This is a genomic window from Arthrobacter sp. NPDC093128, assembly GCF_040683875.1.
Taxonomy (GTDB): domain Bacteria; phylum Actinomycetota; class Actinomycetes; order Actinomycetales; family Micrococcaceae; genus Arthrobacter.
In genome coordinates, this window is the sequence record NZ_JBFBEY010000005.1 from 1 (window position 1) to 115,343 (window position 115,343).

A 115,343-nucleotide genomic window follows, 5' to 3' on the forward strand; every position below is an offset into this window, starting at 1 on the left:
GCGATCGGCACCGGCCTGAACGCCGCCCCCGGCTACGCCGAGGCCGCCTGCCGGCACCTGGCCGAGATCACCGGCCTGCCCCTGGTCACCGCCATTGACCTGATCGAAGCCACCCAGGACGTCGGCGCGTTCGTGCACCTCTCCGGGGTCCTCAAACGCGTCGCCGTCAAACTCTCCAAAATCTGCAACGACCTGCGACTGCTCTCCTCCGGCCCCCGCGCCGGATTCGGCGAAATCAACCTCCCCGCCGTGCAGTCCGGATCCTCCATCATGCCCGGCAAAATCAACCCGGTGATCCCGGAAGTGGTCTCCCAGGTCGCCTACGAAGTGATCGGCAACGACGTCACCATCACCATGGCCGCCGAAGCCGGACAACTCCAGCTCAACGCCTTCGAACCCATCATCGTCCACAGCCTCCACAAGAGCATCTCCCACCTCGAAGCCGCCTGCCGCACCCTCACAGCACGCTGCATCCGGGGCATCACCGCCAACACCGAACACCTGCGCCTCACGGTCGAACAATCCATCGGCCTGGTCACCGCACTGAACCCCCACCTCGGCTACGCCACCGCAACGGCCATCGCCCAGGAAGCCCTGGCCACCGGCAAAGGCGTCGCCGAACTCGTCCTCGAACACGGCCTCCTCACCGCCGAACAACTCCAGGAACTCCTCAGCCCCCAACGCCTGGCCAACCTGAGCAAGTAACCCCCAACCGCCCCCTAACCTCGCAAGCTCGGCTAGGGAACCCGGCGGTCGTGGGCCCAGCACCACCACCGAAGCACCTCCCGGCTCCTCCCCAACAGGAAACCAAAGGACAACCAATGACACAGCCACAGCAGGACACTGCCCAAAAACAGGCAGTCACTGACCACACCATTCCGGCGCACGCGCACGCTTCCGAAGCTACGCTCCACAGCGAGGATGAGGGCTACCACAAGGGACTCAAACCGCGGCAGGTCCAGATGATCGCCATCGGCGGCGCGATCGGCACCGGGCTCTTTATGGGTGCCGGCGGCCGGCTTGCCACCGCCGGGCCTGCCCTCATCATCAGCTACGCCGTGTGCGGCTTCTTTGCCTTCATGATCCTGCGCGCCCTCGGCGAACTGGTGATGCACCGCCCCTCATCAGGATCGTTCGTTTCCTACGCCCGGGAGTTCTTCGGCGAGAAGGCTGCCTTCGTCACCGGCTGGCTGTACTGGCTGAACTGGGCGATGACCGCAATCGTGGACATCACCGCCGTCGCTCTTTACATGAACTTCTTCAAGAAATACTGGGCTCCCATCGCTGATGTTCCCCAGTGGGTGTGGGCGCTGACGGCCCTGATCCTGGTGCTCGGCCTGAACCTGATCTCCGTCAAGGTCTTCGGCGAGCTCGAGTTCTGGTTCGCGCTCATCAAGGTGGTGGCGCTGGTGACCTTCCTGGTGGTGGGGATCTACTTCGTCATCTTCGGCACGCCGGTGGACGGTCAGCAGGTGGGCTTTAGCCTGATCGCGGACAACGGAGGCATGTTCCCCAATGGTCTCCTGCCCGCCATCGTCGTGATGCAGGGCGTCGTGTTCGCCTACGCTTCCATCGAGCTGATCGGCACCGCCGCCGGCGAAACCGAGAACCCGGAAAAGATCATGCCCAAGGCCATCAACACGGTGATCGTCCGTATCGCGGTGTTCTACGTGGGCTCCCTGGTGCTGCTGTCCCTGTTGCTGCCGTACACCTCGTACAAAGCCGGCGAAAGCCCGTTCGTCACGTTCTTCGGCTCCATCGGAGTGGAAGGCGTGGACGCGATCATGAACCTGGTGGTCCTCACCGCGGCGCTGTCCTCGCTGAACGCCGGCCTGTACTCCACCGGCCGCATCATGCGCTCCATGTCCGTCACCGGGTCCGCCCCCAAGTTCGCAGCCCGCATGAACAAGGCCGGCGTCCCGTACGGCGGCATCGCACTGACTGCTGCCGTGGCCGTCCTCGGCGTGGTGCTCAACGCCCTCGTTCCCGCCGAAGCCTTCGAGATCGTCCTCAACGTCGCTTCCCTGGGCATCATCAGCACCTGGGCCGTGATTGTGATGTGCCAGATGCAGCTGGCTCGGCTGGCCAAGCGCGGCGAGCTGCTCCGCCCGGCGTTCCGGATGCCCGGCGCGCCTGTGACCGGCTGGATCACTCTGGCCTTCCTGCTGGCAGTGCTGGTCCTGATGGCCTTCGACTCCCCCGTGGGCACTTGGACCATTGCTTCACTGCTGATCGTCATCCCGCTGCTGATGCTCGGCTGGCGCCTCTGCCGGGACCGCGTCCTGGAGCTCGCCGCGGTCCGCGACGGCTTCACCGGCCCCTACCCGCTCGTAGCCAACCGCCCGGGGCCGGGTGCGAAGCGCGGCGAATAGCCTCCTGCAGCACCTGTACCAGCCCAAGTAACGCCCGACGGCGGCACTCCAGGTTCTGTTTCGACGGAACCTGGAGTGCCGCCGTCGTTGCCTTGCTCGGAAACATCGGATGTATCCCCGCTAAGATGGATCCATGGCAGTCACTGATGAAGCGATCAGCAAGATCAAGGACATGCTCCTGCGGGGCGAACTCAGGGCGGGCGACCGCCTGCCCCCCGAGAAGGAGCTCAGCGACCGGCTGGGCCTGTCCCGAAGTTCCTTGCGTGAGGCAGTCAAGGCCCTCGAACTGATCCGGGTGCTGGATGTGCGGCGCGGCGACGGAACTTATGTCACGAGCCTGGACGCAAAACTGCTCAATGAAGCCGTCGGCTTTGTGGTGGAACTCCATCAGGACAGGTCCATCCTCGAACTGTTCGAAGTCCGGCGCATCCTGGAGCCCGCCACCGCTTTCCTGGCCGCCGGGAAGATTACTCCGGACGAACTCACCAGTCTCCGGGCCACCATGCATGGCATCGACGAAAACACCGACGTTGAAGAGCTCGTAGCCCATGACCTCGAATTCCACGGCATCATCACTCAATCCGCCGGTAACGCCTACCTCAGCAGCCTCCTCGAAGCGCTGTCCAGCCGAACGGTCCGTGCCCGCATCTGGCGGGGCCTCACCCAGGAGAAAGCCGTGGCTCATACGTTGGCCGAGCACAAAGCAATCGCCGACGCCTTGGAGCGGGGTGACGCGGAACTCGTCCGAGCCCTGGTCACCGTCCACATCAGTGGTGTGGAGAACTGGCTGCGACAAGCGCTCTAGCCAAGGGGAGCACTAGGAACCGGAGTGGCCGGCAGGTCATCCCACTGCGCCCGCGTGTACGTGCGGCGGGCGGTACCGGCCCAGATCTCCCGGGCATCCGCGGTGTCAAGCGTCCCGATCAATTCCGCCAGCACTGCAAGGGTGTCAGCGTAGCTGCCGCCGAGGGTGCTTACCGGCCAGTCGCCGCCGTACAACAGACGCCGGGGGCCGAAGATCTCCAGGGCCGCATCCCAGGCAGGGCGAAGGGCCTCAGCGGTGTACGGGACATGGGGTAGCCGCAGTCCGGAAACCTTCGCCACGGTGTTGGGCAGCCCGGCGCAACGGGCCAGCTGCGCCCGCCACGAAGCCTCCTCGCGGGTGCCGAGCGGTGGTTTGCCGAGGTGGTCGATGACCACGGTGAGCCCCGGCATCGCCTCGGCCAGGTCCACGGCCGCCGAAAGGTGCCGGGGCCACGCATCCGGGATGTCGAAGGGGATGCCGGCAGCCGCGAGCGCACCCAACGAGTCACGAACAGCAGGCAGCGCCAGGAAGTCATCCCTGGGATCGTCGTGCACCAGATGCCGGACACCGCAGAAACCCGGCTCGTCCAGCCAACCGTCCAGCTGGGGCACCGCCTCATCCGGCGTGTCCAGCCGGATCCAGCCGACAACCCCCACGATCCAGTCGTTGGCCCGGGCAGAGGCAAGCATCGCCCTGGTGTCCTCCACGGTGTCATCGGCCTGGACCAGGATGGCCCGGGCCACGCCCGAGGAAACCAGCTGGTGGCCGGCCTCCTCGGCCGTAAAGCTCCTGTGGAGCTGGCCGTACTGCGGTCCCAGCCAGCGGTAGCCGCCTGCTTCGAGGTCCCACAGGTGCAGGTGTGCATCCACCCTCACCGTCACGCCGGCACCAGCGCCCTTCGCCGCAGCTCTGCCCACAGCTCATCCGGGACAGGCTGACGCATCCGGGCGATGTTCTGTTCCATCTGTGACGGGTTCGAGGCGCCGACGACGACGGTACGCACTGCCGGGTGCCGCTGGCTGAACTGTAGGGCAGCAGTGGGGAGCTCCACCCCGAATTCCGTGCAGCAGGCCGCCAGCCGGCGGGCATGGTCCAGGACCTCCAGGGGCGCTGGCGCATAGTTGTAGTGCGCGTCGTCGCCGATTGCGGGCCGGGCGAGCAGCCCGGAGTTGTAGACTCCCACGTTCACCACCCCAACCCCTCGCTCGACGCAAGCCGGCAGGAGATGTTCCTGGGCAGGTTGTTCGAGCAGGGTGTACCGCCCGGCCAGCATCACCAGGTCGAGCCCGGACCGCCGGACGCACTCCACGAGGGCATCACTGGAGTTGGAGCCGACGCCGATGGCCCTGGCCAGGCCTTCGGCGCGAAGCTTCTCCATCGCGGGCAGCGCCAGTGTGATTCCCGCCTCCAGGTCATAGACGTCGGGATCGTGAAGATAGAGGATATCCACGTAGTCCAGGCCGAGCCGGTCAAGGGACTCTTCAAGACTCCTCCGGATCCCGGCCTCCGTAGGGTCCCAGACGCGCCGCAGGTCTGCGGGCACGTCGAAGCCTTCATTGTCCAGGGACCGCGACGGGTTGTCCGCCGGGACCAGGAGCCGCCCCGCCTTGGTGGACACCAGAAACTCGCCCCGAGGTTTGTCCTTCAAGGCCGCGCCGAGCCTGCGCTCCGACAGCCCCAGGCCGTAGTGCGGCGCGGTGTCGAAGTAGCGGATGCCGCCGGCCCAGGCAGCCTCAACGGTTGCCTGGGCGGTGGCGTCATCCACTGCGCGGTATAGGTTACCGATGCCGGCGGCGCCGAAACCCAAAGGGCCGAAGGAGAGTGCCCTCATGGCAGCAGCTCCCACACCTTGGGGATGCCTTGATCGTTCCCGGAGTAGTCGTCCCCGACCGCCAGCAGCTCCGACATCCGCGCCTGCCAGGGGACATTGGCCGGGTGGTCCGCCAAGGCGTGCCGCATTGCCCGGTAGTCCTGGACGTCCACGAGGTGGAAGAGATCCTCCCCGCTTCGCCAGATCCGCCAGTTGAGCACCCCAGCGTCACGCAATGCCGCCACGAGTTCCGGGGGGATGCTTGCGTGCGCAGCCTCATATTCCTCGGCGGCGCCTGGCTTGAGGCGGGTGTGCAAGGCAATGGTTTCCGGCACGCTACACCCCGGGCTTCAGGAAGAGTTCGACGACGGGCACCGCCACGTCCGGCCGCTGGACGGGCAGCTTCAGCGTCAGGGTGCCCGCCGGTTGTCCGCCCTGGGCGGTATTGATCGCCTGCCGGTCAGGCCCCAACTCAAGCATCGCGACTTCCGAGGCGTCGTTGAGCAGCTGCGCGTATTCGACCTTGCCGGCCAGGTCCGGCAGGTGGACCGTTTCGAACGGCCAGGAAAAGACGTGCAAGTAGAGGCGGTTCCCGCGGCGGGTGTAGCGTGCATCGGAGGGCGGGGTCCAGTCCGCCGGCCCCGCGCCGTAGATGGACCGTGAGTGCAGCTTCATCCAGTCGCCGATTCCGCGCAGGGAGTCCACGGCCCGGGGATCGAAGTTGCCGCGGGCTGTCGGGCCGACGTTGAGGAGGAGGTTTCCGTCTTTGGAGACGCCGTCGATGAGCATTCTCACGAGCAGGTCGACTGATTTGTAGTCCAGGTTGTCCCTGTCGTAGCCCCAGCTCCCGTTGAGTGTCTGGCACGCTTCCCAGGGCATCTGGACCCCGTCGACCACCATCGGTCCAGAGGGTTGGTACTGCTCCGGCGTGACGAAGTCGCCGGGGATATCCAGCCGGTCGTTGACTATGATCCCCGGCTGCAGTTCACGGACCATTTTCAGGAGTTCTTCGGAGCCCCAGGCCTCGCGTCCCTTGCCGCCCCAGATGTCCTCGTGGTCCTCGCTGGTGTAGGAGAAGTCGAAGAAGAGGTAGTCGACCTGGCCGTAGTTGGTCAGGAGTTCGCGCACCTGGCCGTGCAGGTAGTCGCGGTAGCGGCCCAGGTCCCGCACTTCGTTGAGCCTGGCCGCTTCAGGGTTGTCCCGTTCGGGGTGAAAGCCGTCGATCGGGAAATCCGGGTGATGCCAGTCAATCAGGGAGTGATAGAAGCCCACCTTAAGGTCCTGTTCCCGCAGGGCCTCGACGTACTGGGCCACAAGATCCTGACCGGACGGAGCCTTGGTGGACTTGTAGTCGGTGAGGGCGGAATCCCAAAGGCAGAACCCTTCGTGGTGTTTGGTGGTAAGCACGACGTACTTCATGCCGGCCTCCTTCGCGGCGCGAGCCCATTCACGGGGATCGTACAGGTCAGGCTCGAAGTGCTGGAAGTACTTCTCATACTCCGGCGCAGAGGTATGTTCCCGGTTCATGACCCATTCGTGCCGTGCCGGCAGGGCGTAGAGGCCCCAGTGGACGAACATGCCGAAACGCGACTCGGTAAACCATGGTGCTTGGGGGATCATCGGTGGTTACTCCTTTTAGAGGGGTTTCTGTAGAGGCGCAGTTTTGCGCCCTGGATCTTGCTGGGATGGATGGAAATCTTGCGGCGCTCCGGCGCCTTAGCGGCCGCCGAGCCCGCTGGTGACTATGCCTTTGATGAGGTGTTTCTGGAGCAGGACGAGCAGCAGGAGCGTCGGCGCCATCGAGATGACTGAGGCGGCCATAACCAGATGCCATTGGTTGCCCTGCTGCCCGAAGAACATTTGCAGGCCCAGCGGGATGGTGCCGAGGTTGTTGACGTCGTTGATGATCACCAGCGGCCACAGGAATGAGTTCCAGTAGCTGATGAAACTGAAGACGGCAAGGACCGCCAAGGTGGGCCTGGCCAGCGGCAGCATGACGAGCAGGAACGTCCGGACTATCCCGGCACCGTCCACTCGGGCCGCGTCATCCAGTTCCTGCGGCACGCCCATGAAGAACTGCCGAAGCAGGAATGCGCCGAATGCCGTGAAGGCCCAGGGCACGATGAGTGCCTGGAACGTGTTTGCCCAGTTCATCTTCTGCATCATGACAAACATCGGGACAATGAGGACCTCTTGCGGAATCATTAACGTCGCCAGGAACACCATGAACACGAGGCTCCTGCCGCGCCAGCGCAGCCGGGAAAACGCGAAGCCGGAAATGGCCGAGACCGCCAGGGTAAGTGCGGTTCCCGCGGCCGAGACCAACAGTCCGTTGGCCATGAAGCGCAGGAACGGCATGTAGTCCAGTGCCTCCTGATAGTTCTGCCAGCGGATTTCGGATCCGAACAGCTTCGGCGGAACGCTGAAAATCTCGGCAGGGGGCTTGAAGGAGGTCGCGAGCATGTAGAGCAAAGGGGAAAGGAAGATCAGGGCGATGAGGCACAGAAGGGCGTAGCCGATTGCCGGCCGGAGCCTCGCCGTCAATGATTTGCGGGACGTTCCGGATCCCGGCTTCGCCGGCTTAACCGGCCGTGGCCGGATTGTTGTATCAAGCATCGTAATGGACCCACTTCTTTTGTCCGAGGAACTGGACTGCCGTGACTCCCAGGATGATCACGAACAGCACCCACGCGGCCGCCGACGCCAGGCCAAGCTGGTGGAACTGGAAACCTTGGTTGTAGATGTAGAGGACGATTGTCGACGTCGCGGACCCGGGTCCGCCCTTGGTGAGGATGAACGGCTGGGCGAAGACCTGGAAGGACGTAATGAGGGTCATCATCGTTGCAAAGAAAATGGACGGGGAAATGAGCTTGAGCTTGATCCGCCAAAAGATCGTCCAGGCGTTGGCGCCGTCGATGGCCGCTGCCTCGGTGAGGTTTTCCGGGACGGCATCCAGCGCTGCGGAGAAGACCAGCATGTTGTAGCCGAAACCCTGCCAGACGCTCATGACGACGATCGCGATCATTGCCCATTTCTCGTCGCCAAGGAAGTTGGGGGCCGGGATGCCGATGGTACTTTGCGCCACACCGTCGATTAAGCCGCCGGGCTGGTACAGCATCCGCCACACAACCACGTTGGCAACAACCGGTGTGATCGCGGGAATGAAGAAGATGACCCGGAAGATGTGGCGACCCTTGACGCGCGGAGTCAGCCAAGCGGCCAGCCCCAGCGAAACAACCAGGTTGAGCGGTACGTACAGAACGACGAACAGAACAGTATTCCAGACGACCTGTCCGAAGATGGGGTCGCTGAAAAGCCGTTCATAGTTTCCCAAGCCGAGGAAGGCCGGGGTTCCCAGGAGCGGCCAGTTGAACAGGCTGATGACCAGGGAAACGATGATGGGCAGCAGGGTGAAGATCGCCAGGCCCACTCCATGCGGCGCGGCAAACGCCGGGCCCCAGAGGGTCCTCCGGCCGAGCTGGGCATCGGCCTGTGGGGTGGCGGCCGCGACGGCCGCGATTGGCACCGCTTCCAGGGGTCCCGGCTGAGAAGGCTTCAGTAGTGTCATTTCGCATCCTTTGTGAGGGTCGGTGCCTGCCCGCCCCACCGGGCAGGCACCGTGCTGATCAGCGAGGCAGTTGCGCCGAAATGTCCTTCATGACATCGGCCGCGCTCTGCTGTCCGTTGATGGATTTGACGAGGTACTGGCTGAACAGTTGGTTGAGCTGGTCACTGTTTGTGTTGCTGGGCAGGGGCACGGCAGAAGACGCCGCGACCTTAAGGGTTTCCGCCACGCCGGGGATTCCCGCGTTGTCAATCCACTTCTGCTGCTGCGCCGTGCGTGCGGCCAGGGCACGTCCTGATGCCGCGAGTTCGCCCAGAACCGCGTCACCCGTCATTTCCTTCAGCGCTGCAAAGGCCTTGTCCGGAGTGGCGCACTGCTTGGAAATACCCCAGCCGGAGCCGGCGCTGAATGTCTTTCCGCCCCCCGTGCCAGCGGGCAGTGTAGTCACGCCTACCTTGAATTTGGCCTTGGCCTTGGTATCCAGCAGGGACCAGGGACCATCAATGTGCATGGCCGTGTTGCCGGAGAGGAATTCGTTGCTGCTGAAGGCCGGGTCACCGCCGGGCAGTTGCGGCGAGATCTTCTCCTTGCCCGTCAGGTCCGAGACCCACTGAAGTCCCTTGGCAAAGTCCGCGTTGGCGGCGTCCATGGTTCCGTCCTCCTTCAGGACCCGGCCGCCGTTGTAGGCCAGGATCTGCGATTCGACGAAAAGGTCGGCCGTCGTCGGTGCAATCGCCGGTTTGCCGCTTGTGGCCAGTTTCTTGGACGCTGCCACAAACTCATCCGCCGTCCAGCCGGCCTTGGGTTCCGGCACGCTCGCAGCATCGAACTTGTCCTTGTTGTAGAACATCATGACCGGCCCAACGTCGTACGGCAGCGCGTACAGCTTGTTGTCAGCGCTGAGGCCCTTGATCATCGAGGAATCGAAAGCGCTCAAGTCAACGCCGTTCTGCTTCACCAGGTCATCAAGGGGAAGCATGCCGTCTTTGAGCTGAGCCGTCCGCAGGCTCTGCACAGCCACCAGGCAGGGGGCCGTGTTGGAGCTGAGCTGGGTGCTCATTTTGGTGAAGTAGTCCTGGAAGGTCGATCCCTGCAGCGTGATCTTGACGTCGCCCAGCTTGGTACTGACGTTGTCGGCCACTTCTTGCCATGCTTGCTGGTCCTCGGTACCTCCCACCCACATAGCCCACGTCATTGCGGTCTTGCCGTCCGCCGTCGTTGGTGAAGAGCCGCCCCCGCAGCCGGTCAGACCGATCAGGCCAAGTGCCAGGGCACCTGCAACAAACGCTTCTTTGCGCATATCTTTTACCACGTGCTTTCGGTAGGGAATTTGGTTTAGTGCTGGGTGGTCAATGACGCCGACGCCCCGGACCAGACCGGGCCGTCGGGGTAGCTGTAGTTTTCCAGGCTGTTGCTGATCATCTCGCTGCCCGCCCCCGGCGCGGACGGGGGCCAATAGCAGCCGTCGCGCACGTCCACCGGGGTTACGAAGTGCTCGTGGAGGTGGTCAACGAACTCAATCATCCGACCATTCTTGTCGCCTGACACGGCCACAAAGTCGAACATGGACAGGTGCTGCACCGCCTCGCACAGCCCCACACCGCCGGCGTGCGGGCAGACGCGGACGCCGAACTTCGCGGCGAGCAGCAGGATGGCGATGTTCTCATTGACGCCAGCCACCCTGGCGGCATCGATCTGAACAACGCCCACGGCTCCGGCCTGCAGCAGCTGCTTGAACACCACACGGTTCTGCACGTGTTCGCCCGTGGCGACTGGAACGGGCGCCACCCCTTTCGCGATGGCGGCGTGGCCCAGCACGTCGTCGGGACTGGTGGGTTCCTCGATCCACGCGATGTCGTAGGGCGCCAGTTGGCCGACCCAGTCGATGGCTTCCGCGACGTCCCAGCGCTGGTTCGCGTCCAGTGCGATCCTGATGTCCGGCCCCACTGTTTCCCGTGCAAGGCGGACACGCCGGATGTCGTCCTCGAGTGAGGCGCCCACCTTCAGCTTGATCTGAGTGAATCCCTCAGCCACGGCTTCCTTGGCCAGCCGGGCAAGTTTCTCGTCGCTGTATCCCAGCCAGCCCGGCGTCGTCGTGTATCCCGGGTAACCCTCTGCGAGGAGCCGCACACGGCGTTCTTCCCTGCCGGGCTCCGCGCGGTGCAGCATGTCCAGCGCCTGCTCCGGCGTCAACGCGTCCGTGATGTACCGGAAGTCCACTAAGGACACCAACTCCTCCGGGCTCATCCGGGCCAGCAGGTCCCAGAGCGGAAGTCCGGCGCGTTTAGCTTTCAGGTCCCACAGGGCGTTGACGAGTGCCCCGATCGCCATGTGCATCACGCCCTTTTCCGGACCAAGCCAGCGGAGCTGGGAATCGTGGACCAGCAGTTTCCACGCGGCGCCCATGTCTCCGAGCAGTTCCTCCGCGTCACGGCCCAGGACGTGGTGGCGCAGTGCCTCAATGGCGGCGGCCTCAACTTCGTTGCCGCGGCCAATGGTGAACACGAAGCCGTGGCCTTCGTGACCGTCTTCGGCATCCGTCCGGATGATGAGGTACGCCGCCGAGTAGTCGGGATCCGGGTTCATGGCATCAGAGCCGTCCAGCTCCAGGGATGTGGGAAAGCGGATATCGAACGTATCCACTGCGGTGATGGTGCTCATGGTGCTCCTTGCCTGCCATCATCAGCCGCCGCGTCATCCCTCTTCGGATTGGGCGGCAGCCGGGGCACATTCGAATTGAAGTCTGCCCCCAGCCTAAACATCGGATGTTTCACTTGTCAATGGATCACGTTTCAGTAGTATGGATCGCAGAAGCACCGTAAAGCTCGGATGTTAAAACGCCGCCTCAAAGGAGAGAAGACACGTGAAGTTTGCCCGATTCGGACCGGCAGGACACGAACAGCCCGCGGTCATCGCCAAGGACGCCAACGGCGTCGAACGGCATTACAGCCTCGCCCCGATTACGAGAGACATCGACGGCGCTTTCCTGGCGGGCGGCGGCATCGACCGTGCCCGCCACGCCCTGGAATCCAGCAACCTGCCCACCTTTTCCCCCGACGGACTCCGCGTGGGTGCCCCGATTGCCCGCCCCGGGGCGGTGATCTGCATCGGCATGAACTACGCCGCCCACGCGGCCGAATCCGGTTCCGCCCCGCCCGAAACCCCTGTCGTGTTCCTCAAACCGTCCAATACCGTATCGGGTCCGTTCGACGCAGCCCCAATCCCTCCGTCGTCGGAAAAGTACGACTGGGAAGTGGAACTGGGCGTCGTCGTCGGCAAGGAAGCGTCATACCTTTCCTCGGTGGAGGACGCCGCTGAGTGCATCGCCGGTTACCTGGTGGCCAACGACCTCTCGGAGAGGGACTACCAGCTTCCCGGCGCCGCCGGCCAGTGGACCAAGGGCAAGTCCCTGCCGTCGTCCACGCCGCTGGGGCCGTGGCTGGTTCCGGCGGACGAGCTCGACGGCGGTTCCCTTCGCCTGCGCTCGTGGGTGAACGGTGAGCCGCGCCAGGATTCGAGCAGCTCGGACCTGATCTTCGGCATCGCGACGCTAATCCACCACGTCAGCCAGTACATGCTCCTTGAACCGGGCGACGTCATCCTCACAGGCACCCCCGAAGGCGTGGCACTGTCCGGCCGCTTCCTGTACATCCAGCCCGGCGATGTGGTGGAGCTGGAGATCGAGGGCCTCGGCCGCCAGCAGCAGGAGTTCTACCGGGCGGCGACCCCAGCTGTTCAGGCAAGCGCCGGCCTGGAAGGGAACGCACGATGAGCAACGAATTCGACGGCCTCGCCGCAATTGTCACCGGCGGGGCGTCCGGCATCGGCGCCGCGATCGCCGACAGGCTGGCCGCAGGCGGAGCGCGCGTGGCGGTACTGGACCTTAACCCGGCGGGGACGCCGCACTTCGGCATCGAATGCAACGTGGCGGACGACGCGTCGGTGCGCGCCGCCGTCGACGCCGCGGTCACAAAGTTCGGCCGGCTGGATGTGGTGGTCAACAACGCCGGAATCGGAGCCCAGGGGGATGTCACCGCGAACGACGATGCCGAATGGCACCGCGTTCTGGACATCAACGTGCTGGGGATTGTGCGGGTAAGCCGCGCCGCCCTGCCCTATCTACGCAGCTCACCGTCGGCGTCGATTGTGAACACGTGCTCGATCGCCGCGACTGCAGGGCTCCCGCAGCGGGCGCTGTATTCAGCGTCGAAAGGCGCGGTCCTGTCCCTGACCCTCGCGATGGCCGCCGACCACATCCGCGAGCGCATCCGGGTCAATTGCGTGAACCCCGGGACGGTGGACACTCCGTGGGTCAGCCGCCTCCTGGACGCTTCGCCGGACCCCGCAGCCGAGCGCGCAGCCCTTAGCGCCCGGCAGCCACATGGCCGGCTGGTCGCTGCCGATGAGGTCGCCGGCGCTGTCGCCTACCTTGCAAGTCCGCTTTCCGGGTCAACGTCCGGCACCTCCCTCGCGGTCGACGGCGGCATGCACGGTCTGCGGCTTCGCCCGGCGCTGAACGCGGATTAGCGGGGTTACGCCAGCGTAATGCAACGCCGCCGCAACCCCCGGCGGGGTTCGGTTCGCATATGCTCAGCAGAGAAGTTCACGCTGGCTCAACGACGAACCACCTCAGGAGTAACGCTCATGACCACCTGGCGGATCAGGGATTTCCATTCGGCCGATCTTGACGGCATCCTGCACCTCTGGGAATCACTCAAGGCCACCAACGTGGAGCCCGTCTACGCGCTCTCCGAAGTCCTGGCCTCCTGCGAAAAGGACCACGCCGTCGTGGCGGTGCAGGGTGATCAGGTGGTGGGTGCCGCCGTCGGACGTGCCGCGCACGACCAGGGCTGGATCGTCTTCCTGGCCACACTCCCCGAATTCCGCGGCCGCGGGATCGGCACCTCGCTGCTGGCCGCCGTCGAAAACAGGATGGCCCCGCACGGGCTGAACAAACTCTCCGCGCTTATGCCGGAGTCCGAAACCCGGGTGGAGGCCTTCCTCAGCCGCGGCTTCGTGCTCAAGAAAAACCTGCGGTATTTCGAACGGACCATCCCGGTGCAGCGCCAGGAACTCGAACCCCTGGGCCTCCTCGGCGGCCGCATCCTGGCCCGCGACCTCTGGGAGAACGTTGCCGGCATGCGGAACGAGAAGGAACTGCTGGAACGCCGGCTGGTGCTCCCCCTGGCGGAAGCAGACCTCGCGGACGAATTTGGTGTGGTGCCGCCGCGCGCCGTCGTGCTCTTTGGCCCTCCCGGCACCGGAAAAACCACGTTTGCGAAGGCGATCGCGTCCCGCCTGGAATGGCCGTTCGTGGAAGTATTCCCCTCCAGGCTCGCCGCCGATCCCAAGGGCCTGGCCGGCGCGCTCCGTGAGACGTTCCTGGAGATCGCCGAGCTGGAACATGCCGTGGTGTTCATAGACGAGGTGGAGGAGATCGCGTCCCAGCGGTCCGGCGAACCGCCGTCGCCGCTGCAGGGTGTCACCAACGAGCTCCTCAAGATCATCCCGGCGTTCCGCGAACAACCCGGCCGCCTGCTGGTCTGCGCCACGAACTTCATCCGCGCGCTGGACACTGCCTTCCTGCGGCACGGCCGGTTCGACTACGTGATCCCCATCGGGCTCCCGGACTCCGAAGCCCGCCGCGCCATGTGGGAACGCTTCATCCCGGCCACCGTGGTGGACGACGTGGACGTTGAGCTGCTGGTGGACCGCACCGAGGGCTTCTCGCCCGCAGACATTGAGTACGCGGCCCGGAGCGCCTCCCAGCGTGCACTGGAAAAGGCAGTGTACGACGACGGCGGGTTGGCTTCCGGGGGCACCGTCTCCGTCCGCGAGGCCGTCCGGAAGGGACCGGCCACGCAGGACTACCTCGACGCTATCGGGGACACGCGGACCACGGTCAGCAAAGAGGTCCACGAGCTGTTTCTGGAGGACATCGACGCACTCGGCCGGGTGTAGCTCCCTGATGCGCGTCCGATGATCCTGTTCCTGACTGTTCTCAGCGGCATCGCCTGGACGGTGGTGTATGTTGACGCAGTCCGGATCGGTTTCAGGGACCGGACCTATGCGATCCCCGCCGCAGCCCTGGCGTTGAACTTCGCCTGGGAGGCCATCTATGCGTCTCATTCGGCCGCCACCGGGCTGTCCGTCCAGGGCGTCATCAACATCGTGTGGGCGCTGGCGGACGTCGTCATCCTGTACACGTTCTTCAGGTTCGGGCAGGCCGGGTTACCCGCCTGGGTGACGCGGAAGCTCTTCCTTGGCTGGGCGCTCCTCCTGGGCGTCACTGCCTTCGCAGTGCAGCTGTTGTTCGTTGCTGAGTTCGGCTGGGGGGCCGCGCCGCGCTATTCGGCCTTCCTGCAGAACCTGCTGATGTCCGGGCTGTTCATCGCCATGTTCGCTGCACGCGGTGGCGCCCGGGGCCAGTCCCTGCTGATCGCCGTCGCCAAATGGATCGGAACCCTGGCTCCCACCATCGTGTTCGGCTGGTTCGGCAACGCGCCGCTGATCCTGGGCGTCGGCGCCCTCTGCAGCATCTTCGACCTCGTATACATCGGCCTCATGTGGCGGGCGCGGGCAGCCTCGGCCGGTACCGGTCCTGTCGGCTCCTGACGCGTAGCGGGCAGCGCTGGAGCGGCCGCGGCTCACAGCGGTACTCTTTGAGCCATGTCCAACAATCCCCTTCGGCATGCCGTGGCCCGCATGGGCGGCCGTGACCCGCATGAGCAGCACCGTGCCGCCACGCCACTGGAACTGTTCTTCGACCTGACGTTTGTCATTGCCTTCGGAGTGGCCGGAAGCCAGTTCGCCCACGAGATAGCCGAAGCCCACTTTGGTGCCGGGCTGCTGGGCTTCTCCTTCGCGATGTTCGCCGTGATCTGGGCCTGGATCAACTTCACCTGGTTTGCCAGCGCCTACGACACCGACGACTGGGTGTTCCGCGTGGTCACCATGGTCCAGCTTCTCGGCGTACTGATCCTGGCCATGGGAATTGAGCCGATGTTCCACTCGCTCGTGGAGGGCGACCATGTGGACAACGCCGTAATGGTGGGCGGCTACGTGATCATGCGCTTGGCCCTGGTGTTCCAGTGGCTGCGCGCGGCACGGCAGGATCCCGCACGACGGCAGACCTGCCGGCGCTACGCCACCTACCTTGGCGTGGTGCAGCTCGGCTGGATCGCTGTGCTCGTCATTGAGGCGGACATCCTGGCCACATTCCTCGTTGCTGCGCCCCTGTTCGTCCTGGAAATGGCCACGCTCTACGCCGCGGAGCGCGGCATGCGGACCCCGTGGCACGCGCACCATATCGCCGAGCGCTACGGGCTGCTCGCCATCATTGCCCTTGGCGAATGCCTGATCGGGGCGATCGAAACCCTCCGCGCCATCGTGGCCCACCATGGCTGGAGCGTCGATGCGGCGCTGGTGGGATTCGGCGGAACGGCACTTGCATTCAGCATGTGGTGGATCTACTTCATCCTGCCCGCCGGCCCGGCCCTGCATCACCAACGCCACCGCTCATTCTTCTTCGGCTACGGGCACATGCCCATCTTCGCTGCCATCGCCGCAACCGGCGCCGGACTGCACGTGGCGGCCTACTACATCGACCACGAGGCCCACATCAGCGCCGCCGTGGCCGTGGCCTGCATCGCGGTACCCGTGGCGCTGTTCAAACTTTCCCTGACTTGGCTCTTCAGCGTCATGATCTGCGTAGACCGGACCGTCATTGCCGTGGCGGCCGGCATCGTCGTTTCGCTAGCGGGCAGCGTTGGACTCGCCGCCGCCGGGGTCTCGGTGCCCGTCTGCCTGCTGGTGATTGTGCTGGCGCTGGGCGTATCGATTGTCATCGATGAAAAGCGCGGCACCGAACGGATGAACGCGGCGCTGGAGCAGCTGAAAGCCGGAGCCTAAGAGGCCCCGTCCGGCCGGGCGTCTGCCCTTTCCGAGGTCTCGGCAGGCTCGGCCACCGGGGAGACAGGCTCGACTCCTGCGGTGTCGTCATAGGAGAGGTTCTCGTAGTCGGTGTCGTCGGCCTCGTCCAGGCGGTCGTCCAGCTCCTCGAGCAGCCACGGGTTCACGCGGGCCAGGATCTTCCGGACTTCGTCCACCGGGACGGCGTCATAGAGCACCGGCCGGGCCTCGTCGTACCGGGTGACCGGCGGCTTGTCCGGCCACTTTTCGGCCAACGCCTTGACGCGCTCAGGTAGGGAGTTGTGGGCGTTGTCCGCGATCTTGACCAGTGCGGCGTCGTGGTCCTCGGCGATGAACCGGATACCGGCCTGGTAGTCGTCCGGGTTGTCATGCAGCCGCTTGGTGACACGCTCAATGATGTCCACGGCGCGCTCGGAGACGCCCATGTCCAGCAGCGCCTGCCGGGTGATGGGGGTGTCTTCGGCGATGTCGTGCAGGTAGCCGGCAATCCGGATGTCGTCGTCGAAGTCCGCCAGGGCATCGCCGACGGCGAGAACATGTTCGCGGTATGGCCGCTTGAGCTTGTCCTTCTGGCGGTTGTGGGCCACCTCGGCGAGGACCCGGGCCGTGTCAACAGTGAATCGTGGCTGGGGGAGGTTTGCGTCCGGGGTTCCTGTTTCTGGCATGGTTCCAGCCTACGCGCCTGGCCGCACCGCCCCCGGCCACACCCAGGGGGCCCGTGGCAGTGCATCGGGATCAAAGGACCCCAGGGCTCGCGGCAGCGGCCCGGCGGGGAGGCCCAGCGATTCCAGGATGATGTCCCGGAGACGGCTCGCATCCAGCCCGGCGTCCGCGAGGTCCGGCAACGTCACTGCGCCGTCGCGCTTGGCCAGCCGTACGCCGTCGGAATTCACTACGAGCGGCACGTGCGCATATTCCGGAACGGGAATATTCAACAGGGCCGCCAGATAGGCCTGCCGCGGCGTCGAGGGCAGCAGGTCGCCCCCACGGACCACCTGGTCAATTCCCTGTGCTGCGTCGTCCACCACCACGGCCAGGTTGTAGGCAGTAACGCCGTCATTGCGCCGGAGCACAAAGTCGTCCACTACGCCCTTGTACGTGCCGTGCAGCCGGTCTTCGACCGTCCAGTCCGTCACCCCCGCGCGGAGCCGGATGGCGGCGGGCCGGATTGTCCGCTTGAATTCCAGTTCTGCCGGTTCCATGTTCCGGCACGTGCCCGGGTACGCACCCTGCGGGGCGTGCGGCGCGGACGGGGCTTCCTGGATTTCCCGCCGGGTGCAGAAGCATTCATACGTCAGCCCCGCGGCTGCGAGGCGGCTGATCGCCTCTGCGTACAGCGGCTCGCGTTCCGTTTGGCGTACGACGCCGCCGTCCCAGGTCACGCCGATCGCCGCCAGATCGCGGAGCTGCTCCGCCTCCGCACCGGCACGTGCCCGGTCAAGGTCCTCCACGCGCATCAGGAAGCGCCGGCCGGTTGAGCGGGCGAAGAGCCACGCGAGAATGGCTGTCCGCAGGTTTCCGACGTGGAGTTCGCCGGAGGGGCTCGGAGCGAAGCGGCCGGCGGATGTCATGGCACCAGCCTAGGCTCACCGGCGACGTGCGGTACAAACGCAGGATCAAACACAAGAGCCCCTCAGCTACCGAACACTCCGGGTGATCCGGCGTCGGTGGCTCAGGGGCTCTTGCCGTGCCGGGTCCGGGAGCGTAGCTCCGGACCCCTTGCACTGCTTGCGGAATGACGATGCGTGAACAAGTGTCAATCAGCGGCGGCTTCCTTGCGGGAAACCTGTTCCAGGGACCGGGTGGTGTGCCGGGGCTCCTGTAGCCTGCGGGATCCGGCGGTAGCCTGCGTCCCTTGTTGCCACTATTTCAACAGAAGCCCTACAGTAGGCGCAACGAGCAAGTGCTTCGCTGGTCAATCTGATCAATCGCAAAGCGCGCAACAGGCAGGAAGTGATCAGATTGCAGGAACTCGATCCCACCGATCGGCGGATCCTTGCCGCGCTGGACGACGACCCCCGCGTACCCATCATGGTGCTCGCACAGAAGCTGGGCCTGGCACGGGGTACCGTGCAGTCGCGATTGGAGCGGATGACGGCGGCCGGCGCCCTCCGCCCCAACAGCAGCCGGGTGCTGCCCTCGGCACTCGGCCGGGGCGTGGCCGCCGCAGTGAGCGCGGAACTGGACCAGAGCCATCTGAACGAGGCCATCGCCGCACTGCGGGAGATCCCTGAAGTCCTGGAATGCCATGCCCCAGCCGGCGACACCGACCTCCTGATCCGCGTGGTGGCCAAGAGCCCGGACGACCTCTACCGGGTGTCCGAGGAAATCCGGCTCTGCCCTGGCATTGTCCGGACGTCCACCAGCATGTTCCTGCGCGAGGTCATTCCGTACCGGACCACAGGACTGCTGGGCGCCTGACGCCGCACCAGGCGGGGACCTCTCCCCATCGCTGCCTGCCGCCAAAGCCGTTAGGCTGACCGTGGACTTCAAACAGGGGGAAAAGTGGCGGGGAACTTCTACGGTGCGGACATCGCACAGCTACGCCGGCTGGCACAGGATCTGGCGAACGGCGCCAACCGGCTGGACCAGCTGGGACAGCAGTTGGGCAGCTCTATCGCCACCAGCCCATGGAAGGGCCACGACGGCGAACGCTTCCGCAGCGACTGGAACGCCTCCCACGCGAAGGTACTCAGGGCGGCGGCCGCCGGCATCCAAAGCGCATCCAAAGCCCTGCTGCAGAACGCCGACCAGCAGGACCGCGCCAGCACAGGCTCAACCGGCGGGGGCGCGGGAGGGCCTGGGAGCGATGGCAGCTCCCCGGCCAACGCCACCCAGGAGGTGACGGACAAGCTCACCGGCATGACCGCTGAGGAACGCGATGTCTACCTGAAGTCCGAGGAATTCCAGCAGTGGGTCCGGCAGAGCCAAGCCAACGCCGATGCCGCAAAGGGCGTTCTGGACGGCCTCGTGGACTCGGGTGCCATGGCCCCGTTGGACGCCCAAGGGAACAAGAACGGCTACGGCCAGTTCCTGCAGCAGTACTGGGCCGAATCCGCTATGCGAGAGGCAGGCATTGATCCCAACCACTGGGATCCGTCCAAGGGCGTTGACTACAACCGCGCCGACATCTACAAGGTGTACGCCTTCTACGCTGAGCTCTACAAGAACGATCCCCGAATGGAGTGGATCGGCATGGCCAACCAGGTGGGGCCAACTTTCATCGCCGGCTTTGAAGACCTGGCTGTCCTCCGGAAGGCAGCCGCGGCTGGCCAGGACTTGTCAGAGCAGCTGGATGGCACGGACCCTGCGCAGCGAAGCTGGATCACGCTCCTGGCGTCCCTGGGCGAGTCCGACCTTGCATATTACGAGGAAACGTTCCTGTCCATGCAGAAGGAGATCTTCTCGGACATCGGCTCACAGCACTTCGCCTATCAGCAGGGCGGCATGGAAGAGATCGAGAGGATGAAAGCCGCCGGTGTGGTCTCGCCCACAATGAAGGATGCCTGGACCAGCCTGGATTCCGTTCCTGCCTACTCGGGGCCGGAGGGTTACCACCAATTGAGCTCTGACCAGAAGACGGCCCTTCACCAGGCGTCCTACAACATGGCCGACCAGGAGCAGAACCACGTCATCGCCGATGATTACGACAACATTCGGGGCCGCACCACCGGTGAAGCTTTCACCGCCGCCATGACAGTGGTGGGCGAACCAAGCATCGTAGGGGCGAAGTCCTACTACGAGCAGTTTCCTATGGTGAATCCATACTTCGACACTAATCGGAGTCCGATGATGGGCGTTGACACTCACCTTGGCAACATCTCGAACAGTAACGACCGGTGGGCCCTCATTGATCAGGACACCCTGCGCGCCTACGAGGACTGGCTGCACGGCGAGAAAGACCCGTACGGTGAGATGGTGAAACCCATGCCCCAACGAGTCGAGGAGTACCGGATGGTGCCAGCCCCTGTTCGCGGCGTAGTGGGTGCATTGTGAGGTTCAGGCCACTGCTTGCACTTTTGTGCAGCGCCCTTCTGTTATCTGGCTGCGCATTCATACCCTCCCCAGAAAAGGAGCCCATTGTGGCCAGCGGAAACTCCCAATTCACCAAGAGCGGCATCGAGGCCATGAAATCAAGCCGGCAAGTGAGCTTCGACTTCACCTCGCTGCCACTGGACATGACCGCCTTGGGCCTCGACGCAGATTCCGATGGTGCCATGGTCGCGACCGACACAGACCGGCGGATGAAGGTCGCAATAACGACCCCTAATGGTGTGGTCGAGATGGAGACGGACACCATCCGCGTCCGGGCCGGCGGGAGCCAAAAGAAAGTCGGTCGCGTCGACATTTTCGTCAACTACCCGGACGCCCAGGATGCCAATCCGGAGATCGAACGGGCAGCCAACGAACTGGGGATTCTCCCGCTGAAGAACGCCAAGACTATCGGCCCGGAGTTCAAGGACGGATCGGGCAAGGAAACTTGGAACCCGGGCTACGGCAACGCCACCGGCACTGTTTTCGCGCTGTCAATCATGTCCAACCACACCACCGGGCGAATGACGTTCATCTACTCGATTTTCCTGTCGGAGGAGTACTACACGCCTGAGGCCCAGGCGCAAATAGCTGAAACGGGCAGGTTCTGACCTGGGCCCCGCGACCAGGCGGAACGCGGCCGTCGTCCTCCTTGCCCTCACAACAAGCCTCGCCCTGGCGGGCTGCCAGATCAGCGGCAACACCACCGAACCAACCGCTCAAGCGAGCACCTTGAGTAATTCGGAGTTCTCCACTCTCGACGCCGCCGGAGCGGATCAGATCCGCGACACCAAAACCGCGCGGCTGGACATGCGTTCTGGGTCCCTGAAGAAAGCGGCTGTTCGGGTTCCAGAGGCCAGCTACGGTCCGGAAATCAATACCCGCGGTTCCGGCAAGATCGCATTAACGATTGCCGCACCCAACGGCGCAATCACCGGCGAAACCGACCGCATCCGCTTCAACACGACGGTCAAGCGCTCCGACTTCAGCGAAGTGACCTATTTCCTCACCGCTGATTCGGCTGACGAGTATTTCAGCCTCATTCGCGACGGCGTCCAGCGCTATGGAATCAGCAGCGACTCCGCTGAACGATGGATTTCATCGACGGAGAAGAACCCCGCGAAGACGAGCGACTTCTCCATCACCTCGGGCACGGCAGTCGGCCTGGAAGTCAATTACGATCTCCGGTACGACGGCGCCAAGGACACCCAGGTGATCATCGTCCATGTCAGCCCGGCCGCCTAGGCAGGACGCGATTCGGACCATTGATGCCGGATAAACAAATGAACGGCCGAACACCGGCAATTTCAACCGGGCGGGCGGAATCCGCGCGCCGCGGTGTGCGGACGGCCGCCAGCATCATCGCCGGGGTGGCGGTGCTGGCCGGGGCAGCGTGCCTGCTCACCATTCCGGCACTCGGCTTCGCCCCGGAGAACCCTGGGCCGGGGCCATTCTCTACATCCTGGCCCCCGGCCTTCTTGTTCCGTTCGCGCTGTGGCTGGTCAGTCGTGCCGCGGGCGGTTCGTGGATAGATGCCGACGGCGAATGGGTCCGCCCCACCGGCAGGTACCTCATTCTCCGGCTGGCTGTTTCGGGCACGCTACTCCTCCTGGCGCTTGCGGCCACGCTGGCAGGGTTGGCCCCCTTTGCGGATTTTATGCCGGGCGGCTGGCACGTAGCCGGCAACTGGGTACTCGGCGCCTTCGCTGCACTACTCATCCTGGCCATCCTCATTGCGGCCGTGGCAGGAGCGGCGATCGTGGGCGGCTGGAAGGGCGTTCCGGCGGGCGTGCTGTTCACTGCCGGCTTTTGCTCCATCTCGACCTATACACTGACCGACGGCGGCTCGTGGGAAATTGCCGCTTATGGACTGCTGGCGGCCTCCGTGGCGTGGTTCTACGCAGTCGGGGCGGAGACAGGGTGGCTACCGGACTTCCACCGCATTGTCCTTGGCCACTGGCTCACCGGCATAGCCAGTGCGGCGGCCCTCGCCATCGGTGTGTGGTTCGGGCTGGGATTCCCGGCAGTCCTCGGAGCCTGCGTCCTCGCGGCCTGGCTCCCGCTACAGCTCCCCCGCACTCAGGGCGCGGCAGTCCTGCCGGACCTGGGCCGGGACCGCACCAGGCCGCCAGGGCGGCCGACGAAGCGGAAGCCCCGGCAGAGAAGGCACCAGCGCGCCTAGACCGGCGGTCCGGCGTTCGATTTCAGGTTTTTCATCACCAGCGTCGACGTCAGTCGCTCCACGCCCGGCAGCGAGGTGAGCTCGGCGTCGTAGAAGCGCTGGTACGCCGGCAGGTCCTCCGCGATCACCTTCAGGAGGTAATCCGGCGAGCCGAACAGCCGCTGCGCCTCCACGATGTTGGGATTGTCCGCCACCCGGCTCTCGAAGATCTCCATTGTGGGCCTGTCCACCTGCCGCAGCGTGACGAAAACGATCGCCTCGAATCCGAGCCCGACGGCGGACGGGTCGATGTCCGCGCGGTAGCCCCGAATCACCCCGGATGACTCCAGGTCGCGCAGCCTCCGATGGCACGGAGCGACCGTCAATCCCACCTTTGCGGCCAGTGCGGTGGCCGTCATCCGGCCATCCTCTTTAAGGTGGCGCAAAATATTCCTGTCGATATGGTCAATCACGCAATTATCTTACCCGTGGGCCGCATTTCCTGAGTAAAACAGGGAACACTTGTGGCGGTATTTTCCCTAGAGTTTCTCCTATCAGAACACCCTAGGAGGCCGCCTTGAATTCCCAGTTATTCCTCGCATTCCTGGTGGTTGCGGGCGCCCTGGCCTGCACACCGGGCGTGGACTGGGCCTACTCCATTGCGGCGGGCCTGAAACAGCGAAGCTTCGTCCCCGCAGTAGCCGGCCTCTGCAGTGGTTACGTCCTGCACACGGTACTGATGGTGGCCGGGCTGGCCGCCCTGCTCGCCGGCTTGCCGGGCGTCCTCGGCTGGCTGACCATCACCGGCTCGGCTTACCTGCTGTGGCTGGGCTTCGGCACCATCCGGTCATGGCGCGACGCCACCTTCACCGACGAGGTGACTTCACCGGCCGAGTCCACCCAGTTCCGGACCTTCCTCCAGGGCGTGGGCACAAGCGGGATCAACCCCAAGGGGCTGCTGTTCTTCGTGGCGCTGGTTCCGCAGTTCGTCAGCCCGGAAGCGGCGCTGCCGGTTCCGGTGCAGTCCGGGCTGCTCGGCCTGACGTTCGTCCTGCTGGCAGGCCTCGTGTACACCTGCGTGGCGTTGCTCTCCCGGAAGCTGCTGCACTCGCGTCCCGGGGCTGCCCGGAGGGTGACGCTTGCCAGCGGGATCATCATGATGGCACTGGGAACCGTGCTGCTGTCCGAGCAGCTGATTCCTGCGGTGGCCGGGCTCGCCTGGCAGTAGCGCCTGCCGGCGGCGGTCAAGGCCTGCGTTCCATGAACCATTCAGTGAAGGCCGCGGCCCGGCCGTCCGGTGCGAGCCGGACCACCCAGAGGTTCTCGTAGCTGGGGCGGTCCCCCAGATACGTGGTGCGCCCCTGGACAAAGTGCAGGTCGCCGTCCGCACCGAGCGGCTCCCACTCGAAGGTCCACTCCTCGGGCTCATCCGCCTCGGTCAGCCAGTGCTCCACGATCTGTCCGTGCCCGCGCCACGCGTCCGGGTCGTAGGGCCGGGTGGCATAGACCGCGTCCTCTGTGAAGAGCGCCCGGATGTCGTCCGGCTCATTGGTGGTCCACGCCGTGATGTACTTTTCCATCCACTGCCTGATTGCATCGCTCATTGGTCCGTTGTACCGCGGCCCGCCACCGCCCACAAGAGCCTGTTCCCGGTCCGGCAGGGTCATTCCCGGTCCAGCTGCTTCCATTCCTGTTCCCAGAGCCTGCGCTCTTCAACGTCCTTGCGGATGACTTCGAAAGTTTCGAGTTCAGCAGGCCGGCCCCGCAGCCAGTCGCGCGGGTTGAGGGATTTGCGGCCGTTATCCAGCACCAGGAGGGCGCGGTCGGTCAGGGCGTCATTCCGGAGGGCCAGGTCAGTCTTCCGGCGCCGCAGTACCTCCTTCAGCGCCTGCTGCGCGGAAGTGTGGGCCCCGAGCCTGCGGAGCGAACGCGCCCGGATCAGCAGCAGCGCGGCGGAGAGGTCATCCGCATTCAGCAGCCCTTCCGTCCAGACCACCACTTCCTTGTCGCGGCCGATCGCGTGCGCCAGAGAGCACCGCGCAAGGGCGGCCGGCAGCGACGGCGGCAGCGAGGCCACGGTTTGAAGCGCCGCCTCAAGGTGGCCGGTTTCCCGCAACGAGTGCGAAAGCGCCAGGAACACCGCTTCCTCGCTGAACAGCACCGGAACGTCGATGCGCTCGGCAACTTCGACCCTGGTGACCACCCGCATCAGGTAGCTGGACGCGAACTGGTTGGCGTCGTCGTCGTTCCTGGTGGTGAGGCCCCGCTGGAGCAGTTCCGCGGCACGCAGGTAGCCGCCCTGCTTGTATGCGAGCAGCCCGGCCATCACGTAGCAAAGCCCGGCCCACCCGGGGTAGTCACGGCCTGTAGCGATCAGTCGGCTGGGATCGGTGTTGTGGAAGATCGCGTCGTACACGGCCCTGGCGGTCTTCCCGGGAAGCCGTCTGAGCCTCGGGAGGGGGCCATCCACACTGAGGAGCGCATTGCCTCGGCCGCCTAGGGCACTGTGCAGGATTCCGCCCACGCCGTCGGCGATGTCACGCACCGAGGTGCGGACCTGCGCGCTGCCGAACGGGGTGAGGTCACGGTTGTCGCGATAGATCGGTCCTGAGGTCTGTCCGGCGCTCATCCTTCCATGCTAGTGGTGCCCGCTTGGCAGCCGCTGGGAGGGTTAGCTGACCGCGGCCACCCAGACGCCGATCACCCAGGTGCTCGCGGCAAGGCAGGCCAGGCCGAACTCCACCAGCATGCCCAGCCCGGTGGCCTTGAGGGCCGCCCAGCTGGTGGTCACGGCGGTCCTGAAATCACGCGTGCGGTGCGATTCGCTGAGCAGCAGGCCGGCCGCGAAGCCCACAAAGAGTCCCACCACGGGGATGAGGAACATGCCCACCACGCCAAAGACCAGCCCCACCACCACGCTGCGGCTGGGGATCCGGTGTTCCCTGAGCTTGCGTCCCGTGAGCACGGCGCTGGCAGCCATTCCCGCCAGCACAAACGCCAGGCCCACGCCGAACACTACCCAGCCGGCCGTCCCGGCGCCGCCCCAGATTGCCCAGGCCAGCAGACTGAGGCCAATGAGGATGCTGCCGGGCAGCACGGGGATAACGGTGCCGGCCACGCCCACCAGGATGGCCAGGCCGCAGAGGACGGTCACGAGGATCTCGGGGTTCATGCCCCTCAGTCTAGGGTTCCACCCAGGACATCATGCCTTCAAAGGCAGCGACGCTTATCGGCCGCGACGCTTAAGACAACAACGGCGGCGCCTCCCCAGCACGGGAGGCGCCGCCGTCGAACTTCCTGGCGGAGTATTCCGCAGTTACTCCGCTTCGACCGCTGCGGCCACGGCTGCGGAAACAGCCGGCGCCACGCGCGGGTCCAGCGGGCTGGGCACGATGTAGTCAGCGGACAGCTCCGGTTCGGCCAGTTCAGCAATGGCGCGGGCGGCGGCAAGCTTCATGGCGGGGGTGATCCGGCGGGCACCGGCGTCCAGCGCGCCGCGGAAGATTCCCGGGAAGGCGAGCACGTTGTTGATCTGGTTGGGGAAATCGCTGCGTCCCGTGGCCACCACGGCGGCGTAGCGGGAGGCAACCTCCGGCAGGACTTCGGGGTCCGGGTTGGACAGTGCGAACACGATGGAGCTGTGGTTCATGAGCTTCAGGTGCTCCTCGGCCAGCTGGGAGGACGAGACGCCGATGAACACATCGGCACCGAGCAGGGCCTCGCCGGGTCCGCCGGTGATGCCGCGGGGGTTGCTGCGCTGCGCCATCTGCGCCTTCTTGCTGGTGGCGTCGGCGGCGATGTCCGCACGGTCCTTGTTGATGACGCCGCGCGAGTCGAGCAGGACAACGTCCTGGATGCCTGCGGTGAGCAGGATTTCGGCGACGGCGATGCCCGCGGCGCCCGCACCGGAGACCACCACACGGAGTCCTTCGAGTTCGCGGCCGGTCACCCTGGCGGCGCCGGTCAGCGCGGCCAGGACCACGACGGCGGTGCCGTGCTGGTCATCGTGCATGACCGGGCAGTCCAGGGCCTCGATGAGCTTTTCTTCGAGCTCGAAGCAGCGCGGCGCGGAGATGTCCTCCAGGTTCACGGCGCCGAAGCTGGGGCGCAGGCGGACCAGGGTCTCAATGATTTCGTCCACGTCGGTGGTGTTGAGGACCAGCGGGATGGAGTCAAGGTCGCCGAAGGACTTGAACAGGGCGGATTTGCCCTCCATGACGGGCAGGGACGCGCTGGGGCCGATGTTGCCGAGGCCCAGCACTGCGGTGCCGTCGCTGACCACAACAACCAGGCGCTGGGCCCAGGTGAGGGTCTTGGCGAGCTCGGGGTCGGCGTGGATGGCGCGGCTGACCTGGGCAACACCCGGAGTGTAGGCAATGGAAAGATCGCGCTTGCTGGCGAGCGGGACCGTGCTGGAGATGGACAGCTTGCCGCCCTGGTGGGCTTCAAAGATCTCCTGGTCCGTCAGCACAGTGGACTCCTCGGCGGAAGCGGCGGAGCTGTCAGCGGGAGTGATGATTTCAATGGACACGTCGTTGTCTCCTGGGGCTAGCCGTGGGCGCACGGCACAATGAAACTCAAGCACATAGGAGGCTCAAGATGGGCAGGCTGGAAATTCTGCGGCCCAATGGATGGCGGGACCGCCGTGAAGCTCCTGCAAGGTACGGGCTGCTAGCCGCTCCGGTTCTTCAATGGTAAACAGACGGGCGGCGGCCGAACGGACACTGGGCCGACCACCGGCCGTGATAAATCGTTTTTTCTACATTTCAAGTGATCCAGATCACTAAGAATGACCATAAAAGCACGCCTGATGGTCTAGACCGGTTACGTGTCCGCTAGCACCTGGTGAGGAGCGAGCACGCTTTCTTCAGGTCTTCTTCGGCTTCGAAGAGCGACAGCCGGCGGCAGCGGACTGCCTGCACCAGGCCGGAGACGGTCAGCAGCAGCACCCGGGACTTGGCGGCGTCACCGCTTGCCACCGTGACGGCCTGCTCGGCAAGGATGTCGATCTCCCGCAGGAGGACGGTAGTGTCTTTCCCCTTCGCGTAAACGCACTGGCTCAGGCACTGCTCAACCGCCGGCTGCATCAGCCGCATGTGGAAAATCTCCATCACCACGCCTGCCAGGGTATGGACGCGGCTGCCGCCGGTCTCCGGCCAGCTTCCGACCTGGAGTTCGCCCAACTGCTTCCGGAACAGCCCGAGCATGAGGTGGGTGGCGGAGGGAAAGTACCGGTACAGGGTTCCCAGCGGGACATTGGCTTTGGCGGACACCTCGGACAGGCTTACCGAATCCAGCCCCTTGCGGGCGAATCCGGCAGCGGCATCGAGGATCCGGGCATAGCGGATCTGCTGCCTGGGCAGGGTCGGCGGGGCGGCCATGGGCGGAAGTTCCGAATTGAGTTCGAGCATCAGCAGCGTTCCGGGAGTGGGTTTCGTACAGCGGTCAGGCGATCCCCATCACAGCACTGCCGCAGCAATTCGAGTCCACTATACGGCACCCTTCTTGAGCCAATCCGTGCGCCAATAACTCAAAACGATGTGCTCCCGGACGCGGCCGGGCGTGCCGCGTTTACGCCACACCCTTGATCTTCACCACGAACACGGCGCCCAGCAGGCCGATGACCGCGGCAGCGGAAAACAGCGTGACATATCCGCCGAAGTACTGGATGGACAGGAAGGCGAGCGTCGGGGCAAACACCTGCGGCAGGGAAGCGGCCACGTTGATGACCCCCATGTCCTTGCCCCTGTCCGCCGCCTGCGGCAGGACTTGCGTCAGCAGGGCAAAATCCACCGCCAGGTAGGCGCCGAAGCCGATCCCCAGCACGGCAGCGCCGGCCAGTGCACCGGGCCAGACAGGGAAGAAGGCCATGATGAGTCCTGCCATGGCGATGGCTACGGATGACCCGATCACGAAGGGCTTGCGCTTGCCTACACGGTCGCTCCACGGTCCGGCCAGCACGGCGGTGATAATCACCAGGACCGCGTAGATGCCGGTAAGGACCAGCACGCCCAGGGCCGGGTTCTCGTGGCCAATGATGTCCCGGAGAAAGAAAAGCAGGTAAACGATGGTCAGCTGGTTGCCCACGTTCATCAGGAAGCGCGTGAGCCATGCCCAGGCAAAGTCCGGGTGCCGTGCCGGGCTGATCCAGAAACCCCGGGCGAAGGCCTTCAGCTGGAACGGTGGGCGTGCGGACAGTGGCAGCACAGGATCGTTCCGGTGGAACAGGTACGGCAAAACTGACAGCACGAGGGCCGCGGCACAGAGCCAGTACCCCACCATGTAGTTCCCGGAGACCACCGCACCAAAGACGGCGCCGATAAGGATGCCAACAGTCTGGCCCATGGCGGCCAACCCGCCAACGGTGGCGCGCTGAGGCACCGGAACGCGGTCCGGAACGGCTGCCGTGATGGCGGCGTACGCGGCGTTCGCACCGAGCTGGACCAGGCACCAGAACAACAGCATCAAGGCAACGGTCGCGGCTCCGGACATCGCCAGCAGCGCCGCCGTCGCCAGGATGGCCCCGGCCAAAACCCACGGGGCACGCCGGCCGAAGCCGGAGACCGTACGGTCGGACAGGGCGCCGAACAGCGGATTGGCCACCAGTGAAACCGCGGCACCGCAGCTGGTGACGATCGAATAGATCGCTTCTTTGCTGGGTGCATCGATGCTGATGGCCTGCTGGCCAATGAAGACGTTGATGGGCCCGAAGAAGGCGGCGTTGATGCCGACGTTGACGAGGACCAAGCCGGTCACCCAGCGCGCGGTGACCTTCCGCTCCGGTTCGGCGAGCGCCGCGGTCGAACCACCCCCGGAGGACGCGGCAACGGCGGAAGGGTCTGGGACGTGCCCCGGCAGGTCGGACAGGCTCATTGCGGCTCCCCCATGAACTGATGGTCGGTGTGGTTTCAGACTATCGTGAGCAGCACAGCCCGTACCGGGTTGGCCACACGCATTCCGAGGAGGACCAATGACCGCTTCGCCCGCAGATTCCCCCGCAGACACCCCCGACAACCTCGACGCCGACGAGAGCCGCCGCATCAATACCGCAGATCTCTACGACGAGCGGGGCGAGGAACTCGATTCCATCGCGCTCCAGTTCCAGTCCCTGGGCGGGCTGTCGCACTTCAGCGGGCCGGTCCGCACCATCCGGTGCCTTGAGGACAACGCGCTGGTCAAGTCCACCCTCGGAACTCCGGGCAACGGCGCCGTGCTGGTGGTGGACGGCGCCGGTTCGCTGCGAACCGCGCTCATGGGGGACATGATCGCGGCGAGCGCCGTGGCCAACGGCTGGGCCGGCGTCGTGATCAACGGTGCCGTCCGGGACCGCGAGGTCCTGGCGGACCTGCCGCTCGGGGTTAAGGCGCTGGGCAGCAACCCGCGCAAGAGCGCCAAGGAGGGCGCCGGCGAGACGGATGTGGAACTGGAGATTGACGGCGTGACGGTGCGGCCCGGTGCCATGATCTGGTGCGATCCGGACGGGATCCTGGTGGAGCGCTGACGTAAATTCTTCATTTCGGAGAGCCGGCGGGAACAAATCGCAAAGTAAGATAGTTACTGAAAGCAACTATCAAGCTTAATTCCCCTTCTTCGTAATGGAGCAGTCATGTCCAAAACCGCCGCCGGGCCCGTAGCCGGGGACGTCCTGACGAAGCGTCAGACCATCACAGTGATGGTGGGTCTCATGCTCGGCATGTTCCTCTCGTCGCTGGACCAGACCATCGTGTCCACGTCGATCTACACCATCGCCAACGACCTCGACGGGCTCTCGCTGCAGGCCTGGGCCACCACGGCGTACCTCATCACCTCCACGGTGAGCACCCCGCTGTACGGCAAGCTCAGCGACATCTTCGGCCGCCGCCCGCTTTACCTGGCCGCCATCGTGATCTTCCTGGCCGGATCCCTGTACGCGGGATCGGTGCACTCGATGACCGAACTGGCCATCGCGCGCGGCATCCAGGGCATGGGCGCAGGCGGCCTGCTGGCCCTCGCGCTGACCATCATCGGCGACATTGTGGCACTGAAGGACCGGGCCAAGTTCCAGGGCTACTTCATGTCCGTCTTCGGGATCTCCTCCGTGCTGGGCCCGGTGGTGGGCGGCGCCTTCGCCGGCTCCGCGAACATCCTGGGGTTCGACGGCTGGCGCTGGGTGTTCTTCATCAACCTGCCCATCGGCCTGGCTGCCCTGGCCGTTGTGTTCCTCTACCTGCACCTGCCCGCCAAGCACGTGAAGCAAAAGATCGACTACTGGGGGGCGGCCGCCATCACGCTGGCCATCGTCCCGCTGCTCCTGGTCGCTGAACAGGGCCGTAGTTGGGGCTGGACCTCGGCGGCGTCCCTGCTGTGCATCGGCCTGGGCGTGGTGGGCATCATCGCGTTCCTGCTGGCCGAGAAGCGCGCCGGTGACTACGCCCTGATCCCGCTCCGGCTCTTCCGGAACCTCACCTTCGGGCTGTCCTCGCTGCTGAACTTCATCATCGGCATCGGCATGTTCGGCGCCATCGCGATGCTCCCGATGTACCTCCAGCTGGTCAAGGGCCTCACCCCCACCGAGGCCGGCCTGATGATGATCACCTTCACTGTGGGCATCCTCACCGGTTCCATCACCGCCGGACGGACCATCTCGGCGTCGGGCACCTACCGGATCTTCCCCATCCTGGGCACGGCGGTACTGACCGCCGCCGCCACCGTGATGGGATTCTCGCTCGGCGTGGACACCGGGCTCTGGGTGCCGGGCGTCATCGCCGTGTTCTTCGGCCTGGGCCTGGGCTTCTGCATGCAGCCGCTCACGCTGGCCATGCAGGTTTCCGTTCCGCCCAAGGACATGGGCGTAGGCACGTCCTCGGCCGCGTTCTTCCGGTCCATGGGCGGCGCTGTGGGCACAGCGGTCTTCATCTCACTGCTCTTCAGCATGGCAGCGGACCGCATCGCCGCGGGCATGAAGGATGCCATGCAGAACGCCGACTACCTGAAGGTCCTCAAGGACCCCGCGGTGGCCGCCGACCCCGCCAACGCCAAGCTCTACGAGTTCTTCCAGAACGGCGCCACCAACGATTCCCTCAACGACACCAGCTGGCTGCACACGGCCAACAGCACGCTGACCCGTCCCATCACCGAGGGCTTCGCGCAGTCGATCGACGCCGTAATGCTCACCGCGGCTGTACTCACCGGGGTAGCCTTCCTGATCAGCTTCGCGCTGCCGAACAAGAAGCTGACGGATCCGAAGGCCACTGCCCAGGGAGCACAAGCAGAAACGGTGGCCGCGCACTAAGTCACCACGTTCGCAGACGTCACGGGAGGCAGTCTCTTAGGCTGCCTCCCGTTGTCATCTCTGGCCGTGTTTTCCGGCCGTGTTGTCCGACGGCGGAACGGCCGCCCGTCGTCGGCCTCCGTCCCAAAGTGGAACCTCACAGCGTGAAGTGGCACACTGTTTAGCGCGTGTGCGCCGGCCAGCAGGGCCGGTTCCGTGGTCAACGATGTCCGCACAGCTAAAAACCCAACGCAGCAAGAATCCCGAGGGAGATCCATGTCCACATCCAGCACCGAAGGCCGCCCAGGCGTTCCCCGCAAGGTGATCGGCCTCGCAATCGCGGGAGCGGTGGGCGGGTTCCTCTTCGGCTTTGATTCCTCCGTTGTCAACGGGGCGGTGGACGCCATCAAGGACGAATTCGCCCTGAGCGAGGCCGTCACCGGCTTCGCCGTGGCCGTCGCGCTCCTCGGCTGCGCCGCCGGCGCCTACCTGGCGGGCAAGGTGGCCGACAAGTACGGCCGCATCCCGGCCATGAAGCTCGGCGCCGTCCTGTTCCTCGTCAGCGCTGTCGGCACCGGCTTCGCGTTCGGCGTCTGGGACCTGATCTTCTGGCGCCTGGTGGGCGGCCTCGGCATCGGCCTGGCCTCCGTCATTGCCCCCGCCTACATCTCCGAGATCTCGCCGCGGCACGTCCGCGGCCGGCTCGCGTCGCTCCAGCAGCTCGCCATCACCACGGGTATTTTTGCCGCCCTCCTCTCCGACGCCCTGTTCGCCACCACCGCGGGCGGGGCGGACCAGGCGCTCTGGCTCGGCATCGAAGCGTGGCGCTGGATGTTCCTCGCCGGCGCCGTACCCGCCGTCGTCTACGGCTGGATCGCATACACCCTGCCCGAATCGCCGCGCTTCCTGGTCTTCAAGGGCAAGGAGGACGAGGCTCGCAAGGTGTTCGAAACGATCGCCCCGTCCGAGGACACCGACCGCCACATCCGCGAAATCCAGTCCGCCATCGAGGAGGACAAGCTCGCCGGCCAGAAGGGCTCGCTCCGCGGCAAGGTCTTTGGCCTGCAGGCCGTGGTGTGGATCGGCATCACGCTGTCCGTGCTGCAGCAGTTCGTGGGCATCAACGTGATTTTCTACTACTCCACCACCCTGTGGAAGGCCGTTGGCTTCCAGGAGAAGGACTCGCTCACCATTTCGGTGGCCACGTCCATCACCAACATCCTGGTCACGCTCGTGGCCATTGCCCTGGTGGACCGCATCGGCCGGCGCCCCATCCTGCTGGCAGGCTCCATCGGCATGGCTGTTTCGCTCGGCGCCATGGCCCTGGCGTTCGCCTCGGCCAACGGATCCGGTGAGGAAATCTCGCTGCCCGGCGCCTGGGGTCCTGTTGCCCTGGTGGCCGCCAACGTCTTCGTGATCAGCTTCGGCGCCTCCTGGGGACCGCTGGTGTGGGTGCTGCTTGGCGAGATCTTCCCGTCCCGGATCCGCGCCCGCGCCCTGGGCCTGGCCGCGGCCGCGCAGTGGATCGCCAACTTCGCCATCACCCTGAGCTTCCCCGTGATGGCGGCAGCCTCGCTGCCGCTGACGTACGCCATGTACGCGGCGTTCGCGGCGGCGTCGTTCTTCTTCGTGATGTTCAAGGTGCCGGAGACCAACGGCATGTCCCTGGAGCAGGCGGAGACGCTCTTCGTGCCGAAGGGGACCGTCAAGGTCTAAGCTCCGCAACTCCTGCTCCCGCGCCCAGCGCGAGCGGACTCCCGTTCCCCGCCCAGCGCGAGCGGACAGATAAGGCCCATGTTCATGACGAACATGGGCCTTACCTGCAATCAAGGACTGTCTGCCAACCATCCCGGGTAGCGGAGATGTGACGACGGCGAGCCCCTGCTCCGCCCCGACGCGGAAGCAATTTTATTACCCGGGAAGGGACCCCCGAGCACGCGTTGAACGCGTACTTGGCTTCTTCCCTGAATCAAGAGGCTGACGGTACGTACGGGATCCGAATCCCTTTATGTCGGCGGGCAGGTGTCACTTGCCGGCGCCTCATGTGACAGGAGTTGCATAAATACACTGCCGTGCATGGATCGAGTATCCGTTAGGGGAAAGCAAGTAGCGAGGCCTATGTCATGAGAAAAGACGAGTACCGGCACGTGTTGTTCGCCCTGTTTTTTCCGGCAAACATTGGGTCATCGATCCACCGACCGGCGCCTGCAGGACTGGGGCCATCCTGGGGGAACGCATTACCAGTCTCATCAAACGAGGAGTCTTTTCCATGCGAAAAATGACCAAAAAGAACAAGATCGCGGCAGCAGCGGCTTCCGTGGCACTCGTGGCAGTCGGCGGCGGCGCAGCCTACGCCTACTGGAGCGCCACGGGCACGGGTTCGGGATCTGCGGCGACGTCCCCCGGAACCGAGTCGGTCCTGCTGGGCGCCAGCTTCGGCGCCGGCATCGCCCCGGGCGGAACGAGGATCGTCACCTACACCGCGAGCAATCCTAACTCCAGCAGCACGACGGTCAGCGCACTCGGCGCGACCGTGACGACCGGGGTCGCGGGCTGCCTCCCGGCCTGGTTCACGGTAACTGCACCGACCGGGACTACGGGCCTGGGTGCCAACGCCACTGTGACCCTTGGCGAGGGCACACTGACGTTCAAAGACGTCAACGTCGACCAGGATCCCTGCAAGGACGCCACGATCACCGTCAACGTCACCAGCGAGTAAGTCCGCACGCTCGTCAACCTACCGGGGGCCGGCTTCGACAGCCGGCCCCCGGTTCGCCACCGTTACAACTCGCAGGAAGGGGCAAGAGGGTGAAGATCCAACCCAGGCAGGCACGGCTTTCCCTGCGGGCGTTTATCAACGCTCTGCTCATTGGCATACTGGTGATGGTTATGCCCTCGGCTGCCCTGTTCGCGGCCAGCCCGAACCCCAAGCCCGGCATTACCGTGCAGACTTCCCCGGCAAGCCAATCCACCCAGCAGGGGCAGACCGTCGGCTATGTTGTCTCCGTGACTTCCACTGGCGGCTTCACCGGCCCTGTGGGACTCACTGTCGGAGGGCTTCCGGCCGGCTCATCGGCCGCGTTCTCTCCGGCATCGGTGACCCTGGCCCCGGGCGGCACATCGACCGCCACCATGACCATCGCGACGGCCTCCACCACGCCGGCGTCCACGAACACCCTGACCATCACAGCGAGCAGCGGCAAGACCAGCGGCAGCGTCACAGCCGGCCTCACGGTTAATTCCCGGACCTCGGGGTCCCTATCCGTCGCCGCCACACCGGCTTCGGTCACCGTCCCGCCCAGCGCAACCGCCGCGTACACCCTGGCGCTCACACGCACCAACATCACCGGACCCGTCGCCCTCAGTGTCCTCGGCGGCCTGCCGACAGGAGCAACGGCGACCTTCTCGCCCAACCCGGTCACCGGCGGGTCCGCAACTTTGCAGATAACCACAACGGCCGGTTCCAAAGACGGGACATACAACCTGGTTCTCGGCGCCTCCGCGCCTGACGCCGCCGGCAAAGTGCAGTCCGCCTATACCAACGCGCAACTGGTTCTCGACTCCACCGTGAAGCAATTCACGCTCTCGGGAAGCCTGCCCGGACTTTTGGCCCCCGGCTCTTCGGTTGCCCTGGATCTGCAGATCTCCAACCCCACCACCAAGCCACTGTCGCTGAGCAACATCTCCGTTTCACTTGCCGGCGTGAGCCGGACGGCGGATGCCGTCCGGCTCAACCTGCCCTGCTCCGTGGCGGATTACATCGTGACGCAGTACAGCGGACCGTATCCGCTTTCGGTCCCGCGCGGCGGCAGCTCGCTCGCCGGACTCGGTCTGGCCTCACCCAGTTGGCCGAGGATCGGAATGCTCGATACAGGCAGGAACCAGGACGGCTGCAAAGGCGCAACCCTGCAGCTGCAGTACTCAGGATCAGGACAGGGGAACTGAGATGACCACCATCGGATGGACCACAGGCAACGGGCGCCTGGGCATCAAGGCCGCGTCCCTGGCCGGCGTGCTTACCCTGGCTCTCGGGACCGGGGCCGCCTACGCCTACTGGGCCAGCGGCGGCGCAGGGGCCGGCTCCGCGGCGGCCGCAACCATGCAGACTGTCACGGTGGACGCACTGGTCGCCGGTGACAGTCCGCAGTCGAGCCTGATGCCCGGAGGAACCGCGGACGTCATCGTGCGGGTGACGAACCCCAACCCCTATCCGGTGCAGGTGTACAACGTCTCTGCCAACGGCCCTGCCGCCGCCGACAGTACCCACCCGGGCTGCACTACCACGGGGGTCACGTTCACCGGAACGGGCTCTCCCGCATCGCCCGAAACGTTCATCGCGGCGAATTCGACATCGCTGGTGACTCTTTCCGGGGCGGCCGCCATGGACGCGACCTCGCAGTCGGCTTGCCAGGGCGCCGCTTTCCACCTCCCAGTCACATTGGCGGTACGCAAATGACTCTCACGCAACAGCCCGAACCACGGCATCCGCGGGGCCTGTTCAGGCGGGCACCATGGGTCTTGCCGGGGATCCTGCTCCTCTCGGCCGGTCTCAGCCCGGCCGCCCATGCGTTCTGGGAATCCGTCAGCAGCAGCAACTTCGCCGGTGCGGCCGCGGATTCACTCTCCCCCGCTGCGAAGCCCGCCGTCGCCGCCACCGGAGCTGCCCTGTCCGTCACCTGGCCCGCTAGCGCCACGGCCGCCGGACGCCCCGCGACAGGATACGCCGTGACAAGATACTCGGCGGCCACGGGCGGGTCAGGAATTCCGGCCACCGGCGCCTGCGCAGGGACCGTGACGGCCCTCAGCTGCACCGAACAAAACGTTCCGGGCGGCATCTGGTACTACACCGTGACACCCGCCATAGCATTGTGGACGGGCGCGGAAAGCCCCCGCAGTGACGGCGTGAGCAGCGACTCGGCCGCCCCGACTGTCACCACCTCGATCTCGCCGACCCCCAATGCCGCAGGCTGGAACAACACCAGCCCCGTGACCCTGACAATCAGCGCCGACGACGGCGCTAATGGCTCCGGCGTCGCCTCCATTACCTATACCTTGGACGCCGGCGCCTCTGTCACAGTGAACGCCGCCACGACAGCCATTCCCGTCACTGGCGACGGCAACCACACCGTCTCCTACTCAGCGGCCGACAACGCCGGCAACGCCAGCACCACCCAGACCCGGAATATCAGGATCGACACAGCGGCACCGGGCGTGGCCTCGCTCAGCGTGCCCGCGTACGTCAACAGCACCAACGTCACCGCCGTCCCGGTCATAGGCACCGCCGAACCCGGCAGCACCGTCTCGCTCACCGTCCATGATGCCGGCTCCGTGCACACCGTCACCGCGACAACCACCGCCTCCGGCACTGGATCCTGGTCCGTCACCCCGAATCTAAGCGCCCTCTCGCAAGGAACAGTGAGTTACTCCGCCGTGGCGACCGACGCCGCCGGTAACACGGGCACCGCCACCACGGCCACTGATATCAAAGACACCATTGCCCCCGCTGTCCCGACGCTCAGCGTTCCGGCCTACGTCAACAACGCCAATGCTACCGCCGTACCGGTCAGCGGCACCGCTGAGGCCGGAGCATCGCTCACCCTCACGGTCAAGGATCCCGGCGCCGCTCACAACCTGACCGCAACGACAACTGCCTCCGGAACCGGCGCGTGGTCCTTCACGGCCCTAAACCTCTCCACCCTCAACCAAGGAACCGTCAGCTACTCAGTGGCCGCAACCGACGCCGCTGGCAACAGCGCGTCACCCGCCGTGGCCACCGGAACGAAAGACACTGTCGCCCCTGTCGCCCCGGGACTGAACGCACCGCCCTACGTCAACAGCGCGACGGCAGCCAGCGTCCAGGTCACCGGCACCTCTGAGGCCGGAGCAACGGTGAGCCTCACCGTCGCCGACACCGCCGGGCACACGGTGAGCCGAACTGCCGTGGCGTCCGGGACCGGCGCCTGGACCGTCACCGGCCTCAACCTGACCTCATTCAGCGACGGCCAGATCACCTACACCGCGGCCGCTGCGGACCTTGCGGGCAACACCGGACCGACCTACACTTCCCCGGGTCCGAATAGCAAGGATGCGGTTGTCCCTACGATGAGCACCACCGCAAATGCCGTCAGACTCATGAACGGCGGCGCGGTCGGCACCGCGGATGCCGGTGATACCCTGACAATCCAGTACTCCGAGGCCATGGACGCCAGCAAGTTCTGCTCCGTCTGGGACAATAACGGTATCCAAACGCTCAGCGCCAACAACGACGTTTCGGTGACAGTCAGTCACAGCACCACCGCAAACACCCTGGCAGTGGTCAGCAAGAGTTGTACGCTGAATATTGGGGCCATATCGCTCGGAGCTGACGCCGACTATGCGGCGACCACCACAGCCGTCGTGTTCGCCGGCGTCAACGCCAACGTGAGCACCGTCAGCTGGAACCCTGCGACGAATTCTCTGATCATCAAGCTCGGAAGCACGAAAAATGGCACCGGAACCCTTGGTACCGGCATCTTCGACTACCCTGCATATACCCCGATGCCCACCCTCACCGACCTCGCCGGCAACCCCATCAGCACAACCGCCTACACCTCCGGTACTAAAACGGGGTTCTGACGGTGGAACCATCGGCGCCCGAACCATCGGCACCGATCCCATCCCGCCCATAGACCGCTGGTGCAAAAGGCGACAGCCCATGTTCGCGAAGAACATGGGCTGTAGCTGTCCCTCGTGCAACAGCTCCGGTCAAACAACGTGCGGTTCGTGGGCGGCCAGGAACCGTCGGCCGCCGAAGGCAATCGCGATGGCGACCACCATGGCCAGCGCTCCGGCGAAGAACGGGACCTGCGGACCGAAGTTCTCACCGAGCTGCGCGGCGGCGAACGGGGCCAATGCGCCGCCCATCCAGCGCACGAAGTTGTAGCCGGCCGACGCAACCGGGCGCGGCGAGTCGGAGACGCCCATGGCCAGTTCCGTGTAGACCGTGTTGTTGATGCCCAGCAGCGCCCCGGAGAGCACCACCAGGACGACGACGGCGGGCACCGAGTGCCCGGCGGCCAGTCCCAGCCCTGCCAGGTCCAGCATGAGGACAGCGAGCGTGCCGATCACCACCCGGGTGGCGCCGAAGCGGTTCTGCAGCACGGGCGCCACGAATACCGAGAAGACCGCGACGGCCACGCCCCAGCCGAAGAACACCCCGCCAATGCCGTAGGCGTCCATGCCCAGGATGAAAGGCGTGAAGGCGAGGATGGTGAAGAAGCCGTAGTTGTAGAACAGGCCGCTGGCCGCCGTCGTCCGCAGTCCCTTGTGCCCCAAAGCCAGTAGCGGGTCGCGGAGCCGGACCTTCCGCTCGGGCAGCGGGGTTTTGGGCAACAACGCGATGAGCGCGATAAAGGCTGCCGCCATGAGCACGGCGGTCCCGAAGAACGGTGCCCGCCACTGCCAGCCGCCGAGCAAGGCGCCGAGGAGCGGGCCGAGGGAAATGCCCAGGCCAAGCGCCGCCTCGTACAGGATGATCGCCGTTCCGGCACCGCCGCTTGCCACGCCAACAATGACTGCCAGGGCGGTGGCCACGAAGAGTGCGTTGCCCAAGCCCCAGCCCGCGCGGAAGCCGATCAGTTCGCCCACGCTGCCGGACAACCCGGAGAGCGAGGCGAAGACCACAATCACGGCCAGGCCGATAAGCAAGGTCTTTTTGCCGCCGATCCGGGAGGACACGTAGCCGGTGATCAACATGGCCACCGCAGTGACCAGGAAGTAGCTCGTAAACAGGAGCGAGACCTGGCTGGGCGTGGCGTCCAGGTTCTTGGCGATCGCCGGGAGGATCGGATCCACCAGGCCGATGCCCATGAACGCGAACACCGCGGCGAGGGCTGTGGCCCATACGGCCTTCGGCTGTTTGAGCAGGGAGGCCTTTTCGGCCTCGAGGGTTTCTTCTACTGCTGGCCGCGTGGCGGCGAGCTGGCCTTCCATGGGGGCACTCCTAAGTCTTGGGTATCAGTTGTGAAGTGTGCCGTTGATTTTTTCGATCACGGGCAGGGCCGCGGCGAGGGCCTGCCGCTCACTGTCGCTAAGCGTCACCAGGATTTCCGCCATCACGGCGTTGCGCCGCTCGTTGGCGGAGTCGACGGCGGCACGGCCTTCCGTGGTCAGCACAACCCGGACGGCGCGGGAATCGAGGGGGTCCGGGTCTCGGCGCACGAGTCCGGATTTCTCCAGCTTGATGATCTGCTCGGTGGCGCTGGGCACCTTGACGCCCAGGTTCCGGGCGATCTCGCCGACGCGGACGCCGTCATGGAGCAGCATCTTCAGCGTACTGAGCTGCGCGGCGCTGAGTTCGCCATCCGCGTCGAGGCGGCGGACCAGGTAAACACTGTGACGGAGCGCCTCGCGGAAATCCTGCGCGAGGGACTGCAGCGCGGTCGGCGTTTGTTGGGGATGACTCATAGTTAGGTAGCCTAACAGTTAGGGAGCCTAAGAGTCAAAGGCCTTTCTGCGTTCGACGCAGCTAGAGCGTAAGCTTCATGCCTTCGTGGCTGGCTGCGAAGCCCAGGCGTTCGTAGAAGCGGTGGGCGTCCGTGCGGGATTTGTCCGTGGTGAGCTGCATCAGCGAGCATCCCCGGCGGCGCGACTCCCCGGCAGCCCAGGTGACCATGGCGGCGCCGATCCCGAGGCCGCGCACCTGTGCCGCAACCCGGACGGCCTCGATCTGGCTGCGCCAGGAACCGCGGCGGGAAAGGCCGGGTAGGAAGCTGAGCTGGAACGTGGCCACGACCTGCCCGGCGGCCTCGCCTTCCCGAAGGAGCTCGCCCACCGCCAACAGATGGGCGGTGTCGGCGTCGATCGCTTCGAAGGCCCGCTCGTACGGGGCCATGTCCGAGGTGTCCTCGCGGTTTGCACCCAGCCGGTCGTCAGCCAGGAGCTCCAGGATTCGGGGCAGGTCGGCCCGCGTCGCGGGCCGGAGTCGGAACGTCCCGCCGTCGACGTCGAGAGTCAGCAGGGCGGGCAGGTTACGTTGCTCGGAGGTCACCGGACCAGCTTGCCACAGCCGCACCCTCTCTCAGTTCTCGCACGAAATACCCCAACGCTCTCTCACTTCATTCAGTGAGAGAGCGTTGGGGTAAATCCGACCGGATCTGAGAGAGCGTCGCCGAAAAACCGGCAGGAAGTGAGAGAGCGTCCTAGGCCTTGACCTCCGCTTTGGCCTCTTCCACCAGTGACTCGACGGCGGCGAACAACGGGTGCCCGGGCGTCAGGCCCGTCACCTTCTCTGTCGCTTCCGCCGCCGTGGACGACGCCACGATCTGCGCCAGCTCGGTCGCTTCGGCGTCCGCGGGATCGTTGAAGCGCAGGGCAGCAGCGATAGCTCCCAGCAACGCCTCGGGCACGATCCCGCGTTCGGCCAGCTCGGCAGCCGGGCCGATGAACCGTTCGTGCCGGCTGAGCTTGCGCAGGGGCGCCCGGCCTACGCGGTTCACGGTGTCCGGCAGGTGCGGGTTGGTGAAGCGGCCCAGGATCTTCTCGACGTAGGCTTCCTGCTCCTCGCGGTTGAACCCGTGCTTGTGGATCAGCAGTTCCTTGGTCTCGTCCAGCACGGCGCGCACATCGGCGGCGACGTCCTGGTCGGCCATGGCCTCCGAGATCTTGCCAAGCCCTGCTTCGAACCCGAAGTAGGCTGCCGAGGCGTGCCCGGTGTTCACGGTGAAGAGCTTCCGCTCGATGTAGGGCTCCAGGTTGTCCACGAACGTCGCCCCCGGGATGACCGGCGCGTTGCCCCCAAAGGGCGTGCGGTCGATGACCCACTCGTAGAAGGTCTCCACGGTGACGTCCAGGCCCTTGCCGGGTTCCTGGTTCGGGACGATCCGGTCCACGGCCGTGTTCGCGAAAACGGCCGCGGACTCGAGCTCGCCGGCGGCGGAATCCCACTGCGCCGCCACTTCGTCCCGCAGGATGTCCGTGGCGTTGATGGCGTTCTCGCACGCCATCACCTGCAGCGGTGCCAGCCCGGCGGCCCGTGCGGCGATGCCTTTGGCGATCACCGGAGCCACGAACTTCAGGATGTGCGGACCCACCGCGGTGGTGACCACGTCCGCCGTCGCGATTTCCGCCACGACGTCCGCTTCCTGGGTGCCGGAGTTCAGCGCCCGGAAGTTGTCCACGGTCCGGACCGTGGGGTCCTCCCCCACCTCGTGGACGTCGTAGCTGTCTGCGGCGGCGAGCTGCGAGATCAGATCTTCAGCGACGTCGGCAAACACGAGCTCGTAGCCTGCCTGGTGCAGCAGCAGTCCCACAAAGCCGCGGCCGATGTTCCCGGCCCCAAAATGAACAGCCTTCACTATGCGTTGACCTTCCCGAACAGTTCCAGTACTTCGTCCACCGTGGTGGCTGCCTCAAGCTGGGCCACCTGGGCCTTGTTGGTGAAGACCTTCGCGATGGAGGACAGGATGTGCAGGTGCTCGTTGTTGATGCCGGCGACGCCAACCACGAACTTGACCTCCTTGCCGTTCCAGTCGATGCCGTTCGGGTAGCGGATCACGGACACGGCGGACTTCATGATGTGGTCCTTCGCGGCGTTGGTGCCGTGCGGTATGGCCAGGAAGCTGCCCATGTACGTGGACACGGATTCCTCGCGTTCGTGCATGGCATCGATGTAGCCGCTGTCCACGGCTCCGCGGTCCAGCAGCAGCCGGCCTGCTTCGTCGATGGCCGCGTCACGGGTGGTTGCCGTGCCGTTGAGGATCACGCTGTCAGCCACCAGGATGTCCGACGGCGGAGCGGCCTCAGCGGGTGCCGCGGCAGCAGGCGCCGCAGCGGCGGCGGAAGTTCCGTCGTCGCCGGCTCCGGCGGAGTTGCTGTGCTGGACCAGTTCCACAATCTCTTCGTAGCGCGGGCTGTTCATGAAGTTGTCCACGGATACATGGACCGCACTGGAAGTGGCCGGCTTGGCACGTTCCGTGAGGTCCTGATGCGTGACCACAACGTCATAGGTATCCGTTAGGTTCGCGATGGACGCATTGGTGACGTTGACCTCCGGGAAGCCGGCGGCCTTGATCTTGTTGCGCAGCACCGAGGCGCCCATGGCGCTGGAACCCATGCCGGCGTCGCAAGCGAACACGATGTTCCTGATGGGGCCGGCCATCACGGGAGTGCCGCCCGAACCGACCAGGACTGAGGAGACGGAGCTCTTCTTGCCCTTCATGGCCTCCATCTTCGAGGTCGCGGCGCTGAGGCTGTCCTCCTCGGTGTCACCCACGGGAGTCTTGCTGGCCTTCAGGATCACCGAGGCGATGAGGAAGGACACGGTGGCGGCGAGCAGCACCGAGAGCGCCACGCCAAAGTAGCTGTCACGGGCTGTCTGGGCGAACACCGCGAAGATGGACCCTGGCGCTGCCGGAGCCACGAGGCCGGAGTGGGTGAGGGCAAGTGTCGCGATCCCGGTCATGCCGCCACCGATCGCGGCGAGGATGAGGAGCGGCTTCATCAGCACGTAGGGGAAGTAGATTTCATGGATGCCGCCGAGGAACTGGATGATCGCGGCGCCGGGCGCCGATGCCTTGGCAAGGCCTTTACCGAAGAACATGTAGGCGAGCAGGATACCGAGGCCAGGGCCGGGATTGGCCTCAAGCAGGAAGAGGATGGACTTGCCCTGTTCAAGCGACTGCTGAATGCCGAGTGGCGTCAGCACACCGTGGTTGATGGCGTTGTTAAGGAACAGCACCTTGGCCGGTTCGATGAAGATGCTGGTCAGGGGCAGCAGCCCGTTGCTGACCAGGAACTGGACGAAATTGCCGGCCGCTGTGCTGAAGGCCGTAACCACAGGAGAAATGCCGTAGAAACCGAGCAATGCAAGCAGGGCGCCCCAGATACCGGCGGAGAAGTTATTCACCAGCATTTCGAAGCCGGGACGGATCTTCCCGTGCCAGATTGCGTCGAGCTTCTTCATGGTCCAGCCGCCCAGGGGACCCATGATCATGGCGCCGATGAACATCGGGATGCCGGCGCCGACGATGACGCCCATAGTACCGATGGCACCTACAACGCCACCGCGGACGTCGTAAACCATCTTGCCGCCGGTGTAGGCAATCAGGAGAGGCAACAGATAGGTGATCATAGGGCCAACAAGGCCCACGTTCGGGGTGCCCGCAGCGTTGGTGCCGAAGCCACCGAGCTCAGGAATGGGCAGCCAACCTGTCTTGATGAAGAGCGCGGTAATGAGGCCCCAGGCGATAAAGGCCCCGATGTTGGGCATGATCATGCCGGACAGGAACGTCCCGAACTTCTGGACGCCAACCCGCATGCTAGTGCGGGGTTTTGCAACTGTCTCTGTTGCCATGTGATTTCCTAACCGTGATTCCTGCTGCACCGCAGGATGGTCCGATAATTTCGACGACTAGCTGGTGGAACTGGTGGAGATCCGGTGGAGCCATTCGAGAAAGAGCTTGAGTTCCGAGCTGGAAAGCTGGTCCGAGTGCGATGCCTGGAGCGCGGCGTTCAGGGCGATCGCTGCCACCACCACCGACGACTTCCCGGAGTCTCCCGGTGTGCCGCTGGCCTGCTCCGCGGACACCGCGAAGATCATGGCGTCCCGGGTCATGATGGACAGTTCAAGGTTGCGTTCGGCGGCAGGCTCCGCGATGAGCATTAGCGTCACGCCCACGTTCGCCGCAAGGATGCTCCTGGCCGCTTCACGCGGCTGGACGTTCAGCTGCCCTGCCACTGCGGCCTTGTTCAGCATTTCCTCCATGAGTGCCTCGGCATCGGCAACGATGGCCGGGCGGCTCTCTGGGCGAATGTTGCCAAACATGACCAAGTAGAGTTCCGGCTGGTTCAGCCCGAACTGCACATGGTTGTCCCACATCCGCCGGATATCTTCCAGCGGGTGTCCGGACGGGGCGAAGTCGCGTTCCCCTGCCACATATTCTTCAAAACCTGCCGTTACGACGGCGTCGAACAGCCCTTCCTTGTCACCGAAGTGGTGATACAGGGTAGGGGCCGTAACCCCTGCCAGCTGCGTGATCTGGCGGGTGGATACCGGCGCTCCCGCTGAGTTGGCCAGCAACTCGGCTGCTGCACGCAACAGCCTCAGTTTGGGCGGTAGCTGGCCATCGAAACTCATAACCGCTACCCTATCACCTATAGCAACGCTATATGAACTGCATCACATACAATTTTTTCAGGCACCGCAAAACACCGCCGGGACGTAGCAGTCGCGGCGATCTGGGCAATCGCCCAGGCAACGAATGGCGGGGCCTGCTTACCGGCAGAGAATGAGGACCTTCAGTGCAGAACTTCCCAGGAGTAGGCGTCAGCCCCGGCCGCATCATCGGCAACGTCCGCCAAATGCCCAAACCGATCAGCGAACCGCCGGCAGGCGAACAGCTGCCCGCCGGCGTCACGCCCGAGGACGCAACGGCAGCGCTCAAAGCAGCCTCCCAGGCCGTCCACGACGAACTGAAGGGCCGCGCCGCACACGCCGCCGGAGACGGCAAGGCCGTTCTGGAGGCAACGGCACTGATGGCCAAGGACACCATGCTCATCAAGGGCGCGGCCAAACTCGTGGCCCGCGGCCTCTCGACCGAGCGCGCCATCTGGGAATCCGGATCCTCCGTCTCTGAAATGCTTCACAACCTGGGCGGCTACATGGCCGAACGTGCCACCGACGTCCTGGATGTACGCGCCCGGATTGTGGCGGAACTTCGCGGCGTCGCTGCGCCCGGCATTCCCTCCTCCAGCACGCCCTTTGTACTCGTCGCCGAGGACCTGGCGCCGGCCGACACCGCAACCCTGGACCCGAACAAGGTCCTGGCACTCGTCACAGCGGGCGGCGGCCCCCAGTCCCACACCGCCATCATTGCGCGTTCGCTTGGCCTGCCTGCGGTGGTGGCTGCCGTGGGCGTGGACGAGCTCCCGGACGGCACGGAAGTCTATGTGGACGGCGCCGCGGGCACCATCACGTCCGAACCCGACGACTCGCTGCGTGCCGCAGCGGATGCCTGGGCGGCCACGGCTTCCCTGCTGGCCGAGTTCAGCGGCACGGGCACGACGGCGGACGGTCACCTGGTGCCCCTCCTCGCCAACGTTGGCGGCGGCAAGGACGCCGTGGCGGCCGCCAAGCTGGGCGCCCAGGGCGTGGGCCTGTTCCGCACCGAATTCTGCTTCCTGGAACGGGACTCCGAGCCCACTGTGGAGGAACAGGCCGCGGCCTACAAGAGCGTATTTGATGCATTCCCGGGCAAGAAGGTGGTTCTGCGCACCCTCGACGCCGGCGCCGACAAGCCCCTCCCGTTCCTGACCGACTCCACGGAGCCCAACCCAGCCCTGGGCGTCCGCGGCTACCGCACGGACTTCACCACGCCCGGCGTCCTGGACCGCCAGCTGGAAGCCATCGCCCTGGCCGAGAAACAGTCCAAAGCAGACGTGTGGGTCATGGCTCCGATGATTTCGACGGCGGAAGAAGCGGCCCGTTTCGCCTCGATGTGCGCCGAGGCCGGCATCAAGACCCCCGGCGTGATGGTGGAAGTCCCGTCCGCTGCGCTCACGGCCGAGGCCATCCTTCGGGAAGTGGGCTTCGCCAGCCTGGGCACCAACGACCTCACCCAGTACGCCATGGCCGCCGACCGTCAGCTCGGTCCGCTGGCGGCACTCAACACTCCGTGGCAGCCGGCCGTGCTCCGCCTTGTCGGCCTCACCGTCGAGGGGTCACGGGCCGAAGGCCACAACAAGCCCGTTGGCGTCTGCGGCGAGGCAGCGGCGGACCCTGCCCTCGCCGTCGTACTGACCGGCCTCGGCGTTACCACCCTGTCCATGACCGCACGCTCGCTCGCGGCCGTGGCTGCGGTGCTCAAGACCGTCACGCTGGCCGAAGCGCAGCAACTGGCAAAGCTGGCCCTCTCCGCACCGAGCGCCACGGAGGCCCGGGCCTGGGTGCGCGAAAAGCTGCCCGTGCTCAACGAACTCGGCCTCTAACCGCCGCCGCACACCGCCGAAACCCATCAGGAGAAGTAATGCCCGAACGTACCGCAACCATCGCCAGCCGCTCCGGACTCCACGCCCGCCCTGCCGCACTGTTCGCCGAAGCGGCAGGCAATGCCGGCGTTGAGGTCACCATTTCCATGCAGGGCGAACCGGCGGACGAGGCCCTCGACGCCGCCAGCATCCTTTCGCTCATGACGCTGGGGGCAGCCAAGGGAGACGTCGTGGTGCTGCGTGCCGACGGCGACGGCGCCGACCAGGCGCTGGATGCGTTGGTCACCCTTTTGGAGACCGACCTCGACGCCGAATAGCGGCGCTGCGCCGCTGATCGGCAGCGGCGTCGGGGATCGACAGCTGAACCGCGCCGGGTGACGCTAGGATTTCCGCATGGCATTGATTGCTCCCCGCGTGACGGCCGGGCTCCCCGGCGACGAAGCCCTGAATCTGAAGCGTGCGCTCAACGGCAGCCACGACATCACCGTGTTTGTGGACGGCACGGTCCACCGGCTGCCGCCCCAGGCGCGGGACGCCGTCGTGGACCTCCTGAGCCGGTTCAGCCGCGGGGAAGCGGTGACCGTCAGCAGCGTTGAGGAAGTGCTGACCACTTCCCAGGCCGCGGAACTTGCCGGGATCTCGCACACGTACCTTCGCAATATGACGGACCGCGGCGAAATTCCGGTGGAGTACCGCGGTACGCACCGGCGGATCCGGTTGGCCGCCATCATGGAATGGCTGGAGACGCAGAAGAAAAGCAAGGCGTCCGACGGCGGCGGCGAGCAGGTTTGATTTAGCGTGGGTACGCAATTTGTGAAGCAGTGATAAGGATCAAGCAACGATCCCCGGTAACCGCCAAAAGCCTCCAAAGGCCGGGGTTACCCTTTATTTGTGGTTAAGTTCAGAGGGTGGCACATCGTGGCGGGGTTCGCCGCAATGCTGCTGACTGCCGCCCTCGGAACGGCCATGGGCCTGAACAACACCGCCGCCTTTATGGCCAGCTGCGTGGCCTTCGTGGCGGTCTCCAAGGGTATGGAAAGCCACCTTGCCCGACGCCGCCGGGAAGCTGCCGCCCGCCTTCCGGGGCAAGGCCAGAGGCAAAACCCGGGGCAAAACCAGGGCGATTCAGCCAGGGCACTTGACGCCGACAACTCCGAGCGCGACGGCAGGGCCTGACGCCGGCGAACGACCATCTGATCCGTGGATGGCCATTGACACGGGTCTAGCCACCTCACCAGACTTGTTAGCGATAACATACTGCCGATGGCCCGTTGGTCCGGCGCGAAAGGGATGCAATGCGCACTGAGATCAGCGAAATGACCGGGCTGACCGGCCACACCGGAACCGGCGGCGCCGCAGCGGAACTGAACTGGGCCGGGAATTACCGCTACACGGCAGCCGCCATCCACCGGCCGCGCACCCTCGAGGACGTCCAGGACGTGGTGGCCGGCGCCTCGAAAATCCGCGCGCTCGGCTCCCGGCACTCCTTCAACTCCATCGCCGACTCCCCCGGGTCCCTGATCTCGCTCGAAGACCTGGACTCCGGTATCCGCATCGACCCCGCAGCGCGGACCGTCACGGTCTCCGGCGGAACCCGCTACGGAACACTCGCGGAAAAGCTGGAGTCCAACGGCTATGCGCTGCCCAACCTGGCTTCCCTCCCCCACATCTCCATTGCCGGGGCAATCGCAACCGCAACCCACGGTTCGGGTGATGCCAACGGAAACCTGGCAACGTCCGTCGCCGCGCTGGAAATTGTGGCAGCGGACGGAACCGTCCACCACCTCGGCCGGGGCAGCTCGCCCGACTTTGACGGCGCCGTCGTCGGCCTCGGCGCGCTGGGAGTCGTCACCAAGGTGACGCTGGACATCGAACCCACGTTCGCGGTGCGGCAGGACGTCTTTGAAGCGCTTCCCTGGCAGACGGTGCTGGAGAATTTCGACGCCGCCACCTCCAGCGCCTACAGCGTCAGCCTGTTTACAGACTGGAGCGGCGACGCCGTCGCCCAGGCCTGGCTCAAGAGCCGCGTTTCCGGCACTGCCAGCGGCGCGGCGGCAGTCGAAACGGCATTCGCCGGCGGCACCTTCTTCGGCGGCACACGGGCCACCGTCGCCCGGCATCCGCTGCCCGGCGTCTCCGCCGAGAACTGCACGGAACAGCTCGGCGTCCCCGGGCCGTGGTCCGAGCGCCTGGCGCATTTCCGGATGGCCTTTACACCGAGCAGCGGCGACGAGCTTCAGAGCGAATTCTTCGTCCGGCGCGAGCACGCCGTGGCTGCCATCTCGGAGCTGCGCGCTCTCTCGCCCCGCATCACTCCGCTGCTGCACGTGTCGGAGATCCGCACCGTGGCGGCCGACCAGCTGTGGCTCAGCACCGCCCACGGCCAGGATTCAGTGGGGTTCCACTTCACCTGGAAGCAACGGCAGGCGGACGTGGAGGAACTGCTCCCTGTGATGGAGGAGGCGCTGGCACCGTTCAACGCGCGGCCGCACTGGGCCAAGCTGTTCCATGCGGACGCTGACTCCGTGGCCGCGCTCTACCCGCGCTTTGCCGACTTCACGGACCTCGCGGAGCGGATGGACCCGGAGCACAAATTCCGCAACGAATTCCTGGCCCGGAAGGTCTTCGGCAAGTAGGCAGGCGCGGGCGCCGGACCGAGCGACGACCCGCCGTCAGGCGGTTGCCACGCTAGATCCGGGGCCGCCCGGACCAGCGGCGGGCCTTGAGCGCGGCGTGGAGTTCCAGCCGGACCATCCCCTTCAGCGGATCGACGCCGAGCACCTGCCGGATGCGCCCCAGCCGGTTGTAGATGCTGCTCCGGTGCAGGTGCAGCTTCGTGGCGACATCCTGGACCGAGCCGTCGTTGTCGTAGAGGAGTTCCAGTACGGGCAGCAGCTCACCGTTCCGGTCGTGGTCTTCGAGCATCCGCGAGTATACGGACCCGGCGTCGGCCCACGCGCCGGCACCGCCTCCGGCCGAGGCCAGCAGCTGGTACACACCCGTCGCCCGGCAATCCACCAGTTCGCCCAGCTGGGGATCCACCGCGGCGGCCTGGGCCGCCTGCTTCGACTCCCGGTAGGCATCCGCCAGTTCGCGCGGCTTGGCGAACCCTTCACTCGTCCCCAGGATGATCCGGTGGACCGGACGCCCGGACCGCTTGGCGAGCTCCAACTGGTAGTGGACCAGGACCTGCGCGTGGGCCGCGCGGCCAACAGATTCCCGGAAGAGGACCACCGCATGGGTTTCGGTGCCTGCGCTGAAGAGCGCCGCATCCACGCCGATGGTGGCCTGCAGCGCGGCTGAGCGGTGGATCAGCGTGGACGCGATGGGGTCTGATCCCTCTGACCAGCCGTCGGCGTCAAGCACGGTGACGAGCTGCCACGGGCCCCGCCCCTGGACTTCCTTCCAGCCGGCCACGGCGGCCACGGCGTTGGCCTCGCCTCGGCAGGCACTCAGGAACTCCTGTTCCCTGCGGCGCCGGAATTCCGATTCGGCCGTGTTCGATTCAAGGAGCAGCCCGGACAGCAGTTCGAGTTCGTCCCGGACGCTCGGCAACTGGGTGAGGATCGCCGTCGCGCTTTGGTCCTCAATGTCCTGCTGCACCCACAGGTAGCCGACGCGGAAACCGCGCACCAGCAGTGGCACGCAGACGCGCCCCAGCATGCCCAGCTCCTCGTTGGCGGGAACGACGACGGGACGCACGGCCGTCGCGATTCCGTGCGACAGCTGCCACGCCTTCACGTCCACCGGCACGCGTTTACTCAGGAGGAAGTTCACCCGGACCCGGTCCGCGTGGGACTGGTTGGAGCTGTAGGCGAGCAAAACGCCGTCGAGATCCTCGAGCGAAAGTCCCCGGCCGAGCTTCAGGGCCACCTGCTCAACGAGCTGTTCCACATCCTGCTGGTGCATGGTTGCCACCTTACTGCCCTGCGCCGCCGGACCGTGAACGGACACCAGGCGACACCTGACGCTTCACGCCTCGACAGATGTCGAGGCGACAAAACCAAAAACCCCGGAAATACGCGGAACGTGCAGTCGCCCGGCTGGCTGCATCCTGTCAGCTACCTCACATGCGGATTTATTCTGGAAGTACAGATTCCCCGCACGTCCGGCCCACAAAGCCCCCAAACAATGGAGCCCAAAATGATCATCGGTGTCCCCAAAGAGATCAAGAACAACGAATTCCGCGTCGCCATCACCGCCGCGGGCGTCCACGAGTTCCGCACCCACGGCCACACCGTCCTGGTCGAACGCGGCGCAGGCCTGGGTTCGGGCATCACCGACGAGGAATACGCCATCGCCGGCGCCGAGATCGTCGCCGACGCTGACGACGTCTGGGCCCGCGCCGACATGGTCATGAAGGTCAAGGAACCCATCGCCGCGGAATACCACCGCTTCCGCAAGGGCCTGATCCTCTTCACCTACCTCCACCTCGCCGCCGAACCCGAACTCACCAGCGAGCTCATCAATTCCGGCGTCACCGCTATCGCCTACGAGACCGTCCAGGAAGGCCGCACTCTTCCCCTGCTGGCCCCGATGTCCGAGGTCGCAGGACGCCTCTCCGTCCAGGTCGGAGCCACCTCCCTGATGGCCCCCGCCGGCGGCAAGGGCGTGCTCCTCGGCGGCGTCCCCGGCGTCCGCCCGGCCAAGGTGGTTGTCTTGGGCGCCGGCGTTGCCGGCACCAACGCCGCCGCGATGGCCCTAGGCCTCGGCGCGGACGTCACCATCCTGGACATCAACATCAACCGCCTGCGCGAACTCGACGCCCAGTACCAGGGGCGCCTGAAGACCGTCGCGTCCAACAAGTACGAGATCGAAAAGTCCGTCGTGGACGCGGACCTGGTCATCGGCTCCGTGCTGATCCCGGGGGCCAAGGCACCCAAGCTGGTCACCAACGAACTCGTCTCCCGGATGAAGCCCGGCTCCGTCCTCGTCGACATCGCCGTGGACCAGGGCGGCTGCTTCGAGGACACCCGCCCCACCACGCACCAGGAACCCACGTACAAGGTCCACAACACGATCTTCTACTGCGTCGCCAACATGCCCGGCGCCGTCCCCAACACGTCCACGTACGCACTCACCAACGTGACCCTGCGCTACGGCGTGGCCCTGGCCAACCTCGGCGTGAAGGCCGCATTCGAGAAGGACCCCGCCCTCGCAGCCGGCCTCAACATCGCCGGCGGCCACGTCGCCCACCACTCGGTCTCCGAGGCGCACAACCTGCCCCTCATTGCTGACTGGCACGAACTGGTCTCCGCATAGTCCTTTTAGTTGCCGTTTGAACGGCAGTCATCCAACGCGTGCTGCTCCTTCGTCGCTTTGACGCACGCTTCCTGAATGGCTGCCGTTCAAACGTTAAGCGCGCGCCGAGGCCAGTTCCCGCGTTTTTTCTATTAATTTGAGGACTTCGATCGGGCCTGCCGGGTCCACTGGCAGAGGCAGTGGCGAGGCTGCTCCGCCGTCGTTGATCTTGTCCGCAAGGATCCGGTAGAACTCCGGGTACGCCCCGCGTTCGGTGGGCAGGCGGTCCAGGTGGCCGTCGCGGCCAAGGAGCCCGGCCCAGTCCTTGTCTTCAATGCCGTACTCGGCGTCGAGCGGGCTGCCGCCGGCCACAATGTACGGCTCCTGCGGGTCGATTCCGTGCTTCGTGTAGCCGCCTTCTGTTCCGAGGAGCCGGTAGCGGGGTCCCTGCTGGGGGCACAGCATGTTCATCCACAGGTGGCTCACTACGCCGGAATCATGCTGCAGGGCCACGAACACGTCGTCGTCGGTCTTTTCGCCCTGCCGCCGCGCCCGGAGTTCCGCGTGCGTCACGGTGGCGGGTCCGAACAACTGCAGGGACTGGTCCATCAGGTGCGTCCCGAGGTCGAACAGGACGCCGCCGCCGTCGTCCGCCGTGGCGTCCGCCTTCCACGCCTTGGAGACCTCCGGGGACCAGCGTTCGAACCGCGACTCGAACCGGGTGATCTTGCCCAGGATACTGCTTTCCGCCAGGCCCTTCACTGTGAGGTAATCGCCGTCCCAGCGGCGGTTCTGGAAGACAGTGAGCACTCGGCCCAGCCGGGCAGCCAGGTCCATCAGTTCCCGGCCCTCGGCGCTGCGCACCGCAAACGGCTTGTCGACGACGACGTCGAGGCCCGCCTCGAGCGCGGCCTTCGCCAGCGGATAGTGTGTGGCCGGCGGCGTCCCGAGGACGATGAGGTCAAGGTCACCGGCGAGCGACAGGATGTCGGCGGGCGTGTCAACGAGCTGTGCACCGGGGTGGCTGCCGGCCGCGTCAGCCTGCGTTCCGGCGTCGGACGTTGAAATCACGTCCAGGGAGTACGCCGGGTTGGTGGCGATCAGGGGGGTGTGGAACACACGGCCGGACAATCCGTATCCGGCAACCGCCGTGCGGATTGCAGGCTTACTCGGGGCGGCGTTGGGGGTTGCTTCTGTGCTCATGGACCTACGCTACCCCCGGACGGAGCCCTGGAGTGAGGATGGCGAAGGGCCGGCACCCCCGCGTGAAGGGACCACGGGAATGCCGGCCCTTGCGCTGGCGCGGCGTTGCTTTTCGCTTCGCGGCAGGACTACACGGCTGCTGCTACTTCTTTTCCCAGCCGATGGTGGTCCAGTCCGGAACCTGCGAGCCGCTCTTGAACAGGGACGGGCCGTAGTTCGCCAGGCCGGTGCGCACGAACGAAATCTGCGGTCCGTTCATCACCACGCCCATGGAGAAGTACTTGGCCATGTGCTTCTTTTCAACTTCCATGGCGGCCTTGTTGCGCTCGGTGTTGTCCTCGATGGAGCTGAGCTTCTTGATCTCGGCATCCAGCTCGGCGTCGCCAAGTCCGTTTTCGTTGGTCTTGGAGTCGTAGAACTGCTTGACGGTGTCCGTTGCGTCGGCACCCACCCCGTACCCGGAGACACTCAGGAAGAAGTCGCGGCTGCCCAGTACCTTGCCGAAGTCGGCGGAAGCGCGCTGGTCGATTCCCACGTCCATGCCGCCGGCCTGGAGTTGCTTTTGCAGGGTCTGGGCGAACGCCAGCGTGGTGGGGTCATCACCGAAGTTGCTGATTTTGAAGGCCGCCGGAGCGCCGTCCTTCTCCATGATGCCTGCGGCGTTGGGCTTGTAGCCGGCGTCGGTCAGGACCTTCTTGGCCGCCTCAGGCCCGGTTTCCGTGGCCGGGTAGTTGTCCTGGTAGTACTTGGAGAACGGGAGCAGCATCATCGAACCGGAGCTGGGCTCTTCCCAGTTCAGCCCGTTGAACCGGACCTTGCGCAGGGCTTCGCGGTCCACGGCTGTGAAGATCGCCTTGCGGATCGCAACGTCGGTCATCGGGGCCTTCTGGGCGTTGAGGTTCAGGCCGCCGGCAAACAGCCGCTGGCCGCGGCGGACCTCGGAGTTCTTGGTGCCGTCGAGCTGCTTGTACAGCCCGACGGTGTTGGCGGAGATGCCGTCGATTTCGCCGTTCTTGAATGCTGCGATCGAGGCGCTGGTCTCCAGCTGGCGGAAGACGACCTTGTCGAGGACCGGCTTGGCGCCCCACCACTTGTCGTTCTGGGCCAGGGTCACGGTCTTGGCGGCGCTGTCGTACTTGTCCACTTTGAACGGGCCGGCCATCCACTCCGGGTGCAACTCACCGGTGAAACCGGTGTTGAAGATCTCCGGGGTGTTCACGGCCGGGTGGATGAGGCCCGCGAAGAGGGCATCGAGCGGGTAGACCGGCTGGGTGGTGGTGACCACAACTTCCTTGTCGCTGGACCCGGCCCTGACGGAATCAACGAACTCGTAGGCCCCGGAGGTGACGACGTCGATGTCCTTGTTCTCGCCCTTGAGCATGTTCCAGGTGTTTTGGAACGCCTTGACGTCGATCGGCGTGCCGTCGTTGTAGGTGGCTTTCTCGTTCACCTTGATGGTGATGGTCTGCTTGCCGTCCTTGACTTCGCTCTTGACGTCTTCGCAGAAGTCCTTGTTCGGCGTGGCCGTGCCGTCGAAGTCAAAGTTCCAGCAGCCCCAGGTGCCCGCGCCGTCGATGGGACGGTGCAGGGCCGTGTTGTCTCCGCTGTTGCCGGTGCTGGAAAAACCATTGAAGTCCGGGCCGATGCTGCCCAGCGGAAGCGTCACGGTGCCGCCCGGTTCCAGGTCCTTGGCATCCTTGGCGTTGATGCTGATCAGCTTGGTGAGGTCGCTGCCGGCGTCCTGGCCCTTGCCGGCGTCGGGGCCGGAAGGGGTCCCGCCTCCCCCGCAGCCGGTGAGCGCGAGCGCTGCCGCAACGGCGGCCACCCCGCCAATCTTGGTCAGATTCTTCATGGTTTTCCCTTCATTTTTTGGTGCGAGATTGGTGCTTTGGGGGTCGGGCAAGTCATTCGGTTTCGTGGACCACCAGCATGTCCGCGTCCAGCTCGCCGTCGGGAAAGAAGCAGGCGAACTGCTGGTCCGGCGCGGCCTGGGCCGCTTGCGGAGAGGCGACCGGTTCCAGCGGTGGCTCGAGCGTAAGGCATTTTTCCCGCTTCGCGGCAGGCAGCGCGGCGAACACGGGGCAACGCGTAGCAAAGTTGCAGCCCTTCGGCGCATCCAGCGGCGACGGGAGGTCGCCCTGCAGGATGATGCGTTCGCGCGTCCGTTCAACCTGCGGATCCGGCACCGGAATCGCGGACAGGAGTGCCCGCGTGTAGGGGTGGCGCGGGTTGTCGAAGACGCTGTCCACGTCGCCGATTTCCACGATCTTGCCCAGGTACATCACAGCCACGCGGTTCGAGATGTGCCGCACGACGGACAGGTCGTGGGCAACCATGAGGTAGCTCAGGCCGAGTTCTGCGCGGAGCCTGTCCAGGAGGTTGATCACGCCTGCCTGAACCGAGACGTCCAGCGCGGACACGGGCTCGTCGAGGACCACCAGCTTGGGGTTGACCGCGAGGGCGCGGGCAATCCCGATCCGCTGCCGCTGGCCGCCGGAGAACTGGTTGGGGAAGCGGTTGACGTGGTCCGGCTGCAGGCCCACGAGCTTCATCAGCTCCATGATCCGTTTCCTGATGGCCGGCTTGTCCATGCGCTGGTTCTCCAGGGGCTCCGCCAGGACTTCGTAAACCGTGAATCGCGGATCCAGGGCGCCAGTGGGGTCCTGGAACACCATCTGGAGCTCCTTGCGCATGGCGTTCTTGGTCCTGGCATCGGAGGCTGCCTTGTTGCTCAGCCCGCCGATGGTTACCTCGCCGTCCTGGTCCTTGTGGAATTCCATGATTTCCAGCAACGTGGTGGTCTTGCCGCAACCGGACTCGCCAACGATCGAGAAGCACTCGCCCTCGCGGATGTCGAAGCTCAGCCCGTCCACTGCCTTCACCGTGCCGATGCGGCGCTTGATGAGCGCCCCTTTCAGCAGCGGAAAGTGCTTGCGGACGTCCTTCAGCTCAAGGACCGTCTTGCGTTCGAGCCGGGGAACAGCGTCGAAACGGGAGACCGGGACGGCAGGGGCGTGGAAGATCTCGTGGACGTCCACTTCGGCGCCAAGGGAGTCGGTCTTGATGCACGCAGCCTGGTGCGTCCCGCTGGCGGGCAGCCCGTTCACTCCGTCCCGCGGACCAGCGACCGGCCACAGCTCCGGTTCACCCTGCAGGCAGGCGTCGCTGGCGAGGGGGCACCGGGGTGCGAAGGAACATCCCGTTGGCTTGTGGACGAGGTTCGGCGGAATGCCTTCGATAGGCACCAGCGAGATCTTTTCCGAGTTGTCCACGCGGGGCACTGCACCGAGCAGGCCCATGGTGTAGGGCATCCGCGGGTTGTAGTAGATGTCGTCAACGCTGCCGGTCTCCACCGGCTTTCCGGCGTACATCACCATGATGTCGTCGGCCATGCCGGCAACCACACCGAGATCGTGCGTGATCATCACCACGGCGGCGCCGGTCTCCTCCTGCGCGGTGTGGAGCACCTCCAGCACCTGCGCCTGGATGGTGACGTCCAGGGCCGTCGTCGGCTCATCCGCGATGAGCACGCGCGGGTTGTTGGCGATCGCGATGGCGATCATGACCCGCTGGCGCATGCCGCCGGAGAATTCGTGCGGGAACGCCTTCAGGCGGTCCTTCGGGCTGGGAATGCCGACCATGCGAAGAAGTTCGACGGCGCGGGCTTCGGTAGCCTGTTTGCTCATCTTCGGGTGGTGGACCGTGAGTGCTTCGATGATCTGGTGGCCCACCGTATACACCGGGGTCAGGGAAGAGAGCGGATCCTGGAAGACCATGGCGATGTCGTTGCCGCGGTACTTGCACATGGCCTTGTCGCTGAGGCCCAGCAGTTCCTTGCCGTTCAACCGCACCGAACCGGTGATCTCGGCAGTAGGGGGCAGCAGGCCCATGATGGCCAGGGACGTCACGGACTTACCCGAACCGGACTCGCCGACGATGCCCAGCGTCTTGCCGGGCAGGAGGTCGAAGCCAACGCCCCGGACCGCGTGGACTACACCGTTTTCCGAGTTGAACCGGACATTCAGGTCCCGGACTGAAAGGACAGCATCCGCCGGGATATTACCCGGGGCGTGCAGCCCGGCGACGTGCAGGCGCTCTGCCACGGAATCGGCGGTGCGCTCTGTGCTGGCGGTGGTTTCGCTGCTCATTTGCTGTTCTTCTTTGCAGTCTTCTGTGTCTTGCTCCTGTTGGCGCTGCCAATAGAGCCGGAGCTGGGGTCGAGCGCGTCGCGCAGGCCGTCGTTCATCATGGCCAGCGACCCCGTCAGGAGGAACATGACCATCAGCGGAACCCAGAACATCCAGGGAAAGGTGGCGACCTGCGACGTGGCCTGCCCGATCAGCACGCCCAGGCTGACGTCCGGCACCTTGATGCCGATGCCGATAAAGGAGAAAGCGACCTCTGCCAGGATGGCGCCGGTGACGCCACGGGTGATGTCCAGGACCAGCAGAGAGCCTATGTTGGGGACCAGGTGCCGCCAGACGATCCGGCGGGCGGGGATACCCATGTACTGGGCTGCTTTGACGAAGTCCCGCTGCATGAGCGACATCGAAAGTGAACGGATCAGGCGGGCCGTGCCCATCCAGCTGAAGACCAGCAGGACGATGATCAGCAGCAGCCAGCTGGGGAGGTTTTCATGCAGGCCGTTACCCCCGCCGCTGGTGGCCACGGCCACCACCAGCAGTGCCGGCATCATGATCAATGCTTCGAGGATGAACAGCATGACCTTGTCCACTTTGCCGCCGAAGTAGGCCATGGTGCAGCCGTAGATGGCGGCGATCAGTACTGAGGCCAGTCCGACCACCAGGCCAATGAGGATCGAGATCCGCGTGCCCTCCACCGTGAGGGCATAGAGGTCGATGCCGGCCTGCGAGGTCCCCAGCAGGTGATCCGCGGACGGCGGCATCCCGATGTTGAAGGGGTCGAGAGTTTCCTTGTCCCACGGGGTGAAATAGCCCCCCACGAAGGAAAAGACCGTCAGGGCGAGAAAAATGGCCAGGCCGGCCACGGCTGTCTTGTTCCGGAGGAAACGCCGCAGGATGATCGCGGATTTGGCGATCACGACGTCGTCGTTCTCGATCTTTGCTTCCTCCGCGACGGCGGCGGGGTCGATCGCATTCAGGTTGGTCATGGTTACTGCACCCGCACTCTCGGGTCGACAAGGGTGGTGGCGAAGTCCGCGAGGATGGCACCGATCGCGAAGATCACCGAGCCGTAGGCCAGGGTGGCGGTGGCCGCGTTAACGTCCTGCAGGGCGATGGCGTCGATGGACCAGGAGCCCACACCGTGCCAGGCGAAGATCTTTTCGGCAAAGAAGCCGCCGGCGAAGATGGCGGGAATGGTGAACGCGATGCTTTGCGCCACCGGGATAAACGAGACCCGCAGGGCGTGGCGGGTGATGGCCTGGTTCCGGGTGAGGCCCTTGGCCCGGGCCGTGCGGACGAAGTCGGCGTTGACGTTGTCCAGCAGGTACTGGCGCTGGGCGATCTGGTACGTCCCCCAGCCCACGATGGTGATGGCGAACGTAGGCACGGCGTAATGGGCCAGCATGTCGACGAACTGGACCCAGCCATTGCCCTCCAGCCCCGGAGTGGATATGCCGGTGACGAACAGAATTCGTTCGCCGACCGTCTCGTTGATGTTGATGGCGCCGAGCTGGACCAGGAAGTAGGCGATCGGCGCGGGCACGATGTACACGAGATAGCTGTAGGACGTAATGACACGGTCTTGGAACTTGTACTGTCGCGCGGCCGTGTAGACACCCAGCGCAACCCCGATGATGAGGGTGAGCACGATGGAGGCCAGGAACAGCCGGGTGGAGATCCACACCCGGTCACCGAACTCCGCATTGATAAAGGCGCCGTTGGGGCTTCGTCCCCAGTCCCAGCGCGTGACGACCGCCGTAAGCCAGTCAATGTAGCGTTCCCACGGGGTGAGGGCCGGGTCCAGGCCCTTGAGCCGGAAGGAGTTGGTCACCTGCTCGGGAGTCGGCCGCGGAATGCGTTCCTGTTCCAACAGCGCGGGCTGCAGGGTGCTGACAGCCAGGAAGTACCCCGCCGTCGTGGTCAGGAAGATCATCAGCAGGTAGGTGGCTGCCCGTTTGGCGAGGTACCGGAACATGTCTGCCTAGCTCTGGATCGCCGTTGCCAGTTCCCCGCCGCGCAGTGCCGGTGGCGCTTCGGAGGTGCCCGCCCGGGCCGGTATCAGTTCAACGTTCACAGCAGTCGATCCTTCCGTCGTCCCCCATCCGGCAGGGGTTCCGCCGCCGATCCGGGATCATGGGCCAGCGGGTGTCTGGCCGCCCCGCACACCCCTGGGGGCTTGCCTTTGTAGACTATGTTGCGGGTCACATTCCAGAGGAAACTACCACATACGGCCAGCCCTCCCACCTGCCGGAACGCGTAAACACGGGAGTCCTGTACCAGATCGTTATGAATAAATCAGGAGGATTGATTTTACTGGCCGGACCCCGTCCCATGGATTATCCTCCGCCCGCTGAACCATCCGCCGCGCGGCCAGGGCTGCCGCCGGGACAGCTGACCACGCGGGTGACGAGTTCACGCCAGGACTCCGCGAGCCGCTCCGGAGTCACGTGATGCACCCGTACAGCGTGGAGCAGGCGCTCCGGGTCCAGGGTGGAACTCAGCGACATCGCCATAAGCCACGGATCGGCGGTCACGCCGGCGGCCCTCAGGAGCATTTCGATATGACGGTGCCAGAGCACCGCAGCCGGCACATCAAAGCGGTTGTAGGCGGACGAGTCCGCAGCCCGGGCCAGTTCCCCGAACTCCAGGACAAACGCGATCCGCTCGGCACCGAAAGCCACCAGCCGATCCAGCGGAACCGCACCGGGGCCAAGGGGCGGGGGGCCGAACATGAACCGCCCCTGGAAGGCGGCCTCGGAGTCGCTGAGCAGCGTCATCATGAGCCCTGCGCGGGAGCCGAAGCGCCGGAAAACAGTGCCTTTGCCCACCCCGGCGCGCTCGGCCAGCCGGTCCATGGTGAGTCCGTCCGCCCCGCACACCTCAATGAGCTCGCGGGCAGCCTTGAGCAGCAGCTCCCGGTTGCGGGCGGCGTCGCTGCGTTCCGCTTCCCCGCCGACTGACGATCCGGGGCGGATTGGAATGAGGCTCACACGAAGTATTCTAGCCCCGGGCTATTGTCCGGACTGCAGTCCGAATAACAGGCGTGAACGTCCCGAGGGCGTCCCGCAAATCCGGCCCGCCAATTCAGTCCGCGCTGATTGTTCGCGCGAGCAGACTATCGGGCAACCCGTCCGATTTAAGGAAGTCGCGGAGCGTTGAATCAAGAACCACGGAAACCTCCGGGTCAGCTCCCAAGACATTTTCCGCGACTTTAGCGAGATTCCCGCCATACCCCTCGTGGAGCGGCCGCAGCTCCTCCACCAGTCGGTTCGTATTTTCGTTGAGCGTACCGGTCAACGACAGATACCACGTGGCTGCCAGCAGCGGATCAATCTCCTCGGAATTAATGATGTACATGGCATCCCCCCGGTCCGCCGAATGGGACTCTGCGTCATGGAAGAGCTCCGCTGCGGCCTCGGCGTTTCTGCTGGTGTGTGCCTCTATCGTGGACATTCCTTGCTGGTACGGCGTCATTGGATCCATACCGAGCGGTTTTGTGTCCTGGACGGTAAGCCCAAAGACCTGCGTCGACGCCAGGGCCGCAAGAGTCGACATGACCGCGAGCCCCTTGGGACGGCCATACCTTTGCGATGCAAGCCACCGCCCCACTAGAGCTGTCACGGCAATGCAGGCAATTATTGGCAGGAGGAGCTCCACCGCCAAGGCCAGCTTCAGCGAGTAGTAGTTGACTTTTCCCGCACTGATGACCTGGTAAGCCCCGACGGCAATTACGACGGCCAGGCCGACAACGGGGATAACAATCAGCCTGGCCGCAGCAGGCAGCTTTCCCTGCCCGGCGAGGAATTGCCTGAAATTTCCGTGAACCAGCAATATTGACGCCGCCAACGCGACAAGGAAGGTGGCAATTTCCACGCCGTGCGTGGAACTCGGGACCCGGCCTATGGCAGTCACGACGGTCCCGGTCTCGATTCGGGAAATTTGCAGGCCAACCAGAACCAGACCCAGGAAGGCGACCGCCGCCGTCGCACCGTTCCACAACCACCCGCTCCTTGTCCCCTGCCACCGCTGCCGCTGCCGCGACCACGGGAAGGCGGCAAATACGGCCAGCGGTACCACCAGAAGCAGCAGTAGTGCCCACGTATTGGCTATCCCGACAATCGCGGCGGCTGCGGTGGCGAACACGACGGGCCGGGCCAGGGAATCCGCGAAGGACACGGCGATCATCAGGCACGCCAGCAACGCAACACCAACGAGGAAGTTTTGGAAAGCATGCAGGGTGGCGATGGAGGCGGTGCCGAACGACCACGCCGTGATGGCCAGGACAACGAAGGGCGTGCACATCAGTGGCCGCTCTCTGATCCACGGCAGCGATGTGAGTCCTGCCGTCACCATCACTGTTGCACCGACGGCAGCGAGGGAACTCAGCCGGCTGTAGCTGACCAGCTCGATGCCCAGGTGCCCGGGTGCATGCCCGACGGCAAGGTCGGCCATCGTGGCGAGTGCCGCATGGAATCCTTGCGGATACTCAATGAAGCTCCAGGGATGGCCGCTGTCCGAGAGGCCGGCCATCGGGATGACGGTGCCATGGCTTCGGAGCATGTTGAACATACTGAAATGTGAAGAGTTGTCCCAGCTGGCCAGCAGGAGCCCCAACGCCTGGGGCCCCGTGAACACGAGGAAGTATGGCATCAGCGCCGCTGCCCCGAGGACTGCCGCAACCACAATCAGGACGTCTGCCTTGCCCACCGACGGGACGAGCGCGGCCGCCGCGGCTTTGCGGTCTTGGGACCCGACGACCCACATCGCAAGCCCGGATATCAGTCCTCCGAGAAGCAGCTGCCCCCATCCCGGGAAATTCGCGGGGACGGGAATCCACCACAGCAAGGGAACGGCGCCAAAGAACAGGCAGCCCAGGACGACTATCCGCTGGGACAATCCGCGGGACGTTGGCACTGCTATCGCCAGCAGACCTGTCAGCGCCAGGAGCCACCATCCGCGGAAGGGCTGTGCCTGCCCCAGCAGCAGGAACGCTGCCATCATGATCAGCCCGAGGCAGACGCCAAGGCCCCTGCGGGTCCTCATCGGGTTTGGCCGGCGTTGGGCCGCAGCAGTTGCATGGCGTTCGGCTGTCTCCAAGGGGTGGGGCACATGGACTCCGTGGGCTAAGCGGGGAACTTGTGGCGGGATGCAGTCCCTTCGGATGCAGACCCTTCCCCAGTGATCATGAACCGCTGCCGCACGAGCGACCGCCCTTGAGTCTAATCCAGCAGCGGAAGAAGCGCCGTTTGGGATGAGGGTCACACAAAATGTTCCAGCCGGGCGGGAATAATATGCGGACCGTAGTCCGTTTAGCAGGGTGAAGGCTCCACCAGGCCTCCACAATCAACCAGCCGGCGGATCTCCCGCGGCCAGACACTAGGAGTTCACATGTCCAAGAGCACGGTACTTACGCTGGTCGGCAGCCTGCGCGCCGAATCCACCAACCAGAAGCTCGCCGAAGCCATCCAGCTGAATGCGCCCGAGCAGGTTGAGGTTGTCATCCACGAAAGCCTGGGCAACATCCCGTTCTACAACGAGGACATCGACGTCGAAGGCCAGGTTCCGGCCGCTGCCGCAGCACTCCGCGCCGCCGCAAATGACGCGGATGCCCTGCTTCTGGTCACGCCCGAGCACAACGGAACCGTACCGGCCGCGCTCAAGAATGCCATCGATTGGCTGTCCCGCCCGTTCGGCGCCGGCGCCCTCAGCGGCAAGCCCACCGCCGTCGTCGGCACCGCTTTCGGCCAGTACGGCGGCGTCTGGGCGCAGGACGAAGCGCGTAAGGCCGTAGGCATCGCCGGCGCCGTTGTCCTTGAGGACGCCAAGCTGGCGGTTCCCGGTTCGATGGTCCGCTTCGCTGAAGTCCACCCCAAGGACGACGCCGAAGTTGTCGAGCAGATCAAGGGAGTCTTCGACGCCCTGGCCAGCGCCAGGACTGCCGCCGCAGCGGCCTGATTCACGGGCTAAAACCCTCCTCGCAGGACCGGCATCCATCAGGGAATACGGCTCCAGCCCACGTAAAACGCCCCCGGCAGCTGCCGGGGGCGTTGTGCGTCACCGTTCCGTGATGGAGCTGACGCACAACCGTCACTCAGCACATATTCCGCCCACAGCAGCACCGCCGTAACGTGGAGACGGGGACGTGCGAGAGCTGGAAGTGCGGTGCGTTCATGATGTTCACGCCTGGGACCCGGGCAGCTGCGGCTGTGGCCGCTTGTTTGCTTCCGCTGTGGCTCGGATCGTGCTCAGTGCCGTCAGCATCGTCATCAGAAAGCGCAGCGGCCCGGGCAGCCGGAACTCCGGCGCCCCAGCCGCTGCCGGCGCCTGTTCCCGCCACCACCGTCGAGGTCACGCCCCCGGAGTCCGCGGCTTCCAGCCCGGCGCCGAGTCCCCGGACGGGCGGCAGCATCGCACCCCAGGCCGGCGCCAACGGCGGGGGCGCCGCGACCGTTGACGGTTCCGCCAGCGGAAACCTGCTGCCCGGCGCAACGGCTTCAGCCAGCGCGGCCTCAGGCAGCTCCGGCGCGGGAAACTTCACGGCGCCGGAGGCAGCCGCCGCGGGCGGTCACGCGGCGCTGCCCGGCGAGCTGCCCGGCGGTACGCCAGTGTACTTCGTGGCACTGGACGACGGCGGCAGTACCGGAGTGCGGTTCGGCTGCAACGACAGCCTGGTGGCCGTCTTCCACAGCCCCGCTGCGGCGGCCGAACCCCTCCGGACCGCCCTCGCGATCCTGCTGGGCGGCAGCGCCGCCCCGGCCGGGCTGTACAACTCCCTGGACAGCTCAGACCTGGAGTACGTGTCCGCCTACTTCGACGGCACCACCGTGGTGGTGAACCTGACCGGCACGGTCCGGCCGGGGGGCATCTGCGACATCCCCCGCCTGGAAGCCCAGCTCACGCACACGGCCGTCTCCGCCGTCGGAGCGTCGCGGGCAGAGATCTACGTGGACGGGCGGCGGCTGGCAGACGTCCTGAGCCTGCGGTAGGACGGGGCGGCCTGCAGGCCGACTGGCGGGACCGACGAAGCGAGTCAGTCCCGCCGGAACAGTTCGTCCATGGCCGCGTGGCTGCGGGCGCCGGCCAGTTCGGACCAGTTGCCGTCCCCGAGCACGTCTTCGGCCACCCGGGACACTGTGGCATAGGCAGCCTTCGCAGTGTTGCCGCCGATGCTGATCCGGCGGACGCCGGCGTCGTGCAGCTCCCCCACGGAGGGCGCGCCCAGTCCGGCCAGCGCGTTCAGGGGCGCGGCAATCCGGCGGGACAGATCGTGGAGCACGTGCAGGTCCAGCAACCCGGGGACGAATATTCCATCAGCCCCCGCAGCCAGGTACGCGTCCGCGCGGCGGACGGTTTCCGCAAAAGCAGTCTCCGGAAAACCGCCGGACAGGTAGGTGTCGGTGCGCGCGTTGATGAACAGGTCAACACCAGCTTCCTCCGCTGTGCGGCGGACGACGGCGATGCGACGGGCCTGTTCTTCAACACCCGTTAGCGGCTCCTCGCCGGAGTCCTCGAAATTCACGCCGACCGCGCCGGCGGCCAGGACCCGGCGGACGGTTTCCCGAAGCTCCCCGTCATCAAACGTGCCGTCGACGTTCGCATAACCGGTCTCAATGTCCGCCGTCACAGGGAGCGAGGTGGATGCCGCGATCCGGCTAAGGGCAGCCATGGCGAGTTCTCGTGGCAGGTGATTTCCGTCCGGAAAGCCGAGGCTCCATGACAGGGCCGAACTGGACGTCGCCAGTGCGGCCGCCCCCGCTTGCTCAACGAGCCGGGCCGACGCCACATCCCAGACGTTGACCAGGACCAGCGGCGCCGCGTCCGCGTGAAGTGCGTGGAAGGCCGCGGCCAGGGGTCCGAGGTGGCTGTGCGTAGTCATGGGTCTATTCCATGCCCTCCACAGCCGAAGGTAAAGCAATTGCCATCCGCGCCGGTGCGGCGCGCCCCACATGCCCGTGAACAAACGTTGCCTGATTGACAACATGTAGTTGTATCCTGTGAGTGTGACCCACGAAACACTTGATGCCGCGGCAGATGTCCTGCCGGCCGAAGCAATTGACGCAATCGAACGCGCGGCAACGTCCGCCCACCGCCACGATGAACTTTTCTCGGAGCGCGCAGCCAACATCAAGCAGTCCGCAGTCCGCGACGTCTTTGACATCTCGCTGCGGCCGGGCCTCGTTTCGCTGGCCGGCGGCAGCCCCTATCTGCAGTCCTTGCCCCTGGAACGGCTTGGCCAGACGGCCGCGAAGATCATCGCCGAACAGGGCATGACGGCACTGCAGTACGGCAGCGGCCAGGGCACTGAAGAACTCCGCACCCAGATCTGCGAGGTGATGGCGGCAGAGGGAATCCTCGATGCGGACCCCCGGAATGTCGTGATCACCGCGGGTTCCCAGTCAGCCCAGGACGTGGCCACCAAGGTGTTCTGCGATCCGGGTGACGTGGTGCTGGTGGAGGACCCCACTTATGTGGGTGCCCTCAACACGTTCGAGGCCTACCAGGTGGAGGTGGCCCCCGTTCCCATGGATGAGCACGGCTTGGTTCCCGACCTCCTGGAAGCCCGGATCGCCGCCCTGCAGACTGCCGGCAAGAACATTAAGTTCCTGTACACCATCCCCAACTTCAATAACCCCTCCGGCATCACCATGGCCGAGGACCGGCGGCAGCAAATCGTCGATATATGCCGTAAGGCGAATATTCTGGTCCTGGAGGACAACCCTTACGGGCTGCTGCGCTTTGACGGCAAACCGCTTGCTCCGCTGCGCGCAGCCAACCCCGACGACGTCATCTACATGGGCTCCTTTTCGAAGATCTTCGCCCCCGGCCTGAGGATCGGCTGGGCCCTGGTGCCGGCACACCTTCAGCGCCGCTACTACCTGGCCTCCGAAGCCGTGACGCTATGCCCGTCCACCCTGAACCAGATGCTGGTCTCGGCCTACCTGCGGGACTACGACTGGAAAGGGCAGATCGAAACGTACCGCGGGCTTTACGCCGAGCGCTGCCAGGCCATGCTGGCCGCCCTGGAGGAGTACATGCCGGAGGGGCTGAGCTGGACCCGACCCGAGGGCGGTTTCTTCGTCTGGGTGACGCTGCCCGAGGGCGTGGACACGTACCCGCTGTTGCGGAAGGCAATCGACGCGGGCGTGGTGTTCATCCCGGGGGCGGCGTTTACGCATTCGGACGAACCGTCCAACAAGCTGCGCCTCGCCTTCAGCGCCGTTCCCCCCGACGCCATCGCCGAGGGAGTACGGAGGCTCGCTCCGGTACTGCGGGACGCCATTGCCGCCCTGTAGCCTGAGTCATTGCTGCACGGCGCCGGGCATATTCACTAGGCTGGTTTCACAAGGCTGACTTTTACAAGGCTGGCCGATCCCTAAGGAGCAGAAGCATGACCGGAATTATTGTTGTCGGCGTTGACGGCAGCGAGACTGCAATGCGGGCCGCGGAAACAGCGCAGGGCCTGGCCGTGTCCCTCGGGGCGACACTCCACGTGGTCACTGCGTTCGACAGTGACCGCACAGAGGTCTACGGGAGCGGAAGTGACCGCTGGATTGTCTCCGATGCCGGGGAAGCCGAAAAAGTGGCCAAGGACGTTGCATCGCGGCTGCATTCGGAAGGCCTGAAGGTCACATATTCCTCGGCCCGGGGCAAGCCGGCGGAAGCCCTCATCAAGGAAGCCGAGCGTTTCGACGCCCAAATGATCGTGGTGGGCAACCGCCGTATGCGCGGACTCGGCCGGGTCCTGGGCAGCGTTGCCAACAGCGTGGCGCACAACGCCCCGTGCGATGTCTACATCGCCAAGACGGACGTCGCCGACTAGGGCGTGCCTCCTATACCCGGGTTTAACCCGGGTATAGGGTCGGGCGGTATGGCGCTGCGACTTGTTCAGGTGAATTTCAAGGCTCGGGATGACTCGGCCCTCGGCCGGTTTTGGGCGGAGGCGCTCGGCTGGGGTGTGTCCAGCGAGGGACCCGGGGTGACCAATGTTGAACCCTTGGGCTTCGACTGGCCGGACCCCGCCGCCGTGTGCGTCGACGTCGTCACCGTCCCGGACCCCGAGACAGTGAAGTACCGCGCGCACCTCGACCTGGCCACCACCTCTGCGGCCCATCAGGCCGAGCTGGTGGCGCGCCTTTTGGAGCTCGGTGCGACGCGCGCAGACGTGGGCCAGGGTGATGTGCCGTGGACGGTCCTGGCCGACCCGGAGGGCAATGTGTTCTGTGTGCTGGAGCCGCGCCCGATCTACCGGGACACCGGGCCGATCGCCACGGTGGTGGTCAACTGCGCGGATCCGCGGGCCATGGCCCGGTTCTGGAGCGAGGCCACGGACTGGACCCTGCACGAGGTGAACGACGATCATGCGAGGCTGCGTTCTGCCCAGGGCGTCGGACCGTACCTGGAATTACTTCGCACCTCTGGCGAAGAGACCGTGTGGAACCGTGTCCATCTCGACCTGATGCCGTACCCCGGTGATGACCAAGCGGCAGAGGTGGCCCGGCTGCGGGACCTGGGCGCCACTGACGCCGACGTCGGCCAGGGCGATGTGCCATGGGTGTGCCTCGCCGACCCGGAGGGCAACGAGTTCTGCGTCCTCACCCCGCGCTGACGCCGCGCATCCGGGAGACACGCCCTAACCGTTCCTTAGAAGCCTGCGCAGGATCTTCCCGGAGGAGGACTTGGGCACGGCCTCGATAAACTCCACCCGGCGGACCTTCTTGAAGGGCGCCACTTTGGCGGCCACAAAGTCGATCACGGCCGCCTCATCGAGCGCCTGCCCAGGCTCTCCCGGCTGCCGCACAACGAACGCCAGAGGCACTTCCTGGCCGTCGGCGTCGGGCGTTCCGATCACCCCGGCGTCCGCAATGCCCGGGTGCGTCAGCAGCAGTGCTTCGAGTTCAGCCGGGGCGATCTGGTAGCCCTTGTATTTGATGAGTTCCTTGAGCCGGTCCACAATTGTCACGACGCCGTCGGCCCGGACCGTGGCAATGTCGCCGGTGTGCAGGAAGCCGTCCGCGTCCAGCGTGTCCGCCGTTTCCTCCGGGCGGTTGAGGTAGCCAAGCATGACGTTCGGTCCCCGGCACAGCAGGTGGCCGGGGGCGCTGGTGCCCTCCGCCGGAATTTCGATGTCCTCGCCGGTGGCAGGGTCCACCAGGCGGCAGTCCATGTTGGGCACCGTGAAGCCCACCGAGCTCACCGGAACGTCCGTGGCATCCGCCGGGATCAGGTGCGATACCGGGCTCATCTCCGTCATTCCGTACCCCTGCAGCACACGGCATTGCAGCCGTTCGCCGAGGGCCGCACCAAGTTCACCGTCCAGAGGCGCGGCGCCGGACAGTGTGGTGTGCACCGAGCTGAGATCGTACTCGGCAACGAGCGGGTGCTTGGTCAATGCCACGGCCACCGGCGGGGCGATGAAGAGGTAGGTGCACTTGTGGTCCTGGATCATGCGCAGGAACTCGGCGAGCTCGAACCTGGGCATGGTGACCAGGCAGGCGCGTTCCCGCAGGGCAATATTCAGCAGGACGGTCAGGCCGTAGATGTGAAAAAACGGCAGCAGGGCGAGCAGCCGGTCCTGGTGCCGCACGTTCAGCAGCCCGCGTGACTGTTCCACATTGGCCACGAGGTTCCGGTGGCTCAGCTTCACGCCTTTCGGCCGCCCTGTGGTTCCGGACGAGTACGGCAGCACCGCCACGTGGGTTGCCGGGTCAAAGGAGACGCTCGGGGCCGGCGCGCCGGCGGTGAGCAGGTCCTTGAGCGACGGGTGCCCCGCGGCGCCGTCGAGCACCACCAGCCGGTCTGCCGGGATTCCGGCACGCTCGGCGGCTTCCTCGGCGCCCGGGAGCAGTGCCGAGACGGTAAACAGCCAGGTGGCCCCGGCGTCCTGAAGCTGAAGTGTCAGTTCATCGGCGGTGTAGAGCGAGTTGACGGTGGTGATGGCGGCGCCGGCCCGGAGCAGTCCGTGGAAGACCGCAGCGAACGCGGGAATGTTGGGGCAGAGCATCGCGGCAATCCCGTGCGGTCCCAGTCCGAGCGCTGACACCGCACCCGCCACGGCGTCGATCTGCGCAACCAACTGGCGGTAGGTGGTCTCCGCCCCGCTTACCCCGTCCACGACGGCGGTGCGGTCCAGGTCCGCTTCGGTGAGGCCGTCAAAAAGGTACTGGTAAATGCTTTGGTCCGGGATGACCACGTCCGGGAAGGGGCTCGAAAACACGCAACATCTCCTTTGATCTGCTCCAGCAGCTGGTGGCAATTGACGGCGGCAGCTGGTGCAACTCTAGTTCGGCATGTCAAGCATTTGGCGCACCCGGCTTGACGGGCATCACGCCCACGGGTAAGCAGCCTCACCCCGTTTTCGGCGGAATGGCGGGGTTTTCGCCGGTAAAATTGAGGGGTACTCGATGGAGCGGACATCCGAGTACCGACGACTTCAGGGGAACATTATGCTTACGCTTCAGCGGCGCCAGCTCGTAGGCCACGACATCCTTCTTGCCCGCCACGGCAACCACATCAGCACCATGCGCGTGGACCGCGCCAATGACCGGGTGATCGCGTTCCTCGACGACGGGTCCACGGACAGCGCCCCCAACCTCATCACGCCCGGCCTGAACCTGCCGGAGACCGTCCGGAGCGTCATGCGCGATGACTGGAAGTTCTTCGCTGTGGTGACGGCCTGCCTGACCGGCTTTTCCGGCGCGATGATCGCAGCGGCTGTGAGCCTCAGCGGCATGTCCTCTGATCCTGCACTGGCGCAGCTGCTCGCGACGTACCCTGCCTATTAGGCCGCTCCCGCAGACCAGCCTCCTCAACTAACGCAAAGGAACCCAGCCGCTGAATTCCTGCGGCTGGGTTCCTTTTTGCTTGGCCGCCCCAATGAGGGAGGTCCTCACCTCTTGGCCTAGTCCAGCAGGAGGGCAGGCTCCTCAAGGATGGCGGCGACGTCGGCCATAAAGCGTGCCGAGAGGTCACCGTCCACCACGCGGTGGTCGAACGAGCCGCCCAGGGTAGTGATCCAGCGGGGAATGACTTCGCCGTCCAGGACCCAGGGCTTCTGCTTGATGGTGCCGAAAGCCACGATGGCCACTTCGCCGGGGTTGATGATCGGAGTACCCGTGTCGATGCCCAGTGCTCCGATATTGGTGACCGTGAGGGTGCCGCCCTGCATCTGGGCAGGCTGCGTCTTCCCGGCCCGCGCCGTCGTGGCAAGGTCGTTGAGTGCCAGGGCCAGTTCCTTGAGGGAAAGGTCCTGGGCGTTCTTGATGTTCGGAACCATCAGACCGCGGGGGGTGGCCGCCGCGATGCCCAGGTTCATGAAGTGCTTGACATGGATCTCCGCGGTATCGGTGCCGTCGGCGTTGTCCACCCACGTGGCGTTGACGCTCGGGTTGCGGGCGGCCGCCCAGATTACGGCTTTGGCCAGGATCAGCAGCGGCGAAACCTTGATGCCCTCGAAGTCGCGCGACACCTTGAGCCGCTTGACGAACTCCATGGTGCGGCTGGCGTCGACGTCCACGAAGATGCTGACGTGCGGGGCGGCGAACGCGGACTCCACCATGGCCTTGGCCGTGGCTTTGCGGACACCCTTGACGGGAATCCGCTCGATGCGCTGGTCCTGCGGCCGTCCGGACTTGCCCCAGAAGGTGTCCGCCTTGTCCACTTCGGCGTCACGCTGGGCCTGGTAGCTCACCAGGTCCTCGCGGGTGACCTCGCCCCGTGCGCCCGTGGCCACGACGTCGGCCAGATCGATCCCGAGGTCCCGGGCGATTTTGCGCACAGGAGGCTTCGCGAGGACACGGTTCACGAGGCCGCTGATTGTGCCGCCGAGGGTCGGACGCGCAGCCCCTTCGTCGGTGGCTGCCGCAGCATCGGGGCCGGACGGCGCACCGGCGTTGATCCAGATGCCCTGGGCCTCGACCGGTTCGGCCACCGGGGCGGGCGCGGCCACCGGCGACGGCGCTGCGGCTGGCACGGGTGTTACAACGGCGGCCGGCGAGGCCTTGCGCGGGCGGCGCTTGACGGCGTCGGCCTTGGGACCGGAGCCCACCAGGGGGCCGGCAGCACTACCGGCAGCTGCTGGCGCCTCGACGTCGTCCTCTGGAAGGTTTCCGTACATTGGTGCGTCAGAGGGAAGTGCGTGAGCGACCGGAGACACCGGCACCGCAGGGGCAGGGACATCCGCCGGCGTGGGGTCGCCGGAAACGGCGTCGCTCACGCTGATGATCGGGGTGCCGACGTCGACAGTAACGCCCACCGGCACGAGAAGCTCCGTGACCGTGCCGGCAAACGGCGACGGCAGCTCCACGAGGGACTTGGCCGTTTCGATCTCGCACAGGATGTCGTTGATCGCGACGGTGTCACCGGGCTTGACGTTCCAGGAAACGATCTCGGCCTCGGTGAGTCCCTCGCCCACGTCGGGGAGGTTGAACTTGTTCACAGTCATGGGGTCCTCGGTTTGGAAGGCGTCATCAGTAGGCAGTCGTCAGTAGGCGAGGGCGCGGTCCAGCGCCTCCAGGATGCGGTCGATGTCCGGCAGGTAGTCCTCTTCCACCTTGGCCACGGGGTAGGGCATGTGGAAGCCCCCCACGCGGATCACCGGGGCCTCGAGGGACAGGAAAGCCCGCTCGCTGATCCGCGCCGCGATTTCCCCGCCGATGCCGCCGAAGGTGGGCGCCTCGTGGGCAACAATTAGGCGGCCGGTCTTCTGGACGGACTGGGTGACGGTGTCGAAGTCGATCGGCGAGATGGACCGCAGATCGATGACTTCCACGCTGTGGCCGTCCTCGGCCGCGGCAGTGGCAGCTGCCAGCGCCACCGGAACAAGCGGACCGTAGGCGACCACCGTGGCGTCTGTACCGTCCCGCAGCACGTGTGCCTTGAAAGGATCCTCCGCGCGCCCCGGCGCCTCGGTGTCCACGTCGCCCTTGAGCCAGTAGCGCCGCTTGGGTTCGAAGACGATGATCGGGTCCTGGCATTCGACGGCCTGCTGGATCATCCAGTAGGCGTCGTGCGGGTTGGACGGGGTGATGATGCGCAGCCCCGCGGTGTGCGCGAACAGCGCCTCGGGGGATTCGGAGTGGTGCTCCACCGAACCGATTCCGCCGCCGTACGGAATACGGATGACAACGGGAACCGTGAGATTGCCGTTGCTGCGGGCATGCATCTTGGCCAGCTGTGTGGTGATCTGGTTGAACCCGGGAAAAACGAAGCCGTCGAACTGGATTTCGCAGACGGGGCTGTAGCCGCGCAGGGCCAGTCCGATCGCCGTGCCGATGATGCCGGATTCGGCCAGCGGGGTGTCCACAACGCGGTCGGGCCCGAACTCAGCGATCAGCCCGTCGGTGACGCGGTACACGCCGCCGAGCGGGCCGATGTCCTCGCCCATCAGCAGCGACTTGGGGTTGTTGGTAAGGGCGGCGCGGAGGCCTTCGTTGATGGCCTTGGCAATGGTCATGGTGGTCATCAGTTGGCCGCCTCTCCTGCTGCCGCTTCGGAACCGGCACCGTCTTCGAATCCCGCGCTGTACCGCTCGAACCAGGCCAGTTCCTCCGCCACGAGCGGGTGCGGCTCCACGTACGTGTTGGCGAACGCGGACCGGATGTCCGGCGTTTCGAGGTCGTGGGTGGTGCGCCTGACATACGCGGCAAGTTCGTCGCCGTCGGCCTTGACCTTGGCAAAGTAGTCGTCGTCGGCAAGCCCGGCCGAGCGCAGGTACTTTTCCAGCCTGGCCAGCGGATCCTTCGCCCGCCAGGCATCCTCCTCGGCGGACTGGCGGTACTTCGTGGGATCGTCCGCCGTGGTGTGGGCACCCACACGGTAGGTAAAGGCCTCGATGAGCACCGGTCCGTTCCCCTGCCGGGCATGGTCCAGCGCCCACTCCGTCACGGCGTGCACGGCGATGACGTCGTTGCCGTCCACGCGGATGCCCGGGAAGCCGTAGCCCTTGGCACGGTTCGACAACGGAATGCGGGTCTGCACGGTGCTGGGCACCGAGATGGCCCAGTGGTTGTTCTGGCAGAAGAAGACCACCGGAGCCTTGTAGGAGGACGCGAAAACCATGGATTCGTGCACATCGCCCTCGGAGCTGGCACCGTCCCCGTAGTACGCGATGACTGCGGCGGGAGGTTCCGTGCCCGCGGGATCCGACGACGCCGCGAGTTGCTGGTCCCGCTGGATGCCCATGGCGTAACCCACCGCGTGGAGGGTCTGGGCGGCCAGGACCAGGGTGTACAGGTGGAAGTTCGTGTCCTTGGGGTTCCAGCCTCCGTTGGACACTCCGCGGAACTGGCGGAGCAGCTCGGCCAGGTCAACGTTGCGGGTGAGGGCGACGCCGTGTTCACGGTAGGTGGGGAAAATGTAGTCCTGCGGCTGGCTGGCCCGGCCTGAACCGATCTGGGCGGCTTCCTGGCCGGTGAGCGGCACCCAGAGCGCCAGCTGGCCCTGCCGCTGCAGCGCGGTGGCTTCCTGGTCGAAGCGCCGGATGGCTGCCATGTCCGCGTAGAATCCCCGCAGCGTTTCGGCGTCGAGGCGGTTGGCGTATTCGGAAAACACCGAGTCCTCGCCCAAAGTGCCGTCGGGCCCCAGGAGCTGGACCATGGGTGCTGCGGGCTCCCCCAGAACGGCCTCGGCTTCCGCCTCGAGCTGGTCGTCTACCCCGGTTCCGTCGAACTCGGTAGCGGGCAGATGTGTGGCGCCCATACCGTCTCCTCGCTTGCCGCACTAAGTGCATCGCAATATCGCTGGGATATATGCCGGACCGGGAATACATTCCTGGTCCGGCATATATTTTGGCTTACTGTCCCTTACTTTATCCGCAGTAGGCGGAGCCCGGGCGTTATGTTAAGCGCTAGGAACGCCGTGGCGGCTTTGTATAGTTCGCACAGAGTTCGAGGAAGCGGGTGTTCGCTTCCACCTCGCCGATGCTCACCCGCACGCCCTCGTTGCCGAAAGCCCGGACAGACAACGCCTGCTCTCCCGCCAGTGCTGCGAACTCCACACTGTTTTCACCCAGATCGAGCCACACGAAGTTGCCCTGGGCGTCCGGCACGAACCAGCCGAGGCTGCGCAGTCCGGCCGTGACACGGTCGCGTTCGTCCACCAGACTTTGTACCCTTTCTACAACCTGGCTGAAGTTCTGCAGCGATGTGATGGCTGCCCGCTCGGCGATCTGGGATACGGCGAACGGCGTGGCGGACACCCGCAGATGCTGTGTGAGGTCCGGGTTGGAGACGCTGTACCCCACGCGCAGGCCAGCCAGCCCGTGCGCCTTGGAGAAGGTCCGCAGGACCACCACATTAGGGTATTTGCGGTACAGCTCAATGCCGTCCACGGCGTCATCGGCCCGCACGAACTCCTGGTAGGCCTCGTCGATGACAACGACGACGTCCGACGGTACCTGGCGAATGAACCGTTCGGTTTCTCCCCTTTCCAGGATGGGACCGGTGGGGTTGTTGGGTGTGCACAGCAGGATGACTTTGGTCCGGGCCGTCACTGCGGCTGCCATGGCATCCAGATCGTGGCGGCCGTCGGCGGTCAGCGGGATCCTGACGCTCTCAGCCCCGGCCAGGCCGACACAGATGGGGTACGCCTCAAAGGACCGCCAGGCGTAGATGACTTCGTCGGCCTTGCCGTCGTCGTTCTGGCCGGCGAAGGTCACCAACAGCTGGTTGAGGGCGCCGAGGCTTCCTGCGCCGGTGACGATGTCCTCGGCCGGAACGTTCAGGAACTCCGCAATCGCCCCGCGGAGCTTGCTGCTGAGGGGATCCGGGTAGCGGTTGAAGTCCGTCTGGTCCGCGATGGCCTGCAACACTGCAGGGATGGGCGGAAGCGGGTTCTCGTTGGAGGAGAGTTTGTAGCTCGCGAGGCCCTCCACGGCGGCGGGAGGCTTGCCGGCGGCGTAACGGGGAAGCCTGTCCACGACCGGGCGGGGCCTGATTCCCCCCGCGGGGTTCTCTGGTGAAGTCATGCCAACTAGCCTACTTCTCCGTGCCTGCCGGTTTCCTCCGCTGTATGAAAGCATGGGGCCATGTTTTCTTTCATCGTGCGTGTTCTCATTAACGGCTTGGCTCTCTGGATTGCGAGCTGGATCCTGCCCGGCTTGGACATCTCCACCACCGCGACGACGGAAGCAGTGGCCCAGGGCGGCGTCACGCAGGGAACCGACCCGCTGGGCGTGGTCCTTGCCTACCTCTTTATCGGCCTGATCTTCGGCTTGGTCAACGCACTGGTCCGGCCGGTCGTGAGCCTGCTGTCCCTGCCGATCACCATCCTGACGCTGGGGCTTTTTACGATCGTTATCAACGCAGCCATGCTGTACCTGACGTCCTGGCTGAGCAGCTACACCCCTGTCCACTTCACCATCGATTCGTTCTTCTGGACCGCCGTGCTGGCAGCCATCATCATCACGGTGGTTTCCCTCGTGGCAGGCAAGATCACCGGCGTCCGGCGCTGACGCCTATCGCCCGTGGGGGCCTGGCCTACCGCCCGCCTGCCGGCCGCATTGCCTGCCGGCCGTCCGGGTGCGGGTAGGAAATGCGCGGTCCGGAAATGACAGGCCTGGCGGGCTGAGGCTCGCGGTTGAGCGCGAAGCGGGTGGTGGTGCCTGCACCTCCCGCACCGAGGACACCGGCCAGGACCGCCGTGTTGGCTACCAGGGAGGGGGCTTCACTAGCGGAAACCGCCTTTGCCCCTGACTCGTAGTTGGCAAGTTTGTGGCCGGGTCCAAGCCCGGGGTCCTCACCCGGCGGAGTGACCTCCCTGCGGGTGAGCGTGACCGTGACCCTGTCCCGGGTGTCCGGGTTGGGAGTCCCGTCGCTGCCGGGGACCCAGTCCTGGCGGTGTTCCAGATGGAGCGACGTGATTCCGGGCTGCGGCGTGATTCCGCCGACCGGTGATCCTGCCGTCAGAACGTACTTGAGGTCGAATTCGGCCAGGAACGCCCTGTCACTGCTGAGGTTCATGGCGTGCGCCCCGCCCTGGCTGTAGCCCACAGCCACAACCTGGTCCCCCTTAACGGCACCGGCCTGGTGCAACGCCGACAGCACGGCCGCATTCACGTGTTCCGAGCCGTACCCCAGCGCCTCTGCAATCCCCGCCTCATCCAGCGGGTTGCTGCCCCCGGGAGGCTCGCCGCCGGTCTGGGTGCCTGGAATGATGACAACGAACGCCCTGCGGCCGCCGTTCTCAACCTGGACGACCTCGATCCTTCCGTGGCCGTCGGCATCCAGCTCACGGAGCCTGGCGAGGAGGCCGGCAGGCGAGGTGTCCACGGCGACGTCGCGCGTCAGTTCCTCTACCGCGGTGACCGGCCGGGGCTCCAGCCACGGAAGGTAGTTCTCCGTCAACCTGCGAACGAAGGCACCCGAGGCTGAGATGTGCCGGCCGGCGGCCAGCTCTGCGGCAAGGGCCCTGGCGAGGTCCTCTTTCGGTGCAATGGTGCCCAGCAGCATGATGGATACCGGCAGTGCGACGGCCTCGGCCGCGTCACGGCTGGGGTAGTTGGCCTGTGTCAGATCCACGAACAACAAGGGCAGTAAGCCCCAGCCGTCCTCCGGCAGGCGGATCCCGGCGGTGGCAAGCGACTCCGCCCTTTCGTAGTCGCGGCGGCTCGACCGGACCTGGCTGCTGAGGTGCTGCAACTCTTCCCTGACGGCGCGGACCGACTGGCCTCCTTCACCCACCGCGATGAGTGCCGCGGTGCCGCTGGGCCGCGGATCGTATTGGTAGGGACAAAGCTCTTCCCAGATCCGCCGGACACCGGTCTCAACCGCGGCGAGCTCGTCGGCCAGACCCTCCAGTTCAGCCGCGCCCGCCATGAGCTCCTCCAGCTGGAAACGGATGCCGCCGACGCCGCCGCGGATCCGCATGTCCCCGTCCGTTGCCGGCTCCAGCGGAACCAGCGGTCCGCCGCTTCCGGAGGGTGTGGCCTCGGCCATCAGAAACCGCCTCCGGGCGTCCGCTGGGAGGAGACCGGGACCTGCTGCGAGTGGCGGAGTACGGCCTCGGAGGCCTCCATCAGCCGCTCCCTTGCGCGACCCAGCGCGGCTGCCTGCAACGAGATGGCCGTGCGGTACGCCTGCCCGGCGGGCGACTGCCACTCCGCCATTTCCACGCGCCGGAACCTGAGCATCGAGGTGTCGAGGCTGTTAGCGAAGTCAGCAACCCGCCAGGCCAGTTGCTGGACTTCGAAGCTCCGTGAGCCACACGCATTGGCATCCGCTGCAGTGATGCTGCCGCTCATTTCCATTCCCCCTGTTCATTTCCGTTCACCTGGCTGTCCGTTACGGAATTTCCGGTGATTCCCGACGCTACGGAACGCTGACGTGGCCCGGAACTGCCGGCGTCGGCCATGTGGATAATCCGGACACCGCGCTCACCGGCAACGCCGGGGAGGGAAAGTCACACGGACACTGCGCTTAAGGGCCGGCGCGACTTCGTGAAAGAATCAGGACATGCCTGAAACTGCCGCCACAGCTGACACCCGTACGCCTTCCGGACGCCTGGCCCTTGCCGCCTCTCCGGACCAGATTGCCCTTGGCCCGCTGGACGGACGGTACCAGTCCGCCGTCGCGCCCCTGGTGGACTACCTGTCCGAGGCGGCCCTCAACCGGGACCGCGTGGCCGTGGAAGTTGAATGGCTCATCCACCTGACCAGCAACAACGTGCTGCCGGGCGCAGGCCCCCTTACAACGGAGCAGCAGGATCAGCTTCGCGCCATCGTGACTGAGTTCGACTCCGCGTCGGTCTCCGAGCTGGCCGAAATCGAGGCCGTGACGGTGCACGACGTCAAGGCCGTGGAGTACTACATCGGCCGCAGGCTGCCGGCGATTGGCATTGAACGGCTGACGGCAATGGTGCACTTCGGGTGCACGTCGGAAGACATCAACAACCTCTCGTACGCCCTGGGCGTCAAGGGTGCTGTGGAGGACGTGTGGCTGCCCGCCGCCAAGGCGCTGGTGGCCCAGATCAGCAAGATGGCCGACGACAACCGCGGTGTTCCCATGCTTTCCCGCACGCACGGCCAGCCCGCCACGCCCACCACGCTGGGCAAGGAACTGGCCGTCATCGCGCACCGCCTGACCCGCCAGCTGGACCGGATCGCGAAGACCGAATACCTGGGCAAGATCAACGGCGCCACCGGCACCTATGCCGCCCACGTGGCCTCCGTACCGGGCGCCGACTGGCAGCAGGTCGCGAAGTCGTTCGTCGAGGGACTGGGCCTGACCTGGAACCCTCTGACCACCCAGATCGAAAGCCACGACTGGCAGGCCGAGCTGTACGCCGACGTCGCGCGCTTCAACCGGATCCTGCACAACGTGTGCACGGACATCTGGAGCTACATCTCCATCGGCTACTTCGCGCAGATCCCGGTAGCAGGCGCCACCGGGTCTTCCACCATGCCGCACAAGGTCAACCCGATCCGCTTCGAAAACGCCGAGGCCAACCTGGAAATCTCCTCCGGACTGCTGGACGTCCTGGGGTCCACCCTGGTCACGTCCCGCTGGCAGCGCGACCTCACCGACTCGTCCTCGCAGCGCAACATCGGCGTGGCGTTCGGGCACTCCCTGCTGGCCATCTCCAATGTCGTCAAGGGCCTGGAGCGCCTGGATGTGGCTGAGGACGTCCTGGCCGGCGACCTCGACACCAACTGGGAGGTGCTGGGCGAGGCTATCCAGATGGTGATGCGCGCCGAGGCGATCGCCGGCGTCGAAGGCATGGAAAACCCTTACGAACGGCTCAAGGACCTGACCCGCGGGCAGCGCGTGGACGCCGCCCGGATGCAGGAATTCGTGCAGGGCCTGGGCCTCTCCGCGGACGCCGAAGCACGGCTGCTGGCCCTGACCCCCGGCAAGTACACCGGCATCGCGGACCAGCTGGTGGACCACCTCAAATGAGGCTCCTGCTCATCCGGCACGGCCAGACGCCCGGTAACGTCCTGGGCCAGCTGGACACCGCGCACCCCGGGCCCGGGCTGACGGAACTCGGCGAGCGACAGGCTGAGGCACTGTCCCGGGCCCTGGCGAACGAGCGGATCCACGCCCTCTACGCTTCCACGCTGATCCGGACGCAGATCACGGCCGCACCCCTCGCCCGGGTGCACGGGCTGGAGACCGAAGTGCTCGAGGGCATTCACGAAATCGAAGCCGGGGCGCTGGAGAAGCTGACGGACCACAAATCGCACAAACGCTACCTGGGCACCATTTTTTCATGGGCCGACGGCGAGCTGGACCGCCGCATGCCTGCCGGGCCCAGCGGCCGGGACTTCTTCGGGCGCTACGATGCCGCGATCGCCAAAATAGCGGCACGGGCAAACGGAGCGGGCAACTCCGGATCCGTAGCCGTGGTCAGCCACGGCGCAGCCATCCGCGTGTGGGCCGGCCTGAGGGCCGGCAACATCGAACCCGGCTTTGCGGTCAGGCACGCGCTGGACAATACCGGAATCGTCGCACTGGACGGCGATCCCGATAACGGCTGGGAGCTCATCCACTGGGACGACAGTCCCGTGGGCGGCCTGGCGCTGGCAGACCCCACCGCTGAAGATCCCACGGGCAGCCCGGCCTAGCGGCGGCCACCCACGCCACTTACCGGCACTGGACTGCTCCCCTGAACCCGGCCATGATGAAAGCAGGCGTGGGAAAGGATGGTCGGCCGCTGCATGCGGTTGCTCCCCGCGCGGTGGAGGCGCAGTGGCATGTCACGCAGATCAGTACACCCGGAGCATGCACCCGCCAGCCTCCACGGCTTCGAAGAACAATTCCTCTCGGCCTACTACGAGCACGTAGCCGCGGAGGACCTCCAGGGATACAGCCCCGAAAACCTGGAGCAGAGGGCCAGGCAGCATGCGGAACTGGCAGACGGCCGCCCGGCGGGCACGGCGGCCCTCGACGTCCTGAACGAAAGCGACGCCAGCGTCCTGCTGGTGATTGCCGACGCCATGCCGCACCTGCTCCATTCGCTCACTGCCGAACTGACCCGGCAAAACGAAGCCATCCGGTTGCTGGTCCACCCCACCTTCCTGGTGCGCCGGGACCCACAGACGCACCGGCTGCTGGAGGTGCGGCATGGCTCGCCATCCGGTGCGGCTGTCGGAATCGTGGCTGCGGCGGTCACAGCAGGTCAGGCCGGCGTTCCCGGAACCGCCCAGGACCCTCCGGGCTGGCTGTCGGAAACCTGGGTGGCGGCGGAGATCGGCCGTTTGCCCGGGTCGCGGGCCCTCGCGGAGCTCATGAACAATGTGAGGCGGGTCCTGGCTGACGTGCAGGTGGTCGCCGATGACACTCCAGCCATCCACTCCCGCCTCGCGCGCGCGATCGGCTCGCTGGACCGGTTGCCCGCCGGCTCGGCTCCGACTGCGGAGCAGCTGGGGGAGCTCCTGGGCTGGCTGGACCGCGGAAACTTCATGTTTTTGGGGTACAGCGAGTACGAATACCCGACGACGGGCGGCCCGGAGGGCGTAAAGCTGCGGCCCGGCTCGGGGCTTGGCCTGCTCAGGGACGGCCGGCCCGAAGCCCGCCAGCCGGTCACCGGGCTTCCGCATTCGCAGGTTCTCACGCTCGCCACGTCGGACCTGAGATCGTCCGTCCCCCGCCCGGCGTACCTGGATGAAATCCTCGTCCGGACCTTCGACAGCGCAGGGCAGCCGACAGGTGAGATTCGGTTCGTGGGACTGTTCGCCCCGGGGGCCACCGGCCGGTCAGTGCGGCGGATCCCGGTCATCCGGGACAAAGTGCGCGCGGTCCAGGAACGCTTCGGCTTCACCGAGGTTTCCCATCCCGGCAAGCAGCTGCTGGCCGTCCTCGAATCCTTCCCCCTGGACGAGCTGTTCCATCTGAGCCTGGACGAACTGGCCCGGCTCTCCCGTGAGATCCTGCTCCTGCAGGCCCACCACCAGACGCGCGTGTTCCTGCGCTCTGACAGCTACGGCCGCTTCGTCTCTGTCCTGGTCTTCCTGCCCAGGCACAGGTACAGCACCGCCGTCCGGCTCCGCATCGAACAGGAGCTCAAGCAGGCCTTCAGGTCCTCCTCGCTCGAATTCGAGGTCCGGCTGAGTGAATCCCCCATGGCCCGCGTCTTCTTCCGGATCCTGCTGCCCGCCGGCGGGCAGGCCGACGTCGATCCCGCTGTGCTGGAGCGGAGCATCGTCAGCGCGACGCGGACCTGGGCCGAAGGCCTGGACGAAACGCTTCGTGACAGGCTTCCCTCCGTCGAGGCCAGCCGGATGTCGGCGCTCTGGTCCGCCGCCTTCCCCGCCAGCTACCGGGCCGACTTCGAGGTCGAGGACGCGGTGGAAGACATCATGCGGTTTGAGCAGTTCGATCTCGACGGCACGGGCGGACGGCCGCTGAACAATCCGCTGCTGGCCGTCTACTTCCGCACCGAGGCGTCTCCAACGCTGGCTGAAGACGCCCGGATCCGGCTCTACCTCACCAGCGCCCAGAGCCTGACGCAGATCCTGCCGTTCTTCCACAACCTCGGTCTGGAAGTGCTCAACCAACGGCCCTTCGACGTTGTGCGCGGGAACGACCGGCAGCTGTTCCTGTATGACCTTGGCGTCAGGTATCCCGCTGGCGTTGACCCGGCCGGGACCAGCGCGCTGCTGGGGGAGGCCTTCAGCGCCGCCGTCCGGGGGGACGAAGAGTCTGACCGCTTCGACGCCCTGGTGCTCAAGGAGGAGCTCACGTGGCGGAAGGTGGTCATCCTTCGCAGCTACGCCAAGTACTTGAGGCAGCTGGGAACCATCTACACCTACGGCTTCATCGCCGACACCCTGCTGGCCAACGTGCCCGCCACCCACGCGTTACTCAGCCTGTTCCATGCCCGGTTCGATCCCGAACTCAGCCATTCCCGGCGGCTCCAGGATACCGCCGCCGCCCGCGCCGCGGTGGCCGAGGCGATCGACGCCGTCCCGTCCTTGGAAGCGGACCGACTGCTGCGGACCTTCCTGAACCTGATAGAGGCGACAACCCGCACCAATTTCTTCCGCGACCGGCCCTACCTGAGCTTCAAGCTCCGGCCGTCCGACATTCCCGGAGCACCCTACCCGCGGCCGAAATTTGAGATCTGGGTCTATTCGCCCCGCGTGGAAGGCGTGCACCTGCGGTTCGGTCCCGTGGCGCGCGGCGGGCTGAGGTGGTCGGACCGGCGTGAGGATTTCCGCACCGAGATCCTTGGCCTCGTCAAAGCCCAGACGGTCAAAAATTCGGTGATTGTCCCCACCGGCGCCAAGGGCGGCTTCTATCCCAAAAGGCTGCCCAGTCCGGTCGCGGACCGCACCGCCTGGCTGACTGAAGGGGAGGAAAGCTACAAGGACTTTGTCCGCGGACTGCTGGATGTCACGGACAACCTGGACCCGTCCGACGTCGGAACGGTGCCATCGCGCGGGACCCCCGGGCGGGTCATTTCACCGAAGAATGTGGTGAAGCACGACGACGACGATTACTACCTCGTGGTGGCGGCCGACAAAGGAACCGCCGCGTTCTCTGACACGGCCAACGCCGTGGCATTCGAGTACGGCTTCTGGTTGGGCGATGCCTTCGCCTCAGGCGGTTCCGCAGGCTACGACCACAAGCAGATGGGCATCACGGCCCGCGGCGCCTGGGAGTCCGTCAAGCACCACTTCAGCGAACTCGGCATCGACCCGCAGCAGGAAGATTTCACGGTTGCGGGCATCGGCGACATGAGCGGCGACGTTTTCGGCAACGGGATGCTCCTGTCAAACCACATCCGGCTCGTGGCAGCCTTCGACCACCGGCACATCTTCCTGGACCCGGCTCCGGACGCGGCCGGCTCGCTGGCTGCACGCCGCCGCCTGTTCCTGCTGCCACGATCGTCCTGGGCGGATTACGACCCCTCGATGATCAGCCCGGGCGGAGGCGTATATTCGCGCCACGCAAAGTCCATCCCCATCACTGCCCCGGTAATTTCGGCGCTCGGGCTCCCGGGCACGACGTCAATGATGACTCCGCCCGAGCTGCTGCAGGCCATCCTGCGCGCGCCGGTGGACCTTATCTACAATGGCGGCATCGGGACGTACATCAAGGCGTCCTCCGAAACGCACGGCGAGGTGGGCGACAAGGCAAACGACCCCATCAGGATTAACGGCAATGAGGTCCGGGCCAGGATCATTGCCGAAGGCGGCAATCTCGGCGTCACCCAGCTCGGCCGGATTGAAGCCGCGTTGGGCGGCGTCCTGCTCAACACGGACGCGATCGACAATTCGGCCGGGGTGGACTGCTCGGACCATGAGGTCAACATCAAGATCTTCATCGACCGCATGATCGCCACAGGCAGGATGGCAGCGTCCGAACGCACCGGATTCCTGCACTCGCTCACGGACGAGGTGGCACGGCTTGTGCTGAAAAACAACCGCGACCAGAACACCCTGCTGCACAACGACCGGGCCCTGGTCCTGGATTGGAGCCCCGGGTTCGAGCGGACCATGGACTGGCTGGAGAACGCCTCCGACCTTGACCGGCGCCTGGAAGGACTGCCGAGCACAGAACAGCTCCATGCACGGCTGCTGAGCGGCAAAGGCCTCACGGCGCCCGAGCTGTCCGTGCTGGCGGCGTACGCGAAGATCGAACTTGCCAAGGAGCTGAGCGAAAGCGACGTCGCCGAGGATCCCTGGTTCGAACGGGTGCTCCGCAGCTACTTCCCGCATCAGCTCGCGGACCGCTTTGACCCGGAGCTCAATGCCCACCCGCTGCGCCGGCAGATCATCTGTACCGTCCTGGCCAACGACATGATCAACCTCGGCGGAATCACCTTCGCCTTCCGGACCATCGAGGAAACCACTGCCACCGCCGCGGCTGTTGCCAGGGCATTCGTTGCAACCCGCGAAGCCTACGACCTGCAGCGGTTCGTGGACCGGGTGGCCGAGCTGCCCCCCGCGTTCCCCAGCCAACACGCCGCAGAACTGACCCTGCACATGCGCCGGATCCTCGACCGGGCCATCCGCTGGTATGTCACCCACGACCATCGCGACCAGCCCGTTGCCGAGGCCCTCGGCCGGATTATGCCAACCCTGGAGCTGCTGCGGAACAGGACCCGCGACTTCCTGCGAGCTGACAGCATCGACCTCGTCGAGGAACGGCAGGCGCAATGGGACGCCGTCGGGCTGCCCCATGACCTGGTGCGCCGCGCCGGCGCCCTCCTCGAGAGCTTCGGGCTGCTGGACATCTCGCTGATATCGGAACAGATCGATGAACCCATCGAACGGATCATGGACCTGTACTGGACAGTGTTTGCGCGGATCGGCGCACTCAGGTTGCTGCTGCGCATCACGGCTCTTCCCCGGGAGAACCGGTGGGAGGCACTGGCCCGGGCAGCACTGCGGGACGATGTCTATTCAGCCGTTGCCGACATGACGATTTCAGTGATGGAGATGACGAAGGGCGCAGACACCGAAAGTGCTGATTCAATCGAGCGGATCGTGGCCTGGGAACGCGGCCACCAGGAACAGCTGGTTCGGATCAAGGACACGTTCGCGGAAGCCACCAGGCCAGGACAGACTGACATCCACTCGATCTCAGTGGCCCTGAAGCTGCTGCGGACGCTGGTGCGGCGCTAGGCCCAGGCCGTCGCAAGGCCCGTCGCGGAGCCCCGACACCATAGTTCTCCGGACGCTTACGCGCAGGAAACACCGCGGAAATGGCACCCTCTTAGGCTTATTTTGCATAACCCTTCGGCGAATCGAGGCAGTGATGCAGACCAATCCCCGACTCAACATCAGGCAGGTCACCTGGGCAAACCCCGTAGGCGCCGACCTGCGGGCCGCCCAGCAGGCGGAACTGGACGCGCGCTTCGGTACGAAGGACCACGAACCCGGGCCGCCGCCGTCGGAAGCGGATACTGCCATCTTCCTGGTGGCCTATGAGAAGAGCTCGGGACAGCCGGTGGGATGCGGCGGCCTGAGGATGCTGGACTCCACCACGGCGGAGATCAAGCGGCTCTACGTCCTGCCGTACACGCGGGGTTCGGGCGTTGCCAGCTCCATTCTCGCCGCACTGGAGGCGCACGCCCACGGAATGGGCGTCACCTCGATCACCGCAGAGGCGGGCTCGGCCCAGCCGGACGGCAGGAACTTCTACCAGAGCTGCGGCTTCGACGAAGTGCCCAACTTCGGCCCCTACATCGGAGTGGAGCACTCCTACTGCTACGCGAAGAAAATCGATTCACACAGCGCCGCCCACACGGCCATGGCCTGACGACGGCGGCAGCCGGCTGCCGCCGTCACACTGCGGCCGCCCGGCCGCCGTCGGCTAATCTCGCATTATGGAATCGGCAGACATCACTTTCCGCACCCGTAAATGGGTGCGGCCCGAAGACCTCAACGCCAACGGCACCCTGTTCGGCGGGAGCCTGCTGAAGTGGATCGACGAGGAAGCGGCCATCTACGCCATCCTGCAGCTCGGCAACGGCCGGGCCGTCACCAAGTACATTTCCGAGATCAACTTCGTCAGCTCCGCGGTGCAGGGCGACCTGATCGAAATGGGACTGACCGCCACGCGCTTCGGCCGGACATCACTGACCATGCGCGCCGAAGTGCGGAACATGATCACCCGGCAAAGCATCCTCACCATCGAGGAGATCGTGTTCGTGAACCTCAGCCCGCACGGCAAGCCCGAACCCCACGGCTACACCGAGATCACCTACGACCGCGACCGCATCCCCACGCACCACCTGACGGAGACCCTGGAACAGGACTGATTCAACCCTGGGCGGGCCGGAAGTTCACCGTGCGTTAAACCCACGGGTGCACGTTGTTGCGGCAGTTCCACAAGACTCGAACACCGAGGCCGAGTAGTTTATCGAATCGATAGCTATAAACGGCCCGAATCGGCATGGGCCGCTATAGGCTTGCCGGACAATGCTCCGGTTCCAGTTCAGAAATGGGTCTCAATCGTGCACAAATTCCAAACAATGGTCGCCGCCGCCGTCGCTATCACCCTTCTGTCCGGCTGCGGTGCCGGCTCCGCCGCCCCCGAAACATCCGGTAGTTCCCCGGCAGGAGGGGCATCCGGCGACACCCTGGTGGTGTACACCAACTCCAACGGCGAGGGCCGCGGGGAGTGGCTGACGAAGAAGGCCGGGGAGGCCGGCTTCAAGATTGAGATCGTGGGCGCCGGCGGTGCCGACGCGACCAACAAGCTGATCGCCGAGAAGAACAACCCCATTGCCGACGTCGCCTTCGGCCTCAACAACATGTACTTCGCCCAGGTCAAAGCAGCCGATGCCATCGAGGCCTATAAGCCGGCCTGGGCAGACGAGGTGGACGCCTCGCTCGCCGACAGCGACGACGAAAAGGCCTACTGGCCGCTGGTGAAGCAGGCAATCATGCTCGGCTACAACTCGGACAAGATCACCCCGGAGCAGGCGCCGAAGGACTGGACGGACCTGTGGTCCAAGGACGAGTTCAAGACGCGCTATGAGCGGGTCACGGGGCTGGGTACGGCCACGGCGCAGCTTGTTTTCGCCGGCATTCTTTCCCGCTACAAGGACGATTCCGGCGAACTGGGCATCTCGGATGAAGGCTGGAAGCAGGTGGAGCAGTACTTCCGGAACGGCAGCCCGGCCGTGGCGAAGACCGACCTCTTCGCCCGTATCGCGTCAGGGGACGTGGATATGGGCCAGATGCCATCCTCGATCGTGGCGGAACGCGAAAAGTCCTTCAAGGTGAGCGTGGAAACCGTGGTGCCTTCCGTCGGAGTCCCGCTCGCGGTGGAGCAGGTGGCCCTCGTGAAGGGCACGGACAAGAAGGAACAGGCGCAGAAGTTCATCGACTGGTTCGGAAGCGCGGACGTACAGGGCGAATGGGCGCAGCAGTTCAATTCCATGCCTGTGAACAAGGGCGCAGCCGCCAAGGCCAAGCCCGAGGTGGTTGAGTTCTTCGACGGGCTCAAACAGCAGGACATCGACTGGAACTTCGTCCAGGAGAACATGGGCGCCTGGGTGGAGAAAATCGAGCTCGAGTACATGACGTAGTCCTCCCCTCCAACAGCCCACAGACAGGTTTCCCATGATCCGCTTGGACAACATCGAAGTTTCCTTCGGAGATTTCATTGCCATCCCGCGCCTGGACCTCCACGTCCGGCCGGGGGAATTCTTCACCCTGCTGGGCCCGTCGGGCTGCGGGAAAACGACGGCGCTGCGCACCTTGGCCGGCTTCATCGAGCCTTCCGCCGGGACCGTCCATGTGGACGGCAGGAACGTCACGCGCCTGCCCAGCGACAAGCGCCAAGTGGGGATGGTGTTCCAGAATTACGCGCTGTTCCCCAGCATGAGCGTCCGGGAAAACATCGCCTTCGGCCTCCGCGTCCGGAAGGAGAAGTCCGCCGAGAGTGATCGCTTGGTGCGCGATATCGCACGCCGGGTGGAGCTCAGCGATGAGCAGCTCGACAAGAACGTGGCGGAACTCTCGGGGGGCCAGCAGCAGCGCGTTGCAGTTGCCCGCGCCCTGGTGCTGCGGCCCAAAATCCTGCTGCTCGACGAGCCGCTGTCCAATCTCGATGCCAAACTGCGGCACCAGCTGAGGCAGCAGCTCAAGGACCTGCAGAGCGAGTTCGGGATCACCACTGTTTATGTCACCCACGATCAGGACGAGGCGCTTGCCATGAGTGACCGCGTGGCCGTCTTCAACAAGGGCGCGGTGGAGCAGGTGGGCACCCCGCAGGCGATCTACGACCGGTCCGCCACCGAGTTCGTGTGCAACTTCATCGGCGACAGTTCCGCCCTGACCGCGGAGTTCGTCGCTGAACTGAACCGCCTTTCCGGCGCCGGCCTCAGCACCGCGGCCAATTCCTACCTGCGGGTGGAAAAGGCGTCCCTAACGCTTCCCGCAGCCGGCAGTACAGCAGACGGCGGCACCGCCGTCGGGCTTGGCGGAGAGGTGGTGTCACGCACCTACCACGGCCTCCACAGCCGCTACGTAGTGCGGAGCCACGGCGCCGAAATCCGGCTGCTGGTCAAGGAGGACGGCGGCGCGCATCCGGAAGCAGGGACGCGGACCACCGTGTATGTCCAGCCGGACCACGTGCTGCAGTACCACTCCGATACCGGCGCCGCCCTGGCCAGGCAGGACCAGGCGGCGGCTATCCGATGAGTGGCACCTCAGCCAAAAGCATGCTCCGCTCGCCGTTCGTCATCATTGTGGGAACGGTCCTGACGTGGTTCATCGCCGCCTTCCTCGTCTGGCCCAACGCCAACGTGCTGATCGAGACGTTCTTCCCTGGCGGGAACTTTTCGGGCCGGGCGGCGGAGAAGCTGTTTTCCTCCCAGCGCGCCATGAAATCCCTGGGCAACAGCTTCCTGCTGGCGGTGGCACTTTCCATCACGGTGAACGTTGTGGGAATCTTCATCGTCTTGGTCACCCACTACTTCCGGATCCGCGGTTCCAGGATTCTGTTCCTCGGCTACGCCACCACGTTCATCTATGGCGGCATCGTGCTGGCGGCGGGCTACAAGTTCATCTACGGCGACAAAGGGATCGTCACAGCTTTCCTGCTGAATGTCTTTCCCGGCATGGAGCCCGGCTGGTTTTCGGGATTCTTTGCCGTGTTGGCGGTGATGACGTTCGCCACCACCACCAACCACATGCTCTTCGTCGCGAACGCCCTCAAAGGCGTCGACTACCAGACAATCGAAGCGGCCCGGAATCTCGGTGCTTCCACGTGGACCATCCTTCGCCGCATCGTGCTGCCCATGCTGAAGCCCACTCTCTTTGCCGTGACCATCCTGTCCTTCCTGACCGGGCTGGGGGCACTCAGCGCCCCGCAGGTCCTCGGCGGACGCGACTTCCAAACCATCACCCCGATGATCCTCACGTTCACGAACAGCCCCACGTCCCGGGATCTGGCCGCCCTGCTCGCCGTCATCCTGGGCGTGGCTACCATCCTGATGCTCGCCGTGATGTCACGCCTGGAAAAGGGCGGAACGTACTTTTCGGTGTCCAAGGTTTCCTCTGCGCTGCAGAAGCAGAAAATCGCCAACCCTGCAGCCAACGTTGCTGTCCACGCGGCCGCTTACCTGCTGTTCGCGGTTTACACGCTGCCCGTGGCGCTGATTGTGCTGTTTTCCTTCGCGGACGGCGCGGCCGTCCAGACGGGGCACCTCTCCCTGGACAGCCTCACCATGGATAACTACGTGCGCGTGCTGACGCAGCCCTCAGGCCTGAGGCCCTTTGTCATCAGCGTTGTGTACAGCGCCGTTGCTGCGGTCATTGCCGTCGGCGGGCTGCTGTTTGTGGCGCGGATCCTGCAGAAGCACAAGAACTGGGTGACTGCCATGTTTGAGTACCTGCTGCACATCCCCTGGATCCTGCCCTCGGCTTTGCTGGCCCTCGGCCTGATCATCAGCTACGACCACCCGAACCCCTTGGTGGGCGGCGCGGTCCTCACCGGGACCACCGTCATTCTCCTCGTCGCCTTCGTCACGGTGAAGATCCCCTTCACGCTCAGGATGCTCAAGGCGTCGTTTGCCTCGGTGAACTCATCACTGGAGGAGGCGGCCTCCATCATGGGGGCCAAGACGCTTTATGTGTTCCGGCGTATTCTGCTGCCGCTGGTCCTTCCGGCCGCTGCGGCCATCACGGCCTTGAACTTCAACAGCATGCTGGACGACTACGACACCGCCATTTTCCTGGCACACCCGCTGGTCCAGCCGCTGGGACTGGTCATCAAAGCCAACACGGACGGCGCAGAAGGGGTGGACGGAGTTTCCAACACATTCGTTTACACCGTCCTGCTGATGGTCATCACCGGGCTGACGATGTACCTCGTGTACGGGAGATCCGGCGGACGGACCCGCTCCAAGGGCACAAAGCCCCCAGCCGCGCCGGGCACAGTGGCCGCCACTGTTTCGCCCGCCACTGTTTCGCCCAGTCCTGTTTCACCTAGCCCTGCGCGGACCGGCTGAGCCGTCCGGCGAGGCCGAGAATCCCGTCCCGGAGCGGCTGGGCGGATTCCGTGAGCACGAGCCGGGTCATTGCGGAAGACGCCACGCGCAAGGCCTGGCTGCGCAGGACGCGCCGCCTGTTGTACGCCTTCAGGGCCTCCGGACGCGGACGGGAGTTGAGCAGTTCCGCGAGGGTAACGGCGTCAATCAGGGCCTCGCAGGCACCACGCCCGAGGTTCGGCGTCATGCCGTGCGCGGCGTCTCCCACCAGCACGGATCCATCCCGCGCGTAGCGTCCAAGGGCAGGCACGGTCCAAATACGCTGGGCGAGGGTTCCCTCCGGGGTGGCCGCAGCCAGGACGCGGCCGATTCCGGCGGCTTTCCCCGCAAAGCGCCGGCGGATGAGGTCCAGCGCCGCCGCGACGTCGATGCCGCCCGGGCCCAGGTCTGACCGGTACGAGGCGTACCAGTACGTCCGATTCCGGGAGGCCGGAGCAATGCCGAACAATTCGCCGCGGCCCCAATATTCGCCGCCCGTATCCCCGGCAACGGGTTCATCGATGATGCCGCGCAAAGCGAGGTAGGGGCTGAGCCGCTCCATGGACCGAAGGCCCCACCGTGCCCGGCGGACCACGCTGTGAACGCCATCCGCTCCGACCAGCAGCCCGGTTTCGGGGAGCGATGTCACAGCCCCGGACACGCGGGCTACCGACTCCGGCACAGCGGCGTCCAGGTGCCGCAGCAGGTCCGCGCGTGAAACACCGATCACGCCGGAAACCTCGGCGCGCAACAGTGCTTTCCCGGATGCGTCCCGCAGTGCCATGGCGTCGAACCCGGACCCTGCCGCCCGGATTGCCGGCAGGATCCCCACGGAGCCGAGCGCCCGCTGGGCCTCCGGCCACATGGCCAGGGACGTTTCCACCGTTGGCACGGTATCCCGCCGCTCGTGCACGGCCACGTCGAAGCGGTCCGGATCAAGGGTCGCGGCAAGGGCCAGGCCGGCGATGCCGCCGCCAACGATGGTTATGGCTTCCATGGACCGATGTTATGCCCGACGGCGGCAGTCGTGGTGGGCGGCCCGGTACCCGTCGCGCGGACAGACGCCCGGGGCGTGGACCCGGCCCCTAGGCGGAAGGCCAGCCGGTGTAGGCCTCGGCGAGGTAGGCCTTGCCGTGGCGGGACGACACTACCGAGTTGAGCTCGCCCAGCTGGCGTGCGCGGGAAAAGTCGTCGGCGTCCGCCGGCGTGTGAAGCATGGACGTCATCCAGTAGGAGAACTGCTGGGCCTTCCAGACGCGCTCCAGGGCACGGTCGCTGTAGGCGTCCAGCAGCGCCGGGGAGCCGCTCCGGTAGTAGCTTTCCAGCCCTTCGAACAGGACCTTCACGTCGTGGATGGCCAGGTTCAGGCCCTTGGCGCCGGTGGGCGGCACGGTGTGGGCGGCGTCGCCGGCCAGGAAGAGCTTCCCGTGGCGCATGGGGGCGTGGACGAAACTGCGGAACTTCAGCACCATCTTGTCGATGACCGGCCCTTCCTTGAGCTCGAAGCCGTTGCCGTTGACGCGGCTGCGGAAGGCGTCCCAGATGCGGTCCTCGCTCCAGTTGTTCACGTCCTCGTTGGGATCGCACTGGAAGTACATGCGCTGGACCGTCTCGGTCCGCTGGCTGATCAGGGCAAAACCGTTGTCCGAGTTGGCGTAGATCAGTTCGTCGGAGCTGCGGGGCGCTTGAGCCAGGATGCCGAACCAGGCGAACGGGTATTCGTGGAAGTACCACTTGCGGTCCGCCTCGGGGATCTGGAAGCGGCAGTGGCTGCGGGAACCGTCCGCGCCGGTGACGAAATCCGCCTGCAGTTCGTACTCCACGCCGTCGGCATCCGTGAACCGGACCTTGGGCTTGCCTTCGATGTCGTGGATGGTGGTGTCCGTGACGCTGTAGCGGACGTCCCCGCCGTCGGCCTCGCGGCGTGCGGCGAGGTCCATGAACACGTCGGTCTGCGGGTACAGCCAGACGGACTCCCCCACCAGGTCCTTGAAGTCGATCCGGTGGCTTTCGCCGTTGAAGCGCAGCTCAATACCGTCGTGCCGGTCGCCTTCCCGCAGCACCCGGTCCGAGACGCCGCTGTCCACCAGCATGTTCACCGTGCCGTGCTCCAGGATGCCGGCACGGACGGTCTCCTGGATGTCCTGGCGGCTGCGGATTTCGATCACGGTGGACTCGACGCCGGCCTTGGCCAGCAGGTGCGAGAGCATCAGCCCGGCCGGGCCGGCGCCCAGAATGGCCACCTGGGTGGTGATGACGGTGCGTGCTGCCATGGTGTTCCTCGCTTCGTTGCGGGGCCCCGGCGGTAGGGTCCGGGGGCCTGTTGGATCGTCTGGCTAACAGTGTGCGCCCCGGTACGTGATCCGCGTTATAAGGATTCCGTTGAATGGAATTGGTGGGTTAGTCCCGCCCCTCGGCGGCGTTCTGGGATTCGCCCAGGCGGCGCCCGATCCCCCGGGCCGCGGTCTGCAGCGCGGGCACCAGCGCCTGCAGGCGCACCTCCCGCAGCGGAACCACGACGCCGAGGGCGGCCACCGTCCGCTTCTTGCGGTCCGTCACGGGGACGGCGATGCCCCAGGTGTCCGGATCCACCACGCCGGCCAGCTGGGCATAGCCCTGGTGGGCTGCTTCCCCGAGCTGGACACGCAGTTCAGCAACCGTCAGGCGGCCGGCGGGATCCGTGAAACCGTCCAGGTATTCCGCCTGGACGGTGTGTGGCTGGTTGGCCATCAGAACCAGCCCGGCGGAGGACACATGCACCGGCATGCGTCCGGCAACCTGCGCCCGGTTGGCCACCGATCCACGCCGGGACAGCCGCTCCACGAAGAGCGCCTCCCAGCCGTCCAGGACCGCAAGGTTCACATTCTGGTTCAGGACCTGCTGGATGTCCTCCATGAACGGCATGGCGGCCTGGCGGAGTTCCAGGGTGGGCGAATTGCGGTTGACCAGCTCCCACAGGCGAAGCCCCAGCTGCACCGAGCCGGCGGAGCCGACATCCAGCAGCCCGTGCCCGGCCAGCTGCCGGACCAGCCGGTGAGCAGTGGTGAGCGGCAGCCCGGCGCGGGCGGCGAGCTCCGACAGGGGCAGGACGTTGACGCCCTCCGGAAACGCGGCAATAACGCGGACCACGCGGTCCACCACTGAGTCGCCGGAGCCCGAGTTGGCCACACTTGCCCTTCCATTGAATGGTTTGAAGTGTCCCACATAACAGCGCCCAGTGGTACAAATCCCAGAACGGGAATGTCCGGTCCGGGCGCGTGCCCGCTCCCGGCCTGGACCACGAGCTTGGCTTCGGGCCAAGCACGTCAGCCACCCGGGACATCCCTGGGTGGCTGACGTTTGCTGTGCCGGGTCGCTCTTGCTTACTTAAGCCAGGAAGCCACGACTTCCTGGTGCGCGTCCACCCACTTCTTCGCCGCGGCCTCGGGCGTCATGCCGCCCTGGATATCCGTCGCGACCGCATCCTGGTCCTCGTTGGTCCACTTGAACCCCTTGGCCAGCTTGGCTGCCGGCGAGCCGCTTTCCGCGAACTTTGTGGAGATGACCTTGTTGAGCGTGTACGTCGGGTAGTCACAGGCCACCTTTTCGGCATCGGCGTCGCAGCCCTTGGTCCAGGCCGGGAGCGCGACCTTCTTGAGGGGTACCTCGGACAGGAACCACTGCGGCTCGTAGAAGTAGCCCAGCAGGGGTGTCTTATTCTGCTCCGCGGTCCGGAATGACTGGATCAGGGCCGCCTCCGAACCGGAGAACACCACCTTGTAGTCCAGGTTCAGGTTCTTCACCAGCGCCTCGTCGTTGGTGACGAACGCGGGGTCGCCGTCGAGGAGCTGCCCCTTTCCGCCCGACTCGGACGTGGCGAACATTGAAGCGTACTTGTTCAGGTTCTTCCCGTCGGTGATGTCCGGGTACTTCTCGGCCATCCATGGTGCTACATACCAGCCGATGTGGCCTTCGTTTCCGGTGGGCCCGGCGTCGACGGCTACCTTCTGGTCGGTGATGTATTGCTTGGCCAGATCGTCATGGCCCCAGTTTTCAATGATGATGTCCACCTCGCCGGAGCCGAAACCCTGCCAGGAGATCTGCTCGTTCAGGTCTTTCTGGACCACCGTGCAGCCAAGCTGGTTTTTCGCCACGTAGCTGTACACTGCGGCATTGGCCGTATACCCCACCCAGGCGTTCATTGCGACGTTCACAGCTCCACAGGGCGCATCCGAGGAACCGCCTGCGGCGGCCACCTGGTTCACGGAAGCGCCACCGCAGCCTGACAGCAGCAGGGCAGCAGCAGCGGCCCCTGCCGCTGCCGCGAAAGTTCGTTTCAACAGCAGTCCAGCTTTGTTCATCCTTCAGTCTCCTTGTTGGGGGGCGGGAGTGCGTCGGGTCCTTCCAGGGCCCGAGGCACGGGGAGGTAGCGCTGCCTCTTGGTGCAGCGCGCCTCTTTGGAGGGTGGTTAGGTTGCGGGGGTCTTGGTTGAGCGGGTCTTGCCTGAGGGGATTTTCCGCAGCGGTGCCGCTGCGGCCGCCTGGGTCATCCTGTCCAGCAGGATGCCGAGGAAGACAATGGCAAGGCCCGCGGCGAGGCCCTTGCCGAAGAGGGAGCTTTGGACAAAGCCGGCGACGACGTCGTACCCGAGGCCGCCGGCGCCCACCAATGCACCGACCACCACCATGGCCAGGACGTAGATCAGGCCCTGGTTTGCGGCGAGGGCCAGTGATTGCCTGGCCATCGGCAGCTGGACCTTGGTGATGACCTGCCAGGGGGTAGAGCCGCTGGAGACGGCAGCTTCGACGACTGTCGGTGAAATCGCTGTAATGCCATCCGCGGTGATCTTGATGGCCACGGGCGCGGCGTAGATGATGCCGGCAATGATCGCCGTGAAGCGGGTGGCGCCAAAGAGGCCAAGGAAGGGAACCAGGTAGACAAAAGCCGGCATGGTCTGGCCTGCGTCCAGCATGGGTCGAAGGATCTGGTCCACCCGTTCGGACCGGCCCATTGCGACGCCGAAGATGACGCCCAGGATCATGACCACCAGGGTGGCAACCAGCGTTCCGGCCAGGGTGACCATGGAGTCGCTCCAGAGGCCGAGGTAGATGATCACGCCCAGGCACGCCGTGGTGATCGTAGCGAGCTTCCAGCCGCCCAGCGCGTAGGCCGCAATGGCAATTGCGGCCACCACGGCGTAGAAAGGCGTGTCCGTGAGCAGGGACTGGAACGGGTTGAGGACCCCGGTGGTGACGGCTTCCCGGAAGGACACCGTGAACAGGGACAGGTTGTTCTGCATCCACTGGCTGGCGGAACTCACGGCCTGGACAATCATCGGCCCGATATTGAGGTCCTTCGGGAACGCCGCAGCCCATAGCATGCTGCGGGAGAACTGCACCATGGCTAGAGCCAGCACCAACGTGCCACCCAAGATGAGGTACCGCGTCCTGCGGGAAAACCGGCGGTTCCGGGCTGCCCCCGGTTCTGCCCGGCGGCTCGCAGCTGTGGTCACGCGGTCCAGCACGATCGCCAGCAGGACAATGGAGAGCCCGGCGTTGACAGCCGTGCCCACATCGAGGGATTGCAGCGCCCGGACCACTACCTGGCCAAGTCCTGGAGCTGCTATCAGGGCCGCGATGGTGACCATGGACAGGGCCGCCATGGTGCTTTGATTGATTCCCATAACAACGGTGCGGCGGGCCATGGGAAGCTGCAGGGTGAGCAGCCGTTGCAGGCCCGTTGTACCCAGCGAGTCGGAGGCTTCGCGCGTGTTCTCCGGAATGGCGCGGATGCCATGCGCCGTCAGGCGGATAACAGGCGGCGCTGCGTAGATCACCGTGGCGATAACGGCCGAAGCCGGGCCGATGAGGAAGATCAGGGCCAGCGGGGCCAGGTAAACGAATGTAGGCAGCGTCTGCATGAAGTCCAGTACCGGCGTGATCACCTTGGCAACCCGGCCGTAGACGCCGGCCAGGACACCGAGTGGGATTCCGACCAGGAGGGTAAGCAGCACGGCAGTGAGGACCAGGGCGAACGTGTACGTGGCCTCGACGAACAGGCCTTGGAGGCCAAAGAAGATAAAGACGGAGACTGTCAGCAGTGCTACCCGGGCGTTCCCGACCGCTAACGCTATCCAGCCCAGCAGTCCTACGGTTCCGAACCAGCCGATTTCGGGCAGGCGCAGGCCGGTGGAACTCGCGGCAAAGATGGTGATGAAGAAGTTGGCCACGCCGTCGACGGCTGCCCTGAGGGGCGTGAAGATGTACAGGAACACCGGATTGTCCGCGCGGTTGGCTGCCACCCACGCGTTGAACTGGTTCAGGGACCGATGCAGGTCCGTCAGTTCGGAGGCCGGCAAGGTCAGGGTGGATGTTCCGTGCAGGGCCAGGAATCCCAGGATCCAGACGACGGCGGCCCCTGCCAGCAGCGTGGTGCGGCGGCTGGGCCGGCGGCGCGGTTCTTTGGTAACCGGGGGGGCCGGCTGCACCCCGGTTCGATCGCGGACGAGGGTCGACATCAGGCTGCTGCTTCCGCTGGCTGCAGCACTGACAGGATGCTGTCGCGGTCGATCTGCCCGATGATTCTGCCCTCGGCGTCCTCGACGAGGACGGGGCAGGAGGCGTGCATGACCGATGCTATAGCGTCCCGGATAATCATCCGGGAGCTGAGGACAGGCGCATCCCCCGGCGTTCCGGCTGCCAAGGGGCGCGTGATCCATTTCAGGGTCAGGACATCAGCGCGGGGGACTTCGGACACGAAATCCTCGATGTACTTGTCTGCCGGGGATCCCACCAGGTCATCCCCTGTTCCGCACTGGACGGTCTCGCCGTTGCGCATGATGAGGATGCGGTCTCCAAGCTTGAGCGCCTCAGAGAGGTCATGGGTCACGAACACCATGGTTTTGCCCATTTCCTTGTGCAGACGGATAACTTCCGCCTGCATGTCGCGCCGGATGAGCGGATCCAGCGCGGAGAAGGGTTCATCGAAGAGGATGGTGTCCGGATCGCCGGCCAGCGCCCGGCCAAGGCCCACGCGCTGCTGCATTCCTCCGGACAGCTGGTCCGGGTAGTGCTGTTCGTAGCCCTTGAGGCCAACCAGTTCGATAATTTCCCGGGCCTTGGCGTAGCGTTCGTTCTTGGCCGCCCCGCGGATCTGCAGCCCGTAGGAGACGTTGTCCAGCACGGTGCGGTGGGGGAGGAGGCCGAAGTGCTGGAACACCATGGACATCTTCCGCCGGCGCAGCTCCCGCAGCTCCGCAAGGCCCGCTTGGAGGACGTCTTTGCCGTCCACGAGTACCTGTCCGGAGGTGGGTTCGATCAGCCGGGTCAGGCAGCGGACCAGGGTTGATTTGCCGGATCCGGAAAGTCCCATGACCACGAAAACCTCGCCTTTGGCGACGTCAAAGCTCAGGTTCCGGACGGCCGCCACGCAGCCGGTGCGTTCCAGCAGTTCCGCTGGGCTGAGGGCTGAGAGTTCCGGATCGTTGGGGATGTTGCCGCCCCCGGGGCCGAAGACCTTCCATAGGTTGCGCACTGAGATATCGGGGCTGTTCATTGCTGTACTCCTGCCTGTGTAGGTTCGAACCAATGGCTGGCTTTGGGGTTGACGTTTTGCCAGATGTGCTTTGTCTCTCGGTACTCTGTAAGGCCTTGGAGCCCGGTTCGCGGCTGTTTCCGGACTCAGCGAAGCCGCCCCGCCCGGTCTGGAACGGAGAGGTGGTAATCGTTAATCCACACGGTGCCGTGCCGGAGAGCCGCGGCCACGCTGTGCACGCGATCCATCGTGCGTCCAGGCGGTGCGGGCCAGTCTTAGGCGGGGGTTGGCCAGCGTGATGGCTTCCTGCTCCGCGCGGAAGGTCTCCACGGCCAGGGTCGGTCCGAACGACTCATCCTGGACTGCCTTCATGGACGTGTGGCCACCGTCCAGGATGGCTGGAGGGTAGCTGCCCAGTGCCAAGGCGCCGCTGTCGGGAATGTTCCAGGCGGATAGCGACTCCGGGGGCAAGTGCGTTGAGTGGGCAGGCGATGTGCATCTGTTTAGACCTTTTTCCAGTTGAGAGGCACACCCGGGGGTTGTGCCATCATCAACGCGATTCCCAATACGCAACAGAGTGAGCTATGCCACTCTTGCATGTCAAGGGTTTCCGGTGATAAAGATCGCCGCCTACCCCCTCACGGAATCTGCGCACGCTGTTTCGCCTGCAGAGTGGTGTTGCGTGATAAGCAACCTGATGACTTTGCACGAAGGCGAAAAAGACCATGCAGACACTGGCAATAATGGGAGGGTCGTTGGGGGAATTTCAGCCTTCCGCGCCGCCGCTCAGCCGGCCGTTCGGTGCTGAGGTGGCCTCCGACATCGCCGCGAAACATGGAATTAACGGGTTTGAGCTGGTTTGTTACGCCGGTCGGGCCTTCCTAGGCGGCCACGCGCTGCGCGCGGCTCCCGGCCCGCAACCGCTGCCAGACGGCGGGGGTGATCACGACGGCGATGCCGACGGCGGCGCCGATGACCGTCTCGACGATCCTGTCCCGCAGCAGCACTTCGGGGACAGCGGGCGCCGCCAACAGCGTGGAACTCAGCGCCAGCGGCGTGACGAACACCTGGGCCAGCACGTATTGCCGCGCGATGAACATTTCGGCGCCGAACTGGCACACGGCAATCACGAGGACCGTCTGCCACGGGGCAGGATTCAGCAGGAGGACTCCCGCCAGCAGGATCAGGCCCAGGACGGTTCCGATGATTCTCTGGATGCCGCGGGCCACGCGGTGACGGGTGGTGCGGCCCACCAACGGAACGACGGCGGCCACCATGGCCCAGTAGTTGTGGCCGAAGCCCAGCCACTGGCCCACCACCGTGGCCAGCGTCCCGGCCAGTCCCGCAGCCACCAGGTAGCCCACTGCTTCGAGCCGCGCTGCCCGCTTTTCATCGGGCGTCAGCCGGGCCGGCTCCGGCATGGCCCACGGCGTGCGCCGGCTCCGAACCACGCGGGAGGAAATTCCGATCAGCAGGCAGAACACCGTGGTCACGACCGAAGCGAGCATGCACTGCCACAACGGCGGCTGGTGCGGAATCGAGGCGATGGCCGCGAAGGCGAAGATATGGAACAACGAACCGGCAGGACGGTGCCGCCACCAGGCGATCACGAGCGAACACGCCCCGGCGACCACGGTGGTGGCCGCCACCTGCGTCCAGGTGGCCGCGGCGTCCGACAGGCCCAGCGCCTGCCCCGCCCGGGCCGATAACGTGGCCAGCAGGATCACCAGCAGCATGAGGGACCCGGCCCGCACCTGGATGAAGAGCCGCTTGCGGTGCAGCTCCCCGCGCCCGTAGATTCCGGTGAAGGCTCCGAAGGAAGCAAAGATTGCCAGGTCCATCCGGTCAATCAGGACCAGGATGATCAGCGGAACGAAAACGCCCACGGCGCACCGGATCGCGACGTGATGGTCCTTGTTGCCGGGGGCAATCGTGAACATCTCGGCGAACAGCTTCACGTGGGTCACGCCTTTCCATACGGTGCCAGTCTGACGGCGGCAGCGTTGGCGTCCATTCCAAATCGTACGCCCGCGGCCGGCAGGCACAGGCGGCAAAGGGCATGGCGCCACCTGGGCAGAACGCACGGCGGGCCTGCGGACTGGTATTGTCTATCGGTTAAATCACAGACCGAAACGCAATACCGGAGGACCCCATGTTTAAAGGATTCAAGGATTTCATCCTTCGCGGCAACGTGATCGAACTGTCCATCGCCGTCGTCGTCGGCACCGCGTTTACGGCGCTGGTCAGCGCCTTCACCACCAACATCGTGAACCCGATCATCGCCGCGGCCGGCGGCGTCGAGACCGAAGGTCTCGGGTTCCCCATCTGGCCCGGCAATGACAAGACCTTCGTGAACATCGGCGGGGTCCTCACCGCCTTCGTGACATTCCTCATTACCGCCGCAGTGGTGTATTTCATCTTCGTGGCGCCCATGAACAAGATCAACTCGCTGGTGAAGAGCCGGCTGGCAACGGCGGAACCGGAGGAAGAGCCCATCCCCGCGGACACTGCACTCCTGGCCGAGATCCGGGACCTGCTGACCCAGCTCGCGGGCAGCGACAAGGAACTCACCACCGTCGGCGTAAGCGGTGCCTCGTCCGGAACTGCCGCCGGAGCCGGAACGGCCGCGAACGGGTCCGAGCGCTCACGCTGACGTCGGCGGATGGTGACGTTCCGGCGGGTCAGGCGCTGGCCGCGTCCGTCCGCCGGAACCCGCCGTTCCACTTGCCGCGCCGCACGGTCACCGGTATCCCGGCTGCCGCGAGCCTGACGGAGCGGCACACGCGCGACTGTTCGCCCGGAGTCAGCTGATGGTAGACCGGCAGGACCACTGTTCTGTCCGTCAATCGTTCGGTCACCGACAGGTCCGCCGAGCCGTAATCCCGGCCCCGATACTCCGGCTGCCGGTGGGCCGCCAGGATCCCGGCGCCCGCCGAGATCCCGTCGCGCGCCAGCCGTTCCAACAGCTCAGTCCGAGGCAGGGCGAACGACGGCAGTACTTCCAGCCAGAAAGACTGGAAATTGCTGGTGCCGTAGGAGGGGTCCCTGACGGGGCGCAGCCCCTCAATCCGGGCGAGCGCCAGCTGGTAGCTGGCGACAATTTCCCTGCGGTGGGCAACGGCTTCCTGCAGCCGGCCGAGCTGAACCAGGCCGATGGCAGCCTGCAGCTCGGTCATGCGGCATTCGAATCCCGGCTCGCTCGCGGCACCATCACGCAGCTCCCGGGCCCGGCTTGCAAACGTGTCACTTTGGGTGGTGAGCATGCCGCCTTCCCCGGTGGTAAGGACCTCCCACGAGTCGAAGGACCACGCTGTCAGCTCTGCCCCGGCTCCCACCGGACGGCCCAGATACGTGGATCCCACACCGCAGGCGGCGTCCTCAATGACCGTGACGCCGAGCGGATCGCAAAGGTCCCGGATCGGCTCCAGGTCTACCGGCAGGCCGCCCTGGTCCACAACGATCACAGCCCGGGTGGCCGGTGTCAGGGCAGCCTCGATTGTTCTGCCGGACACATTGCCGGTGCCCGCCTCGACGTCGGCAAAGACGGTCCTGGCCCCCAGATGGCTGACGGCGTTGGCGGTCGCCACGGAGGAGAACGAGGGCAGGACGACGTCGTCCTGCGGTTCAACCCCGGCGACCCTCAACGCCAGAAGGAGTGCCGCGGTGCCGCTGGACACTGCGACGGCGTAGGATGCCTGCTGCGCGGAGCCGAAGGCCTCCTCGAACTGCCCGACGCGTGGCCCTTGCGCCATCCGGCCCGAAGCAAGCACCTGAACAACGGCATCCGCCTCCTCCGGTCCGAGCCACGGCCTCATGACGCCAATGTGACTGACCGTGTGGTCTTCGCTGATGGTCACTGGATCCTCCCGCTCCTCAAAACGGCATTACTTATGCACCTTCCATTCAACGCGCCGTCCTTCTACCCGTCACGAGAGTTTTGTACGCGCATTTTTCCCGCCAGGCACCGCCGTTGAGGTGCGTAATACCCGCCTGCGAATCGTGAGCCTTCGCGGGTATCGCGGCGATACTTGGATTGCTCGCCGCGGAACACCCCGGCGTTACCTGCCCGGGGCCCGGCAGGGGCGGGGCGCAGGCGTGCGCGGATCAGGTCCTGTACTCCCTGTCCGGAACGGGGATCCGGGAGGACCTGCCCAGGAGGTCCAGGTCGACGTCGGATGGCCCGTCATCCGCCCGTCTCCTTCGGCGGGTCTGCTCGGGCTGCGCCCCGGACGAATCCGCTGCGGGACTTCCTGCACGCCGGGCAGGCTTTTCCGTGGCGCGACGGCCCACACCTGCCATCTCAAGGGAGCGGGCGATGGAGACGGCGCCGAAAACCAGCACCATACCGCCAACGGCAACGATGATCAGGGTCCGAAGCCGGCTTGAGAACATCTCCTCAGCCTGGCCGGGACCGTCGACCGGAAGCGCGGAAAACAGGTAGGTTTCGTCTGCGCCGTTAATCGTCTGCACATCGCGCAGGGTGGCGGTGAGCCGGTTACCCAGTGCCACGGCGGTATCGACCGCCTGTTTGGGGGATGTTCCCGAGGCCGAGACTTTCAAAAGCATTCCGGAGCCGAAGGTACTTGCCTGGGCCACTGTGTATTCGGTGCCGAGTCCGCGGTCCTGTAGGTCCTCCACCGTTTCCTCGGCCCCCAGTTTGGTAATCAGGACTTGGGACAGCAGGGTGTTGTCAGAGCTCCTGAGGTACGGATTGTCGCCGTTGATCTTGGCCAGTTGCGGGCTGTTTTCCAGCTCCACGGCCGTGGGCACCTTGGGTGTGATCAGGGCGTAGGTCATGTTGGCCTGATACGTCCGCTGCGCAAAAAACATGACATAGACGCAGGCCGCGATGGTCAGCACAACTACAGGCATCGCCACCCACTTATGCCGCCAGAGTGTCTTGAGAACTGAAATCGGATCCATGGTTTCTTCCTACCCCCAAGGGACCTTGCCGGGCACAGCTCCGGAAGGAGCGGCCCGGACAGGGTCCGGTTGATTCTTGACCATCAGCCAGGTGGCTCCTGACAGACCTATGAAAAACGGACAGAGCAAAGCAAATACCGGAAACGACATCGAATCGAAGGTTCCGGACGCCACTGTGGCGATCAGCAGGGCAGAAGCCGCGGACGCCGCCAGTAGCTTCAGCTCGTTTTCCTGCGCGTGCCTGGCCGCAGCCAGTGCCGCCAGTGCCGGAACAGTCAGATAGGCGATCAGGGCTATAAGCCCTGTGACGCCCATGGTCACGGCCACCAGAAGATATTCGTTATCGAAAATGTCCAGCGACTGCGTTGGCATCCATGTCCCGGGCCCCGTTCCGAACCAGGGCCGGTCCGCGACCAGACGCAGTGCCAGCGGGTAATCTTCCGTGCGGTACGTGATGGAAGAATCGGCGCTGCCGGCGGTAGCGGTGCTGAAGAGCGTCGATATCAGCCCGGGAACACCGATGAACAGTCCCGCCGCGCCGACCGGGACGATCACGGCCGCCCATTGCTTGGCGAGCCTGGGCAGGAACGGAATGGTAATGACACCCACGACAACGAGCCCGATCAGCCCTGTACGGGACACGGTCATCGTGTTTGCCAGCACGAACAGCCCCACCACCAGCCATTGAAGCCGTTTGCGGCCGGAGCGGTCGTAGAGGGCCCTCCAGACGGCCAGCGGGAGCAGCATCGCCGTAACGACGCCGAGTTCGATGGGGTGCAGCGTGGTGCCGGCGACCCGCAACAGGGCTCCCCGCGCCTGAAAAGCGTCGAAGTCCCCGTTTTGGACGAAACCAACCATGAACAGCTTGAACCATTCCATCGGATTGGTGTGGGTGGTGAACTGGACCACCGCGATGATGCAGCATGCTGTGCCGCCAGCCAGGACGGGCCGTACGACGGCCATGGCGTCCTTGAGGTTGCGGACCGTCTCAGTGGTCACAAAGGCGATGCCTGCCGCGGCGACCATCAGGAGCATCCAGCGGTCCGCGGCGGCACGCCCGTCGATGGTGCTGGCCCCGCTGAGGCCCGCAAACAGGTGGGCATAGCTGAGGCAGGACGCCAGCATCAGGAGCAGGACGGCAGCGCGTCCCGGATGCCGGAAGCCCACCGGATCGTGGAGCCCCATGGCTGACGAAATCGCCCACAGCCCGAAGAGCGCCAATGCCAGCGTCTGCGGCAGGCTGCCGCTGGCCCCCACCGGCGCCAGCACCATATAGGGCGGAAAGAACATGATCGAGAACATGGTTACCTTCAGCAGCCATGGTGGCCCGCGGTGTGTTGGGCCGTCTGATAAAGCCGCAGCGGCGTGTTTCATCAGCCCGCTGTTCCTTCCCCGGACGGTGCGCGGCTGCTGCTGTCCCGTTCCCAGCCCGGACGCGGTACGCCCGAACCCTTGCGGCCCGCAATGGCGAAGCCCGCGTAGATCATCGCGTCCGCTGCCGAGAGGGGACCGCGGACTGAACGGATCAATTCAGCAACGGTCCTCGCGGTGCTGCTGTGTTGTCCCTCCATCCTGTTCACCTGGGCGTTGGCGCGGCAGACACGGCGCAGCACCGCCATGTGGTCCCTGAGGGTCCGTGGCGGACGCACCACCACGGGCTCCACGTCGAGCACGGCCTTTTCTGACGGCCCAAAAAGCCTGTCCACGTAGAGATCGTCTGCCAGCACCTCCGGGAATTCCTCCAGGCGAAGATGCCCCTCCTTGGACAGCGCGAAGGCTCCGGCCGAGTAGAGGCTCGTCGCGGTGGACGGCAGCCTCAGCCGCGCCCGGTAGTGCGCGCGGATGAGCGGATGCGCGCCGTGCAGGTCATAGCGGGCAGCGGGACGCCCGGCCAGCAGCCCGCCGGGGGCCAGTGCAAGGAACAGTTCCCGCAAGGCTCCCGCCGTGATTTCGATATCGGCATCCATGTAGAGCCGGGGCCATTCGGACGCGACGGAGTCCCCGGCGTTCATGGCGGACGGCTTGGAGGCTGCACTGGATTCCAGCACCGTGACCCCGTCGAACCGCCGGGCAATCTCAGCCGTGTTGTCGGTGCAGCCATTGCAGACCACGATCACTTCCACCTGCCGGGCAGCAGCCAGCGGGGCCAGCGGGGCGAGTGCCCGGGCGATCACGTTGGCCTCGTTGTGGGCCGGAATGATCACCGACCCGGCCGGAAAGAAGGCGGGTTCGGGGTCCCTCGTGGCACTTGGCAGCGTGGACCAGCTGTCCTCGTTGAGTACCGCCTGCAGCACGCCCCGCCGCTCTGCCTTCCAGCAGCGCAGGGCCTCTGAGAGCACTACCGCGCCCTGGAAGACCGCCGCATACGCGGCCGAGTGGTATTTGCGGATGTAGCGCACCCGATTGACGGCAAGCAGGGCATTCAGCCGGGCCGAACTTCCGGAACCGGCGCCCGCATGGGTCATGGTGGCCGCCGGCTCGTACCAGACGGTTTCACCGGCTGACCTCAGGCTGCGGAAAAAATCCGTCTCCTCCCAATACAGGAAATAGGACTCGTCCCAGGCCAGCGAGTCGGCCAGGCTGCGGCGGATCATCAGCGCCGCACCCGTGGCCCACTGCACCGTGTGCGGGTGCGCATAGCTTTCCGGGTTGAAATCCGTGCCTGCCAGCCAGCCCGGCCGGTTGGCGGCCCGGCGCCCGAGCAACGCGTCACCCAAGGCATTCGCGATGCTCGGTTCGCGGTACAGGGAGTGGCTCGTCGCGCCGCTTTCACTCAGGAGCCGGGGCACAACGGCACCGGCACGCGAAGCATTCAGCCGGTGCAGCAGAGTCTTCAGGCTGCCGCGCCCCACAGTGACGTCGGGGTTAAGCACCACAACCGTGGCGGCGTCCCCCGCCCGGCGCATTGCCGCGTTGATGCCGCCGGAGTATCCCAGGTTTCCTCCGGTTGGAAACGCAATGACGTCGGGGTGGGCGCTACGCACCAGCGCGAGTGTGCCGTCGCCGGAGGAGTTGTCGGCCACCAGTACCCGCAGGGTGAGGTCCGCGGTCTCGTCCCGGAGACCCTCCAGCAGCAAACCGATGCCGTGCGCACTGTTATAGGTAACGACGATGACGACGGCGTCCGCCGCCCCGTCGGGACCGGTGAAGCGCCCGGGGGTCCGGAGGGCGGGGGCCGCGGACGGGACGGCTGCCAGCCGGGTGGGCGGCACCGTGCACGACGCCGTCCGCAGTTTCAGGTACGCCGGCGGGCCGTCGATCAGGTAGCGGCTGGCGAGCCGTTTGGGTTCCATGGCCAGCCGGTAGCCCCATTCCAGCCCGTGCTCGCTGGCCCACTGGGGCGCGCGCTGCACCCTCCCGGCCAGGAAGTCCACTGCGGCGCCGAAGGCCAGCAGCACAGCGGCGCCGGTCAGGGCGGCGTAGTGGTCGATCCAGAGTTCCTGCCGCGGCTTGCCAAGTCCTACGTAGAGGATCTGGGTGCCCGCGGCCGCAATGTCTGCCGCGATCCGCTCCGAGTCGCGGGCGGACGCCAGTTCTTTCCGGTCCGGGGACCACATTCCGGCGACCTGGAGGCGCGGATGCTCCACGGCAATTTTCCCGGCCAGAAGCTGCTGGTTCTCCGGTGATCCGCCGAGAAAACCCACGCGGAGTCCCAACTGTTCGGCGCGGTCCAGCAGGGGCGAGGCGAGGTCGCTTCCCGCCAGCCGCGGCCAGCGGTGCCCGGTGAGCCGTTGGGACTGCGAGACCAGCGGCGCACCGTCCAGCAGATAGAGCCAGTCAACCGTGCTGGCAGGGTCGGCGTGCAGGGTGCCTTCCCATCGGCCGCCGGCACCGAAGTGGTGCAGGTGGTCCAGATTGACGGAGGCCACACCGAGCGGCGGGAGCCCCTCTTTTTCCGCCCGCGCGAGGATCAGGTCCAGGGCCGGCCCTGAGTCCATCAGATCAACCGGTGTGCCGCCCAGGATTACTTTGCTGGTGTCCTGATTTTCCACGCCGCCTCCTCAGTAGCTTTCCGTCGGAACCAGGTTCCCGTTGGCTTCGCGATAGCGCCGCCCGGTTATGGGACAGAGCCAGCTGCCGCCGTCGTCCTGCTTGAGCGGATGGCCAGCCTCACCCACCCAGCCCATTTGCCGCGCCGGCACACCCGCCACCACGGCATAGGCCGGGACATCCCGGGTCACGACGGCGCCGGCCGCCACCGTGGCCCATTCGCCAATGGTGACCGGGGCGATGCACACCGCCCGTGCACCGACTGAGGCGCCCTTGCCGACAGTCACGCCCACGGACACCCAGTCTTCGGAACCTTTGAGTGTCCCGTCAGGGGTGATGGCCCGCGGATGCAGGTCGTTGGTGAGCACCGCTGCCGGGCCAATGAAGACGCCGTCTGACAGCCGGGCCGGTTCGTAGACCAGGGCGTAGTTTTGGACTTTGCAGTTGTTGCCCAGCAGGACGGCGGGCCCCACATAGGCTCCGCGCCCGATGTTGCAGTTGCTGCCCAAAATGGCATCTTCCCGGATCTGCGCCAAATGCCAGATCCGCGATCCTTCGCCGATGCTGGCGGACTCTGCCACGTCGGCCGTTGCCGCGATGGTGATCATGTCGTTCCTCCCAGGAATGGTTTCGCCGGAGACCGGCATTGTTGGTGGTTTCACGATCCGCCCACGCACCCACCGGACCGCTAGTGCGCCGAGCAGTGCGCCGAGGGTGTTGGTGGCGACGTCCCTCAGGCCGCCCTGGCGCTGGTCGAGGACCAGGAACTGGACTGCTTCAATCGCCGCGGAACCCAGCAGGCCCGCCGCTGCGGCCAGCCACCACCGGCGTGCCGGCAGCAGGCAGGCAGCCAGTACGCCGAGCGGCACGAAGAGCACCACGTTGGCGGCAGCCTCCACATGTCCGGATCGGATTCCCGCCGTCAGGGGCTGTTCCTGCAGGAACAGCAGGAAGCCGCGAAGAATCCCCGCAACGGGACGTTCCACGGGCGTGGGCCAGAAGCCCACCAATGCCAGGAGGGCCAGGTATGAGGCGAACAGCACGACGGCCGTCGTTCGCGGCGCGGTGCCCTTCATCGCACGGCCTCCGTCCCGAGAGCGGCCGGCACCTGCAGCGCGGCATGGGCGCCGGGATTCGCCGCGCGGTCAAGGAGGGCTTGAAACTCGAGGGCCCGTGCCGCCCAAGTGTGTCCGGAGGCGAATTCCTTCCGGAGCAGTTCACCATCCCTGTCATTCCGTTGCGCCAGGGCAGCCTTCACTGCGAGGGCGAACTCCTGCGGCACCGTCTGCACGGAGATCAGGTTCGTGTTGAGCCAGCGCGCCGAGGGCATATCCGTGGACACTACGGCCAGCCCCGCCGCCAGGTACTCAAGAGTTTTCAGCGGAAAGCTTGCACGGTTGAATGGCGAGTCGGTGTACGGCGTGATGCCTGCCCCGAAGGTGCTCAGTTGGCCTGGCAGCTCCTCAGCAGCAAGTTGTCCCATCCAGCGGACGTTTTCGGCCTTGAGGAGGGCGTCCAGCCTGAGGCCGAAGGACGGGCTGCGGTCCGAGCGCGGTCCGATGACCACCAGCTTGACCCCGGAGGCCTGGACAGCTTCCAGAACATCAAGATCCAGCCTCTCGTTAAGGGTGCCCACCAAGCAGGCCGCAGGTTCGCGCGGCACCGGAGGCATCGAACCGGCAGGCTCAGGGCAGCCGTTGGGAATGACGGCGCAGGCCGGTTGCCCGGCCGGAGCCGCGAGCCCGCCGACGCCAGCCGGGTTCAACCCGGCGAGCCGGCCGAGCAGCTCCCCGGAAACCGCCGCGACGCCGTCAGCCTGTGCCAGGTTGGATGCCAGGACGCTCCTGACGGCCGACCGCGATATCCCCATCAGGCGCGATCCCTCGAGCCAGTCGTCCGTCACGTACAGGATCTTTGCCCCGCCGACCCCACGGGGGAAACGGGCCAGCGGCATGGCGGACACCACGGCCGCCGGTTCCCAGCCCGCACGGGTCACCGCGGACCGGATCGCTCCATGCTGCCACAGGGCAGTGATCCGGCGGATGAGCGGACGCGTCACCCCCGGCGGCGCCATCACCCTCAGCCGCAGGAGGGAATCATCGAGCTGCTCCAGCCGGGACCGAAGGCTTCCCCGACGCGGCACCCGGACAGGTACAGGCGGATCCACCCACATGACGGGCCGAGTCGCAGCAAGTTCCTGCACTAGGCGCTTGTCAGTGCCTGCCACGGCATCCCAGTTGGTCCCGGCCATCCACACGATGGGACCGCGGGGACTCATGAGGCACCCCCGGCAGGCACTGCCCGCAGCGGCTGCCCGGCGGCGACAGGACGGGCGTTGAAGTCATCTGCCGTTGCCCGCCCGGTCAGGCGCGCCTGCAGCCGGCGGCGCTTGTAGCTGAGGAAATGGCCGGCAGCCTCGAGTTCGCGGGCGTACGCCATGCGGCTGGCGGACGCCGTTTCCAGGGCAGCTCCGTAAATGTCCAGCTGGGCCTCCGCGGCATGTGCCAGCGAGTAGCGGTGCACCACGACGCGCCTGCCGAAGGCCCCCAGATCGGCGCGGAGCCGCTCGGCCGGCAGGATCTCGAACAGTACTTGGCGGAGCGCGGAAGCGCCGCCGGCCTGCCCGCTGCCTACGCCGTACCATCCCTGCCATAGAAAGGTATCAAGCGAGGAAGGCGTCAGGAGCTCCCAGAAGCCCGCCTCGCCCTGGACCACCAGCGGCTTGCCGAAGGCCAGCGCCCGCAGCGCGGATCCGCCCATGCCAAGGCAAACGTCGGCCACATCGTAGGCCGCCCGGGGGTCGGCAAGTTCGCCGGTGAGGACAACCGTCTGCCGGCCGGTCCGGATGTTGACCTGCGCCGCACGCGCGGCAACTTCCGTACGCGCCGGGCCGTCGCCGGCAATGAGCAGGCAAACCCGCATCGCGGCCGGGAGGGAAGCCACCGCGTCCATGGCGCTGAGGATGCCCTCCAGCTTGAGCTCCCTGGCCAGGCGGGACACGATGGCCACAACGTACGCGCCCTCCGGGACTCCCCAGGCCTTCCTGAGGTCTCCCTGGGCAAGGTCAAGGCCGGGGCGGTTCGCGTCAACGTCGACAGGCGGCTCCAGCACCGTAACGGCCGAGCGTCCGAAGCCGGCCTCCACCTCCGCGATCTGGTGGGTGCCGACCGTCAGCGGGACGTGTTTGGGGATGAACGGGGCGACGGCCATGGACATAACAGTGGACACTGCCGCCGCACGGGGCATCCGCCGTGCGGCCAGATAGCATTCCAGCGAGGGCGGCCACTCATAGCCGTGCAGGATGTCTATCCGCCGGCGTTCGACCAGCCCGGCCAGCGCCCGGCTAACCGCCACCGACGGCCGCCTTCCCGGTTCCGGCGCGGCCACGAATTCCAGCCCCAGCCGCCGGATACTGTCCACGAGCGGCCCGGGCCGCCCGAACACGATGGTTTCGTGGCCCAGCCTGGCTACGGCTCCGGCGAGCTCGATCGCGTTGATCTGGCTGCCGCCGATGCCGAGGTCGTGGGGGTAGACAAGGATTCTCATGGGACCAGCTCTCCTACTTCCGAGCGGGCATCGCGGCCCACTTCCTTCAGCAGCTTCAGGTCATCCCGGCGCCAGTACACCAACGCCGCGGCCGTGGACGCAGCAAGCAGTGCGCCCGCAGGAAGTTCCAGCCAGGGCACCGGCAGCCAGCTGACCAGGCCAAGCGACAAGGCACCGACAGCAAGGGAAGCCAGCGCGGGGACCCACACCACTGACGAGACGGCGCGCACGGAGATGCCTGCGTTGGCAAGCTGCCATAAACACAACGGCAGCAGGATGCAGCCGCAGACCAGGGCCTGCGCAAATGCCAGTCCCTGCAGTCCGCCCAGGGCTGCACCGGCAGCGAGTGCGGGCACCAGCACCACCAGGCTGCCGGCCTGGATGGCGAACACCGTGCCGGACCTGCCCAGAACCACCATGAAGTCATAGGCCAGGTCCGAGAAGATCCGGCTGACAGCGCCTACCACCAGCCAGGAGAGCGCGGCAGCCGCCGGCAGCCATTCCTTGCCGTAGACAAGATCCACCAGCGGCATTGCGCTTCCGGCCAAGAACATCACGGGCGGCAGCGTCGCCGCGGCGAGGACCGCCACCACCGAGACCAGCGCCGAGTTCATGGCTGCCTTGTCCTGCTGGAGTGCCGAAAACGCGGCCGGCGCTACCCTGCGGAGGGGCTGGGCCAGGATGCTGACGGGCCAGTTGGAAAGGTTGTACGCGAGGACGTAGAAGGCAAGTGCCGCCGGTCCCAGCATGGCTCCGGCCGTCAGCTGGTCCGCGTAGCCGACCGCGAAGAAAATGATGCTCGTGCCGGCCAGCGGCAGGCCGAACCGAAGCAGGGGTCCGAGCTGGTTGCGGTCCAGTCCGAAGCGATACGGCATGGGCGACGCCGCCAGGAACATGGCGGCTGACACGAGGCTTCCGGCCACCCTGCCCACCGCCAGCGCCATGGCGCCCATTCCCGCGAGCGCCAGGACAATGGACAGCACAGCTCCCGTCCAGACGTTGACCTGGTCGATCCCCAGCCGGGCCTTCTCCTTGAAGTCGCGCTGGAGGAGGGCCGCCGGGGATGCCACCACGCCGTTGATGAAGACGCTGAGGATGAGGACCCGAACCACGTCAGTGGCCTCGGGGTCGCCCATGGCGGCCGCGAACGCGGGAGCAGCAAGGACGGCACCGGCGCAGAACAGGCCGCTGCCCGCCACCGAGATACTGTTGACGGTGGGCACTATTTTCGCCGGGTCGCCGGGCCACCGGACGATCGCCAGCGAAACGCCAAGCTCGTTGAAGCTGAGTACGGCCATCAGGGCCACCAGCGCCACCGCATAGGTTCCGAAGGAGTCCGGGCCCAACATCCTCGCCAGGACGATGCCGATCCCGAGCGTGCCCACCTTCGACACCATGGTGTTCAGGAGGCTCCATGCGAAGGCGTTCGAGGCGCCGGGGGCGCTGTTTCCTTGTGTCATGGCCGTTCCATGGCCGCGATCAGTTGGCCGATGACGTACTCCTGCTGCCGGGCGGTGATATGCGGGTAGATCGGCAGGGAGAGCATGGTTGCGGCGGCTTCTTCGGCCACCGGGAAGGATCCGCGGCAGAATCCGAGGTGCCGGTAGGCGCGGCTGAGGTGCATCGGAACGGGGTAGTGGATACCGGCGCCGATCCCGGCACCGTTGAGGGCGGCGAGCACACGGTCCCGCTCCAGGATCCGGATGACGTAGAGGTGCCAGACGTCGACGTTGCCTTCGGCCGTGTGTGGCAGCACAATGCCGGGGACGTCCCGGAGCATCTCCGAATAGCGGGCGGCGGCCTCCCGCCGTCGTTCGTTCCAGGCCGCAAGGCGGCGCAGTTTGGAGTTCAGCACCACTGCCTGGATGGTGTCCAGTCGGGAGTTCATGCCAATCTCGTCGTGCTCGTACTTGACGGAGCTGCCGTGGGCGCCGAGAAGGCGGACACGGGCGGCTATCCCGTCGTCGTCCGTCAGGACCGCTCCGGCATCACCGGCAGCGCCGAGGTTCTTGCCGGGATAGAAACTGGTTCCGGCCACGCTGCCCAGCGTGCCGGCGAAGCGCCCGTGCCGGGATGCGCCCTGGGCCTGCGCGGCATCCTCGACGATGACGGCGCCGCAGCCATAGGCAGCGGCCTTGAGCTTCTCAACGAAAGCAGCCTGCCCGAAGAGGTGCACTGCCACGATCGCCTGTGTCGCCTCAGTCACTGCCTCACTGACCCGCCGGGGATCGATGAGCAGGTAGTCGGGGTCCACATCGACAGGCACCGGGACCGCCCCGATCCGGCTCACGGCCTCGGCTGTGGCGATGAACGTGTTGGCCGGCAGGATGACCTCCCCGCCGGGCATGACCCCGGCTGCGCGGAGTCCCAGCTCCAGCGCATCGGTGCCGTTGGCGACGCCGACGCAGTGCCGGGCCCCCACGAAACGGGCGTAGGCCTGCTCGAATTCGGCAACCTCGGGGCCGCCGATGAAGGAGGTCCGCGCGAAGACCTCCCGGATGCCGCTCTCCACTTCCTCGGCGATTTCCTGCTGTTGCGCGCCGAGGTCAACGAGGGGTACGGACAAGGGGAAAGTGGGTGAAAGTGTCATCGTCCGCCTCCTGAAACTGCAGCAGTTTGCATGGCACGCTTGATGGCCCGCGCCGGAACGCCGGCCCAGGTCTCGCCGGCCGGAACATCGGCCAGCACTACGGCCCCCATCCCTACGGTGGCGCCGGCGCCGATGACGGACCGTTCGCGCACACTGGAGTTCATGCCCAGGTAGGCCGCCTGCCCCACGCGGACGCCGCCGCCCAGCGAAACGCCGGCCGCAAACGTGGCAAAGTCCTCCACCGCGTCGTCGTGCGTAAGGGTCACTCCGGGCATCACCACCACATGGTTGCCAATGGTCACGCCGGCTGTAAGCGTGACGTGGCCCAGCAGGATGTTGCCGCGGCCGATCAGGCATCCCTCCGGGAGCCGCACCGAGGCATCAACCACGGTGGCGTAGCGCCGGTCCGGGAACCCGAGCGCGGCCAGCCTGGCCACTATTCCGGCGCGCCCGCTGCCTGCGCCGACACAGACCACCACCTTCGCGTCCGGGTAGTTGAGCGCGTGGCTGACCGGCCCCAGGACGTGCGAGCCGTCCACCGTGGTGCCCGCCCTGCCCGGATCGTCGTCGAGGATCCCGACGACGTCGAACTGGCCGCTGTCGCGCACTGTGGCGAGGACTTCGCGGGCGAGCCCGCTGGCCGCGATGAGAATGAGGTCAGCCACGGTTCCCCTCCCCGCTTGCCAGTCGGATGGACCGCAGCACCCGGGACTGCTCGCCGGCGGTCAGCTGGTGGTACACGGGCAGGATGACGGTGTTGTCGGTCAGCCGCTCGGTGACGGACAGGTCGGCGGGGCCGGTATCCCGGCCGGCGTATGCTGGCTGCCTGTGCGCGGCCATGATCCCGCGGCGGGCAGAGATGCCGTCGCGTGCCAGCCGCTCCAGGAGCTCTTCACGGCCGAGGGGGAACGACGGCAGGACCTCTACCCAGAATGACTGGAAGTTGCTCGTGCCATAGTCGGGATCGCGGACAAACCGCAGCCCCCCAACCCGGTTCAGGGCCGACTGGTAGCCGGCCACGATCTCCCGGCGGCGGGCCACGGCCTCGCCCAGCCGCCCCAGCTGGACCAACCCCACTGCCGCCTGCATGTCCGTCATCCGGAAGTTGAACCCGGCTTCGAGGTATTCCTCCGCCGGGGCCAGGAGGGCGGCATGGCGGTCGTTTGCCGAAACGCTCATGGCGTGTTCGCGCAGCCTCCGCGCCCGGCCGGCCCACTCCGGGTTCAGGGTGGTCAGCATGCCGCCCTCGCCGGTGGTCAGGATCTTGCGCGGGTGGAAGGACCACGCAGCCAAGTCCGCACCGGCCCCGACGGGCCGCCCTCGGTACGTGGAGCCCGCCCCGCACGCGGAATCCTCGATCACCGTAATGCCCAGGGGGTCGCACAGTGCCCGGATGGGGTCCAGGTCCACCGGCATTCCACCCTGGTCCACGGCGATCACAGCCTTGGTGGCCGGGGTCAGCGCGGCCGCGATCGTCTGTGCCGAGACGTTGCCGGTTTCCGCTTCAATGTCGCAAAAAACCGTCCGTGCCCCGACGTAGCCTGCAGCGTTGGCAGTGGCGATGAAGGAGAAGGACGGCACCACCACGTCGTCGCCCGGGCCGATGCCCGCCACCTTCAGCGCCAGGTGCAGTGCGGTGGTGCAGTTGGAAACCGCGACGGCGTACATCGCCTTTTGGGCGGCGGCGAAGGCTTCCTCGAACCGCGCCACCCGGGGGCCCTGCGCCACCCAGCCGGACGCGATCACCTCGGCGACGGCTTCCGCTTCTTCGACCCCGAGCCACGGTTTCATGACATTGATGCGGCTCAGCGCCCGATCCTGGCTAATGGTCACCGCACGCCTCCGACCCGGGTGGCCGCGATTTCGCTACGCAGCGGACGCCACCAGTCCACGAGTTCCCGAAGGCCGTCCTCGAGCCCGGTTTCCGCTGCGAAGCCAAGGTCCAGCCGGGCGGCCGAGACGTCCGCGAGGCGGCGGACGACGCCGTTGATGGCGCGGTCCGGACCGTGCTTCACCTCCAGGCCGGAATCCATGGCCCGCAACAGGGCCTCGGCAAGTTGCAGGAGGCTGGTTTCTTCACCGCTGGCCACGTTATAGACGCCTTCGCGGACGCCGCTGCCGGCGGCCAGGATATTGGCGCGGGCAACGTCCCGGGTGTGGATGAAATCCATGGTCTGCCGTCCGTCACCGAAAATCAGCGGCGGCAGGCCGTCCGCGATGCGCTCCATCCAGCGCACCAGCACCTCCGTGTAGAGGCCGTGTACGTCCATCCGTGGTCCGTAGACGTTGAAGTAGCGCAGCAGGACGTAGTCCAGTCCAGTCATGGCCCGGAAGCTGCGGGCCATGCCCTCGTTGAAGGACTTCGCCGCGCCATAGA

The 115,343-nt window shown here is 65.7% G+C and carries 102 protein-coding genes and 1 pseudogene (1 of these 103 running past the window's edge); 43 read left to right on the forward strand and 60 right to left on the reverse strand.

The annotated features are described in order from the left end of the window. From AB0N24_RS07250 to AB0N24_RS07260, 3 genes are all read left to right on the forward strand, one after another. On the forward strand, positions 1 to 705 hold a 705-nt coding region (locus tag AB0N24_RS07250), incomplete at its 5' end, for a lyase family protein (protein ID WP_364122403.1). Between the two features lie 116 nt (positions 706 to 821). Next, positions 822 to 2,372 (forward strand): amino acid permease, encoded by a 1,551-nt coding sequence (locus AB0N24_RS07255; RefSeq protein WP_364122405.1) that lies wholly within the window; start codon positions 822 to 824, stop codon positions 2,370 to 2,372. A gap of 133 nt (positions 2,373 to 2,505) precedes the next feature. Beyond that, entirely contained in the window at positions 2,506 to 3,177 is a 672-nt protein-coding gene (locus AB0N24_RS07260) for a FadR/GntR family transcriptional regulator (protein WP_364122407.1), read from the forward strand. Here AB0N24_RS07260 and AB0N24_RS07265 read toward each other — a convergent pair. From AB0N24_RS07265 to AB0N24_RS07300, 8 genes are all read right to left on the reverse strand, one after another. Further along, a complete protein-coding gene (locus AB0N24_RS07265; RefSeq protein ID WP_364122409.1) occupies positions 3,174 to 4,058 on the reverse strand; it encodes an amidohydrolase family protein in 885 nt (294 codons plus the stop codon). The genes AB0N24_RS07260 and AB0N24_RS07265 overlap by 4 nt on opposite strands. Beyond that, positions 4,055 to 5,008 carry an aldo/keto reductase gene (locus tag AB0N24_RS07270; protein WP_364122411.1) on the reverse strand — a complete coding sequence of 318 codons (954 nt, stop codon included), beginning with the start codon at positions 5,006 to 5,008 and terminating at the stop codon, positions 4,055 to 4,057. Before AB0N24_RS07270 ends, AB0N24_RS07265 begins: the two co-directional genes overlap by 4 nt. Next, complete coding sequence (locus AB0N24_RS07275) at positions 5,005 to 5,322, reverse strand: L-rhamnose mutarotase (protein WP_364122413.1); 318 nt, start codon at positions 5,320 to 5,322, stop codon at positions 5,005 to 5,007. Before AB0N24_RS07275 ends, AB0N24_RS07270 begins: the two co-directional genes overlap by 4 nt. A gap of 1 nt (position 5,323) precedes the next feature. Further along, a complete protein-coding gene (locus tag AB0N24_RS07280; RefSeq protein ID WP_364122415.1) occupies positions 5,324 to 6,607 on the reverse strand; it encodes an alpha-L-fucosidase in 1,284 nt (427 codons plus the stop codon). Positions 6,608 to 6,703: 96 nt separating this feature from the next. Next, positions 6,704 to 7,603 (reverse strand): carbohydrate ABC transporter permease, encoded by a 900-nt coding sequence (locus AB0N24_RS07285; RefSeq protein ID WP_364122417.1) that lies wholly within the window; start codon positions 7,601 to 7,603, stop codon positions 6,704 to 6,706. Then, entirely contained in the window at positions 7,596 to 8,555 is a 960-nt protein-coding gene (locus AB0N24_RS07290; protein WP_364122419.1) for a sugar ABC transporter permease, read from the reverse strand. The genes AB0N24_RS07285 and AB0N24_RS07290 overlap by 8 nt, the downstream gene beginning before the upstream one ends. 58 nt (positions 8,556 to 8,613) lie before the next feature. Beyond that, a complete protein-coding gene (locus tag AB0N24_RS07295; RefSeq protein ID WP_364122421.1) occupies positions 8,614 to 9,852 on the reverse strand; it encodes a sugar ABC transporter substrate-binding protein in 1,239 nt (412 codons plus the stop codon). A gap of 35 nt (positions 9,853 to 9,887) precedes the next feature. Continuing rightward, entirely contained in the window at positions 9,888 to 11,213 is a 1,326-nt protein-coding gene (locus AB0N24_RS07300; protein ID WP_364122423.1) for an L-fuconate dehydratase, read from the reverse strand. Between the two features lie 202 nt (positions 11,214 to 11,415). Between AB0N24_RS07300 and AB0N24_RS07305 the strand changes: the two genes are divergently transcribed. The 5 genes from AB0N24_RS07305 (at position 11,416) to AB0N24_RS07325 (ending at position 16,463) form a co-directional block, all read left to right on the forward strand. Continuing rightward, complete coding sequence (locus AB0N24_RS07305) at positions 11,416 to 12,324, forward strand: fumarylacetoacetate hydrolase family protein (protein WP_364122425.1); 909 nt, start codon at positions 11,416 to 11,418, stop codon at positions 12,322 to 12,324. After that, a complete protein-coding gene (locus tag AB0N24_RS07310) occupies positions 12,321 to 13,079 on the forward strand; it encodes an SDR family oxidoreductase (protein ID WP_364122427.1) in 759 nt (252 codons plus the stop codon). Before AB0N24_RS07305 ends, AB0N24_RS07310 begins: the two co-directional genes overlap by 4 nt. Before the next feature lie 117 nt (positions 13,080 to 13,196). Continuing rightward, positions 13,197 to 14,513, forward strand: coding sequence for a GNAT family N-acetyltransferase (locus AB0N24_RS07315; protein ID WP_364122429.1), 1,317 nt, complete (start codon positions 13,197 to 13,199; stop codon positions 14,511 to 14,513). Between the two features lie 18 nt (positions 14,514 to 14,531). Beyond that, complete coding sequence (locus AB0N24_RS07320) at positions 14,532 to 15,167, forward strand: hypothetical protein (RefSeq protein WP_364122431.1); 636 nt, start codon at positions 14,532 to 14,534, stop codon at positions 15,165 to 15,167. Between the two features lie 54 nt (positions 15,168 to 15,221). Then, on the forward strand, positions 15,222 to 16,463 hold the full coding sequence (locus AB0N24_RS07325; protein ID WP_364122433.1) for a low temperature requirement protein A: 1,242 nt from the start codon (positions 15,222 to 15,224) through the stop codon (positions 16,461 to 16,463). On the opposite strand, the gene AB0N24_RS07330 is transcribed toward AB0N24_RS07325, so the two are convergent. Continuing rightward, positions 16,460 to 17,149 carry a phosphohydrolase gene (locus AB0N24_RS07330; RefSeq protein WP_364122435.1) on the reverse strand — a complete coding sequence of 230 codons (690 nt, stop codon included), beginning with the start codon at positions 17,147 to 17,149 and terminating at the stop codon, positions 16,460 to 16,462. The two genes, AB0N24_RS07325 and AB0N24_RS07330, sit on opposite strands and share 4 nt — an antisense overlap. 9 nt (positions 17,150 to 17,158) lie before the next feature. Next, positions 17,159 to 18,055, reverse strand: coding sequence for a tRNA glutamyl-Q(34) synthetase GluQRS (gene gluQRS / locus AB0N24_RS07335; protein WP_364122437.1), 897 nt, complete (start codon positions 18,053 to 18,055; stop codon positions 17,159 to 17,161). A 391-nt stretch (positions 18,056 to 18,446) separates the two neighbouring features. Between gluQRS and AB0N24_RS07340 the strand changes: the two genes are divergently transcribed. The 5 genes from AB0N24_RS07340 (at position 18,447) to AB0N24_RS07360 (ending at position 22,698) form a co-directional block, all read left to right on the forward strand. Further along, positions 18,447 to 18,905 (forward strand): Lrp/AsnC family transcriptional regulator, encoded by a 459-nt coding sequence (locus AB0N24_RS07340; RefSeq protein WP_364122851.1) that lies wholly within the window; start codon positions 18,447 to 18,449, stop codon positions 18,903 to 18,905. An 84-nt stretch (positions 18,906 to 18,989) separates the two neighbouring features. Beyond that, positions 18,990 to 20,480, forward strand: coding sequence for a WXG100 family type VII secretion target (locus tag AB0N24_RS07345; protein ID WP_364122439.1), 1,491 nt, complete (start codon positions 18,990 to 18,992; stop codon positions 20,478 to 20,480). Between the two features lie 86 nt (positions 20,481 to 20,566). Then, positions 20,567 to 21,127, forward strand: coding sequence for a hypothetical protein (locus AB0N24_RS07350; RefSeq protein WP_364122441.1), 561 nt, complete (start codon positions 20,567 to 20,569; stop codon positions 21,125 to 21,127). A gap of 121 nt (positions 21,128 to 21,248) precedes the next feature. Next, complete coding sequence (locus AB0N24_RS07355) at positions 21,249 to 21,761, forward strand: hypothetical protein (protein ID WP_364122443.1); 513 nt, start codon at positions 21,249 to 21,251, stop codon at positions 21,759 to 21,761. Positions 21,762 to 21,909: 148 nt separating this feature from the next. Beyond that, positions 21,910 to 22,698 (forward strand): hypothetical protein, encoded by a 789-nt coding sequence (locus AB0N24_RS07360; RefSeq protein ID WP_364122445.1) that lies wholly within the window; start codon positions 21,910 to 21,912, stop codon positions 22,696 to 22,698. On the opposite strand, the gene AB0N24_RS07365 is transcribed toward AB0N24_RS07360, so the two are convergent. Next, positions 22,695 to 23,150 (reverse strand): Lrp/AsnC family transcriptional regulator, encoded by a 456-nt coding sequence (locus tag AB0N24_RS07365; protein ID WP_104175119.1) that lies wholly within the window; start codon positions 23,148 to 23,150, stop codon positions 22,695 to 22,697. The genes AB0N24_RS07360 and AB0N24_RS07365 overlap by 4 nt on opposite strands. A 104-nt stretch (positions 23,151 to 23,254) precedes the next feature. Here AB0N24_RS07365 and AB0N24_RS07370 point away from each other — a divergent pair, with 104 nt between their 5' ends. Continuing rightward, positions 23,255 to 23,905 (forward strand): LysE family translocator, encoded by a 651-nt coding sequence (locus tag AB0N24_RS07370; protein ID WP_364122447.1) that lies wholly within the window; start codon positions 23,255 to 23,257, stop codon positions 23,903 to 23,905. A gap of 16 nt (positions 23,906 to 23,921) precedes the next feature. Here the strand turns inward: AB0N24_RS07370 and AB0N24_RS07375 are convergent, their stop codons facing one another. From AB0N24_RS07375 to AB0N24_RS07400, 6 genes are all read right to left on the reverse strand, one after another. Next, the gene (locus AB0N24_RS07375) at positions 23,922 to 24,281 is read right to left on the reverse strand and encodes a nuclear transport factor 2 family protein (RefSeq protein WP_364122449.1); all 360 of its coding nucleotides are present in this window, start codon (positions 24,279 to 24,281) and stop codon (positions 23,922 to 23,924) included. A 59-nt stretch (positions 24,282 to 24,340) separates the two neighbouring features. Next, positions 24,341 to 25,306: a hypothetical protein gene (locus AB0N24_RS07380; RefSeq protein WP_364122451.1), complete on the reverse strand. Its 966-nt coding sequence runs from the start codon at positions 25,304 to 25,306 to the stop codon at positions 24,341 to 24,343. 42 nt (positions 25,307 to 25,348) lie between these two features. Further along, complete coding sequence (locus AB0N24_RS07385) at positions 25,349 to 25,849, reverse strand: DUF456 domain-containing protein (RefSeq protein WP_214949131.1); 501 nt, start codon at positions 25,847 to 25,849, stop codon at positions 25,349 to 25,351. Between the two features lie 144 nt (positions 25,850 to 25,993). After that, a complete protein-coding gene (locus AB0N24_RS07390; protein WP_364122453.1) occupies positions 25,994 to 27,208 on the reverse strand; it encodes an NADP-dependent malic enzyme in 1,215 nt (404 codons plus the stop codon). 304 nt (positions 27,209 to 27,512) lie between these two features. Next, positions 27,513 to 28,088, reverse strand: a complete 576-nt coding sequence (locus tag AB0N24_RS07395; RefSeq protein ID WP_364122455.1) for a TetR/AcrR family transcriptional regulator — start codon at positions 28,086 to 28,088, stop codon at positions 27,513 to 27,515. 160 nt (positions 28,089 to 28,248) lie between these two features. Next, positions 28,249 to 29,550: an MFS transporter gene (locus AB0N24_RS07400; RefSeq protein WP_364122457.1), complete on the reverse strand. Its 1,302-nt coding sequence runs from the start codon at positions 29,548 to 29,550 to the stop codon at positions 28,249 to 28,251. A 97-nt stretch (positions 29,551 to 29,647) separates the two neighbouring features. On the opposite strand from AB0N24_RS07400, the gene rraA reads away from it, so the two are divergent. The 7 genes from rraA (at position 29,648) to AB0N24_RS07435 (ending at position 38,542) form a co-directional block, all read left to right on the forward strand. Next, entirely contained in the window at positions 29,648 to 30,178 is a 531-nt protein-coding gene (gene rraA, locus AB0N24_RS07405; protein ID WP_364122459.1) for a ribonuclease E activity regulator RraA, read from the forward strand. 105 nt (positions 30,179 to 30,283) lie between these two features. Beyond that, positions 30,284 to 31,948, forward strand: a complete 1,665-nt coding sequence (locus tag AB0N24_RS07410) for an MDR family MFS transporter (protein ID WP_364122461.1) — start codon at positions 30,284 to 30,286, stop codon at positions 31,946 to 31,948. A gap of 255 nt (positions 31,949 to 32,203) precedes the next feature. Further along, positions 32,204 to 33,643, forward strand: a complete 1,440-nt coding sequence (locus AB0N24_RS07415) for a sugar porter family MFS transporter (RefSeq protein WP_364122463.1) — start codon at positions 32,204 to 32,206, stop codon at positions 33,641 to 33,643. A gap of 553 nt (positions 33,644 to 34,196) precedes the next feature. Next, complete coding sequence (locus AB0N24_RS07420; protein WP_364122465.1) at positions 34,197 to 34,646, forward strand: hypothetical protein; 450 nt, start codon at positions 34,197 to 34,199, stop codon at positions 34,644 to 34,646. 89 nt (positions 34,647 to 34,735) lie between these two features. Next, a complete protein-coding gene (locus AB0N24_RS07425; protein WP_364122467.1) occupies positions 34,736 to 35,872 on the forward strand; it encodes a hypothetical protein in 1,137 nt (378 codons plus the stop codon). Between the two features lies 1 nt (position 35,873). Beyond that, the gene (locus AB0N24_RS07430; RefSeq protein ID WP_364122469.1) at positions 35,874 to 36,383 is read left to right on the forward strand and encodes a hypothetical protein; all 510 of its coding nucleotides are present in this window, start codon (positions 35,874 to 35,876) and stop codon (positions 36,381 to 36,383) included. After that, on the forward strand, positions 36,380 to 38,542 hold the full coding sequence (locus AB0N24_RS07435; RefSeq protein WP_364122471.1) for an Ig-like domain-containing protein: 2,163 nt from the start codon (positions 36,380 to 36,382) through the stop codon (positions 38,540 to 38,542). The genes AB0N24_RS07430 and AB0N24_RS07435 overlap by 4 nt, the downstream gene beginning before the upstream one ends. A gap of 129 nt (positions 38,543 to 38,671) precedes the next feature. On the opposite strand, the gene AB0N24_RS07440 is transcribed toward AB0N24_RS07435, so the two are convergent. The 6 genes from AB0N24_RS07440 to AB0N24_RS07465 form a co-directional block, all read right to left on the reverse strand. Beyond that, on the reverse strand, positions 38,672 to 39,898 hold the full coding sequence (locus tag AB0N24_RS07440) for an MFS transporter (RefSeq protein WP_364122473.1): 1,227 nt from the start codon (positions 39,896 to 39,898) through the stop codon (positions 38,672 to 38,674). A 24-nt stretch (positions 39,899 to 39,922) separates the two neighbouring features. After that, positions 39,923 to 40,372: a MarR family transcriptional regulator gene (locus tag AB0N24_RS07445; protein WP_364122475.1), complete on the reverse strand. Its 450-nt coding sequence runs from the start codon at positions 40,370 to 40,372 to the stop codon at positions 39,923 to 39,925. A 61-nt stretch (positions 40,373 to 40,433) separates the two neighbouring features. Next, entirely contained in the window at positions 40,434 to 40,925 is a 492-nt protein-coding gene (locus AB0N24_RS07450) for a GNAT family N-acetyltransferase (RefSeq protein ID WP_364122853.1), read from the reverse strand. 181 nt (positions 40,926 to 41,106) lie between these two features. Further along, the gene (locus tag AB0N24_RS07455; RefSeq protein WP_364122477.1) at positions 41,107 to 42,261 is read right to left on the reverse strand and encodes a mannitol-1-phosphate 5-dehydrogenase; all 1,155 of its coding nucleotides are present in this window, start codon (positions 42,259 to 42,261) and stop codon (positions 41,107 to 41,109) included. Further along, positions 42,261 to 44,258 (reverse strand): PTS mannitol transporter subunit IICBA, encoded by a 1,998-nt coding sequence (locus AB0N24_RS07460; protein ID WP_364122479.1) that lies wholly within the window; start codon positions 44,256 to 44,258, stop codon positions 42,261 to 42,263. The genes AB0N24_RS07455 and AB0N24_RS07460 overlap by 1 nt, the downstream gene beginning before the upstream one ends. 57 nt (positions 44,259 to 44,315) lie before the next feature. Continuing rightward, entirely contained in the window at positions 44,316 to 45,041 is a 726-nt protein-coding gene (locus AB0N24_RS07465) for a TetR/AcrR family transcriptional regulator (RefSeq protein ID WP_364122481.1), read from the reverse strand. A 164-nt stretch (positions 45,042 to 45,205) separates the two neighbouring features. Between AB0N24_RS07465 and ptsP the strand changes: the two genes are divergently transcribed. The 5 genes from ptsP (at position 45,206) to AB0N24_RS07490 (ending at position 49,527) form a co-directional block, all read left to right on the forward strand. Next, entirely contained in the window at positions 45,206 to 46,891 is a 1,686-nt protein-coding gene (gene ptsP, locus AB0N24_RS07470; RefSeq protein WP_364122483.1) for a phosphoenolpyruvate--protein phosphotransferase, read from the forward strand. A gap of 38 nt (positions 46,892 to 46,929) precedes the next feature. Further along, on the forward strand, positions 46,930 to 47,208 hold the full coding sequence (locus AB0N24_RS07475) for an HPr family phosphocarrier protein (RefSeq protein WP_104175133.1): 279 nt from the start codon (positions 46,930 to 46,932) through the stop codon (positions 47,206 to 47,208). A 76-nt stretch (positions 47,209 to 47,284) separates the two neighbouring features. Continuing rightward, positions 47,285 to 47,683, forward strand: a complete 399-nt coding sequence (locus AB0N24_RS07480) for a helix-turn-helix domain-containing protein (protein ID WP_364122485.1) — start codon at positions 47,285 to 47,287, stop codon at positions 47,681 to 47,683. A gap of 99 nt (positions 47,684 to 47,782) precedes the next feature. After that, entirely contained in the window at positions 47,783 to 48,067 is a 285-nt protein-coding gene (locus AB0N24_RS07485; protein WP_364122487.1) for a hypothetical protein, read from the forward strand. 119 nt (positions 48,068 to 48,186) lie between these two features. Next, the gene (locus AB0N24_RS07490; protein ID WP_364122489.1) at positions 48,187 to 49,527 is read left to right on the forward strand and encodes an FAD-binding protein; all 1,341 of its coding nucleotides are present in this window, start codon (positions 48,187 to 48,189) and stop codon (positions 49,525 to 49,527) included. A 52-nt stretch (positions 49,528 to 49,579) separates the two neighbouring features. On the opposite strand, the gene AB0N24_RS07495 is transcribed toward AB0N24_RS07490, so the two are convergent. Next, the gene (locus AB0N24_RS07495; protein WP_364122491.1) at positions 49,580 to 50,800 is read right to left on the reverse strand and encodes a helix-turn-helix domain-containing protein; all 1,221 of its coding nucleotides are present in this window, start codon (positions 50,798 to 50,800) and stop codon (positions 49,580 to 49,582) included. 234 nt (positions 50,801 to 51,034) lie between these two features. Here AB0N24_RS07495 and ald point away from each other — a divergent pair, with 234 nt between their 5' ends. Further along, positions 51,035 to 52,153, forward strand: coding sequence for an alanine dehydrogenase (ald, locus tag AB0N24_RS07500; RefSeq protein ID WP_364122493.1), 1,119 nt, complete (start codon positions 51,035 to 51,037; stop codon positions 52,151 to 52,153). Between the two features lie 93 nt (positions 52,154 to 52,246). Here the strand turns inward: ald and AB0N24_RS07505 are convergent, their stop codons facing one another. From AB0N24_RS07505 to AB0N24_RS07535, 7 genes are all read right to left on the reverse strand, one after another. Then, the gene (locus tag AB0N24_RS07505) at positions 52,247 to 53,335 is read right to left on the reverse strand and encodes a Gfo/Idh/MocA family oxidoreductase (RefSeq protein ID WP_364122495.1); all 1,089 of its coding nucleotides are present in this window, start codon (positions 53,333 to 53,335) and stop codon (positions 52,247 to 52,249) included. 142 nt (positions 53,336 to 53,477) lie between these two features. Further along, positions 53,478 to 55,187: an ABC transporter family substrate-binding protein gene (locus AB0N24_RS07510; protein WP_364122497.1), complete on the reverse strand. Its 1,710-nt coding sequence runs from the start codon at positions 55,185 to 55,187 to the stop codon at positions 53,478 to 53,480. A 52-nt stretch (positions 55,188 to 55,239) separates the two neighbouring features. After that, positions 55,240 to 57,483 carry an ABC transporter ATP-binding protein gene (locus tag AB0N24_RS07515; protein WP_364122499.1) on the reverse strand — a complete coding sequence of 748 codons (2,244 nt, stop codon included), beginning with the start codon at positions 57,481 to 57,483 and terminating at the stop codon, positions 55,240 to 55,242. Beyond that, the gene (locus tag AB0N24_RS07520) at positions 57,480 to 58,466 is read right to left on the reverse strand and encodes an ABC transporter permease (protein WP_364122501.1); all 987 of its coding nucleotides are present in this window, start codon (positions 58,464 to 58,466) and stop codon (positions 57,480 to 57,482) included. Before AB0N24_RS07520 ends, AB0N24_RS07515 begins: the two co-directional genes overlap by 4 nt. A 2-nt stretch (positions 58,467 to 58,468) precedes the next feature. Next, positions 58,469 to 59,455 (reverse strand): ABC transporter permease, encoded by a 987-nt coding sequence (locus AB0N24_RS07525; protein WP_364122503.1) that lies wholly within the window; start codon positions 59,453 to 59,455, stop codon positions 58,469 to 58,471. Positions 59,456 to 59,816: 361 nt separating this feature from the next. Further along, the gene (locus tag AB0N24_RS07530) at positions 59,817 to 60,470 is read right to left on the reverse strand and encodes a helix-turn-helix domain-containing protein (RefSeq protein ID WP_364122505.1); all 654 of its coding nucleotides are present in this window, start codon (positions 60,468 to 60,470) and stop codon (positions 59,817 to 59,819) included. Between the two features lie 94 nt (positions 60,471 to 60,564). Further along, on the reverse strand, positions 60,565 to 62,523 hold the full coding sequence (locus AB0N24_RS07535) for a hypothetical protein (RefSeq protein WP_364122507.1): 1,959 nt from the start codon (positions 62,521 to 62,523) through the stop codon (positions 60,565 to 60,567). A gap of 345 nt (positions 62,524 to 62,868) precedes the next feature. On the opposite strand from AB0N24_RS07535, the gene AB0N24_RS07540 reads away from it, so the two are divergent. Both AB0N24_RS07540 and AB0N24_RS07545 read left to right on the forward strand, forming a co-directional pair. After that, positions 62,869 to 63,435, forward strand: a complete 567-nt coding sequence (locus tag AB0N24_RS07540; protein ID WP_364122509.1) for an NADPH-dependent FMN reductase — start codon at positions 62,869 to 62,871, stop codon at positions 63,433 to 63,435. Between the two features lie 293 nt (positions 63,436 to 63,728). Then, entirely contained in the window at positions 63,729 to 64,466 is a 738-nt protein-coding gene (locus AB0N24_RS07545) for a GerMN domain-containing protein (RefSeq protein ID WP_364122511.1), read from the forward strand. A gap of 44 nt (positions 64,467 to 64,510) precedes the next feature. Here the strand turns inward: AB0N24_RS07545 and AB0N24_RS07550 are convergent, their stop codons facing one another. Continuing rightward, a complete protein-coding gene (locus AB0N24_RS07550) occupies positions 64,511 to 65,356 on the reverse strand; it encodes an isocitrate lyase/phosphoenolpyruvate mutase family protein (RefSeq protein WP_364122513.1) in 846 nt (281 codons plus the stop codon). A 124-nt stretch (positions 65,357 to 65,480) separates the two neighbouring features. Between AB0N24_RS07550 and AB0N24_RS07555 the strand changes: the two genes are divergently transcribed. The 3 genes from AB0N24_RS07555 (at position 65,481) to AB0N24_RS07565 (ending at position 68,086) form a co-directional block, all read left to right on the forward strand. Continuing rightward, positions 65,481 to 66,773: a PLP-dependent aminotransferase family protein gene (locus tag AB0N24_RS07555; RefSeq protein ID WP_364122515.1), complete on the forward strand. Its 1,293-nt coding sequence runs from the start codon at positions 65,481 to 65,483 to the stop codon at positions 66,771 to 66,773. A 95-nt stretch (positions 66,774 to 66,868) separates the two neighbouring features. Further along, positions 66,869 to 67,300 (forward strand): universal stress protein, encoded by a 432-nt coding sequence (locus tag AB0N24_RS07560; RefSeq protein WP_364122517.1) that lies wholly within the window; start codon positions 66,869 to 66,871, stop codon positions 67,298 to 67,300. A gap of 48 nt (positions 67,301 to 67,348) precedes the next feature. Then, complete coding sequence (locus AB0N24_RS07565; protein WP_364122519.1) at positions 67,349 to 68,086, forward strand: VOC family protein; 738 nt, start codon at positions 67,349 to 67,351, stop codon at positions 68,084 to 68,086. 24 nt (positions 68,087 to 68,110) lie between these two features. Here the strand turns inward: AB0N24_RS07565 and AB0N24_RS07570 are convergent, their stop codons facing one another. Further along, on the reverse strand, positions 68,111 to 69,694 hold the full coding sequence (locus tag AB0N24_RS07570; protein WP_364122521.1) for an AMP-binding protein: 1,584 nt from the start codon (positions 69,692 to 69,694) through the stop codon (positions 68,111 to 68,113). Positions 69,695 to 69,923: 229 nt separating this feature from the next. Here AB0N24_RS07570 and AB0N24_RS07575 point away from each other — a divergent pair, with 229 nt between their 5' ends. Next, entirely contained in the window at positions 69,924 to 70,262 is a 339-nt protein-coding gene (locus AB0N24_RS07575) for a hypothetical protein (RefSeq protein ID WP_364122523.1), read from the forward strand. A gap of 116 nt (positions 70,263 to 70,378) precedes the next feature. Here the strand turns inward: AB0N24_RS07575 and AB0N24_RS07580 are convergent, their stop codons facing one another. From AB0N24_RS07580 to AB0N24_RS07595, 4 genes are all read right to left on the reverse strand, one after another. Beyond that, the gene (locus AB0N24_RS07580; protein ID WP_364122525.1) at positions 70,379 to 71,920 is read right to left on the reverse strand and encodes a dihydrolipoamide acetyltransferase family protein; all 1,542 of its coding nucleotides are present in this window, start codon (positions 71,918 to 71,920) and stop codon (positions 70,379 to 70,381) included. 39 nt (positions 71,921 to 71,959) lie between these two features. Next, positions 71,960 to 72,940: an alpha-ketoacid dehydrogenase subunit beta gene (locus tag AB0N24_RS07585; RefSeq protein WP_364122527.1), complete on the reverse strand. Its 981-nt coding sequence runs from the start codon at positions 72,938 to 72,940 to the stop codon at positions 71,960 to 71,962. Next, complete coding sequence (pdhA, locus tag AB0N24_RS07590) at positions 72,940 to 74,175, reverse strand: pyruvate dehydrogenase (acetyl-transferring) E1 component subunit alpha (RefSeq protein WP_364122529.1); 1,236 nt, start codon at positions 74,173 to 74,175, stop codon at positions 72,940 to 72,942. The genes AB0N24_RS07585 and pdhA overlap by 1 nt, the downstream gene beginning before the upstream one ends. A 148-nt stretch (positions 74,176 to 74,323) precedes the next feature. Continuing rightward, positions 74,324 to 75,442 (reverse strand): histidinol-phosphate transaminase, encoded by a 1,119-nt coding sequence (locus tag AB0N24_RS07595; RefSeq protein WP_364122531.1) that lies wholly within the window; start codon positions 75,440 to 75,442, stop codon positions 74,324 to 74,326. Between the two features lie 60 nt (positions 75,443 to 75,502). Here AB0N24_RS07595 and AB0N24_RS07600 point away from each other — a divergent pair, with 60 nt between their 5' ends. Continuing rightward, a complete protein-coding gene (locus AB0N24_RS07600; RefSeq protein ID WP_104175160.1) occupies positions 75,503 to 75,928 on the forward strand; it encodes a phage holin family protein in 426 nt (141 codons plus the stop codon). A gap of 25 nt (positions 75,929 to 75,953) precedes the next feature. Here the strand turns inward: AB0N24_RS07600 and AB0N24_RS07605 are convergent, their stop codons facing one another. Both AB0N24_RS07605 and AB0N24_RS07610 read right to left on the reverse strand, forming a co-directional pair. Continuing rightward, a complete protein-coding gene (locus tag AB0N24_RS07605) occupies positions 75,954 to 77,411 on the reverse strand; it encodes a hypothetical protein (RefSeq protein ID WP_364122533.1) in 1,458 nt (485 codons plus the stop codon). After that, positions 77,411 to 77,716 (reverse strand): hypothetical protein, encoded by a 306-nt coding sequence (locus tag AB0N24_RS07610; RefSeq protein ID WP_364122535.1) that lies wholly within the window; start codon positions 77,714 to 77,716, stop codon positions 77,411 to 77,413. Before AB0N24_RS07610 ends, AB0N24_RS07605 begins: the two co-directional genes overlap by 1 nt. Before the next feature lie 211 nt (positions 77,717 to 77,927). On the opposite strand from AB0N24_RS07610, the gene purB reads away from it, so the two are divergent. From purB to AB0N24_RS07650, 8 genes are all read left to right on the forward strand, one after another. Next, entirely contained in the window at positions 77,928 to 79,370 is a 1,443-nt protein-coding gene (gene purB / locus AB0N24_RS07615) for an adenylosuccinate lyase (protein WP_364122537.1), read from the forward strand. After that, on the forward strand, positions 79,367 to 80,038 hold the full coding sequence (locus tag AB0N24_RS07620) for a histidine phosphatase family protein (RefSeq protein WP_364122539.1): 672 nt from the start codon (positions 79,367 to 79,369) through the stop codon (positions 80,036 to 80,038). The genes purB and AB0N24_RS07620 overlap by 4 nt, the downstream gene beginning before the upstream one ends. A 129-nt stretch (positions 80,039 to 80,167) precedes the next feature. Continuing rightward, positions 80,168 to 85,045 (forward strand): NAD-glutamate dehydrogenase, encoded by a 4,878-nt coding sequence (locus AB0N24_RS07625; RefSeq protein ID WP_364122541.1) that lies wholly within the window; start codon positions 80,168 to 80,170, stop codon positions 85,043 to 85,045. A 133-nt stretch (positions 85,046 to 85,178) separates the two neighbouring features. Beyond that, complete coding sequence (locus AB0N24_RS07630; protein WP_364122543.1) at positions 85,179 to 85,682, forward strand: GNAT family N-acetyltransferase; 504 nt, start codon at positions 85,179 to 85,181, stop codon at positions 85,680 to 85,682. Positions 85,683 to 85,749: 67 nt separating this feature from the next. After that, positions 85,750 to 86,184: an acyl-CoA thioesterase gene (locus AB0N24_RS07635; protein WP_104175167.1), complete on the forward strand. Its 435-nt coding sequence runs from the start codon at positions 85,750 to 85,752 to the stop codon at positions 86,182 to 86,184. Between the two features lie 195 nt (positions 86,185 to 86,379). After that, the gene (locus AB0N24_RS07640; RefSeq protein ID WP_364122546.1) at positions 86,380 to 87,459 is read left to right on the forward strand and encodes an extracellular solute-binding protein; all 1,080 of its coding nucleotides are present in this window, start codon (positions 86,380 to 86,382) and stop codon (positions 87,457 to 87,459) included. 34 nt (positions 87,460 to 87,493) lie between these two features. Further along, a complete protein-coding gene (locus tag AB0N24_RS07645; protein ID WP_364122548.1) occupies positions 87,494 to 88,576 on the forward strand; it encodes an ABC transporter ATP-binding protein in 1,083 nt (360 codons plus the stop codon). Continuing rightward, positions 88,573 to 90,387 (forward strand): iron ABC transporter permease, encoded by a 1,815-nt coding sequence (locus tag AB0N24_RS07650; RefSeq protein WP_364122550.1) that lies wholly within the window; start codon positions 88,573 to 88,575, stop codon positions 90,385 to 90,387. Before AB0N24_RS07645 ends, AB0N24_RS07650 begins: the two co-directional genes overlap by 4 nt. Here AB0N24_RS07650 and AB0N24_RS07655 read toward each other — a convergent pair. From AB0N24_RS07655 to AB0N24_RS07690, 8 genes are all read right to left on the reverse strand, one after another. Beyond that, positions 90,365 to 91,402, reverse strand: a complete 1,038-nt coding sequence (locus AB0N24_RS07655) for an FAD-dependent monooxygenase (protein ID WP_364122552.1) — start codon at positions 91,400 to 91,402, stop codon at positions 90,365 to 90,367. The genes AB0N24_RS07650 and AB0N24_RS07655 overlap by 23 nt on opposite strands. A gap of 88 nt (positions 91,403 to 91,490) precedes the next feature. Then, positions 91,491 to 92,678, reverse strand: a complete 1,188-nt coding sequence (locus tag AB0N24_RS07660; RefSeq protein WP_364122554.1) for a 4-hydroxybenzoate 3-monooxygenase — start codon at positions 92,676 to 92,678, stop codon at positions 91,491 to 91,493. Between the two features lie 127 nt (positions 92,679 to 92,805). Then, positions 92,806 to 93,573, reverse strand: a complete 768-nt coding sequence (locus tag AB0N24_RS07665; protein WP_364122556.1) for an IclR family transcriptional regulator — start codon at positions 93,571 to 93,573, stop codon at positions 92,806 to 92,808. 194 nt (positions 93,574 to 93,767) lie between these two features. Next, positions 93,768 to 94,745, reverse strand: a complete 978-nt coding sequence (locus AB0N24_RS07670; protein ID WP_364122558.1) for an ABC transporter substrate-binding protein — start codon at positions 94,743 to 94,745, stop codon at positions 93,768 to 93,770. Between the two features lie 107 nt (positions 94,746 to 94,852). Next, positions 94,853 to 96,901, reverse strand: a complete 2,049-nt coding sequence (locus AB0N24_RS07675) for an ABC transporter permease subunit (protein WP_364122560.1) — start codon at positions 96,899 to 96,901, stop codon at positions 94,853 to 94,855. Next, positions 96,901 to 97,938: a glycine betaine/L-proline ABC transporter ATP-binding protein gene (locus tag AB0N24_RS07680; protein WP_364122562.1), complete on the reverse strand. Its 1,038-nt coding sequence runs from the start codon at positions 97,936 to 97,938 to the stop codon at positions 96,901 to 96,903. The genes AB0N24_RS07675 and AB0N24_RS07680 overlap by 1 nt, the downstream gene beginning before the upstream one ends. Before the next feature lie 171 nt (positions 97,939 to 98,109). Further along, the gene (locus AB0N24_RS07685) at positions 98,110 to 98,340 is read right to left on the reverse strand and encodes an aldehyde dehydrogenase family protein (RefSeq protein ID WP_364122564.1); all 231 of its coding nucleotides are present in this window, start codon (positions 98,338 to 98,340) and stop codon (positions 98,110 to 98,112) included. A gap of 458 nt (positions 98,341 to 98,798) precedes the next feature. Beyond that, positions 98,799 to 99,875 carry an FUSC family protein gene (locus tag AB0N24_RS07690; protein ID WP_364122855.1) on the reverse strand — a complete coding sequence of 359 codons (1,077 nt, stop codon included), beginning with the start codon at positions 99,873 to 99,875 and terminating at the stop codon, positions 98,799 to 98,801. A gap of 194 nt (positions 99,876 to 100,069) precedes the next feature. Between AB0N24_RS07690 and mscL the strand changes: the two genes are divergently transcribed. Further along, positions 100,070 to 100,570: a large conductance mechanosensitive channel protein MscL gene (mscL, locus tag AB0N24_RS07695; RefSeq protein ID WP_364122566.1), complete on the forward strand. Its 501-nt coding sequence runs from the start codon at positions 100,070 to 100,072 to the stop codon at positions 100,568 to 100,570. Positions 100,571 to 100,598: 28 nt separating this feature from the next. Here the strand turns inward: mscL and AB0N24_RS07700 are convergent, their stop codons facing one another. The 13 genes and pseudogenes from AB0N24_RS07700 to AB0N24_RS07760 form a co-directional block, all read right to left on the reverse strand. Continuing rightward, on the reverse strand, positions 100,599 to 101,774 hold the full coding sequence (locus AB0N24_RS07700; protein ID WP_364122568.1) for a DegT/DnrJ/EryC1/StrS family aminotransferase: 1,176 nt from the start codon (positions 101,772 to 101,774) through the stop codon (positions 100,599 to 100,601). A gap of 247 nt (positions 101,775 to 102,021) precedes the next feature. Continuing rightward, positions 102,022 to 102,840 carry a Wzz/FepE/Etk N-terminal domain-containing protein gene (locus tag AB0N24_RS07705; protein ID WP_364122570.1) on the reverse strand — a complete coding sequence of 273 codons (819 nt, stop codon included), beginning with the start codon at positions 102,838 to 102,840 and terminating at the stop codon, positions 102,022 to 102,024. Between the two features lie 9 nt (positions 102,841 to 102,849). Then, on the reverse strand, positions 102,850 to 104,214 hold the full coding sequence (locus AB0N24_RS07710) for an O-antigen ligase family protein (protein ID WP_364122572.1): 1,365 nt from the start codon (positions 104,212 to 104,214) through the stop codon (positions 102,850 to 102,852). Further along, entirely contained in the window at positions 104,214 to 106,832 is a 2,619-nt protein-coding gene (locus tag AB0N24_RS07715; RefSeq protein WP_364122574.1) for a WecB/TagA/CpsF family glycosyltransferase, read from the reverse strand. Before AB0N24_RS07715 ends, AB0N24_RS07710 begins: the two co-directional genes overlap by 1 nt. A gap of 9 nt (positions 106,833 to 106,841) precedes the next feature. Continuing rightward, complete coding sequence (locus tag AB0N24_RS07720) at positions 106,842 to 107,438, reverse strand: acyltransferase (RefSeq protein WP_364122857.1); 597 nt, start codon at positions 107,436 to 107,438, stop codon at positions 106,842 to 106,844. A gap of 78 nt (positions 107,439 to 107,516) precedes the next feature. Beyond that, a pseudogene (locus tag AB0N24_RS07725) lies at positions 107,517 to 107,906 on the reverse strand (VanZ family protein); the annotation flags it as partial. Next, the gene (locus tag AB0N24_RS07730; protein ID WP_364122576.1) at positions 107,903 to 109,108 is read right to left on the reverse strand and encodes a glycosyltransferase; all 1,206 of its coding nucleotides are present in this window, start codon (positions 109,106 to 109,108) and stop codon (positions 107,903 to 107,905) included. The pseudogene AB0N24_RS07725 and the gene AB0N24_RS07730, both read right to left, overlap by 4 nt. Continuing rightward, the gene (locus tag AB0N24_RS07735; protein WP_364122578.1) at positions 109,105 to 110,376 is read right to left on the reverse strand and encodes a glycosyltransferase; all 1,272 of its coding nucleotides are present in this window, start codon (positions 110,374 to 110,376) and stop codon (positions 109,105 to 109,107) included. Before AB0N24_RS07735 ends, AB0N24_RS07730 begins: the two co-directional genes overlap by 4 nt. Continuing rightward, positions 110,373 to 111,836: an oligosaccharide flippase family protein gene (locus tag AB0N24_RS07740; RefSeq protein WP_364122580.1), complete on the reverse strand. Its 1,464-nt coding sequence runs from the start codon at positions 111,834 to 111,836 to the stop codon at positions 110,373 to 110,375. Before AB0N24_RS07740 ends, AB0N24_RS07735 begins: the two co-directional genes overlap by 4 nt. Then, on the reverse strand, positions 111,833 to 112,966 hold the full coding sequence (locus AB0N24_RS07745; protein WP_364122582.1) for a DegT/DnrJ/EryC1/StrS family aminotransferase: 1,134 nt from the start codon (positions 112,964 to 112,966) through the stop codon (positions 111,833 to 111,835). The genes AB0N24_RS07740 and AB0N24_RS07745 overlap by 4 nt, the downstream gene beginning before the upstream one ends. After that, complete coding sequence (locus AB0N24_RS07750) at positions 112,963 to 113,631, reverse strand: NeuD/PglB/VioB family sugar acetyltransferase (protein ID WP_364122584.1); 669 nt, start codon at positions 113,629 to 113,631, stop codon at positions 112,963 to 112,965. Before AB0N24_RS07750 ends, AB0N24_RS07745 begins: the two co-directional genes overlap by 4 nt. Beyond that, positions 113,624 to 114,799, reverse strand: a complete 1,176-nt coding sequence (locus AB0N24_RS07755; protein WP_364122586.1) for a DegT/DnrJ/EryC1/StrS family aminotransferase — start codon at positions 114,797 to 114,799, stop codon at positions 113,624 to 113,626. The genes AB0N24_RS07750 and AB0N24_RS07755 overlap by 8 nt, the downstream gene beginning before the upstream one ends. Further along, positions 114,796 to 115,343, reverse strand: partial view of an NAD-dependent epimerase/dehydratase family protein gene (locus tag AB0N24_RS07760; RefSeq protein WP_364122588.1) — the 3' portion only. The gene runs 448 nt beyond the window's last position; only the last 548 of its 996 coding nucleotides appear in the window; the start codon falls outside the window, past its right edge; the stop codon is at positions 114,796 to 114,798. Before AB0N24_RS07760 ends, AB0N24_RS07755 begins: the two co-directional genes overlap by 4 nt.

Excerpts from the sequence above, each read along its gene's own strand:
- AB0N24_RS07255 (WP_364122405.1), top strand. The coding sequence starts at position 822 with ATGACACAGCCACAGCAGGACACTGCCCAAAAACAGGCAGTCACTGAC.
- AB0N24_RS07260 (WP_364122407.1), top strand. The coding sequence starts at position 2,506 with ATGGCAGTCACTGATGAAGCGATCAGCAAGATCAAGGACATGCTCCTG.
- AB0N24_RS07270 (WP_364122411.1), bottom strand. The coding sequence starts at position 5,008 with ATGAGGGCACTCTCCTTCGGCCCTTTGGGTTTCGGCGCCGCCGGCATC.
- AB0N24_RS07280 (WP_364122415.1), bottom strand. The coding sequence starts at position 6,607 with ATGATCCCCCAAGCACCATGGTTTACCGAGTCGCGTTTCGGCATGTTC.
- AB0N24_RS07285 (WP_364122417.1), bottom strand. The coding sequence starts at position 7,603 with ATGCTTGATACAACAATCCGGCCACGGCCGGTTAAGCCGGCGAAGCCG.
- AB0N24_RS07290 (WP_364122419.1), bottom strand. The coding sequence starts at position 8,555 with ATGACACTACTGAAGCCTTCTCAGCCGGGACCCCTGGAAGCGGTGCCA.
- AB0N24_RS07295 (WP_364122421.1), bottom strand. The coding sequence starts at position 9,852 with ATGCGCAAAGAAGCGTTTGTTGCAGGTGCCCTGGCACTTGGCCTGATC.
- AB0N24_RS07300 (WP_364122423.1), bottom strand. The coding sequence starts at position 11,213 with ATGAGCACCATCACCGCAGTGGATACGTTCGATATCCGCTTTCCCACA.
- AB0N24_RS07310 (WP_364122427.1), top strand. The coding sequence starts at position 12,321 with ATGAGCAACGAATTCGACGGCCTCGCCGCAATTGTCACCGGCGGGGCG.
- AB0N24_RS07315 (WP_364122429.1), top strand. The coding sequence starts at position 13,197 with ATGACCACCTGGCGGATCAGGGATTTCCATTCGGCCGATCTTGACGGC.
- AB0N24_RS07320 (WP_364122431.1), top strand. The coding sequence starts at position 14,532 with ATGATCCTGTTCCTGACTGTTCTCAGCGGCATCGCCTGGACGGTGGTG.
- AB0N24_RS07325 (WP_364122433.1), top strand. The coding sequence starts at position 15,222 with ATGTCCAACAATCCCCTTCGGCATGCCGTGGCCCGCATGGGCGGCCGT.
- AB0N24_RS07330 (WP_364122435.1), bottom strand. The coding sequence starts at position 17,149 with ATGCCAGAAACAGGAACCCCGGACGCAAACCTCCCCCAGCCACGATTC.
- gluQRS (WP_364122437.1), bottom strand. The coding sequence starts at position 18,055 with ATGACATCCGCCGGCCGCTTCGCTCCGAGCCCCTCCGGCGAACTCCAC.
- AB0N24_RS07375 (WP_364122449.1), bottom strand. The coding sequence starts at position 24,281 with ATGAGCGATGCAATCAGGCAGTGGATGGAAAAGTACATCACGGCGTGG.
- AB0N24_RS07380 (WP_364122451.1), bottom strand. The coding sequence starts at position 25,306 with ATGAGCGCCGGACAGACCTCAGGACCGATCTATCGCGACAACCGTGAC.
- AB0N24_RS07385 (WP_214949131.1), bottom strand. The coding sequence starts at position 25,849 with ATGAACCCCGAGATCCTCGTGACCGTCCTCTGCGGCCTGGCCATCCTG.
- AB0N24_RS07395 (WP_364122455.1), bottom strand. The coding sequence starts at position 28,088 with ATGCTCGAACTCAATTCGGAACTTCCGCCCATGGCCGCCCCGCCGACC.
- AB0N24_RS07400 (WP_364122457.1), bottom strand. The coding sequence starts at position 29,550 with ATGAGCCTGTCCGACCTGCCGGGGCACGTCCCAGACCCTTCCGCCGTT.
- rraA (WP_364122459.1), top strand. The coding sequence starts at position 29,648 with ATGACCGCTTCGCCCGCAGATTCCCCCGCAGACACCCCCGACAACCTC.
- AB0N24_RS07410 (WP_364122461.1), top strand. The coding sequence starts at position 30,284 with ATGTCCAAAACCGCCGCCGGGCCCGTAGCCGGGGACGTCCTGACGAAG.
- AB0N24_RS07415 (WP_364122463.1), top strand. The coding sequence starts at position 32,204 with ATGTCCACATCCAGCACCGAAGGCCGCCCAGGCGTTCCCCGCAAGGTG.
- AB0N24_RS07420 (WP_364122465.1), top strand. The coding sequence starts at position 34,197 with ATGCGAAAAATGACCAAAAAGAACAAGATCGCGGCAGCAGCGGCTTCC.
- AB0N24_RS07430 (WP_364122469.1), top strand. The coding sequence starts at position 35,874 with ATGACCACCATCGGATGGACCACAGGCAACGGGCGCCTGGGCATCAAG.
- AB0N24_RS07435 (WP_364122471.1), top strand. The coding sequence starts at position 36,380 with ATGACTCTCACGCAACAGCCCGAACCACGGCATCCGCGGGGCCTGTTC.
- AB0N24_RS07440 (WP_364122473.1), bottom strand. The coding sequence starts at position 39,898 with ATGGAAGGCCAGCTCGCCGCCACGCGGCCAGCAGTAGAAGAAACCCTC.
- AB0N24_RS07445 (WP_364122475.1), bottom strand. The coding sequence starts at position 40,372 with ATGAGTCATCCCCAACAAACGCCGACCGCGCTGCAGTCCCTCGCGCAG.
- AB0N24_RS07460 (WP_364122479.1), bottom strand. The coding sequence starts at position 44,258 with ATGGCAACAGAGACAGTTGCAAAACCCCGCACTAGCATGCGGGTTGGC.
- AB0N24_RS07465 (WP_364122481.1), bottom strand. The coding sequence starts at position 45,041 with ATGAGTTTCGATGGCCAGCTACCGCCCAAACTGAGGCTGTTGCGTGCA.
- AB0N24_RS07475 (WP_104175133.1), top strand. The coding sequence starts at position 46,930 with ATGCCCGAACGTACCGCAACCATCGCCAGCCGCTCCGGACTCCACGCC.
- AB0N24_RS07480 (WP_364122485.1), top strand. The coding sequence starts at position 47,285 with ATGGCATTGATTGCTCCCCGCGTGACGGCCGGGCTCCCCGGCGACGAA.
- AB0N24_RS07490 (WP_364122489.1), top strand. The coding sequence starts at position 48,187 with ATGCGCACTGAGATCAGCGAAATGACCGGGCTGACCGGCCACACCGGA.
- AB0N24_RS07495 (WP_364122491.1), bottom strand. The coding sequence starts at position 50,800 with ATGCACCAGCAGGATGTGGAACAGCTCGTTGAGCAGGTGGCCCTGAAG.
- ald (WP_364122493.1), top strand. The coding sequence starts at position 51,035 with ATGATCATCGGTGTCCCCAAAGAGATCAAGAACAACGAATTCCGCGTC.
- AB0N24_RS07505 (WP_364122495.1), bottom strand. The coding sequence starts at position 53,335 with ATGAGCACAGAAGCAACCCCCAACGCCGCCCCGAGTAAGCCTGCAATC.
- AB0N24_RS07510 (WP_364122497.1), bottom strand. The coding sequence starts at position 55,187 with ATGAAGAATCTGACCAAGATTGGCGGGGTGGCCGCCGTTGCGGCAGCG.
- AB0N24_RS07515 (WP_364122499.1), bottom strand. The coding sequence starts at position 57,483 with ATGAGCAGCGAAACCACCGCCAGCACAGAGCGCACCGCCGATTCCGTG.
- AB0N24_RS07520 (WP_364122501.1), bottom strand. The coding sequence starts at position 58,466 with ATGACCAACCTGAATGCGATCGACCCCGCCGCCGTCGCGGAGGAAGCA.
- AB0N24_RS07525 (WP_364122503.1), bottom strand. The coding sequence starts at position 59,455 with ATGTTCCGGTACCTCGCCAAACGGGCAGCCACCTACCTGCTGATGATC.
- AB0N24_RS07535 (WP_364122507.1), bottom strand. The coding sequence starts at position 62,523 with ATGAGGACCCGCAGGGGCCTTGGCGTCTGCCTCGGGCTGATCATGATG.
- AB0N24_RS07540 (WP_364122509.1), top strand. The coding sequence starts at position 62,869 with ATGTCCAAGAGCACGGTACTTACGCTGGTCGGCAGCCTGCGCGCCGAA.
- AB0N24_RS07550 (WP_364122513.1), bottom strand. The coding sequence starts at position 65,356 with ATGACTACGCACAGCCACCTCGGACCCCTGGCCGCGGCCTTCCACGCA.
- AB0N24_RS07560 (WP_364122517.1), top strand. The coding sequence starts at position 66,869 with ATGACCGGAATTATTGTTGTCGGCGTTGACGGCAGCGAGACTGCAATG.
- AB0N24_RS07565 (WP_364122519.1), top strand. The coding sequence starts at position 67,349 with ATGGCGCTGCGACTTGTTCAGGTGAATTTCAAGGCTCGGGATGACTCG.
- AB0N24_RS07575 (WP_364122523.1), top strand. The coding sequence starts at position 69,924 with ATGCTTACGCTTCAGCGGCGCCAGCTCGTAGGCCACGACATCCTTCTT.
- AB0N24_RS07580 (WP_364122525.1), bottom strand. The coding sequence starts at position 71,920 with ATGACTGTGAACAAGTTCAACCTCCCCGACGTGGGCGAGGGACTCACC.
- AB0N24_RS07585 (WP_364122527.1), bottom strand. The coding sequence starts at position 72,940 with ATGACCACCATGACCATTGCCAAGGCCATCAACGAAGGCCTCCGCGCC.
- pdhA (WP_364122529.1), bottom strand. The coding sequence starts at position 74,175 with ATGGGCGCCACACATCTGCCCGCTACCGAGTTCGACGGAACCGGGGTA.
- AB0N24_RS07595 (WP_364122531.1), bottom strand. The coding sequence starts at position 75,442 with ATGACTTCACCAGAGAACCCCGCGGGGGGAATCAGGCCCCGCCCGGTC.
- AB0N24_RS07600 (WP_104175160.1), top strand. The coding sequence starts at position 75,503 with ATGTTTTCTTTCATCGTGCGTGTTCTCATTAACGGCTTGGCTCTCTGG.
- AB0N24_RS07605 (WP_364122533.1), bottom strand. The coding sequence starts at position 77,411 with ATGGCCGAGGCCACACCCTCCGGAAGCGGCGGACCGCTGGTTCCGCTG.
- AB0N24_RS07610 (WP_364122535.1), bottom strand. The coding sequence starts at position 77,716 with ATGAGCGGCAGCATCACTGCAGCGGATGCCAATGCGTGTGGCTCACGG.
- purB (WP_364122537.1), top strand. The coding sequence starts at position 77,928 with ATGCCTGAAACTGCCGCCACAGCTGACACCCGTACGCCTTCCGGACGC.
- AB0N24_RS07620 (WP_364122539.1), top strand. The coding sequence starts at position 79,367 with ATGAGGCTCCTGCTCATCCGGCACGGCCAGACGCCCGGTAACGTCCTG.
- AB0N24_RS07625 (WP_364122541.1), top strand. The coding sequence starts at position 80,168 with ATGTCACGCAGATCAGTACACCCGGAGCATGCACCCGCCAGCCTCCAC.
- AB0N24_RS07630 (WP_364122543.1), top strand. The coding sequence starts at position 85,179 with ATGCAGACCAATCCCCGACTCAACATCAGGCAGGTCACCTGGGCAAAC.
- AB0N24_RS07635 (WP_104175167.1), top strand. The coding sequence starts at position 85,750 with ATGGAATCGGCAGACATCACTTTCCGCACCCGTAAATGGGTGCGGCCC.
- AB0N24_RS07645 (WP_364122548.1), top strand. The coding sequence starts at position 87,494 with ATGATCCGCTTGGACAACATCGAAGTTTCCTTCGGAGATTTCATTGCC.
- AB0N24_RS07650 (WP_364122550.1), top strand. The coding sequence starts at position 88,573 with ATGAGTGGCACCTCAGCCAAAAGCATGCTCCGCTCGCCGTTCGTCATC.
- AB0N24_RS07655 (WP_364122552.1), bottom strand. The coding sequence starts at position 91,402 with ATGGAAGCCATAACCATCGTTGGCGGCGGCATCGCCGGCCTGGCCCTT.
- AB0N24_RS07660 (WP_364122554.1), bottom strand. The coding sequence starts at position 92,678 with ATGGCAGCACGCACCGTCATCACCACCCAGGTGGCCATTCTGGGCGCC.
- AB0N24_RS07670 (WP_364122558.1), bottom strand. The coding sequence starts at position 94,745 with ATGAACAAAGCTGGACTGCTGTTGAAACGAACTTTCGCGGCAGCGGCA.
- AB0N24_RS07675 (WP_364122560.1), bottom strand. The coding sequence starts at position 96,901 with ATGTCGACCCTCGTCCGCGATCGAACCGGGGTGCAGCCGGCCCCCCCG.
- AB0N24_RS07680 (WP_364122562.1), bottom strand. The coding sequence starts at position 97,938 with ATGAACAGCCCCGATATCTCAGTGCGCAACCTATGGAAGGTCTTCGGC.
- mscL (WP_364122566.1), top strand. The coding sequence starts at position 100,070 with ATGTTTAAAGGATTCAAGGATTTCATCCTTCGCGGCAACGTGATCGAA.
- AB0N24_RS07705 (WP_364122570.1), bottom strand. The coding sequence starts at position 102,840 with ATGGATCCGATTTCAGTTCTCAAGACACTCTGGCGGCATAAGTGGGTG.
- AB0N24_RS07710 (WP_364122572.1), bottom strand. The coding sequence starts at position 104,214 with ATGAAACACGCCGCTGCGGCTTTATCAGACGGCCCAACACACCGCGGG.
- AB0N24_RS07720 (WP_364122857.1), bottom strand. The coding sequence starts at position 107,438 with ATGATCACCATCGCGGCAACGGCCGACGTGGCAGAGTCCGCCAGCATC.
- AB0N24_RS07730 (WP_364122576.1), bottom strand. The coding sequence starts at position 109,108 with ATGAGTCCCCGCGGTCCCATCGTGTGGATGGCCGGGACCAACTGGGAT.
- AB0N24_RS07735 (WP_364122578.1), bottom strand. The coding sequence starts at position 110,376 with ATGAGAATCCTTGTCTACCCCCACGACCTCGGCATCGGCGGCAGCCAG.
- AB0N24_RS07740 (WP_364122580.1), bottom strand. The coding sequence starts at position 111,836 with ATGACACAAGGAAACAGCGCCCCCGGCGCCTCGAACGCCTTCGCATGG.
- AB0N24_RS07745 (WP_364122582.1), bottom strand. The coding sequence starts at position 112,966 with ATGACACTTTCACCCACTTTCCCCTTGTCCGTACCCCTCGTTGACCTC.